At 54.9% G+C, this 88,778-nt stretch carries 80 protein-coding genes and 2 pseudogenes (1 of these 82 cut by a window edge); 33 read left to right on the top strand and 49 right to left on the bottom strand.

Translation table 11 applies throughout. From position 1 onward, the window contains the following. Window positions 1-47 carry the beginning of an NAD(P)H-dependent flavin oxidoreductase gene (locus tag B9Y90_RS07855; protein WP_085540864.1) on the bottom strand. It extends 1,009 nt beyond the left edge of the window, so the window shows 47 of its 1,056 coding nt (coding positions 1-47); it begins with the start codon at window positions 45-47; its stop codon lies beyond the left edge, outside the window. Window positions 48-138: 91 nt separating this feature from the next. Here B9Y90_RS07855 and B9Y90_RS07860 point away from each other — a divergent pair, with 91 nt between their 5' ends. After that, the gene (locus B9Y90_RS07860; protein WP_085540865.1) at window positions 139-987 is read left to right on the top strand and encodes a LysR family transcriptional regulator; all 849 of its coding nucleotides are present in this window, start codon (window positions 139-141) and stop codon (window positions 985-987) included. On the opposite strand, the gene B9Y90_RS07865 is transcribed toward B9Y90_RS07860, so the two are convergent. Both B9Y90_RS07865 and B9Y90_RS07870 read right to left on the bottom strand, forming a co-directional pair. Next, entirely contained in the window at window positions 970-2,145 is a 1,176-nt protein-coding gene (locus B9Y90_RS07865; RefSeq protein WP_139827363.1) for a YbfB/YjiJ family MFS transporter, read from the bottom strand. The genes B9Y90_RS07860 and B9Y90_RS07865 overlap by 18 nt on opposite strands. Window positions 2,146-2,268: 123 nt before the next feature. Then, a complete protein-coding gene (locus tag B9Y90_RS07870) occupies window positions 2,269-4,953 on the bottom strand; it encodes an ATP-binding protein (protein ID WP_085540867.1) in 2,685 nt (894 codons plus the stop codon). Window positions 4,954-5,061: 108 nt separating this feature from the next. On the opposite strand from B9Y90_RS07870, the gene B9Y90_RS07875 reads away from it, so the two are divergent. Continuing rightward, complete coding sequence (locus B9Y90_RS07875) at window positions 5,062-6,273, top strand: MFS transporter (protein WP_085540868.1); 1,212 nt, start codon at window positions 5,062-5,064, stop codon at window positions 6,271-6,273. A gap of 48 nt (window positions 6,274-6,321) precedes the next feature. Here the strand turns inward: B9Y90_RS07875 and B9Y90_RS07880 are convergent, their stop codons facing one another. After that, entirely contained in the window at window positions 6,322-7,305 is a 984-nt protein-coding gene (locus B9Y90_RS07880; RefSeq protein WP_085540869.1) for a Ppx/GppA phosphatase family protein, read from the bottom strand. Window positions 7,306-7,517: 212 nt separating this feature from the next. On the opposite strand from B9Y90_RS07880, the gene B9Y90_RS07885 reads away from it, so the two are divergent. Beyond that, entirely contained in the window at window positions 7,518-8,324 is an 807-nt protein-coding gene (locus B9Y90_RS07885; RefSeq protein ID WP_085540938.1) for a 5'-nucleotidase, lipoprotein e(P4) family, read from the top strand. 32 nt (window positions 8,325-8,356) lie between these two features. On the opposite strand, the gene B9Y90_RS07890 is transcribed toward B9Y90_RS07885, so the two are convergent. Continuing rightward, window positions 8,357-9,262, bottom strand: coding sequence for a LysR family transcriptional regulator (locus tag B9Y90_RS07890; RefSeq protein WP_085540870.1), 906 nt, complete (start codon window positions 9,260-9,262; stop codon window positions 8,357-8,359). Window positions 9,263-9,357: 95 nt separating this feature from the next. Between B9Y90_RS07890 and B9Y90_RS07895 the strand changes: the two genes are divergently transcribed. Beyond that, a complete protein-coding gene (locus tag B9Y90_RS07895) occupies window positions 9,358-10,254 on the top strand; it encodes an MBL fold metallo-hydrolase (RefSeq protein WP_208330158.1) in 897 nt (298 codons plus the stop codon). Next, window positions 10,251-11,204 carry an alpha/beta hydrolase gene (locus tag B9Y90_RS07900; RefSeq protein WP_085540872.1) on the top strand — a complete coding sequence of 318 codons (954 nt, stop codon included), beginning with the start codon at window positions 10,251-10,253 and terminating at the stop codon, window positions 11,202-11,204. The genes B9Y90_RS07895 and B9Y90_RS07900 overlap by 4 nt, the downstream gene beginning before the upstream one ends. Before the next feature lie 37 nt (window positions 11,205-11,241). Here the strand turns inward: B9Y90_RS07900 and B9Y90_RS07905 are convergent, their stop codons facing one another. Both B9Y90_RS07905 and B9Y90_RS07910 read right to left on the bottom strand, forming a co-directional pair. Beyond that, window positions 11,242-11,991 (bottom strand): SDR family NAD(P)-dependent oxidoreductase, encoded by a 750-nt coding sequence (locus B9Y90_RS07905; RefSeq protein ID WP_085540873.1) that lies wholly within the window; start codon window positions 11,989-11,991, stop codon window positions 11,242-11,244. 8 nt (window positions 11,992-11,999) lie between these two features. After that, window positions 12,000-12,734: an SDR family NAD(P)-dependent oxidoreductase gene (locus B9Y90_RS07910; RefSeq protein WP_085540874.1), complete on the bottom strand. Its 735-nt coding sequence runs from the start codon at window positions 12,732-12,734 to the stop codon at window positions 12,000-12,002. A 170-nt stretch (window positions 12,735-12,904) separates the two neighbouring features. Between B9Y90_RS07910 and B9Y90_RS07915 the strand changes: the two genes are divergently transcribed. The 5 genes from B9Y90_RS07915 (at window position 12,905) to B9Y90_RS07935 (ending at window position 16,902) form a co-directional block, all read left to right on the top strand. Then, a complete protein-coding gene (locus B9Y90_RS07915; protein ID WP_176227855.1) occupies window positions 12,905-13,810 on the top strand; it encodes a LysR family transcriptional regulator in 906 nt (301 codons plus the stop codon). Window positions 13,811-13,896: 86 nt separating this feature from the next. Beyond that, window positions 13,897-14,286 carry a RidA family protein gene (locus B9Y90_RS07920; protein WP_085540876.1) on the top strand — a complete coding sequence of 130 codons (390 nt, stop codon included), beginning with the start codon at window positions 13,897-13,899 and terminating at the stop codon, window positions 14,284-14,286. A gap of 23 nt (window positions 14,287-14,309) precedes the next feature. Continuing rightward, complete coding sequence (locus B9Y90_RS07925; RefSeq protein WP_085540877.1) at window positions 14,310-15,284, top strand: threo-3-hydroxy-L-aspartate ammonia-lyase; 975 nt, start codon at window positions 14,310-14,312, stop codon at window positions 15,282-15,284. Between the two features lie 17 nt (window positions 15,285-15,301). Next, window positions 15,302-15,949, top strand: a complete 648-nt coding sequence (locus B9Y90_RS07930; RefSeq protein ID WP_085540878.1) for a helix-turn-helix transcriptional regulator — start codon at window positions 15,302-15,304, stop codon at window positions 15,947-15,949. A 32-nt stretch (window positions 15,950-15,981) separates the two neighbouring features. Then, a complete protein-coding gene (locus B9Y90_RS07935) occupies window positions 15,982-16,902 on the top strand; it encodes a dienelactone hydrolase family protein (RefSeq protein WP_085540879.1) in 921 nt (306 codons plus the stop codon). Here the strand turns inward: B9Y90_RS07935 and B9Y90_RS07940 are convergent. Next, the gene (locus B9Y90_RS07940) at window positions 16,863-17,657 is read right to left on the bottom strand and encodes a BPL-N domain-containing protein (RefSeq protein ID WP_441302648.1); all 795 of its coding nucleotides are present in this window, start codon (window positions 17,655-17,657) and stop codon (window positions 16,863-16,865) included. The two genes, B9Y90_RS07935 and B9Y90_RS07940, sit on opposite strands and share 40 nt — an antisense overlap. A 72-nt stretch (window positions 17,658-17,729) precedes the next feature. Next, window positions 17,730-18,632, bottom strand: coding sequence for a LysR family transcriptional regulator (locus B9Y90_RS07945; RefSeq protein WP_085540880.1), 903 nt, complete (start codon window positions 18,630-18,632; stop codon window positions 17,730-17,732). 121 nt (window positions 18,633-18,753) lie between these two features. Between B9Y90_RS07945 and B9Y90_RS07950 the strand changes: the two genes are divergently transcribed. The 3 genes from B9Y90_RS07950 (at window position 18,754) to B9Y90_RS07960 (ending at window position 20,735) form a co-directional block, all read left to right on the top strand. Continuing rightward, the gene (locus B9Y90_RS07950) at window positions 18,754-19,491 is read left to right on the top strand and encodes an SDR family oxidoreductase (protein WP_039293614.1); all 738 of its coding nucleotides are present in this window, start codon (window positions 18,754-18,756) and stop codon (window positions 19,489-19,491) included. A 25-nt stretch (window positions 19,492-19,516) separates the two neighbouring features. Next, entirely contained in the window at window positions 19,517-20,413 is an 897-nt protein-coding gene (locus tag B9Y90_RS07955; protein ID WP_085540881.1) for an SDR family NAD(P)-dependent oxidoreductase, read from the top strand. A gap of 61 nt (window positions 20,414-20,474) precedes the next feature. Further along, window positions 20,475-20,735, top strand: a complete 261-nt coding sequence (locus tag B9Y90_RS07960; protein ID WP_085540882.1) for a hypothetical protein — start codon at window positions 20,475-20,477, stop codon at window positions 20,733-20,735. Between the two features lie 553 nt (window positions 20,736-21,288). Here the strand turns inward: B9Y90_RS07960 and B9Y90_RS07970 are convergent. From B9Y90_RS07970 to B9Y90_RS07980, 3 genes are all read right to left on the bottom strand, one after another. After that, window positions 21,289-21,753, bottom strand: a complete 465-nt coding sequence (locus tag B9Y90_RS07970) for a hypothetical protein (RefSeq protein ID WP_085540940.1) — start codon at window positions 21,751-21,753, stop codon at window positions 21,289-21,291. Between the two features lie 211 nt (window positions 21,754-21,964). Beyond that, on the bottom strand, window positions 21,965-22,237 hold the full coding sequence (locus B9Y90_RS07975) for a YrhB domain-containing protein (protein WP_085540884.1): 273 nt from the start codon (window positions 22,235-22,237) through the stop codon (window positions 21,965-21,967). 250 nt (window positions 22,238-22,487) lie between these two features. Next, window positions 22,488-23,006: a CbrC family protein gene (locus B9Y90_RS07980; RefSeq protein WP_085540885.1), complete on the bottom strand. Its 519-nt coding sequence runs from the start codon at window positions 23,004-23,006 to the stop codon at window positions 22,488-22,490. A 533-nt stretch (window positions 23,007-23,539) separates the two neighbouring features. Here B9Y90_RS07980 and B9Y90_RS07985 point away from each other — a divergent pair. Continuing rightward, window positions 23,540-24,013 carry a hypothetical protein gene (locus B9Y90_RS07985; RefSeq protein ID WP_085540886.1) on the top strand — a complete coding sequence of 158 codons (474 nt, stop codon included), beginning with the start codon at window positions 23,540-23,542 and terminating at the stop codon, window positions 24,011-24,013. A gap of 223 nt (window positions 24,014-24,236) precedes the next feature. Beyond that, complete coding sequence (locus B9Y90_RS07990) at window positions 24,237-24,536, top strand: hypothetical protein (protein WP_085540887.1); 300 nt, start codon at window positions 24,237-24,239, stop codon at window positions 24,534-24,536. 127 nt (window positions 24,537-24,663) lie between these two features. Here B9Y90_RS07990 and B9Y90_RS07995 read toward each other — a convergent pair whose 3' ends face one another. From B9Y90_RS07995 to B9Y90_RS08005, 3 genes are all read right to left on the bottom strand, one after another. Next, entirely contained in the window at window positions 24,664-25,014 is a 351-nt protein-coding gene (locus B9Y90_RS07995) for a DUF6678 family protein (RefSeq protein WP_369678984.1), read from the bottom strand. A gap of 96 nt (window positions 25,015-25,110) precedes the next feature. After that, window positions 25,111-25,659 (bottom strand): GNAT family N-acetyltransferase, encoded by a 549-nt coding sequence (locus B9Y90_RS08000; protein WP_085540889.1) that lies wholly within the window; start codon window positions 25,657-25,659, stop codon window positions 25,111-25,113. Window positions 25,660-25,718: 59 nt separating this feature from the next. Continuing rightward, window positions 25,719-26,627, bottom strand: coding sequence for a LysR family transcriptional regulator (locus tag B9Y90_RS08005; RefSeq protein ID WP_085540890.1), 909 nt, complete (start codon window positions 26,625-26,627; stop codon window positions 25,719-25,721). A 19-nt stretch (window positions 26,628-26,646) separates the two neighbouring features. Here B9Y90_RS08005 and B9Y90_RS08010 point away from each other — a divergent pair, with 19 nt between their 5' ends. Further along, window positions 26,647-27,384 carry an MFS transporter gene (locus B9Y90_RS08010; RefSeq protein WP_254902680.1) on the top strand — a complete coding sequence of 246 codons (738 nt, stop codon included), beginning with the start codon at window positions 26,647-26,649 and terminating at the stop codon, window positions 27,382-27,384. A 42-nt stretch (window positions 27,385-27,426) separates the two neighbouring features. Here the strand turns inward: B9Y90_RS08010 and B9Y90_RS08015 are convergent, their stop codons facing one another. Next, a complete protein-coding gene (locus B9Y90_RS08015) occupies window positions 27,427-27,795 on the bottom strand; it encodes a VOC family protein (RefSeq protein ID WP_085540891.1) in 369 nt (122 codons plus the stop codon). Between the two features lie 162 nt (window positions 27,796-27,957). Between B9Y90_RS08015 and B9Y90_RS08020 the strand changes: the two genes are divergently transcribed. The 3 genes from B9Y90_RS08020 (at window position 27,958) to B9Y90_RS08030 (ending at window position 30,878) form a co-directional block, all read left to right on the top strand. Continuing rightward, on the top strand, window positions 27,958-28,737 hold the full coding sequence (locus B9Y90_RS08020) for an alpha/beta fold hydrolase (protein ID WP_085540892.1): 780 nt from the start codon (window positions 27,958-27,960) through the stop codon (window positions 28,735-28,737). Between the two features lie 75 nt (window positions 28,738-28,812). Further along, a complete protein-coding gene (locus B9Y90_RS08025) occupies window positions 28,813-29,490 on the top strand; it encodes a heavy metal response regulator transcription factor (RefSeq protein WP_085540893.1) in 678 nt (225 codons plus the stop codon). Next, a complete protein-coding gene (locus tag B9Y90_RS08030) occupies window positions 29,487-30,878 on the top strand; it encodes a heavy metal sensor histidine kinase (protein WP_085540894.1) in 1,392 nt (463 codons plus the stop codon). The genes B9Y90_RS08025 and B9Y90_RS08030 overlap by 4 nt, the downstream gene beginning before the upstream one ends. A gap of 9 nt (window positions 30,879-30,887) precedes the next feature. Here B9Y90_RS08030 and B9Y90_RS08035 read toward each other — a convergent pair whose 3' ends face one another. From B9Y90_RS08035 to B9Y90_RS08060, 6 genes are all read right to left on the bottom strand, one after another. Next, on the bottom strand, window positions 30,888-31,496 hold the full coding sequence (locus B9Y90_RS08035; protein ID WP_085540895.1) for a GNAT family N-acetyltransferase: 609 nt from the start codon (window positions 31,494-31,496) through the stop codon (window positions 30,888-30,890). 38 nt (window positions 31,497-31,534) lie between these two features. Next, entirely contained in the window at window positions 31,535-32,542 is a 1,008-nt protein-coding gene (locus B9Y90_RS08040) for a LacI family DNA-binding transcriptional regulator (protein ID WP_039293585.1), read from the bottom strand. Window positions 32,543-32,572: 30 nt separating this feature from the next. Further along, a complete protein-coding gene (locus tag B9Y90_RS08045) occupies window positions 32,573-33,982 on the bottom strand; it encodes a sucrose-6-phosphate hydrolase (protein WP_085540896.1) in 1,410 nt (469 codons plus the stop codon). Then, complete coding sequence (locus B9Y90_RS08050) at window positions 33,979-35,352, bottom strand: sucrose-specific PTS transporter subunit IIBC (protein WP_085540897.1); 1,374 nt, start codon at window positions 35,350-35,352, stop codon at window positions 33,979-33,981. The genes B9Y90_RS08045 and B9Y90_RS08050 overlap by 4 nt, the downstream gene beginning before the upstream one ends. Window positions 35,353-35,415: 63 nt before the next feature. Beyond that, window positions 35,416-36,933, bottom strand: coding sequence for a carbohydrate porin (locus B9Y90_RS08055; protein ID WP_085540898.1), 1,518 nt, complete (start codon window positions 36,931-36,933; stop codon window positions 35,416-35,418). A gap of 155 nt (window positions 36,934-37,088) precedes the next feature. Beyond that, complete coding sequence (locus tag B9Y90_RS08060; protein WP_085540899.1) at window positions 37,089-38,012, bottom strand: aminoimidazole riboside kinase; 924 nt, start codon at window positions 38,010-38,012, stop codon at window positions 37,089-37,091. Window positions 38,013-38,233: 221 nt separating this feature from the next. Here B9Y90_RS08060 and B9Y90_RS08065 point away from each other — a divergent pair, with 221 nt between their 5' ends. After that, window positions 38,234-39,931, top strand: a complete 1,698-nt coding sequence (locus tag B9Y90_RS08065) for an NAD-dependent malic enzyme (RefSeq protein ID WP_085540900.1) — start codon at window positions 38,234-38,236, stop codon at window positions 39,929-39,931. Between the two features lie 110 nt (window positions 39,932-40,041). Here the strand turns inward: B9Y90_RS08065 and B9Y90_RS08070 are convergent, their stop codons facing one another. Both B9Y90_RS08070 and B9Y90_RS08075 read right to left on the bottom strand, forming a co-directional pair. Next, window positions 40,042-40,941: a hypothetical protein gene (locus B9Y90_RS08070; RefSeq protein WP_085540901.1), complete on the bottom strand. Its 900-nt coding sequence runs from the start codon at window positions 40,939-40,941 to the stop codon at window positions 40,042-40,044. Window positions 40,942-41,064: 123 nt separating this feature from the next. Beyond that, window positions 41,065-41,952: pseudogene (locus B9Y90_RS08075) on the bottom strand (LysR family transcriptional regulator). 109 nt (window positions 41,953-42,061) lie between these two features. Here B9Y90_RS08075 and B9Y90_RS08080 point away from each other — a divergent pair. Continuing rightward, window positions 42,062-43,039: a Rossmann-fold NAD(P)-binding domain-containing protein gene (locus B9Y90_RS08080; protein ID WP_085540902.1), complete on the top strand. Its 978-nt coding sequence runs from the start codon at window positions 42,062-42,064 to the stop codon at window positions 43,037-43,039. Between the two features lie 51 nt (window positions 43,040-43,090). Here B9Y90_RS08080 and B9Y90_RS08085 read toward each other — a convergent pair whose 3' ends face one another. Continuing rightward, window positions 43,091-44,200 carry an ABC transporter substrate-binding protein gene (locus B9Y90_RS08085; protein ID WP_085540903.1) on the bottom strand — a complete coding sequence of 370 codons (1,110 nt, stop codon included), beginning with the start codon at window positions 44,198-44,200 and terminating at the stop codon, window positions 43,091-43,093. A 164-nt stretch (window positions 44,201-44,364) separates the two neighbouring features. On the opposite strand from B9Y90_RS08085, the gene tyrP reads away from it, so the two are divergent. From tyrP to B9Y90_RS08105, 4 genes and pseudogenes are all read left to right on the top strand, one after another. Continuing rightward, on the top strand, window positions 44,365-45,576 hold the full coding sequence (tyrP, locus tag B9Y90_RS08090; RefSeq protein ID WP_085540904.1) for a tyrosine transporter TyrP: 1,212 nt from the start codon (window positions 44,365-44,367) through the stop codon (window positions 45,574-45,576). A 191-nt stretch (window positions 45,577-45,767) separates the two neighbouring features. Beyond that, window positions 45,768-47,909, top strand: a complete 2,142-nt coding sequence (locus tag B9Y90_RS08095) for a TonB-dependent siderophore receptor (RefSeq protein ID WP_085540905.1) — start codon at window positions 45,768-45,770, stop codon at window positions 47,907-47,909. A 1-nt stretch (window position 47,910) separates the two neighbouring features. After that, complete coding sequence (locus B9Y90_RS08100; RefSeq protein WP_085540906.1) at window positions 47,911-49,008, top strand: ABC transporter substrate-binding protein; 1,098 nt, start codon at window positions 47,911-47,913, stop codon at window positions 49,006-49,008. A 103-nt stretch (window positions 49,009-49,111) separates the two neighbouring features. After that, window positions 49,112-49,622 (top strand): annotated as a pseudogene (locus tag B9Y90_RS08105) (AAA family ATPase). Window positions 49,623-49,647: 25 nt separating this feature from the next. Here B9Y90_RS08105 and pptA read toward each other — a convergent pair. The 4 genes from pptA to betI form a co-directional block, all read right to left on the bottom strand. After that, the gene (gene pptA, locus B9Y90_RS08110) at window positions 49,648-49,878 is read right to left on the bottom strand and encodes a tautomerase PptA (RefSeq protein ID WP_085540907.1); all 231 of its coding nucleotides are present in this window, start codon (window positions 49,876-49,878) and stop codon (window positions 49,648-49,650) included. Between the two features lie 102 nt (window positions 49,879-49,980). Continuing rightward, window positions 49,981-51,666 (bottom strand): choline dehydrogenase, encoded by a 1,686-nt coding sequence (gene betA / locus B9Y90_RS08115; RefSeq protein WP_085540908.1) that lies wholly within the window; start codon window positions 51,664-51,666, stop codon window positions 49,981-49,983. A gap of 19 nt (window positions 51,667-51,685) precedes the next feature. Beyond that, window positions 51,686-53,158: a betaine-aldehyde dehydrogenase gene (gene betB, locus B9Y90_RS08120; protein WP_085540909.1), complete on the bottom strand. Its 1,473-nt coding sequence runs from the start codon at window positions 53,156-53,158 to the stop codon at window positions 51,686-51,688. Between the two features lie 17 nt (window positions 53,159-53,175). Next, on the bottom strand, window positions 53,176-53,769 hold the full coding sequence (gene betI / locus B9Y90_RS08125; RefSeq protein ID WP_085540910.1) for a transcriptional regulator BetI: 594 nt from the start codon (window positions 53,767-53,769) through the stop codon (window positions 53,176-53,178). 291 nt (window positions 53,770-54,060) lie between these two features. Between betI and B9Y90_RS08130 the strand changes: the two genes are divergently transcribed. After that, the gene (locus B9Y90_RS08130; protein WP_039293523.1) at window positions 54,061-56,103 is read left to right on the top strand and encodes a choline transporter; all 2,043 of its coding nucleotides are present in this window, start codon (window positions 54,061-54,063) and stop codon (window positions 56,101-56,103) included. Between the two features lie 2 nt (window positions 56,104-56,105). On the opposite strand, the gene B9Y90_RS08135 is transcribed toward B9Y90_RS08130, so the two are convergent. Next, window positions 56,106-57,059, bottom strand: coding sequence for a GlxA family transcriptional regulator (locus B9Y90_RS08135; protein ID WP_085540911.1), 954 nt, complete (start codon window positions 57,057-57,059; stop codon window positions 56,106-56,108). A 113-nt stretch (window positions 57,060-57,172) separates the two neighbouring features. On the opposite strand from B9Y90_RS08135, the gene B9Y90_RS08140 reads away from it, so the two are divergent. After that, the gene (locus B9Y90_RS08140) at window positions 57,173-57,814 is read left to right on the top strand and encodes an HD domain-containing protein (protein ID WP_085540912.1); all 642 of its coding nucleotides are present in this window, start codon (window positions 57,173-57,175) and stop codon (window positions 57,812-57,814) included. A gap of 415 nt (window positions 57,815-58,229) precedes the next feature. On the opposite strand, the gene B9Y90_RS08145 is transcribed toward B9Y90_RS08140, so the two are convergent. Together B9Y90_RS08145 and B9Y90_RS08150 are read right to left on the bottom strand one after the other, a co-directional pair. Then, window positions 58,230-59,042: an arylamine N-acetyltransferase family protein gene (locus B9Y90_RS08145; protein WP_085540913.1), complete on the bottom strand. Its 813-nt coding sequence runs from the start codon at window positions 59,040-59,042 to the stop codon at window positions 58,230-58,232. A gap of 75 nt (window positions 59,043-59,117) precedes the next feature. Next, the gene (locus B9Y90_RS08150) at window positions 59,118-59,735 is read right to left on the bottom strand and encodes a glutathione S-transferase family protein (protein WP_085540914.1); all 618 of its coding nucleotides are present in this window, start codon (window positions 59,733-59,735) and stop codon (window positions 59,118-59,120) included. Window positions 59,736-59,806: 71 nt separating this feature from the next. Here B9Y90_RS08150 and B9Y90_RS08155 point away from each other — a divergent pair, with 71 nt between their 5' ends. Further along, window positions 59,807-60,886: a LacI family DNA-binding transcriptional regulator gene (locus tag B9Y90_RS08155; RefSeq protein ID WP_085540915.1), complete on the top strand. Its 1,080-nt coding sequence runs from the start codon at window positions 59,807-59,809 to the stop codon at window positions 60,884-60,886. A gap of 110 nt (window positions 60,887-60,996) precedes the next feature. Next, window positions 60,997-64,068, top strand: a complete 3,072-nt coding sequence (locus B9Y90_RS08160) for a beta-galactosidase (protein WP_085540916.1) — start codon at window positions 60,997-60,999, stop codon at window positions 64,066-64,068. 168 nt (window positions 64,069-64,236) lie between these two features. On the opposite strand, the gene kduD is transcribed toward B9Y90_RS08160, so the two are convergent. The 4 genes from kduD to B9Y90_RS08175 all read right to left on the bottom strand — a co-directional run bounded on the left by kduD (window position 64,237) and on the right by B9Y90_RS08175 (window position 67,865). Further along, entirely contained in the window at window positions 64,237-64,998 is a 762-nt protein-coding gene (kduD, locus tag B9Y90_RS26390) for a 2-dehydro-3-deoxy-D-gluconate 5-dehydrogenase KduD (RefSeq protein WP_139827365.1), read from the bottom strand. Between the two features lie 27 nt (window positions 64,999-65,025). Beyond that, complete coding sequence (kduI, locus tag B9Y90_RS26395; protein ID WP_139827366.1) at window positions 65,026-65,862, bottom strand: 5-dehydro-4-deoxy-D-glucuronate isomerase; 837 nt, start codon at window positions 65,860-65,862, stop codon at window positions 65,026-65,028. Between the two features lie 111 nt (window positions 65,863-65,973). Then, window positions 65,974-66,954, bottom strand: coding sequence for a 2-keto-3-deoxygluconate transporter (gene kdgT, locus B9Y90_RS08170; protein ID WP_039293498.1), 981 nt, complete (start codon window positions 66,952-66,954; stop codon window positions 65,974-65,976). 113 nt (window positions 66,955-67,067) lie between these two features. Further along, window positions 67,068-67,865 carry an IclR family transcriptional regulator gene (locus B9Y90_RS08175; protein ID WP_085540917.1) on the bottom strand — a complete coding sequence of 266 codons (798 nt, stop codon included), beginning with the start codon at window positions 67,863-67,865 and terminating at the stop codon, window positions 67,068-67,070. A gap of 309 nt (window positions 67,866-68,174) precedes the next feature. Between B9Y90_RS08175 and B9Y90_RS08180 the strand changes: the two genes are divergently transcribed. Continuing rightward, window positions 68,175-68,645, top strand: a complete 471-nt coding sequence (locus B9Y90_RS08180) for a NanQ anomerase/TabA/YiaL family protein (RefSeq protein WP_085540918.1) — start codon at window positions 68,175-68,177, stop codon at window positions 68,643-68,645. A gap of 46 nt (window positions 68,646-68,691) precedes the next feature. Here B9Y90_RS08180 and B9Y90_RS08185 read toward each other — a convergent pair whose 3' ends face one another. The 9 genes from B9Y90_RS08185 to B9Y90_RS08225 form a co-directional block, all read right to left on the bottom strand. Next, window positions 68,692-69,042 carry an MmcQ/YjbR family DNA-binding protein gene (locus B9Y90_RS08185; RefSeq protein ID WP_085540919.1) on the bottom strand — a complete coding sequence of 117 codons (351 nt, stop codon included), beginning with the start codon at window positions 69,040-69,042 and terminating at the stop codon, window positions 68,692-68,694. 69 nt (window positions 69,043-69,111) lie between these two features. Continuing rightward, window positions 69,112-70,029, bottom strand: a complete 918-nt coding sequence (locus tag B9Y90_RS08190) for a DMT family transporter (protein ID WP_085540920.1) — start codon at window positions 70,027-70,029, stop codon at window positions 69,112-69,114. 135 nt (window positions 70,030-70,164) lie between these two features. Further along, on the bottom strand, window positions 70,165-71,535 hold the full coding sequence (locus B9Y90_RS08195) for a macrolide efflux RND transporter outer membrane subunit EtsC (protein ID WP_085540921.1): 1,371 nt from the start codon (window positions 71,533-71,535) through the stop codon (window positions 70,165-70,167). Between the two features lie 3 nt (window positions 71,536-71,538). Further along, window positions 71,539-73,479 carry a MacB family efflux pump subunit gene (locus B9Y90_RS08200; RefSeq protein ID WP_085540922.1) on the bottom strand — a complete coding sequence of 647 codons (1,941 nt, stop codon included), beginning with the start codon at window positions 73,477-73,479 and terminating at the stop codon, window positions 71,539-71,541. Continuing rightward, on the bottom strand, window positions 73,476-74,663 hold the full coding sequence (locus B9Y90_RS08205) for a macrolide efflux RND transporter periplasmic adaptor subunit EtsA (RefSeq protein ID WP_085540923.1): 1,188 nt from the start codon (window positions 74,661-74,663) through the stop codon (window positions 73,476-73,478). Before B9Y90_RS08205 ends, B9Y90_RS08200 begins: the two co-directional genes overlap by 4 nt. 192 nt (window positions 74,664-74,855) lie before the next feature. Continuing rightward, the gene (locus B9Y90_RS08210) at window positions 74,856-76,259 is read right to left on the bottom strand and encodes a heavy metal sensor histidine kinase (RefSeq protein WP_085540924.1); all 1,404 of its coding nucleotides are present in this window, start codon (window positions 76,257-76,259) and stop codon (window positions 74,856-74,858) included. Continuing rightward, window positions 76,256-76,942, bottom strand: a complete 687-nt coding sequence (locus tag B9Y90_RS08215) for a heavy metal response regulator transcription factor (RefSeq protein ID WP_008458831.1) — start codon at window positions 76,940-76,942, stop codon at window positions 76,256-76,258. The genes B9Y90_RS08210 and B9Y90_RS08215 overlap by 4 nt, the downstream gene beginning before the upstream one ends. A gap of 2 nt (window positions 76,943-76,944) precedes the next feature. Continuing rightward, window positions 76,945-80,001, bottom strand: coding sequence for an efflux RND transporter permease subunit (locus tag B9Y90_RS08220; RefSeq protein WP_085540925.1), 3,057 nt, complete (start codon window positions 79,999-80,001; stop codon window positions 76,945-76,947). Next, window positions 79,998-81,125: an efflux RND transporter periplasmic adaptor subunit gene (locus B9Y90_RS08225; protein ID WP_085540926.1), complete on the bottom strand. Its 1,128-nt coding sequence runs from the start codon at window positions 81,123-81,125 to the stop codon at window positions 79,998-80,000. The genes B9Y90_RS08220 and B9Y90_RS08225 overlap by 4 nt, the downstream gene beginning before the upstream one ends. A 210-nt stretch (window positions 81,126-81,335) precedes the next feature. Between B9Y90_RS08225 and ansP the strand changes: the two genes are divergently transcribed. Further along, window positions 81,336-82,784: an L-asparagine permease gene (ansP, locus tag B9Y90_RS08230; RefSeq protein ID WP_039303133.1), complete on the top strand. Its 1,449-nt coding sequence runs from the start codon at window positions 81,336-81,338 to the stop codon at window positions 82,782-82,784. 728 nt (window positions 82,785-83,512) lie between these two features. Here ansP and B9Y90_RS08235 read toward each other — a convergent pair. The 3 genes from B9Y90_RS08235 to B9Y90_RS08245 are packed head-to-tail and all read right to left on the bottom strand — an operon-like array spanning window position 83,513 to window position 85,327. Then, window positions 83,513-84,172: an anti-sigma factor gene (locus tag B9Y90_RS08235; protein WP_085540927.1), complete on the bottom strand. Its 660-nt coding sequence runs from the start codon at window positions 84,170-84,172 to the stop codon at window positions 83,513-83,515. Continuing rightward, window positions 84,169-84,723, bottom strand: coding sequence for an RNA polymerase sigma factor (locus B9Y90_RS08240; RefSeq protein ID WP_085540928.1), 555 nt, complete (start codon window positions 84,721-84,723; stop codon window positions 84,169-84,171). Before B9Y90_RS08240 ends, B9Y90_RS08235 begins: the two co-directional genes overlap by 4 nt. Window positions 84,724-84,766: 43 nt before the next feature. After that, complete coding sequence (locus B9Y90_RS08245) at window positions 84,767-85,327, bottom strand: fasciclin domain-containing protein (RefSeq protein WP_039303126.1); 561 nt, start codon at window positions 85,325-85,327, stop codon at window positions 84,767-84,769. A 226-nt stretch (window positions 85,328-85,553) separates the two neighbouring features. Here B9Y90_RS08245 and pqqU point away from each other — a divergent pair, with 226 nt between their 5' ends. Next, on the top strand, window positions 85,554-87,701 hold the full coding sequence (gene pqqU / locus B9Y90_RS08250; protein ID WP_085540929.1) for a TonB-dependent receptor PqqU: 2,148 nt from the start codon (window positions 85,554-85,556) through the stop codon (window positions 87,699-87,701). Window positions 87,702-87,750: 49 nt separating this feature from the next. After that, entirely contained in the window at window positions 87,751-88,206 is a 456-nt protein-coding gene (locus B9Y90_RS08255; RefSeq protein WP_085540930.1) for a GNAT family N-acetyltransferase, read from the top strand. Here the strand turns inward: B9Y90_RS08255 and B9Y90_RS08260 are convergent. Continuing rightward, the coding region (locus B9Y90_RS08260) for a LysR substrate-binding domain-containing protein (RefSeq protein WP_254902683.1) at window positions 88,183-88,778 on the bottom strand (596 nt) is incomplete at its 5' end. The two genes, B9Y90_RS08255 and B9Y90_RS08260, sit on opposite strands and share 24 nt — an antisense overlap.

The raw sequence follows: 88,778 nt of genomic DNA on the forward strand, positions 1-88,778 counted from the left end.
ATGATGGGTTGGTCAATCGCTAGCAGTTGGGTAAGACTACGAAACATGGCGCTACCTCAGGAAATGAGACATTGAGTGCTTAACATCTTATTTGGAGATGTTAAGATCAAGATCATTGTCATATTGAGAATGAAAAATATGAACCACACCACACTGCAGATGTTCAAAATTGTCGCTGAAGAACAAAGCGTGACGAAAGCCGCCCAAAGACTTGGCCGCGTGCAGTCGAACATCACCACTCGCATTCAGCAGTTGGAAGAAGATCTTGGCGTCGCTTTGTTCGTGCGTGACAGCAAGAAAATGATCCTGTCGCCAGAGGGCGAGAGTTTTCTCTCCTACACCAAAAAAATACTTAGCCTGGCGGAAGAAGCGCGGCAGGCGCTGCATCCGGGAAAACCCGCAGGTGCGCTGAATATGGGTTCAATGGAAGCTACCGCTGTCAGCCGCCTGATGCCGGTCTTCCAGCAGTTCCACCGCCGGTACCCTGATGTCGAACTGGCCTTAACCACCCAGCCCACGCAGCAACTTCTGGAGCAGGTTCGACACGCTTCGCTGGACTGCGCGCTGGTGAGCCTGTTGCCGGATGCCGGGGGACACATTCAGTGCCCGGAAGATCTGGAGTATCTGGACGTATTCACGGAACGCCTGGTGTTGCTCGTGCCTGAAACCACCAGCAGCACTAAGCCTCTTCTTGCCGCTTTTCCTCGAGGGTGTTCTTACCGGGCACGGGCGGAAGCTTTGCTCAACGCTCAAACCCTTGTGGAGGTGCAGGACGTTAGCTCTTATCACTCGATGATCGCTTCTGTTGCCGCCGGACGGTACAGCGGCGTGTTGCCGGAAGGCGTCGCGGCGACCCTGATTCTGCCGGAGGGGACACAGCAACAGTTTGTGGCCAACGCCCTCACCCAGCTAGTCTGGCGCAAGGGCTATCGTTCTACCGCTCTTGAAGCGATGAAGCAGATTCTGGCCTCAGCCAGCAACCTCTGAACGTCCCGTCAGCACCAGCCCACCGGCCAGCAGCAATGCGCCGGTGGCGGTGGCTAATGACCCGTTAAAACTGCCCGTTATACCGTAAAGCTCCCCGGCAACCAGCGGCCCAATAATCTGCCCGATGCCGTAAATAGCGGTCATCGCCGCGATCATATTAAATCGCACCAAATGCGCCAGCCTCCTGGCTTCCGGTAAGGCTATCGTCACCGTGCCGGTGAAGTTAAAGCCCACCAGCACCGCACTTAGCAGGCAAGAAAACAGTGAGTGGCTAAAGGCCGGAAGTACGACGCCCGCGGCCTGAACCAGGAGATTGGCAGCAAAGGCGCGGCGATAACCATATTTTGAGACGATTTGATGCCAGACAAAACAGGACGGTATCGCGGCCAGGCCAAAGATAGCCCACAGCTGCACCGGATCCAGCGTACTGAGTGACCCGGAAAGAAAAAGCGGTAAATAGGTGGCCGTAATGATATACCCGAACCCCGCCAGGCCGTAGATAACCAGGAGTTTCCACGCCGCTTTAGCTCCCCGTGCTTCCGGCTGAGCCTGACTGGATGCCTGCCTTTGGTAGTCGATCAGGTAATCCGGCGGGCTAAGCAGCAGTTTAAACACCAGCGCAAACAATAGCAGCGCAGTGAGCCCACACAGCAGCCAGATTTGCTGGCTGGTATAGCCATAAGCTTTACCCAGCGCGATAAATTCGGCAGATAAAAAGATCCCCAGTCCAACCCCGGCATAAAGCACCGGCGCGCCGGTATGGTGTTTCATGTGCTGCAGTAGCCACAGTGAAGCCGCAATCAGCGACACCGCGCTTAGTAGCCCGGCAAAACCCCGAACCGCCACCACCGCCCACGGCGATTTCGTCCATGCCAATAGAAGCAGGCAGCCAATGGTTAGCCCGACGGAGGCCATATTTAACCGCCGCGCGTCGGCGGGCTTAGCTTTCGCCAGCAGTAAGGCACCAATGAGATAACCTGCGTAGTTAGCCGATGCGGCGAGATTGCCCTGATGCAGCGACAGTAGCCCTTCTTGCAGCATCACCGGCAGAATGCCGGTATAGGAAAAACGCCCGTAGCCCATACCTATCGCCAACACCATCGCACCCGCAAGCGCCAGCAGCAGCGCACGAATTTCTGGTCTGAAATGCATTGTCATGACTCTCATTGATTTAATCTCAAAATGTGAATGTTATTTTTATTTAAATCTTATATTGAGATTAATGTCGGTGAAAGTAACAAGCAAGCGGCTTCTCTGCCGCCGGACATTTCGCGGGGAAGATTAGAGATTACGCAAATCGGTTTCTATTCGGTGTATCCAGCCTTTGGCCGTCTGGGTTTGTGCCAGCAGCAGCGCAGACTGCAGCGCCATGCTGAACTCCAGGCCATATTCTGGTTGCCCGCCATAGCGAATTTGTGCCTGAACCCGCATCAGCTCGGGCAGGTTCCACAGTGACTGGTTGACGCCAAGCGCGGACAGCCGCTCCACGATCAGCGTCTCGGCTATCTCTGGCTGGCCTTTTTGCGCCAGCGCGGCGGCGAAATCAGACAGGAAAAGCGAATAAGCAGCATCGAAACCATTGTCCCTCAGCCGGGCAAGCATGGCGAGGATCTGCTGGGGAAGCACCGTTTCAGGCTGCTGGCGTAGCCTGCCCCAGAAAGTAAAGGCCGCCGCATAAAGCCGCCAGAAGCCCAGGCCGTGTTCCAGGGCGATGGCCTCAATCTGCGCGGCTACCTGCAGCACGCCAGCGATATCTCCGGTTAAGGCTGCCAGCGTACAGGTGCCTTCTGCGAGGGCGGCACACAGTGAACAGGCGTGATCCAACGCCCGGGCTTCTTCTACCGCCAGCTGCGCCGCTCTTCTGGCTTTTGCCACATCGCCAGTCACCCACAGCGCCCGCACCAGGAAAGCCCAGCCCGCCACGCGCTGATCCAGCCCAAAGCGGAAAGGCGCTCTCTGGCTGTCATCGTCCACTGTTCGGTCCAGCAAAGCCTGAATTTCGCTGAGCGCGGCCTGCTGCTCGCCGGAAAAATGCAGCGCGGTGCCTACCAGACGACGGGCGGTTAATAGCGCGCCGTAATCACCGGTTTGGGTCGCCAGTTCAGCCATTTTTTTGCCGTTCTCTGCGGCCAGCTCGTAACGACCACTGCGCAGGTGATACAACCACAGCCCGTACTCGGCCTGCAACTGCATTTCCACGTCGCTTAGCGCGCTGGCAAGCTCCCCGGTTCGCCGCCAGGCCTGGCCATTTTCTTCAATGGGCCCCTGCGCCCAGCCCAGCGCCGAGCCTAACGCCGCCTGCATCAGCATCTCTTCGCGCGGCGTGGCCTGGCCATTGTGCGGGTCGTTAATCGCGGCGGTAATCCGCTGGCGGCACTCGCCGTGCAGCGAAAGCTGGATCCAAAACGGTGTGGCGTTAGCGAGAATACTTCGTCCCAGCGGGGCATTTTGGCCTATGCCAAAACACCAGTCTGCCGCCGCCCGGAGATCGTCAATTAAATAGCCATACTGACGGCGCCACTGCAGACTGGACTCTTCGGCCCAGGCTTCTCTGGCTCGTACCATACTGTCGGCTACGAGTTGCGCATGGCGAAGAAAGAGCCGGGCGCTATTTTCGGCCAGCGTCCGGCGAGCGTACGTGCGCACAATGTTGAGATAGCGATACCTGGCCGGACGCGTGCCGGCCTGCAAAACCAGCAGGGATTTCGCCACCATGCTGGCCACCACGTCGCTGATCTCTTCCTGGTTTAACAATCCTTTCGCGGCGGCAAGGTCAAATTCACCGGGAAATACCGCCAGGGCATGAAACACTCGCTGTTCTTCAGCCGTGAGCAATCGGTAGCTCCAGTCCAGCGCCTCGGTAAGCGTTCTGTGCCTGGACGCTGTAAGCCCCGGCGTCTCGGGCAATGTCTCGCGCCCGCTCAGATCGGCCAGCACGACATCCGGGCCCAGGCTTGCAACGCGAGCAGCAACAATTTCCAGCGCCAGCGGCACGGCATCGAGTAACCGGCAAAGCCCCAGGATCGGCTGGATATTCTCTTCGCTCAGGCGGAACGCATAATCCACCGCCTGAATGCGCTGTACCAGAAACTCAACCGAGCTAAAACTTTGCGCCTCGCTGGCGGCCAGTTGCGCTGGGGGCAAAGTCAGCGGCCCGACGCGGTACACCTGCTCCCCTTCAAGCCCTAGCGGAGACTGACTGGTCAGCAAAATGCTCAGTAATTCGTTTCTCTGCAGCAGATGTTCAATTTCCCGGGCGCAGGCGGCCGATAGGTGTTCACAGTTATCAATCACCAGTAGCGCGGGGCGAGGTTGTAACTGCCCCGCTCCGCGAATACCGGCCAGCGCGGCGCGTAAAACAGGTACCGGATCTGACCCGGCATTCAGGCTGGACAAATCAGCAAAGAAAACACCATCGGGATAAAGGCTGGCCGACTCGCGCGCCACTTCCAGCAACAGCCGGGTTTTACCGATGCCTGCCGGGCCAGCCAGCGTACAAATAGTATGCTCGATCAGCAGTTTTCTGATGTCACCCAGCTCTTTTTCGCGCCCTATCAGCGGTGAACGGGGGCGAGGTAAAACCGCTGAAGGAGCGGCTACTGGCAGCGATGACGTGGCCGCCTGCAGTTTATTCACCGTGGCGGTAAAGCAATAACCACGGCCAAACACGGTGGTGATCAGATTCCGGTCAGGGCCAAAAATTTTGCGTAAGGCGGAGATTTGCGCCTGCAGGTTATTCTCTTCGACGATCTCTTTCGGCCAGACGGTGGCCAGCAGCGTCTCTTTGGTCACCACCTGCCCGGCTTCGCTGACCAGCAGTCTGAGCACCGCCATCGCCCGCTCTCCTGGCTCCAGCCGGACGCCGTCCCTTAGCAGCAGCCCCAGGTCGGGAAACAGCTGATAGCGGCCAAAGACCACCATATCGTCATCTCTTTCTAAAGGGGCTTGAGTCTGGTCGGCAGGCATAAGAACGGTCGCTTTTCAGGTGATTTCAGAAGTCTGAAATTCTAGGGCAAAGATTGCAAGCGGACAATCGTTCAGCATCAGGGCTCGTCATCCCCAGAGAGAAAAATCATGTCGGATAATCCGCTGAGCGTCACCCTGAACCGCCCGCCCGAGACGGAAAAAAATTCGCCTTTAACCTCCACTCTGCTGCTGATCATGGCGGTGGCCTGCGGGGTATTTGTCGCCAATGTCTACTACAACCAGCCGCTGCTGGAACTGCTTCAGCAGGCATTTCCGGGGCAGCTTGCGCTCGTCAGCCTTGCGCCGACGGCAACGCAGCTTGGATTTGCCTTTGGTTTGTTTTTGCTTGTGCCACTGGGCGACAAAATTAACCGCCGCACGCTGATCCTTTGCCAGTCCGCCGGGCTGGCGGTAGCGCTGGCGTGCCTCGCCTTAGCGCCTAATGTTGTCACGATTGTTATTGCCTCCGCTGCGGTGGGTGTGACGGGTTCCGTTGCCCAACAAATAGTGCCGTTCGCCGCCGAACTGGCTAAACCTGAACGCCGTGGGCAGGTCGTTGGCACGGTAATGAGTGGCGTGCTGTGCGGCATATTGCTTGGGCGAGCCGTGGGCGGTTTTAGCGGCGATCACTGGGGATGGCGGGCAACCTTCTGGCTCGGTGCTGTGGCAACCGCTTTCGGCTGGCTGATGCTGTTCTTTACCCTGCCGCACCACACGTCGGGCAATAAACAGAGCTACATGACCCTGATGCGTTCGTTGGTTTCTCTTTGGCGCGAAGAACCCCTGCTGCGTCGGGCGACCTGGATTCAGGCCGCGTTGTTTGGCTCGTTCATCGGCCTGTGGACTATTCTGGCCTTGCAGCTGCACGCCGCTTTTCATCTTGGTGCCGACATCGCCGGTCTGATGGGGATTGTGGGCGCAGTAGGCATCCTGATTGCGCCGCTTGCCGGGCGGATTGCCGACCGCCGCGGGCCGTATGCCGTTATCGGGCTTGGGGCGCTGGTCATGGTTATCTCTTTTGCGGTGCTGGGGCTGTGGACTTCGCTCACCGGGCTGGTGATTGGCATCATCCTGATGGATCTGGGCGAGCAGTCAGCGCTGATCTCTAACCAATATGTGATTTACGCCCTGAGGCCGGAAGCCCGCAGTCGTATCAATACGGTCTTTATGAGCGGCATGTTTATCGGCGGCGCGCTGGGATCCTGGGGCGCGAGCCTGATGTGGCGGCTGGGGGGCTGGGAGCTGGCTTCAATGCTCGGCGGTGGGCTTAGCCTTATCGGGCTCATCATTCATCTGATCGGACAACGCAAACGCGGTTAGTGCCACAGGCGGCGGCACGAAAATCGCCGCCGCCTGAAGCATGAGACGTTACTGAATCAGCACGCCCTGAACAAGATTGGCCTTCACTACGGTCACCTGAGGGATTTTCAGCGCTTCCATATAGCCCTGAACGAGCAGCAGGTTGCTGACGTCTGTGGCCCTGTAATCACCACGTAGCTCTGAGTCCCCTTTCCACACCTGGCTGGCGGAGGTTTTTTGCAGATCGGCGAGGGTGTAGACCTTTTCGTTAAGCTGCTTGCTGACGGAGAAATCATGCACCCCGCCGATGCCCACGACGGTACGTTTAGCCAGCGCCTGTTTCATCTCCGGGCTGACGTGAGTTGTGGCGTAGAAGCGAACAAACCGCAGCACGCCGTCGCGCAGGGAACCAATCGGATTTGGAGAGCTGACGTCATGCAAATCTTTGTTTTTCACTACGTCGATGATGTAGTTCTTCAGCGTGACGGAGGCCAGCTTGCCCTGGTAAATCTCCGGCTGCCATTTATCGTGTTTCTGCAGCCAGGTGGTCATTTGCATCGACCCGCCGCCAATGTCCCAGACCACCATCTGGTCGTCTGCCAGCGGCACGGGCATCGAGGCTTTGGCGGACAAGAAGCCCAGTTCGGCCTCTTGTTCCTGAGTAATAATTTTTAGATTCACCGGAGCTGCACGATTGAAGGCATCGATCGTCTGCTGGGCGTTAGACGCGCTGCGGAAAACAGCGGTTGCCACGCCGTTAAAGCGGGCAGGATGATAGCGAGAGGCCTCTGCAGCTAGCTCGCGCAGCGCCGCCTGCCCCTGCTGTTGAATAGCCGGGCTGAGCGTGTTGTCTGCAGATTTGGATAAATCTTCGTTAAAACCGATTGGACGCTGATCCTCGAACAGTACTTTGTTGATGCGTTGCTTACAGGTGTCCACTTTGGCGACCACCAGCTTGGTGGTGCCGGAGCCCATGTCGATCCCCGCCCGGGTCTCCTCACAGCCAGCGGCGTGGGCCGTAACGCTCACGCCGGGTAATGCCGCCGCCACCATCAGGAAAAAAAATTGCGTCGAAATATTTTTGTCATATTGAGTATCCAGTGTCGATCCATTAAAAAGCTATTGATAACGTAGCTTTAATATTCGGTAAAACACTTTTTAACAATACCTGCTGATTTTGTTAGAAAAAGTCACTGCATTGTTCAATGTGGGGGCTGGCAGGTATCAATGGCGTTAATGATAAAAGCAAGGGTAAGGACATAAAAATGAAGAAAAGTTTATTGTGTGGCGCTGTAGCGCTGGTACTGGTCAGCCTGACGGGTTGTGCCAATCAGCAACAGGCGGCCGATCAGAAGCTGGCCAGCCAGACGGTAATGGCGGTGGACTGGTTCCAGCAGTCCGGCGAATACCGCGCGTTGGCGTACCAGTCATTTAACAGTGCTCGTGCCGCGTGGGATCAATCCGCTAAACAGGGCAACGCTAAGCGTGCCGTTATTGTGGATCTGGATGAAACCATGCTCGACAACAGCGCCTACAGCGCGTGGCAGGCCAAAAACAACAAAGCGTTTGACGACAAAACCTGGTCCCAGTGGACTCAGGCTCGCCAGGCGCTGGCCGTCCCAGGCGCCGTGGATTTTGCTAACTACGTGAACAGCCACGGCGGCACGATGTTCTATGTGTCTAACCGCGACAGCAAAGACTATGACGCCACCGTTGCCAACATGAAAGCCCTGGGCTTTACCGGTGTGAGCGACAAAACTGTGCGCCTGAAAACCGACAGCTCCAACAAGCAGGCCCGTTTTGATGCGATCAAAGCCGAAGGCTATGACGTGGTAATGTACATCGGCGACAACCTGAACGACTTCGGTAAAGCGACTTACCACAAGGATCAGGCACAGCGTCAGCAGTTCGCCAGCGATAACCGCAACAAGTTTGGCACCCAGTTTATTGTGCTGCCGAACCCAATGTACGGCGACTGGGAAGGCGCTTTAGCGCCAAACTATTACAAGCTCAATACCGCCCAGCAGGCCGAAGCGCGTGAAAATGCGCTGCGTACCTGGTCCGGGAAATAAGCTGTCTTACCCCACCCGTGCGGTGGGGTTTTTTATGCCGCCACGCTGGCCTGAAGCTGCGCTCTAAGCCAGCGGTGGGCGGCATCATCGTCAAACCGGCGGTGCCAGGTGGCATACAGGCTGAAATGGCGGACATCAAACGGCAACGGGAATGAATCAAGCACTTCGTGATAGCGAGACAGAAAACGGGCCGGTAGCGTGCAGACCAGGTCGCTGTTCTGCAAAATCAGCGGCACCAGACTGTAAAACTGCACGGAAACGCCCACCCGGCGGGCCAGGCCCTGGTCAGCCAGCAAATCGTCAATAAATCCCCGAAACCCGCCTCCCTGGCCGGACACTAAAATGTGCTCAAGACTGGCATAACTTTCCAGCGTCAGCGGCTCATTTCCTCTCGGATGGCCTTTTCTCTGCGCCAGTTGGAACGCCTCATCGACCAGCGGCAGTTGCTGCGCACCCGGCACGGCATCCCGTGAGGTTAAAGCTATATCGATTTCACCCGTTTCTAACTGGCTCTGAAGCCGGTTCGTCTGCGGGGCAATAAACGCAAAGCGAATATGATGCCAGCCGGCGTCGCGGGTGAGTTTAATCAAGCGAGGGGCAATAATCGCGGCGGCATTGTCGTTTGCTCCCAGAGTAAACGTGCGGTGCGCGCGGGCGGGATCGAATTCCGGCTGCTGTGCCACCACTTCTTCAAGCGTTTGCAGCGCCCGGCGCAAAGGTTCACGCAGATGCGACCCCAATGGCGTCCGCACCATTCCTCTGCCCGACTGTGCGGGGATCAGGAGCTGATCCTCAAACAGATCCCGTAGCCTCGCCAGTTGAGCAGACAGTGCAGGTTGGCTGATATTCAACTTTTCCGCCGCGCGGGTGACGTTGCACTCCTCCAGCAGAGTATTCAATGAGGCAAGCAATGCAAGATTGTGACCGGAGAGATTCATGTAGCTTATACCTGGCATCCTGATTATCGATTTCACGGTACTGACTTATCTCATTAGCATCAACCGCAAGTTAAAACCTGATGAGGTTACCTGCCGTGTTGAAATTCCAGCTCCATGATATTTCCGTTACCCGCGTGGTTGAACAACGCGGACCAGGGTTTGCCCCTGATTTTCTTTACCCTGATTGGGATCCGGCTTTATTGGAGGAGCATCGTGGGCTGATGGTGCCCGAGTGCTTCGATGTGGTCTCCCGGCGTTTTATCGCCAGCATTCATAGCTGGGTGGTGCGCACCCGGCATCACACTATTCTGATTGATACCTGTGCAGGCAACCACAAAGAGCGCCCTTCACTGCCCCGCTTCCACCAGCTTGATTTGCCGTTTCTGAACCGGCTGTCGGAGGCTGGCGTGACGCCAGAGAGCGTGGATTACGTGATGTGCACTCATCTGCACGCCGATCACTGTGGCTGGAATACGCAGCTCATTGATGGCCGCTGGGAACCGACATTCCCCAACGCCCGCTACGTGTTTTCTCGCAAAGAATACGATTACTGGCTGACGCATCAGGATGATGAGGGGTTCAACGCCAACGTTTTCAACGACAGCGTCAGGCCGATTCTTGAGCGCAACCAGGCGCTTATTGTGGAAGGTACTACAGCCATTGCCGATGCGCTTCTTATTCACCCGACACCGGGGCACAGCCCAGGGCACATCACTTTTGAATTGCTGAATAACGGGCATCGCCAGCGGGGCGGACTTTTCTGCGGCGACATTATGCACCAGCCGCTACAGGTTTATCGGCCGGCCTGGAACAGTCGGTTTTGTGCTGACCAGCAGCAGGCTCGTGAGTCGCGCCGCTGGCTTCTTGAACATGCTGCCGAGCATCAGAGCACCCTTTTTACCGCCCATTTTGCCAGCACCTCAGCCGGGCACGTCACGCGCCGTGGGGACAACTTTGACTGGCATTTTATTCACCCGGAGAACGTGAAATGACACCTGAGATTCTACGTAACGACTTTTATATTCCCACTACAACGCCAGGCATTGAGCTTTATGTCCGTAACAAGAGACGTGGCGATCTCACCGCGATCCCTGGTGCCCGCACGGTACTGTTTGTCGCCGGATCGACCTACCCGGCGTCGACCTCGTTTGATTTAGCCCTGGACGGCACTTCGTGGATGGATAATCTGGCTCACGCGGGTTACAACGCCTGGCTGGTGGATGTGCGTGGCTATGGCCAGTCATCAAAACCTGCAGAAATGGCCGAGCCGCCGGAGCAAAATGCGCCCGTGGTGCGAACACCGGTGGCCGTTAGCGATGTGGCTTCAGCAGTGGACTTTATTCGACGGCAGACTGGGCATGCAGCGATCAATCTGATTGGCTGGTCCTGGGGAGCGGCGCTGATGGCAACCTACACTACCGCGCACAATGGCGCAGTGAATAAGCTGGTGCTGCTTGCTCCGCAGTGGATCCGCGATACCCCCAGCGCTTCAGATACCGGCGGAGAGCTTGGCGCCTATCGGGTGGTCAAACGCAGTTCGGCCAAAGACCGCTGGCTGAATGGTGTACCTGAAAGTGAGCGGGAAAGTGTGCTGCCGCAAGCCTGGTTTGACGCCTGGGCGGATGCGACGTTTGGGCCCACCGAAGATGCGGCCATCAAAGCCCCTAATGGCACGGTGCAGGATAGCCGCGAAATCTGGTCGGCAGGCCGGGCGCTGTATGATGCCGCGCAGATCCGTGTTCCGGTGCTTATCGTTCATGCCGACTGGGACAGAGACTGCCCGCTTGAGTTGTCAAAAACGCTATTTTCGCAGCTAACCCAGGCTCCTCATCGCCGTTGGGTTGAAATTGGTGAAGGGACGCATTCGGTCTTTATGGAGAAAAACCGCTGGCAGGTGTTTACCGCTGTCCAGCATTTCCTCGACGAGAAAGCCCCTGTTTAGACTGTAAGCCGGGGAAAACCCCGGCTTTTCATGTCTGCTACCTTAATCCACCGGAGACGAGCAGATGATCGCCGGTGATAAATGCGGCCGCTTCAGACGCAAGAAATACCGCCGCCGAAGCAACATCATTCGTATTCCCAAGCCGACGCAAAGGAGTCCGTGCCACGTATTGCTTGGTTAAATCGGATTCAGCCGTACCCTCGGGAAACGATTTCTCAGTAACAGTCAGTCCGGGTTTTAGCGTATTCACTCTGATGCCTTTTGGCCCTAATTCATTTGCCAGGACTCGGGTATAGGCGTCCAACGCGCCTTTCGTCGCGGCATAAACGGAAGCGCCAACGGGGGAAAACTCAGTGGCAGAAGAGCTGATGTTAATAATGCTGGCACCCGGCTGAAGGTGTTTCAATGCCGCAGAGGTTACCAGCATGGGCCCTAAAACATTAGTACGAAACTGTAGCTCATATTCCCGTGAGTCAAAATCCTCCACCGAGCTAAACAGTGCAAGCCCAGCGTTGTTAACAATGACATCCAGGCGATCATAGATATTGATCGCGGCCTCAACCAGCGCCTTTGCCTGTATTGCATCAGTAACGTCTGCCGCCACGGCCAAGGCACGACCGCCATTTTCCTTAATGGCGTCTACAACGGCTTGGGCCCCAGCCTGATTCGAACGATAGTTCACCACCACAAAGGCCCCCGCCTTGGCCAGGGCTTGTGCAATATCCGCCCCGATACCGCTCGAGGCGCCGGTCACCAGGGCGACTTTATCTTTTAGCGTAAATAACATTTTAAACCTTATACCTGAGTGAGCCCGCCATCGACGCACAGGTCAATGCCGGTAATATAGCTGGCGTCTTCAGATGCAAGAAACAGCACTGCAGAGGCCAATTCTTCTGGTCGGCCAAAGCGGCCCAAAGGAACGGCTGCCGTCATCATCTCCTTCCACGCTTGTGGGGCGGGATCGGTGAAAGGCGTTTCAACGGGGCCAGGGCTAATGGTATTGACCCGGATATTGCGGTCTTTGAGTTCCATTGCCCAGGTTCGGGTAAAGGAGCGAACTGCCGCTTTGCTTGCGCTGTATACGCTCATGCCAGGCAATGCTTTAAGATGAGCAATTGAGCTATTTAAAATAATAGAACCGCCATTGTTCATCAGCGGTACTGCTTTTTGTACGGCAAAAATCACATTTTTTACATTAGAGACAAAAGTGTCATGAAATAACTGTTCGCTAATATCGGGCAGGAACTGATTAATATGCCCCACGCCTGCACATACAAAGAGCACGTCAATATTTCTGCCGCTGTCATAGATACTCTTATACAACGTATCCAGATCGTATATTTTGGATAAATCACTCACGATGCCAGTAGCTTGTGGGCCGATAGCGCCCACAGCTGCTTTCAGTTTGCTCTCATCTCTTCCGGTAATGACAACGTCTGCACCTTCATGAGCAAAACATTTCGCCGTTGCCAGACCTATTCCGCTTGAACCGCCAATAATCAGTGCATATTTTCCCGATAGTTTTCCCATTGGACCCTCACGATATTGTTAATCAGGCAGTAGTCATGATTATTTTTTTGGTTAATAGTGACAATATGGAATAGATGAATAGCTAAAATTCCAAAATAGAATATTGATCGCGATAGGAGCGGTGTGCAGCATAGCCGTGGCTTATCAGGTTTATGACAAAGGCAACGGCAATGGATCATCTAAAAGGCATAAGGCTTTTTGTTCGAGTTGTAGAAAGCAAAAGTTTTGTTGGGGCCGGCAAAGCGGAAGGCGTCGCACAATCCACGGTGAGTAAAGAAGTCTCAGGGCTTGAAGCTCGTCTCAATACCCAGCTTATCCGTCGAAGTTCACGTGGGATAAGCGTCACTGAAGCCGGACAACAGTACTATGAATTTGCCAGCGGGATGTTGCACGACCTTGACGCAGTAGAACATCGGCTAAGTGTCGGAGAGACTTCTCCTCGCGGCCGGTTCCGCGTCGCGGTACCTTATGTTCTGTGCAGCCGTTTTATTATGCCAGCCTTGCCTGAGTTTCTGGCAAACAATCCTGGCATCACGCTGGATATTGAAGCTTCAGAGCGTTATGCAAGTCTCATTGAAGATGGATTTGATGTGGCAATCCGAATTGGTCACCTTGCTGATTCAGGCCTGATTGCCCGGCAGATAGGAAGCCTTGAACCTGTCGTGGTTGCTTCCCCTGAGTATTTGCAGCGGCATGGCACTCCACAAACGCTAGAAGATCTAACCCATCACAACAGCCTGCCTTTTTTATTTCAGGGCGTAATCAAACCGTGGCGTTTTCTTACCCCACAGGGTGAAATAAGCATAAGAGTGACCGGATCGCTTCGGGCCAACGATGCTGAGGCCATTCATAATGCGGTACGGCTTGGGCTGGGGATAGCTCAGGGGCCACGCTGGATGTTTGCCGAAGAGATAGCTGCAGGTCTTTTGGTTCCCGTACTGGAAGCATTTACGGCCGGTATGGTTCCCATTCACGCGGTAACCTCTGCACGCCGGCGTATCACGCCGGCAATTCACGTTTTCGTGGATTATCTTGCACATTGCATGCATCAACAGCGCCATTTGAAGATTCGTTGAGCCTCAAGGATGCCACAAATCTCTTGATCAACATTTAGTCCAGATATAGATTATTTGTCTAAATTCAACTGACCTTGAGAGGAAACATGGCCCCGGAGATTACGCTGCGCAATATCGAACTGGTTCCTGCCCCCGTGGGGCACTATTCCCACACCGCCACCGCAGGCGGTTTTGTGTTTATTTCCGGCCAGCTTCCCGTGGCGGCGGACGGCACGCCTCGCTGCGAAGCGCCCTTCGAAGAACAGGCTCAACTGGTGCTGCAGAATATTGAGTCCTGCCTGGCCTGCGCGGGCGTGACAAAACAGCATCTTGTTTCCGTGCGGGTGTACATCACGGACATCAATCTCTGGCCGCTGTTTAACACTATCTACGCAACGTGGATCGGCGAGCATCGCCCTTCCCGCGCGGTGGCTGGCGTGGCACAACTCCATTACGGCGCGGCACTCGAAATCGAAGCCGTGGCGCTCTCTGAATAAGACAACCGTTTAAAGGTGGCAAAATGAGTGAATTAGTTCTTCCTGTTTATGATGATGTTGTTGCGGCTGCTCAGCGTATTGAAGGTCATGCCAACCGCACTCCGGTCATGACGTCCCGTACCGTGAATGAAGAGTTTGGCGCCGAAGTCTTTTTCAAATGTGAAAACTACCAGCGAATGGGCGCGTTTAAGTTCCGCGGCGCGATGAACGCCCTCGCTCAGTTCACGCCGGAGCAGAGAGAAGCCGGCGTGGTAGCCTTCTCCTCCGGGAACCATGCCCAGGCGATTGCCCTTGCCGCAAGGCTGCTGGGGATCCCGGCCACCATCGTAATGCCGGAAGATGCCCCGGCGGCCAAAATTGCCGCCACCCGTGAATATGGCGGCAAAGTCATCCTCTATAACCGCTACACCGAAGACCGCCAGCAGATTGGCAAAGATCTGGCGGAAAAATATGGCCTGACGCTGATCCCGCCTTACGACCATCCGCACGTCATTGCCGGCCAGGGCACGGCGGCGAAAGAGCTGTTCGACGAAGTTGGCGAGCTGGACGCGCTGTTTGTTTGCCTGGGCGGCGGTGGCCTGATTTCCGGCTGTGCGCTGGCGGCGCGTCACCTCTCACCCCACTGCAAAGTATACGGCGTGGAGCCGGAAGCCGGGAACGATGCTCAGCAGTCATTCCGGCATCGGCAAATTGTGCGTATCGATACGCCAAAAACCATCGCCGATGGTGCGCAAACCACCTTCCTGGGCGACTACACCTTCCAGATGATTTGCCAGAACGTGGACGACATCTTCACCGCCACTGATGAAGAACTGATCGACTCGATGAAATTCTTTGCCGAACGGATGAAAATGGTGGTCGAGCCTACGGGCTGCCTTGGCTTTGCCGCCGCACGCGGAATGAAAGAGAGCCTGCGCGGGAAGCGAATCGGGATTATCATCAGCGGCGGTAACGTCGACATCAGCCGCTACGCTGAATACCTCGCCGGGCCACGTTAATCAGAAGGAGAAATAGAGTGTCAAAATCAGAAAACAGTGCCCTGCTCGACCAGCTCGAAACCATCGCCCAGGGGTTGAGTGAAACCTTCGCCCCTTTTTGTGAGGTGGTGGTACACGACCTGACGCAGCCCGATCACTCTATTCTCTCCATCCACAACAACCTGTCCGGCCGTGAGGTTGGCCAGGGCGCCACGGAAATGGGGCTGGCGCGCATTGCCTACCCTGATTTCCCGGCAGTGATCGCCAATTATGCCAACCAGTTTGCCGACGGACGCCCGGTAAAAAGCACCTCGATTGGGCTGAAAGATGACGCCGGAAACTATGTCGCCGCGCTTTGCCTCAACCTGGATATGACTTTGTTCAGAGGGATGCAAAGCGCCCTTGCCCGCTTCACCGATACCAGCCCTGGCCCGGTGGAAGAACATATTGAACCCGCAGGTTCCGAAGCGCTCAGGCTGAGGATCGATCGTTACGCGGCTGACATCGCGACGACGCCGCGCGCGCTGAAAACTTCAGAAAGAATTGAGCTGTTGCAGACGCTGAAAAAAGAAGGATTACTGGATATCCGTAAGTCGATGGAAACCGTGGCGCAGCATCTGGGCGTTTCCCGGGCATCGGTTTATTTATATGCAAAACAACAGCCGTCCGTAGATGACACGGCATAATTCAACCGCAGTAACTTTGCCAGGGCAGACAAATGGGTTCTTTGAAGTGGCTGATAGCGCCCGGTTCTTTACTTCGCATGTTCGCCGGGCTGCCGGTTGCGGCGCTTCTTCTCAGCATCAGCGGCTGTAGCTCCCTTGGTAATAACGCTTCATCATCCCTGAGGCTGGATCGCCAGCTCAACGAACAGATTGTGATGTTGCCCGTGCAGATAGAGGGCCGAACCGTTGAGCTGGAAACCACGCTGTATAAGCCCCCAGGTAATGGCCCTTTTCCCCTGCTGTTAATGAATCATGGTAAAAACCCAGGCAATTCGCGCACGCAGCCACGTTCCCGGCATCTTCAAATCGCTTCGGTATTTGTTCACCGGGGATTTGTGGTCGCGGTCCCGATGCGGGAAGGCTTTGCGGCCTCCGGCGGCCAGTACCCGAAAGACGGGTGCGATGTGCGCCGCCACGCGTTTGATGAAGCAGAGGGTGTGGCTGCCGCCCTCAATGAACTAGTCAAACTGCCCTACGTGGACCGCTCACGCATTGTGATTGCCGGGCAGTCGGACGGCGGACTGGTGACCATGGCGCTGAGCACGCATCCACTCCCCGGCGTGCTGGGCGTGATTAATTTCTCGGGTGGTCTGCGTCAGCCAAAATGTGAAGGCTGGCAGCAAAATCTGGTACGCACCTATGGCGCGATAGGCAAACAGGCGCGCTACCCGTCGCTTTGGTTCTACGGCGATAACGACCAGCTTTGGCCACAGCCGATGCCGCAGCAAATGTTCAGCGCCTACACCCGCCAGGCCACCGGGGCCGCAAGTCGCGCCCGAATGGTTGATATCGGCACCTTCGGTCAAAACTCCCATGACTTTGCCGACAACAAAGCAGGCGTCAGACTTTGGTACCCGCAGGTCAAAACCTTTGTTCAGTCGCTAGGAGTGCCGTTCGAACCCGTCTCGAAATAGCTAAGTAGCCGGGCCATTTTACTCTGAGGCGAGGTATGCCCGGCGATGCTGTTGTCAAACCAGCTGCCATCCGCCTCAGGGTGTGGCCCGGTCAGCACCACTTTCCCTTTACCATACCGGTAAGTGGCGATAGCCACATCGCCGTTGCTGTACCTGGCCACGGGCGTAAAGCCGCTGCTTTTCGTGCCGTGATTAAAATAAGGGCCATCCTGATAGTAAAAAGGTTCTTTTTTATTCCCCCAGCGAACATTCAGCGTGTAGTCACCTTCATCCGCCACGCCGGATCCAGGCCGCCCGACCTCAGACTCAAGGGGCTTGTCGATAAGCCCTATCCAGTCTTTGTCCGCCAGGTAAGCCCCCATGCACAGGCCAAGATAACCTTTCCCGCGTCTCACAAACTCTCTGATGGCCCGCGCGCCGTCATCGCCAATGGCATCATACGCGGCCGGAATATCCTGCCCGCCACCGGGCTGCACGTAGAGATCAAATTGACTCAAGTTCTGGCCGGTCAGCTTGAGCTTTTCCTTTTCACCGATGTAGGAAATAACAATGTTTTGCCCGGTGTTTTGCAGGGATTTTGCCACCATTTCAGAGCAACCTTCGCAGCCCGCGGCACCCCGGTATATGGCGATGTTTAAGGGGCCGCTGTTGGCTGCATGCGTAGCGAATGGAGATAATAAAAAAGCACAGAGCGCTATGCGTGATACGTTCAGACCTTGTCGTACGTTCATCCGGGCATCCTGTCTGAGAAGCACTTTAGGGGGAGTCAGTATGGATGCCGCAGCCTTTTAAAAACCAGTTAAATCGCGGTGTGGTTTAACCTGCGTTCAGCCAGGAAACCGCGCGCTGTAAATCTCCTTCAGCCAGTCGATAAACACCCGTACGCGCGGCGAAAGCTGTCTGTTTTGGGTGTACACCGCAGAAACGGCGATGGCCGGGCTTTGCCAGTCAGCCATGACTTCTACCAGCCGACCTTCAGCCAGCGCCTGTTCGACGTGGTAACGCGGAAGCTGAACCAGGCCGCAGCCACGCAGCGCACAGATGACATAGTTCTCCGCTTCGTTAACCGTCACCCAGCCTTTGGGTGAGAAAGCCCGGCGCTCGTTATCGATAATAAATTCAAGAGGGTAATTCACGCCGCCCGTTGTCGAGAAAAAGTTAACGCACTGATGATGTTCGAGATCGTCCGGGTGCACGGGCACGCCAAATGCCGCCAGGTAGTCCGGGCTGGCGCACACAATTTGCGGCAGATCAGCCAGGTGACGGGCAACCAGCGAAGAGTCCTGTAACTTACCGGCACGTACCACGCAATCTATCCCCTCGCGCACCAAATCAACCAGCCTGTCGCCGCTACTGATAATCAGCTCAATGTCGGGATAGCGGCGGTGAAACTCATCCAACTGCGGAAGGACGATGTGCGATGCGTGCGTCCCCTGCAGATCGATGCGTAAGATCCCTCTAGGTCTGGCAACAACCGGGCGCAGCGCGGCTTCAGCGTCATTCAACTCCGCAAGAATGTACACACAGCGCTGGTAATACGCTTTGCCATCCTGGGAGGCTCGCACATGCCGGGTGGTGCGCTCCAGCAAGCGGCAGCCAAGCTGGCTCTCCAGCTCTTTAATGGCATTGCTTGCCGTGGCTCTCGGGATGCCAAGCTGGTCGGCAGCCTGGCTGAAGCTGCCCAGCTCAACAATGCGGGTGAACAGCTGCAGCGTGTCAAATTTGTCCATCTATTATTAACCATAACGGAATTATCTAATCAAATTAGCACCATTTATCCCGAATACAAAAACATTAACAATGCACCCACGCCCACTCGGGGCGATTCATTCACAGTATCTGGAGAACAACATGACAACTGCAAAGAAAACTGCCCTGGTGACCGGCGCTTCCCGTGGGATTGGCCGGGCAATTGCCGAAAGGCTGGCCCGCGACGGCTTCACCGTCGTCGTCAACTACGCCGGGAATAAAGCCAGCGCCGATGAAACGGTCCAGGCCATTAAAAACAACGGCGGGCACGCCGTGGCGATTCAGGCGGATGTGTCCTCTGAAAACGATGTCACCCGCTTGTTTGCCGAAGCAAAAGCCATTCACAACCAGCTGGACGTGGTGGTGCACAGCGCGGGCGTAATGCCAATGGTGAAAATCACTCCGGCTGGCCTCGCGGAATTCGACAAAATCATCAGCACAAACCTGCGCGGGGCATTTATGGTGCTGGCGAACGCCGCTGAGTCGCTGCAGGAAGGCGGCCGCATTATCGCCCTTTCAACCAGCGTTATTGCCAAATCATTCCCGGCTTACGGCCCTTACATCGCCTCCAAAGCCGGGGTTGAAGGCCTGGTGCACGTCCTCGCCAACGAACTGCGTGGCCGCAATATCACCGTCAACGCCGTTGCGCCTGGGCCAACCGGCACCGACCTTTTCCTGAACGGTAAAACCGAAGAACAAATTCAAACCATCGCCAACCTCGCCCCGCTCGGACGCATCGGCAAGCCAGATGAAATCGCCAGCATTGTGGCCACGCTGGCTGGCCCGGACGGCAGCTGGGTGAACTCTCAGGTGATCCGCGTTAACGGTGGCTTTGCCTAAGATTCTCGACGAACAGGAGAAAACCATGCAGCAAATTATTCTGATAACCGGCGCATCCAGCGGCTTTGGTGCGTTATCCGCGCGCGCCCTCGCCCATGCCGGACACATCGTTTACGCCAGTATGCGGGACATCGCGGGCCGTAACGCACCTCAGGTTGACAGCCTGAAGGATTATGCGTGGCATCACAGCGTTGATCTTCGGGCTATCGAACTGGACGTGCAGTCCGAGGCTTCGGCGGAGGCGGCAGTTGCACAAATTATCGCGGAGCAAGGCCGGCTGGACATCGTGGTGCACAATGCCGGACACATGTCCTACGGGCCCGCCGAGGCGTTTCTGCCGGAACAGTTCAGCCAGCTGTTCGATATTAACGTCCTGGGGACTCAGCGGGTTAATCGGGCGGCGCTGCCTTACCTGCGCGAGCAAAGAAAAGGCTTAGTGTTGTGGGTCTGCAGCAGCAGTACGCGGGGTGGCACCCCGCCTTATCTGGCACCTTATTTTGCCGCCAAAGCTGCGATGGACGCCGTGGCCGTCAGCTATGCCGCCGAGCTTAGCCGCTGGGGAATTGAAAGCTCGATTTTGGTGCCGGGTGCTTTTACCAAAGGCACCAACCATTTCCTGCATTCAGGCAAGCCCGCGGACAGCGAGCGTGAGCTGGCATACACCCAAACTGGCCCGACGGCCGGGCTGGAAGATGAAGCGCTGAAAGGCCTGGCGGCCTGTGAGCCAGAGGATGCCGATGTTGCCGACGTGGCGGCGGCGCTGGTGGATATTGTGAATGCGCCGTATGGCAAACGCCCGTTCCGCGTGCACGTTGATCCTTCTGACGACGGTGCAGAAGTCGTAAACGCCGTCGCTGACCGTATCCGCAAAGAGTTTTTGCAGCGCATTGGTTTAGGCGACCTGTTAACTCCCCGGCAGTAAATCCCCCGCTTGCGGCTTATCTCGCCAGGGTTAAGCCGCAGGCCATTTCCTGGAGTCTTTTATGCGCACGCTGTTATTTTTGCTGAGCGGCTTTCTGCTTGCCAGCGGCTGTTACCTGCTTATCCGGCTGTTTACCCCGGACTATCCGCCAGCCCAGGCGGTAATCGCCCGAGGCTTTGCGGTGCTGTGGTGCCTGGTTGCGGCGGCAAATATGCTGATCGGGGTGATTAAAGTCGGCTACGGCTGGGGCGAAGAACTGGCCATTTTTGCAGCGATCTTCGCCCTGCCGGTTGTGTCGTTCTTGTGGATTGTTGAGCGCTAAGTGGGGGGAAACTCGTTCAAGTATCAATGCAAAAAAGTTCGCTTTTGGCACTAAGTGGTCAGGCCCGAGGAACATGACGTCTGCCAAACAGCGAGGAGCGGACACTATTACCAGCTTCAGCTATTGTGGTTTACGAAGTTGCGCTTACGGTGTTTCCCGGTTAAAGCTAGCAGAAACATCGTTATTTTTCTTATCGCATAATATTTATATGGGGAATAATTTAGGGTAAAGGAGGAATCAATGTCACATTCATCATCAAGAAGAAAAGTTCTAGCCGTAGAAGACCTTCTTGCTCATAGAGCGTCACACGCACGGAGTTGCGCTAACCATGTTGCGAATAGATTGGGCATAACCCGCAGCGAGCTATTGAAGAAGGTTGAGAAAGATACAGGAGCGAGTTTGGCATCGCCGCTTACAGAAGATGAGTTAATGAAAGCGTTTAATTACATGGAAAACCTTTAGGCACGGCTGCTTTGAGTGGTGAGCGGAGGTTTGTCATCGCTCTCATTGCTGATGACGACCGCACCTGCGGTAAAATAGAAAGTTTTGTCACTCAATCTATCCAGGGTACAGGTTCACCAATGTAAGTGTGTGTGCAGCAACGACAAGTCACCTTCACATCCTTTCTCGTAATCGAAGGGTTTACCTGTTGCAGAACTCCATTCTCATCAACAAACAGACCCGGATAAAAACTGCTTTCGCCAATGCAGACTAAATCCCTTCGCTGGCGCTCATGTAGCGCGACCAACCAGAATACAGGTTCAGTGGTATCAAGACGTCCACATACCTCGCTGAATATGTCATTCCATGGTTTGCCAATCTGTTTGATCAGAAAATAAAACAATGGTGTGTAGTCTCGACCACGCTTCTGTCTGCCATGCATTGTTTCGCGCTTTGCCAGTAGCTCATCTCCGACTTTTTTACGATTACGTTCCCAGCGATACTCAGCACCTGGATTATTAGAACGATGCCGCGTAGTCGTGTTGACGCTGCGATAAAGTTTACGGTGAGTACGCATAGCTCGATCTCGGCATCCATTATTCTGTAAGTCAGTAACCCCTGTCGGATCTAGATTCAATAGCTTATGACTGCATAAAAAACGGTCATATTTAAAGGCAGTCTCATTCTGCTGAAATGCCTTTCCACTGGCAACTACCAAAAAGTCCACTTCTAGCATGAAGCGAACAAGTGATCAGAGCTGAAGGTCCGCTGCGAGCGAGGAGCGGAAGTTATGTATTTTTTTGTTGTTCGTAATCCTGCAGATATTTATCTAACGGATAAGCAGTTCCAAATGAGTAAATTTCTCCATTATCTTTATCAATTATGAACGGTGCATTACCTGCCAACTGGGCAGAAAATTCACCCGTTTCCAGATATTCTCTCGATTGATAACAAAAGAACCAGCCTTCTGAGAATCGGCCATGAAGAGTAATAACGACTGGGATGTCATAGTCCTTAAGGTAATCCAAAGCCATGTCCATCGCATTTTGATAAGTAATCATTTTTCCCTCCTCAGTCGAGAACGTCATTTGAACTGGCTAATTTGAGCTGCTCCTAACAAACTAACATAGCACGATGTAAGCAAGTTCCGCTTCTGGCACGGAGCGGATACGCCTATGACAAAGGGGCTGCTCTGAGCGAGGATCGAAAGTTCGGAATGCACACGTACTTCGATGCGTGTTAAGCAATGGGGAGCAGGTCATTCGAGCTGTGAATTCAACGGGTCTGTTCAACTCTCTTTGTTCTCAGGAACTATGAGAAATCCCAATTAAGAACGAGAGCGCTACAGTGTTTACACGAGAATTTATAAAGCCCCTGATCTCCTCCAGGTTGATACCCGCTCATGAAGGTATCCCAGTCACTCCGGCTTTGGTCGTATCTTACCATCCAGATTTGGATAGTTTTTTCATCTGCTTCGATTATATCCTGAGCGGTAGCATCGCCATGAAATTCACAAGCATCATTACAATGCGTGGCCCACTCCTGATCTTGCCAGGTAAAAATGCCCGGAGTGCGGTACGAAATTTCACCCGACACGTTAACATCGACATATTCAGGATCTATTTCATTAAAAAAATCTACTAAGCCGGATTTAACAGCCTCGCCAGTTTTAATGCAATCTTGGCACAGCATGGCATCATTATCCGCAGAGGAATATTGGGGTCCGATATATTTAACCTTGCTAATTTTTTTACAGCAATCACAAGTAAATGACTCATCGACAAATACTGTCGATAAGTAGTTGTCGCTCATGTAATTAAATCGGGACATATATCATCCTTAATTTACCAACACACTTTTTAACACAATAACACAGGTAAAGGGTTAAACCCACGATCACAAAGGCGTCGCCAAAGCCTCCCAGATGGCTGCTATAAGGAAGTCGATTACGCAGCTTTCCTGGACGCACCCGCCTATTCAAAATGACTGTTTTCTGAAGAGGATAAGCAAACCCAACGATTCACTTTTAGACAGTTATAGTAAATGAACATTCGCTCCTGCACAAAGCGAGCTAAGTTGTGGGCTAACGTCTGCTCTGAGTGAGGAGCGGAAGTTCGCATTTGTCATAACCGCAGGGATGCAGGACTAACATTGACATGTAATAATCAACCGGGAGCAGGTCACCTTTACCCGGCAGTGACTACTGTGGGTTTGTGTTTTGCTTTGAGGTGAAAAAGGTCAGGGCGAATGCGCTCAGGAGGTGGTCAAACACTACGCCGAATGCGGTTGAGCCGAAGGCAATCGAAAGCTGAATCATTGTGCCCTATAATCAAAAGCAGCGTATCTTGCAGGAATTAAAGGCAATGAAGTTTAAAAAAATGACAGAAGAACAAATACAGCTTGATGTCGAAAAAATAAATGGGTTTCTGTCAGCAATAGAAATATTGAATGTCGCAGATAATATTGGCGTTGAATACACATTTGTTCGTTTGCCATCGGAGCGGACATTGCTTAAATCTGTTGAGAGAAATATTACTGAAGCATATCCGGATACGATTGTTGCGAACTGGCATATTAGCCTGGAGCAGGTTAGCGAAAAACAACTTGCCGATAATATCAACATGTGGTTTTTCCACTTCGGAAATGCAGCGATTTTGAACGATAAATTATCTGCTCTGCGTTCAGGATTTATGGATATGCTGAAACAGGTTATTTATGCACCTAATATCTATCGAGTCACCATGTCTCCGCCAGTATGGTATGCAATAAACTGGGATATATTTGCTTTCGACACGAAGAGTGGTTTTTTCATGCTGGAGTTTAACTTCGATGCGTGATGACCGGGAATCGCCATTCCGGCATCCTGATTGCAAGTCTTCTGCTTAACGGAACCATTACGTGAGAGTCGAGGCTTTGCATTGACTATGTTAGCGCCAGGCGTGCAGCTCACATGGATTAAGGTTCGCTCTGAGCGAGGAGCGGACCTTCTTGTACAAAGCGTAGCGTCGGATTACAGTAAGATTATTGATTGATAAGTTAGTCGAATCAGAACAGTAACCAATGAAACAAAAGCTTCGCAAACGTAACCAAGACTGGATATCAAGACAATTACAACGTGCGAAAAAAGAGGAAATGCCGTTGAGCTTCTTTATGAGCTTTCCCTCAATACGCGCAGCTGCATGTAATGGTGAACGCCTTAAACGACGTGGTCGTCTCAAGCCGGACTGGAATCGCGCATTGTTTCATCAGGGTTGGGGAGAAGTGCCAATTGTAGGGCCACAAGGCTTAGTATATTGGTTTGAGGGGTTTGATAAGGAACAATTACCAGGAGAAATGATGTCGCTGTGGGAAGATGCCTAACTGTATTGACTTTGATTTAATAGCTTTCAGTGTAACGCTTCATCCACAAAACAGACAGCGAGGAGTAGAGGCCAATTCTACGCAAAGACTAAAGTATTCCTGTTAGCCATTAAACGATTTTATTCAGTTAAAGATAATCTACATAGCTGACCGAATCTGCATACCCCAAAATCCTATAACCGGTTGATGTCTCCATTCCAGGGAGATGAATAGCACGAAGAATAGTACCTACTGTGGCATGCTGTTCAACTGAATTCGTCAAAATATCAAGATACTGGATATCCAAATAACCGCCTTCACTGAAATGGTAAAACCACTCGCCATCAACTGCGGATTCATTGCCATTGAGAAAAGTGATTTTCCATAAGGGAGAAGATTCCATGCTAACCATTGCCACACGGATCTGATCCCATTTTGTATTATTCATGCAGCTATAAAGCATTCTAACCTCCAGGATATTCTCCCGACAGATTAACACACTACATGGATAACAACGTCCGCTCCTGGCGCAGAGCTGACAGTATTGCTGTGATAAATCCGCAATAGGCGAAGAGCAGACATTCCATAACTTACATTAATCAACCTGACGAGCGTTCCATTCGTTGCGCGTGATTTCCCAGAGTTCGGAATCCAGCAGGCCGCTGACATACTCTTTCTTTTCAGTTCTGATAAGCCGCATGCCGCTACTGTCTGAAATACGTCTGGAACGGCTATTGAGAGCCGCTTTCGGCGCACGCAATACTGTCTTATTTAATGTATTAAACCAGTAATCCGTCGCGACATTACAGGCCTCACGCATAAAACCCTGCCCCTGATATTCCGGCGCTAACCAAAATCCACGGTTATTATCCTCAACGTCATAAAGGCAGATTAAACCCATAATTTCGCCTGGGGTCTGACGGTGTCTGATAGTCCAGAACCAGGCAATCCCTTTTTCCATATCAGGCAGGGCAACGTTATTGACGTAATTTTCAGCCCCGTTATCCGGATAGGGCCATGGTACTGAGGAGACCATATAGCGAACGATCTCCCAACGTGGATAAAGCACCTGAATCTGTGAGGCATCTTCAGCGGCTAATGGCTTTAACAGCAAGCGTTCTGTATGGAGCTCTGGTATTTGCATATGCACTTTCCTTTCCGATGAAATATCTATTTCCGTTTTGGCTGATTTACCTTAGAAACTCAACCCACCAGCCCGCTAACAAAATCCAGCAACGCCCGGGTTTTTGCCGGCACATGATGCCGGGACGGATAATACGCATAGAGCGGGAAACGGTGATCTGACCATTCGGGAAACAGCGGTACCAGCCGCCCGGAAGCAACATATTCCTCGCTGCCTAGTTCAAAGATCTGAGCTACGCCCAGGCCCGCAAGACAGGTACTGAACGCCGTTTCCGCATCGTTGACCGTTAACATGCCTCTGGGCTGGATCATCACTTTCTTTTTACCCTGGTGAAACTCCCAGGCAAACGGTTTTCCCGTCAGCGGTTCCCGAAACAATATGCAGCGGTGTGGTGCCTGCTCCAGTTCTTGGGGCGTTTGAGGATAACCAAAGCGGCGTAAATACTCTGGAGAGGCCATATCAAAAACACGGGTGTCGAACAGCTTTCTGGCTATCATCGACGAGGACTGAGGGTGGCCAAAACGCAGAGCCAGGTCGAAGCCGTCAGAAATAAGATCGCCCAGTTCATCCCGGCTGCGCAGCTCGATTTCAAGCTCAGGATGTTTATCCATAAACGCGCCGAGGCGTGGCCCTAAAACCTGGCTGGCAAACAATGGGTCAACATTCACTCTCAGCTTCCCGCGAAGGGTTTGCCCGTCCCCTGCCGCGCCGCCGGTGACTTCAGCCAGTGCGCCAATCAGCGGCATGACCTGCTCGTAGAACTCCCGCCCCTCGTCGGTCAGCCGCACAGAACGCGTGGTTCGGTCAAAAACGCGAATGCCGAGCCGTTTTTCAAGGCGAGCAATGGCCCGGCTGACGCCGGACTGCGACATATCGAGCATTTCGGCGGCTGCGCCAAAGCTCAGGGTATCCACCACCGCGGCCATCACATCCACGCCTTCCAGCAATTGCGAACTTAAGGCTCTCATTGTTGATTCTCAGTCATAAGTGATATGCCTTTCATGCTATCGCATTCTGCTCTGCGCGACGCCACAATTTGCTCGTCATCTCGACCTGTTCACATTTTCAGGATGGTTTTATGCATTCAAGCAGTACAAATATCGCTGCGCCGCAGGGCGTACATGTGTCCCGGGCCCGCAGCATCGCCGCGGTGCTGCGCTGAGCCTGGGCTGTTTCACTTTTGTCAGTACCGAACTGATGCCGGTAGGTGTGCTTCCGGGCATGGCCGCCGGGCTAAACGTATCACTTGGCGTGGCTGGTTATCTGGTCACTATTTTTGCTTTTATGGTGGCGCTCACCGCCGCCCCGTTGACCGGCCTGCTGGGGCACATCAACCGCAAAGCGTTAATGTCTGGCCTGCTCGCCGCCTGTTTTGCAGGCAACCTGATTACCTGGCTGGCGTCTGACTATTTTGTTGTCTTTGTGGGGCGCATTCTGGTCGCCGCCGCTATCGGGGTGTTCTGGTCTACGGCGGTGGTGACCGCTGTACACCTGGTGGCGTCACGTAACGCGGTGCGGGCAACGTCCGTCGTGTTTGGCGGCGTTTCTCTGGCCACGGTACTCGGCGTGCCTGCGGGTACTATGCTGGGCGATTTTTACGGCTGGCGGGCGGTGTTTGCTGCGCTTTGCCTCCTTTGCCTGGCTGTATTCACGCTTATTGTCTGGTCCGTTCCGTCCGTAAGGATTGCCAGATCTGCTAAGCGCGGGCCGGGCTGCTGGCGGTGATTGTTACCCGTGAAAGCAATGCCCGTGGTGGCTGATGGTTTTTTACAGCGCCTGGCCAATCATGATTTTGTGGCCTTCTGGCGTAGCAACGAGAAATTCGCGCATCCTGTGTGGACGGCTGGCAGGCGGCTGTAAAATGATGGCGCCGCGCTGTACAAACTCGGCGTAGAGCGCATCCACGTCATCAACATGCAGATAGCCGAAATAACTGTGATCCCCAAGGGAAGCTGGGGCCAGCGCCTGCGGGCAATGGCCCAGCATTACCTTCACTGCCCCGCGCACCGCTAATTGCCAGCCGTTTGTACCAGGCCATTCAATGGTAAAGCCTAACGTATCGCGAAAATAACACGCCGTGTCATCAAGGTTATTTACCGCCAGCACGAAGGCAAAAGGCGTAATATTATTAGGCATTTACAATCTCTTTCAGGCTGAGAAAAATCAGTGTAGATCCCCTCATCATGAACCGCAAGAACCCCCCGTTTGTCATTTTTTTGTCATTTCCACGTCAGCACTTTGTTGGCGCCCGAGAGCTAAATTGGCCCTGACCCCCTTTGTTGAACCTGAGGATAGACCATGAAATTACGCCATCTCTCTGCGCTTGCCACCCTTGTGCTGGCCGCTTTTGGCACCACGGCCGCCCATGCCGACACCACCCCTGCACCACAGGAAGCTAAAAACATCGTGCTGGTGCACGGCCTGTTTGCCGATGGCTCAAGCTGGGGCAAAGTTATTCCCCTGTTGCAAGCTAAAGGCCTACACGTCACGGCGGTACAGAACCCGACAACGTCATTAGATAACGATGTTGCCGCGGTAAAACGCGCGCTGGCGCAACAAAACGGCCCGGTGATTCTGGTGGCGCACTCCTACGGCGGGATGGTGATCAGCCAGGCGGGCGATGAGCCGGAAGTCAAAGGCCTGGTGTATATCGCCGCCCGTGCCCCGGAAGCGGGTGAAGACTACCCCGCACTGACCAAAAAATACCCGGCGGCACCGGCTTCCGCTGGCCTGAAATGGAATGACGATGGCTACGGCGCGCTGAGCGAGTCGGCATTTATCCACGATTTCGCCGGCGATCTGCCGGAAAGCGAAGCCAAAGCCTATTACGCCGTGCAGCAGCCGATCGGCAAAGCCATTACTATGGCGAAAACCACGGTTGCCGCCTGGCATGACAAACCGACCTGGTACGCGGTATCGACCGAAGACCGCACGATCAACCCGGATCTGGAACGGTTTATGGCGAAGCGTATGCACGCGCAAACCATCGAGCTTAAATCCAGCCACGTTTCGCTGATTTCCCAGCCTGAAGCGGTGGCTAATCTGATCCTGAAAGCGGCGCACGTGCCTGGCTACTGAGGTTCACGCATCTTATAATGACGAGACTGGGGCGGTCTCCACGCCCTTTTCTCTCTTTCTGACAGGACCCGCCGCTTGAAAATCCTCATTATCGAAGACGAAGCGAAAACCGCCGCCTACCTGGTGAGCGGGCTGAACGAAGCGGGCTATACCGCAGACTGGGCGGCCAACGGCATTGACGGCCTGCACCTGGCGCGGGAAGAAAGTTATGACCTGATCCTGCTGGACGTCATGCTGCCGGAAATGAACGGCTGGACGGTGATGGAGCGTTTACGCGCCCACAGCCAGACGCCGGTGCTGTTTCTGAGCGCGCGCGGTACGCTGGAAGACCGCTTACGCGGGCTTGGGCTGGGTGCCGACGAATACCTCGTCAAGCCTTTCTCCTTTGCCGAACTGCTGGCAAGGATCCGCATTATTCTACGCCGCGGCCAGCCGCAGGCCGAAACCGAAGAAGTGCTGACGATGGCCGATCTGCTGGTGGACGTCGCCAAGTTTCGCTGCGAGCGCGAAGGCAAGCGCATCACGCTAACCAACAAAGAGTTCAAGCTGCTGGTGTGTTTTCTCCAGCACCCGGGGCAAGTCCTGTCGAGGACGTTTCTGGCTTCACGCGTGTGGGACATGAATTTCGACAGCGACACTAACGTGGTGGATGTCGCGGTGCGCAGGCTGCGGCAAAAAGTGGATGACCCCTTCCCGGTGCGGCTGATCCATACCGTGCATGGCGTGGGCTACCGCTGCGAGCCTGAGTCATGAAGCGTACCTCGCTAACTTTCCGCCTTGCCGTGTTGCTGGCCGCCTTCTCCTTTGTGGCGTTTACCGTCATGGGCAGCGCGCTCTATTACGCCCTGCGCCAGCAGCTTTCTATACGCGATGATGCCGCGCTGGTTTCTCGCGTGGACCAGATCAGCACGCTGCTGCGGGACCTGGACGCCCGGCAGCTGATCCGCGAGAAACCCCATTTGTTTGCCAATATGCTGGGCAATACGGAATCCCTGCTTGTCATTCGCTATGTCGGCGGCGCTACCTTGCTGGAAGTTAACCCCATGCAGCGCGCTATTCCCGCCGTGACGCCGGTTGCCGCCAACCAGCGGCTAACGCTTGAGGCCGTGCATCACGCCAATAACGCGGACGGCACGCCAATGGTTTATATGGCCGCTATTAGCCCTTCGGCCAATAATTTACCGCCGCTGGAGATCGTTTCGGCGCGGGTGCTGAGCGACAGAACCCACATTCTTGATGAATACCGCACCAAGATTATTCTCTTTGCCTCCATGATGGCGGCCATCTCGGTCGTGCTGGCGGTGATCTTTGCCCGGCGTGGCATTTCACCTTTACGTCGTCTGGCCGACCGCACGGCTACGATTGGCACCAAAACGCTGTCATCAAGGCTGGATAAGCTGGATGTGCCAACTGAGCTTGATGCGCTAATTGATCAAATCAACGCGATGCTTGAACGCCTGGAGCGCGGGTTCCAGCAGTTAAAACAGGTCAGCGCCGATATGGCCCACGACCTGCGCACGCCGATCACCACCCTGCTTGGCCAGACGGAAGTTGGCCTGGGGGCTGCGCGGGACAACGCCTATTACCAGCGCCTGCTGGGCTCGAACTTTGAAGAGCTGCAGCGCATGTCGCGAATGATAGACAATATGCTGTTTCTGGCGCAGGCGGAGCAGCCTGACCAGGAGATCCAGCGGTGCGATATTGACGTTGCCGAAGAGATTAATCGCCTCGGTGAGTATTTCGAGGACCTGGCGGCTGACCGTGAAGTGACGATTCAGACTTGTGCCAGCGGCACGGTCAATGCAGATGGGCTTTTGCTGCGCCGCGCGCTGGCGAACTTGCTGTCTAACGCAGTGCGCTATGCCGAGCCTGGCAGTGAGATTGAGATTACTGCCAGATCTGAAGATGACGGTATGTCCATCATCGTGGTGAACCGTGGCGAGACTATTCCTCCGGCGCACCAGGAAAGGCTTTTCGACCGGTTCTACCGGGCGGACCCTTCCCGCAACGACTCGGCGCACTCCAGCGGGCTTGGGTTATCCATCGTGCATTCCATCATGCAGTTGCACCAGGGGCGCTGCTGGGTGGAAAGCCAGGACGGCGTCACCCGCTTTGGTTTGTGGTTCCCCGACCAGCGCTAGCCAGGCGCCTCAGGCCTTTTTGTCTACGGCCAACAATCCAAACAGCGCTGAGTCAGAAATCACACCGTTGATTTCCCAGCGCTGTCTCAGCAGCCCTTCCTGAACAAATCCCAACTTTTTCAGGGCGGCGGCAGAAGCCTGGTTATCAGGGTCAATTTCAGCTTCGATGCGACGCAGATTAAGCACTTTAAAGGCATAGGCGATCAGCGCCTCGGCGGCTTCGTTAACAAGCCCCTTCCCCCAGAACTCGCGCCCCAGACCAAACCCAATCTCGGCGCGGCGGGAATGAAAATCAAAGCTGAAAAGCATACATTTTCCTGCCAGCTGGCCCGATTGTTTATCCCGAATGCACAGCGTCAGCGCGGAACGTTCCTGCATATCCGTCGTTCTGCGGTCGATGAACCGCAGGGCATCATCAAGGGCGCGCCAGGGCGCGGTGTTCCAGTATTTCATCACCTGTGGATCGGAAAAAATGCTGAGCAGTGCCGGAGCATCGTCCCGAGAAGGTGGAGACAGTATCAGGCGCGGAGTTTCAATCACTACGCTGAACGGCGAGGCGTGTTCAGCCTGCTCTTCATCAGCAAGAAGCGTTCCGGCCGGGTAGCAAAAAGTTTGCATGACGTTATTTCCCTATAGCGATGGTGGCAGGCTGTTTGTTACGGATGCCGACGTAATATTTTGGCCGGAAGGTAGCGCTGCAGCGGCGTGGGCGACTGCCCGTCAATCAATTTGCTGATCAGGTCATAGCAATGAAAAGCCAACTGACGGTTATCCTGCTGAATGGTGTCGATGCGCACCGACAGCGAGTCGTAGAGATAGTGGTCGTCAAAACTGGCCAGGTGAATATCGCTCTCCAGCAGGTTGTGCTGGCTCATGTAGCGCAGCACGCCCTCAAGCAGGCCGCAGGCGGCGGTAAACAGCGCTTTGGGCGGGCGGCCAAGCTGCGCACAAAGCGCGGCAAAGGACTCATAGCCTGAGCTCGGATGATAGTTGCCGTGAATGATCCACTCCGGGCGCAGCGTGACGCCCGCCTGAGCCAATCCCTGGGTAAACCCTTCGAGACGATCCCGCGTGGGGGAAAGTCTCGGCTGGCCGCCTAAAAAGTAGAATTCATCCGCATGCTGGCGGGCAATCGGGGCTATCAGCTCGGCAGTGGGCTGAACGGAGTCGGTGGCAACCAGCGGCAGCGCGGTGTCGTTCATGTGTCGGTCGAAAAGCACCACCGGCAGTTGCTCACTCAGCTTGTGGTAATCCCCGGCGGTTAACATGCTGGAGGCCACAATCAGGCCATCAACCTGGCGCGCAATCATATTGCTGACCACCATATTCTCCTGGCCCGGATTTTCGTCGGTGCAGGAGATTAGCAGCTGAACACCCGCCTCACGGCAGAGCATTTCCAGCTCGTGGGAGAAGACGGCGAACCCGTAGTTGGTGATCTCCGGGACTACAAGCCCAATGGTATGGCTGCGGTCATCCCGCAACGAGCGAGCGTGAATGCTCGGCTGGTAGTGCTGCTGTTGCGCGATGGTCATGATGCGTTCGCGAGTGGCCTGGGCCACCCTCAGCTCTTTACCCCGGCCATTCAGGACCAGGCTGGCGGTCGCCTTTGAGACGCCCGCCAGTTCAGCAATATCTTTAATCGTGACGCGTTTGGTTTTTTTCACAGCGCAACCGTGGCAATGAGTCGAAAACCCTCATTCTATCATGCAGGAACGCAGCGACCAGTAGCGCAACGTGACCTCCGACTCACCGTTGAAAGAGAGCCGCTCCGAAGGAAGTGGAAAATAGCGGCTGCTCATCACGCCTTCCCCGTTATTGATAAAGATCTCAACGCTTGAGCTGTCGCAGAGGATCTGCAGCGAGGCAACCGCGCCATGCCAGTAACGGTAGAGCGGCTCCCCCGTCTCCAGGCTCGGACGCTGAAGCGTAATGCCCTGCCCGGTAGCGTCCAGCGTCAGACCACCGCCAAAGCGGAGACTGAAGTTACCCGTGGCCTCTAACTGGAGTTCCAGCCGTTTTGCATCCAGCGCCGGAGCCTGGCTGGCCTGCCCTTGCCAGCGCTGTTCTTCTTCGCGCAGCAAAGCCAGTTCCGCTATTGGCTTTTGATAAAGCTTACCGTTGTTAAGCCGGAGCTCACGCAGGCAGGTCATCTGGTGGATCCAGCCCTGCTCTCGGGTTGGCTGCAGCATCTCCTCGCCGTCTGGTACGCCCATCCAGCCGACGAGCAAACGCCGCCCGTCCGGCGCCAGCGCCGTTTGCGGGGCATAGCACTCGAAGCCGGCATCCAGCTCGTTCAATTCGCCGTGGCTAAATGTAGCTGTTGCGTAATTAAAATCGCCGATCAGATACGCCGCAGGGTAAACATTCAGAAAGCGTTCATTTTGACGGGCCAGCCCCTGCGGGCAGCAGATCAGCACGTGTTTACCGTCCAGAGGGAAGAGATCGGGACATTCCCACATATAGCCTGCGTCAGTCAGCCCATGGACGCCGTTCCCGGCGATTTCGCCCCTGTTTTCCCAGTCACGCATATTCGGCGAAGAAAACAGTAGCACCTTGCCGTGCTTGTGAAGATCCTGCGCGCCCAGCACCATGTACCAGACGCCTTCGTGTTGCCAGACCTTCGGGTCACGCACATGCCCTGTGTAACCCGCAGGCAGTGGTAAAACCGGCCCCGTTTTGTCAAAGCCACCTGCGCTGTTTTCCACAGCCAGGCATTGCCAGGCCGTGCGGCTGCCATCGTCGAATTTAACGTTGCCGGTGTAGCACAGTGTCAGCCTGCCTTCGAAATCGACGGCGCTGCCGGAGTAGCAGCCGCTGCGGTCGTACTCCTCATCCGGCATCAGCGCCAGCGGCTCGTGCCGCCACTGCACTAAATCAGCCGAACTCCAGTGACCCCAGCACTTATATTTATGGTCCGCCGCCAGCGGGTTCCACTGATAAAACAGGTGCCAGCGCCCGGCAAACCAGGTAAACCCGTTTGGATCGTTCATTAATCCTGTCACCGGGGCGTGATGCCACTGCGGATAATGCTCATCCCGCAGGGCTTTGGGCTGGCCTGTCATCACGGCCTGCAAAATGGCCGGTAAACGGGAAGCAAGCGTCATGCTTCAGACTCCGCTTTGTATTTCAGCAACAGGGAAAGGATGAACGCCACGCCAAAGGCGATAACCATCCCGATGATGTAGTTCACCAGCGAACTGGCCTGCACAATCGCCATGCCCGGCAGCGCGGTTAAGCCTACCGCCGTCATGTACACATGCACGGAAACCACCCATGCGCCACCTGCCGCGCCGCCAATCAACGCCGCGATAAAGGGTTTCACAAACCTGAGGTTGATCCCGAAAATCGCCGCTTCGGTAATGCCAAGCATGGCCGAAAATGCAGAAGGAAGCGTGATCGCCTTGATTTTTGCATCCCGGGTTTTAAACCAGACCGCCAGGCAGGCTCCGCCCTGCGCGACGTTTGCCATTGCCCAGATAGGCAGCAGGAAATTGACGCCGATAGCCGGATTACCGAGCAGCCCGGCCTCAATAGCATGGAAGCTGTGGTGAATTCCCGTGATCACAATAACGGAATATAGCCCGCCAAAGAGCAGCCCCGCGAGCCAGCCCGCGTGTGCAATAAGCGTGCTGAGCACTATCGAGATGCCGTCCCCCAGCGCGCGCCCTGCCGGGCCGATGATCAGCAGCGCGATAAAGCCGGAAATGATGACCGTCAGGAACGGCGTCAGGATAAGGTCCAGCGCATCCGGGATGACCCGACGCAGCTGTTTCTCCACCAGACTCATAAACCAGACCGCCAGCAGCACCGGGAAAACCGTGCCCTGGTAGCCAATCATCGCCACTTCCAGCCCAAAGAAATTCATGGTGTGGAACCCGGCCGCCACGCCCCAGGCGTTGGTTAACGCCGGATGGGTTAAAATTCCGCCCAGCGTTGCGCCCAGGTAAGGGTTACCGCCGAACTCGCGGGCGGCGGTGAAACCAATCAGAATGGGCAGGATAATAAACGCCGCAGAGCTGCACATATCAAGCATGATATAGAGCGCGTTATCCGGGCTTACCCAACCGTAGGTTTTCACCATGCCGAGCAGCCCCATCAGCAACCCTGAGGCTACGATGGCTGGAATGATTGGCACAAAGATGTTCGACAGCAAACGGGCAATACGCTGGAACGGGTTAAGCTTTTTCGCCGCAAGATCTGCGGCTTCGGACTTGCTCGACTCTGCAATGCCTGCAGCCTGAATAAAGGCGGCATACACTTTATTCACTACGCCGGTGCCAAAGATGATTTGCATCTGCCCTGCGTTGCGAAAACACCCTTTTACGCCGTCTACTTTGCCAATGGCCTGTTGGTCTGCCAGCGCATCATCCACCAGAACCAGCCGCAGCCTCGTTGCGCAGTGAGCCGCGCTGGCAATATTGTCTTTGCCGCCGAGCAGAGGAATCAGCTCGCGGGCAATGTGATTGAAATCCATAGTCACCTCTAAACGCTTTCTTGTTATGTCGTGGCACTCCCGCCGGGGCGGGAGGCCAGTTCGTTAAAACCAGGTTTCCATCTGAACGCCAAAGTTCCATTCCCCACCGGCGTTAAAGCCGCTGCTGCCGAAGGCGTCATTGCTGGCGTATTTGTCCAATTTGCTGCTCCAGTCCATCCAGGTGGCAAACAGGCGCAGTTCCGGGCGGCTGAAGAAGTCGCCGATGCTGCCAGCTTTCAACGTCGGAGCAAAGGTCAGCTTGTAGAAGCTGCCGTTGACCGCATTGCGATCTTTATAGCCTTCTGGCCGCAGATCCATGTACTGATAGCTGCCCTCAAACGCCAGAGCAAAGTTCTGGGTGACTTCTTTGATAAGCCGCGCGTTGACCGTGGCCCATTCATAGCTGTCCCCCTTCACGTAGCGATCTTTGCTGCTTTGCGCCAATACCGCCGGAGCAATATGCCAGCCGCCGCCAATCGGCGTCACGCCAAAGCTGGCGAAGCGCCAGGTATTCGCCTCCGACAGCAGTGCGCCGTCCGACCCGATCCCTTTCACCTCCGCCCCAAGGCCGTGGCCGTAGAGCAGCGCGGTTTTGGCGCTCCCTTCGCGCAGGCCGTAGAAGCTGTCATTATGCAGCCCCACCAAAGTATGCACGCCGGTATTGGCTGCTTCTTTTTGAATCAGATCTCCATTTGCATCTTTGCGATCGTCGTTATCCTTCGCCCGTAGCCCGGTGACCATCAGCTGGAACGGCCCGGCAAAGTGATTCATGGTCAGCATATAGTTCTGGACGGTGTTGCCGGTGTCTTCGAGGTTGCCGAAATTGCGGCCATAGACCGCAAAGTTGCTGCGCAGCCCGTCGTTCCATTTCACGTCATACACGCCGCCGCCGGTGCCAGCGAGAAACACTACGTCGGAGTCCAGCCAGTGAATGTCGAAATTGTCGCGATCAAAGCGCTTGCCTGCCCACCAGGTGCTGCCTTTTAGCGGGCCATCAAAACCGGGGAGATTGCCCAATTCAGCGAAAGCCTGGCGAATATTCAGATCGCTGGTGTCCGCCGACCAGTCGTTATAGGTCTTTTGCCCGTCCGCGAGCATAGCTTTGAAGCGAGTCGTCGTGCCGTTATCCAGCGTCTGGCGGTGTTCCAGATTTAGCTCAACGTAGGTGTCTGCTTCGTTACCCAGTCGGCCGACTGCGCCCCCTGTTTCCCCGGCTGGTGTTAAATAAGGGCCACTTTTACTGCTGGATGCGGAATCATTCATTAACAGGCCGGAACGCGCGTAGCCGTGGAATTCAAAACCACTTTGCTTATCTGCTTTTGATTCCAGTCGGGTGGACCGGTCTGCAACCGCCTGCGCAGTTGCCTGAGTTTGCTGTTGTTGAGTGGCGAGCAATTGCGCTTTGCTTTCGGCGGCGCTGGCGCGTTGTTCTGCGGCCTTCGCCCTACTTTCTGCATCTTGCAAGCGCTGCTCCATTGCGGCTAGGCGTGATTCAATACTGCTCAAATCCGTAGCGGCGTGCGCGGACGCCGTGCCGATCAGCAAGGCTATCATCACCGCTAGTTTGTTTTTCTTATACATGTTCGTCGTGTCCCTGAGAGGCTAATGTCATTTGTTTAGCTAAACCGGTTTAGTTAAAAAATGGTAACCAGGGCGAAATGCCGAAGGCAATGAATTTTGCTAAACCGATTTAGTAAATGTGACAGGCACGACAATCAGAATATATTTTTACCGTCTTACAGAGACTGCTCGACCTCTTCCCTGTGAGGCAGCGCTGTCATCGCGCCTTTTGCCGTCGTCGCCAGCGCGCCGCAAAGCTGTGCCTGAGCGATAATCCCGGCCAGCGCTTCTTCGCTGTCGGGTAAACCTTTGCTGGCCAGGCCACTGAGCAACCCTGCCACAAAGGCATCGCCCGCCCCGGTGGTATCCACGCAGACTACTGGCCTCGCCTCAAAGTGGTAGATTTGACCGTGGTAATACACCAGTACCCCTTCCTTGCCCTGAGTGACCAGCAAAAGTCGCATATCGAAGCGGCTGACCAGTTTTTTGATGCCCTCATGGAGGTGGGTTTTCCCGCTGATAAAAATCAGCTCTTCAACGGAAAGTTTGACGACATCAGCCAGCAGAAGCGCCCTCGTCAGGCAAGCCTGCAGCTCTGCGACGTCATGCCAAAGGTCGGGGCGGATATTGGGATCAAAGCTGACCTGGCCGCCGGCTTTTTTTATCTGCTCCATGGCGGAAAACGTTGTGCTCCGGCTGGGTTCCGCGCTTAAGGCTATCGAGCAGACATGCAACCACTGAGTGTGGTTGAAGGAGGGAATATCATCGTAGTGCAGAAATAAATCTGCACTGGGGCGAACCATAAAGGTGAACGTGCGTTCGCCGTGTTCGTCCAGATCTACCACTACTGTAGAGGTTCTCTGATTGGCGTCCAGGCGCATAAAATCCGTGTTTACTCTTTCTTCCTGCAGCGTATACCGCATGAAGCGGCCAAAGGGATCGTCCCCCACGCGGCCAATGAATCCGCTGCTACCGCCAAGGCGGGCAATCCCGACGGCGACGTTGGCCGGTGCCCCGCCGGGGCATTGCAGCAACCGGCCATTACCGTCCGGAAGCAGATCGACGACGGCATCGCCCAGAACCCAAACTTGTACGTTCATGGTGTCTCCATTATTAAGCTAAATATTGCTAAACTGGTTTAGCTATTTAAACACACTCACGGAACGCGCTGAAACAAAATTCCTGCTGATTTGAGGACTTGTGTAACCAAAGTTCTTGGCCTGACGGTGTCGGATGCAAAATCGCTGTGCCATAATATCGCGCGAAAACTTACCGAATGAGCCTTATTGGCAAGACGTTACGTCGAAAAAAGAGTATGCACATGGACATCAAACCAAAAAAACATCGCTCGCTTTATATCCCTTACGCCGGACCCGTTTTACTTGAATTCCCCCTGTTAAATAAAGGCAGCGCTTTCAGCATCGAAGAGCGCCGCAATTTCAACCTGCTCGGTCTGCTGCCTGAAGTGGTTGAAACCATCGAAGAACAGGCGGAACGCGCCTGGATTCAGTACCAGGGCTTCAAAACCGAAATCGATAAGCACATCTACCTGCGTAACATCCAGGACACCAACGAAACGCTGTTCTACCGCCTGGTTGAAAATCATCTGGAAGAGATGATGCCGGTGATCTACACCCCGACCGTGGGTGCCGCCTGTGAACGCTTCTCAGAAATTTATCGCCGTTCTCGCGGGGTGTTCATCAACTATGAAAATCGTCACCACATGGACGATATTCTGCAGAACGTGCCGAACCACAATATCAAAGTTATCGTGGTGACAGACGGCGAACGTATTCTCGGCCTGGGCGACCAGGGTATCGGCGGGATGGGCATTCCTATCGGTAAGCTGTCGCTGTACACCGCCTGTGGCGGCATCAGCCCGGCTTACACCCTGCCGGTGGTGCTGGACGTTGGCACCAACAATCAGCAACTGCTGAACGATCCGCTGTATATGGGTTCTCGCCACCCGCGCATTACCGGCGACGACTACTACGAATTTGTGGACGAGTTTATTCAAGCTGTTCGCCATCGCTGGCCGGACGTGCTGCTGCAGTTCGAAGACTTCGCGCAGAAAAACGCTATGCCGCTGCTGACCCGTTACCGCGACGAGATCTGCTCGTTCAACGATGACATTCAGGGCACCGCCGCCGTGACCGTCGGGACGCTGATCGCCGCCAGCCGTGCGGCAGGCAGCCAGCTTAACCAGCAGAAAATTGTCTTCCTGGGTGCAGGCTCTGCAGGCTGCGGCATCGCCGAGCAGATCATTGCTCAGATGCAGCGCGAAGGGCTGAGTGAAGAAGCCGCCCGCAGCAACGTGTTCATGGTTGACCGTTTTGGCCTGCTCACCGACAACATGCCTAACCTGCTCTCCTTCCAGACCAAACTGGTGCAGAGCCGCGAAAGCCTGGCGGAGTGGGATCTGGAAAACGAAGCGATTTCCCTGCTGGACGTGGTGCGTAACGCGAAACCAAACATTCTTATCGGCGTTTCTGGCCAGACGGGGCTGTTCACCGAAGAGATCATCCGCGAGATGCACAAGCACTGCGCTCGTCCGATCGTGATGCCACTGTCTAACCCGACTTCCCGCGTGGAAGCGACGCCGCAGGATATCATCACCTGGACCGACGGTGCTGCGCTGGTGGCGACCGGCAGCCCGTTCGCTCCGGTCACCTGGAAAGATAAAACGTACCCTATCGCCCAGTGCAACAATGCCTATATCTTCCCGGGCATTGGCCTTGGGGTGATTGCCTCCGGCGCGTCTCGCATCACGGACGAAATGCTGATGGCGGCGAGCGAGTCGCTGGCGCAGCACTCCCCACTGCTGAACGATGGTGAAGGCATGGTTCTGCCAGAGTTGAAGGACATTCAGAAAGTGTCCCGTGCTATCGCCTTTGCCGTAGCGAAGATTGCCCAGCAGCAAGGCGTGGCGGTGGTGACCTCCGCTGAAGCCCTGAAGCAGGCTATCGACGACAACTTCTGGCTGCCGGAATACCGCGACTATCGCCGGACTTCCATCTAACAAAGCCATTGTGGCACATGTTCAAACCCGCCTTTCGGCGGGTTTTTTATTGGGTAAGGAACGAGATTAATGAGTCGGAGTAAAAATAAGTTTGAGATAACATGTGAGTGTTATTTTTTCCGAGCGAAACGGTAGTACCCTCCATGTTTAATTCCTACTAACCTCGGAACCCTGATCTCAATTCTAAAAAGATAACGCAGCAGTTCGTTTTTTTCTTTTTCTGTTCTGCAGCCAAGTAACACCAGCCTGTCTCTTTCAGGCAACAGCCTTGTTGCAGATATGATTGACAATGCCAGTGCGGGAAGCGACTTTCTGCCATAAAAACAAATTGATTTTCTGGTATACTTCCGGCTATTTAAAATTGCTTTTGCCTCCTCACTAATATCTGATATTTTGCACTGAGGTATATCCATCAATGCTTGATCAAAAAGATATAAAGATGAAAAATCAAAGGAAGGATCTGTGTAAGCAACTTTATAATAAGTATTGCCGAATCGGCTCCCACCTGCGCCGGGGATTGCTTTTTGCGGTCTGGCACCTATTTCTAAAGAGAAAAAGACATTATCATCATTTGCAAGTCCAGCAATGTCTACATACGCGGTATTATAAGTGTTAAACTTTATATCTTGCTCAATTAATTTTCTTCTGGAAAATAACACCATATCTTTTTTGGTTGCTATGGCAGGGTTATTTGTGGCATGACAAACATAAAAATGCGAATTGATAAATGTTTTAAAGAACTGTAACTTCTGGTCATCAAGTTCATCAAGAGCCCTCAATAGCGCCCTGTAATTGCTTCCACCCAAATATCTTAAATCATTAACATTTTCACCAAATTTAAGACCTGGAATTAAAAGTGACAGCCCTTCAAGCAGTGACGTTCGGGTGATGAAATTATCGTACCAATAAGCGCCTTCCTTAACCATCAGGTTATTTATTCGCTCGCCCCGTCTTTTTCTAAAACGCTCAACAACTAACTTTCCCAGACTACGCTCTCGTGACGTAAACATATTAGCTCCTTCTAAAAATACAAACGCATATTTTATATTTTTTAAATATTAGAATCTACGAAGTATATTCTGATTTACACCAGGGTAATTACCTGATGAACATCAATAAGACTTTTTGCGTTTTTATTGCCACGTCTTAAGAAAGTCCAGAAAAGCGCGGAAAGCCGCAGACGGATGCTTACGATTCGGGAAATAGAGGTGAAAACCTGGCAACTCTGGCAGCCAGTCATCCAGAACAGAAATCAGTTTTCCGCTCTGAAGGTGTGGTTCGGCCATCTCCCGCAGCACATAGGCCAGCCCCACACCGTTAAGCGCCATGTCGAGAGCAATATCCAGGTCGTCCACGACCACGGGTCCACTCACAACGACCTCCTCACGTTGTGAGGCTTGTTCAAAATACCAGCCAAAAGCTTTCCCGCTGGGGTAACGGAATTGAATACATTGGTGTTGAGTCAACCCTTGTGGCTCGGTCGGGGAACCCTGAAGCGCAAAATACTCTGGCGTGGCGACAACCGCGTAGCGAACCGGCGGGCCTAAAGGGATCGCCTTCATGTCCTTCTCTATGACCCTGTTTAGCCTCACGCCTGCATCCAGCTGCGCCTTCACGATATCGACCAGCCGGTCATCCATTTGTATTTCAACCTGAATGTCAGGGTACTGACGGGTAAAGTCGGCAATCAGCGGCGCAAGCTGAAGCCTGCCGCCCTAGCGCACAACATTGAGCCGAATAATGCCCATCGGCGTGTCGCGATAAAGGTTGAGTTCGTCGAGCGTGAGACTGATGTCGTCAAAAGCCGGAGCAACCTTCTCATACAGTTTTCTTCCCGCCTCGGTAAGCGACACGCTGCGCGTTGTCCGGTTAAACAGCCTGACTTTAAGCCGCTCCTCCAACTGGCGAATGGAATGGCTGACGGCCGAGGGCGTTAACCCGGCCTCTTCCGCCGCCTGCCGAAAACTGCGGTACTTCGCCACGATCACGAAATAGCTGAAATCCACCAGTTTGATGCTCATTAGTGAATATTCCTCACTTCCCCAAGAAAATTCATGATCTTTATTACACACCAGACGGGGGATAAAGTCTCGCTATCGCAATAGATATCCCTGATAACGAGGTTTTAAGATGAAAAACATTAAATTAGAAAAAGTCTTTATCGCCGGTGGTTACGGCATGATTGGGTCAGCTATTGCCGGCCAGATTCGTGAGCATTTTCCTGCGGTTGAACTGGTGATTGCAGGCCGCAATCCGGCAAAAGGCGCGAAGTTAATTGAGCAACTGGGGTTCGCGCACCCGGCGTTTATCGACCTCACCGGAGCGGAAGTGCCTGAGCAGGCCGCTAACGCGCAGTTGATTATTGCTGCCGTGCCGGACCCTAAGAACCTGCTGGTGGAGTTTGCTATTAAAAATAACATCGCCTTCATCAATATTACCCAGGCAACGGGTGACGCTATTTTGCCGCTGCTGAATTTAACTCAGCGCTATCAGCCGACTCAGCCCGTCGTGCCGCTGGGCTATTACGAAGCGGGCCTGTTTTTACCGTCGGTGAGCCTGCTTGCCGCTGATTTTAGCGTGGTTGATCATGTGCAGCTTTCCGCGCTTCATGACCTGGCAGATCCGTTGGGAGAGCTTTCCAGCAGCGAATTAGGCAACGAGCTTGCGCCCGCGCTGATCCGGAACTCAGGAAACTGGACGCATTCATCCACTCCCCGGGATATAACGCTCCAGAATGGCGAAGTGATTCAGGGTGTACCGTTCAGCATTTTGGATGTTACTGCGGTGGCGGCCATGACCCATGCGAGTTCTGTCAGGCTGGATATCGCGGCGGGCACTTCGATCGGCATGCACCAGTGCGGCAAGCCATCTATTGATCTGTACGTTGATGTTATCGGCACGGATAACGCCGGTGCGCATGCTAAAAAGCGTGTGATTGCTTCCGACCCACTCGGCCAGGCGCATATGACTGCTTTTGGCGTACTGACAGTGATTAGGGCGATGCTGAAAAGTGATAAAGGTGGCCTGCTTGCCGCCGAGGCGCTGCTGGACATGGTCGAGGCGCTACAGCAAATGAAAGACGCCGGGATCGACGTTATTCGCGACTGATAAAGCCAAACCCGCCTGCTGGCGGGTTTGATTATTGCGGTGTTCTTTGAATCACGGCTTTTTGTAGGCGTAACTCAGCAGGATAGGATCGTCAGGAATTTGGGTGAACTGCGTGATTATCTGGTGGTAGTCCGCTGTTGGGTCAAGATCCTGCAGTTTTTGCGGGTACAGGTCTTTGGCTAAAATTTCCATCCCGATGATGTTGTACGGGTGATTATAGAAATGGTGATAAACGCCGTAGACCTTGCCTTCTTTTACAGGCTCGATGTTCTGGAACGTGTTGCGAGCCAGCAGTTTACTGAAGGTCGCGTTCACTTCCTGCGGCGTGCCACCGTAGCCAAACGGCAATACGCTCGGGTTCGGGCGCTTAGAGCCGGACATAATATAGACGTCAGGCTTCATGGCGATTATCTGCTCCATAGACACAAACCCGGCACTGCCAGGCAACAGCTTAGAACCGATGTTCTTCCCGCCTACCGCTTCCACCAGCGCGCCCCAGCCGTTATGTCCGTGAGTAAAACAGCAGTTCTCAGTGTTACCGGCGATCGGCTCAATAAACACTGTAGGTTTATTTTTCACCTCGTCGGCAACCTGCTTAATGCGGGCCAGGTGCTGCTGATAATAATCAGTGTACTCTTTGGCGCGTTTTTCCTGGTTAAGCACGGTGCCCAGCAGCTTCACGCTGTTGGCAGTGTTCTCTACCGGGTGCAGTTCATAGTCAACAAACACCACCGGAATATTGAGCTTTTTAAGGGAGTTAATCACGCCGGTTTGCTCCAGCGCAGGTTTGGCCCGCAGTTGCGCAATCATGATATCCGGCTGCTGTGCCAGCACGCTCTCAAGGTTTACTTCGCCCTGATCGCTAAAGCCCATATCAATAATTTTGGTTGCCTCAGGCCATTTGCGCTTTAGCACATCCCAGGTTTGGGTGTCCTGTTTTTTGGGCAGGTTATTCCAGGCCACGACGCGTTTGAACGGATCTTCACGGTCAAGCAGCGCGAGAGACAAAATGTCACGCCCGTCCTGCAGGATCACATGCTGAGGTTCTTTCTGGATGGTAATACGCTGGTTATCCATATCGGTAACCGTGATGGGATAAGTGGTGGCGCCGCAGCCCGCCGCAGCGAGCAGTAACCCTGTCAGGACCAAATTTGCTTTCATTGTTTGATGCTCTCCATGAGAAAGAGATTAGTTATTATTACTATTTATATTAATAAAGCCTTAATTTCCCACGACATGGCAAGCCCTCATTTGACGCACCCGCGCTTTTACCTTACCCTGCGCGGCATAATGACATACAGCTCTTCGTAAAATCAGAGGAAAGCGTGAAGAACAGGACTCTTGGCAGTGTTTTTATCGTGGCGGGAACCACAATTGGCGCAGGAATGCTGGCGATGCCGCTGGCCTCTGCTGGCGTAGGGTTTAGCATCACGTTACTGATGCTCGTCGGGCTTTGGGCATTGATGTGTTACACCGCGCTGCTGCTGGTCGAGGTTTATCAGCATGTTTCTGCGGACACCGGCCTGGGCACCCTCGCCCGGCGCTATCTTGGCCGCCCCGGGCAGTGGTTAACCGGGTCCAGTATGCTGTTCCTGATGTATGCCCTGACGGCGGCCTACATCAGCGGTGCCGGTGAACTGCTGGCGGCAAGCCTGAGCCAGTGGCTGTCCACGTCTATCTCTGCTACTTCCGGCGTACTGCTCTTTACCATTGTGGCGGGCGGGATTGTTTGTATCGGCACCCACATGGTCGATATGTTTAACCGCGTACTGTTCAGCGCCAAAATCATTCTGCTGGTAGTAATGCTGGCGCTGATGATGCCGCATATCCACCACACCAACCTGCTCACGCTGCCGATTGAGAAAGGCCTGGCGCTTTCCGCTATCCCGGTCATCTTTACCTCGTTTGGCTTCCACGGCAGCGTGCCGAGTATTGTCAGCTACATGAACGGCAATATTCGTAGGCTGCGCTGGGTGTTTATCGTCGGCAGCGCCATTCCACTGGTGGCCTATATTTTCTGGCAGCTCGCCACTCTCGGCGCCATTGACTCGCCAACCTTTACCGGGCTGATGGCGGAGCATTCCGGCTTGAACGGCTTCCTGCAGGTTGTTCGTCAGGTCGTGGCGACTCCTCACGTTGAGCTGGCCATTCACCTGTTTGCCGACTTTGCGCTGGCAACCTCGTTCCTTGGCGTCTCCCTGGGTTTATTCGATTACCTGAGCGATCTCTTTGCCCGCAACCGGAAAGCCTCTGGCCGCCTGCAAACCGGGCTGATGACTTTCCTGCCGCCGCTGGTTTTTGCGCTGTTCTACCCGCAGGGGTTTGTAATGGCGCTGGGCTATGCAGGCGTGGCGCTGGCGGTACTTGCCCTGCTGGTGCCGTCGATGCTGGTGTGGCAAAGCCGCAAACAACACGCGGAGGCGACGTGGCGCGTGGCGGGCGGTAAACCGCTGCTGGCGCTGGTCTTTGCCTGTGGGATCGCCGTGATTGTGATTCAGTTCTTGATTACCATCGGTCTGCTGCCAGAAGTCGGTTAACGCTCTTGATACTCACGCGGGGCATTCGTCCCGCGTTCTTCGTTTCCCCTGCTAATTCCCCGCTAAATCATCAGGATTTTGGATATAAAACCAGTAATTATGTAAGCAGAGTTAATATTGTAAATGCTAATTATTGTTATTATCATCTTAATTCCCATTATAAAATCGCTTCAGTTCAGATAAACAACATCATGAATCGCATTCCTTTTGGTTCCACTTTTGTTCGCCAGGCACTTCTTAATTCAAAATTATTAATCATTTCAACTTTCATCGTTGGTGGCCCGACTTTCGCCGCTGACAAACCGAAGGAAGACACCTTAACCGTGGTCGCCAACGCTAACCCGGACGGCTCACCAACCAGCTATACCCAGGATGACTCCTCCATCGCCTCCCGCAGCAAAACGCCGCGCAGCGAAATCCCTCAGTCCGTTAGCGTGGTCACGCCGCAGGTGATCGACGACTACGCGGTGACCTCGGTCAATGACGCGATGAAGTTTGTCAGCGGTGTGACGCAGAGTAATACCCTCGGCGGCATCGAAGATGGCTTTGTCAAACGCGGGTTTGGCTCCAACAGCGACGGTTCCGTGTTTATTGACGGGGTACGCAGCAACCAGGGCCTGGCGATGGATTCCAGCATCGATCATGTTGAGGTGCTGAAAGGCTCAGCCTCCCTGCTCTACGGCATCCTGAACCCCGGCGGCGTGATTAACCTCGTCAGCAAGAAACCACAGTACACCTGGAACACCCACGTCAGCGGCACCAGCAGCAGTAACGGGGGTGGCTCCGGCATGGTCGACGTCACCGGCCCGCTCGGCAACGGGTTTGCCTTCCGCCTGGTCGCCGAACGCCAGCATGAGGATTACTGGCGCAATTTCGGCACCGACGAACACACGCTGATTGCCCCATCGCTCAGCTGGTACGGCGATAAAGCCTCCTTCAATATCAGCTACGTGGAATATAAGTTCGACATTCCATATGACCGCGGCACCGCGTTTATCAACGGCAAACCGCTGAATATCCCTTACGATCGCCGCATTGACGATTACGCCAACCACGCCTGGGGTAAGAACAAACGGCTGACGACCAATTACTCGTACAAGCTGGATGACACCTGGGAAACGAACCTGAACTACGCGTGGATGCAGCGCCGCTACGACAGCAACGAAGTCCGTGCCACGGCGGTCGATCCTAACAGCGGCCTGGTTTCCCGCCGCGCGGATGCTAACCGGGGCTTTAATCACCAGACGGATTACGCTTCCTGGGACATCAGCGGCAGCCCTGAGCTGCTGGGCATGACCCACGACATCACGCTGGGCGCGGATTACGAGCAAAACGAAACCTACAAGAAGTATTCGTATCGTGGGAAGGTGACGAAAACCTTCAATATGTATAACCCGGTGTACGGCGTTTCGCCGATAACCAACAGCAGCACCTATAGCGATTCCAACAGTAACCTGCGCACGAATCTCTACAGCCGCTCCGTGTTTGCGAAAGACAGCATTCACCTGACTGACCAGTGGATTGCCGTATTAGGTGGCCGCCTGCAGCGCTATACCCAGACCTCCAGCGCAGGTTGGGTGAACCCGCAAACCACGCTGGAAGACAGGGGCAACGCCTTCCTGCCGCAGCTGGGCCTGGTGTACAAAATCGTGCCTGACATGTCGCTGTACGGCAGCTACAGCAAGTCGTTCACTCCTTCCACGCAAACGGATGACAACGGCAACGTCGCCTCCACCGAAAAAGGGACAACATGGGAAGTGGGCGCGAAATGGCAGATGGCCCCTCGCCTGACCAGTAGCCTGGCGCTCTACCGCATTGATGAAAAAGATATGTCGGTATTTATCAACGGCGTGACTCGTAACATCCCGAAAGCGCGCTCTACCGGCGCGGAATTAGAGCTTAACGGCGAAATTGCACAGGACTGGAACCTGACGGCGAACTACAGCTACGACAAAACCGAGATCGTCGAAGACGATATTAATCCGGTGAACGTCGGCAACCGTCTGGTGAACGCCCCAACGACGATGGGCGGGCTTTACCTCAGCCATACCCTACGTTTCTCCTGGCTGCCAGGTGAATTACGCCTGGGCGGCGGCGGGCGCTACGTCGGCAGCCGCGCAGGTGATCCGGAAAACAGCTTCACCATGCCGGCTTATACCGTGGCGGATGCGTTTGTCGCCTGGGACAGTAAGCTGCTGGGCAAAAATACCGAGCTGAAGCTGAACGTCAAAAACCTGTTCGACCGCGAGTACTATGAATCCAGCGCCGGTAACCTGCGCGTTATCGAAGGCGAACCGCGCACCGCTTATCTCTCCGCCAGCGTGGACTTCTGAGATGAAAAAGTCGCTGTTGCTCGCGGCCCTGCTGGCGCTTAGCGCCGGCAGTCAGGCCAAAACGATAACCGATATTCTGCAGCGTAAAGTTGAGGTGCCGGATAACCCGCAGCGTGTGATCGTCGGCGAAAGCCGGATGATTTATACCCTCGCCCTGGTGGAAGACGGCAACCCGGCGAAGCGCGTCGTCGGCTGGCCTGCGGATCTGCAGCGTCTGGATCCGCAGACCTGGAACCGCTACACCGCGGCGTTCCCGGATATCAAAAACATCCCGATTATCGGCAACAATAACTTCTCGCGGATAAGCGTGGAGAAAGTCATTGCCCTGCATCCGGACCTTGTAATTCTGCCTATTTACGCCAAAAAAGAGAGCAATCACGACAGTTTTCTTAGCCAGCTGACCCAGGCGCATATTCCGGTGATTTACGTTGATTTCCGCGTCGATCAGCTGAATAACACAGTTCCGAGCCTGCGTATTCTGGGCGAAGCGCTAAACGACCAGCCGAAAACGGAAAAGTTTATCGCCTTCTATCAGCAGCACATGGCGAAAATAGCCGAACGCCTGGCTGAGGCTAAACCCGTGAAACCTACGGTAATGCTTCAGCTGCATTTAGGGGATAAAAGCGACTGCTGCACCACCGTCGGGCGCGGTAACCTGGCGGATCTGCTGGCCTTTGCCGGTGGGGATAACATTGCCCTGAGCCGCTTCCCCGGCGTGTACGGCAAGATTTCCCCGGAGGCGTTGCTGACGGTGAACCCGGATATTTACATCGCCACCGGCAGCGCCGGGCCGGATCAAACTGGCAGGCTGCAATTGGGATCGGAAGTCACGGCCAGTCAGGCGCAGCAAAGCTTTACGCAGGTGCTTAGCCAGCAGAAAGTGATTTCTAACCTGAACGCGATTCAAAACGGCAAAGCCTGGGCGGTCTGGCATAACTTCTACCTCTCGCCGTGGCATTTACTGGACGTTGAATTCTTTGCCAAAACCTTCCACCCGCAGCTGTTTGCGGATATGGATCCGCAGCAAACGCTGGATGAGATGAACCAGCAGTTCCTGGCCGTGAAAGAAACGGGAACTTACTGGACAAAGCTGAAGTAGCTTTTACGCGGGTCAGGCGCTCTGACCCGCCAATTTTACTGGTTGTATCTTTTATCCCTCAGGTAGACAGTAGTGAAAAACTGTCTCTTTCCATGAGGTGTCAATGCCAACCACGTCCCTTGCTCAGCCCACGCTTCACCTTCTCTGCGGCAAAATTGCTGCTGGTAAATCCACCCTAAGCGCAAAGCTGATGGAAGCGCCCAATACCATTCTGGTCAGTGAAGACAGCTGGCTCGCGGCGCTTTACGGCGAGCAAATGCAAAGCGTGGCGGATTATGTCGCCTGCTCCGGCAAACTGAAAAAAGCGCTAACGCCGCATCTTGTTTCCCTGCTTAGGAACGGGCTTTCGGTGGTGCTCGATTTCCCGGCCAATACGCTGGCGAATAGGCAGTGGATGAAGTCGATTGTAGATGAAACCGGGGCAGATAATCGCCTGCATTACCTGGACGTGCCTGATGACGTTTGCCGGGAGAGATTACGCGCCCGCAACAGCAGCGGACAACAGCAGCGGAACTCATGATTTTGCCGCTACGGACGCGCAGTTTGATTTGATTACCCGTTACTTCGTTGCACCCGATGAGCGCGAAGGGTTTACGATAATCCGCTATGCATAAGGTGACGTTGTCACCTTATGGGTGATTAAAAGCTGTAACCCGGCTTTTTCAGCAGCGAATCCAGTTCGGGCGCAATCTGCGTATCCCACACCTCAGCTTTCCAGTTCGCCTGATCAATCATCTTCAGCGCCACGGAGAGCGACTCATCCTTAGAGCCAAAGTGCTTTTTCAGCACGTCACACATTTCGCTGGCCACGGCCTGTTTTTGTTCTTCGGTCAGCTCACGAGGGAAACATTTGATTTCGATATGCGGCACGGTGATTCTCCTTTTTGTTGTTGAACAGTAGTTTTACTGCTTCACAGGGGGATCGGGCAAGCGGCGGGTAGAAGAAAGGCCAGTTTTGCTGGCCTTTAAGAGTTACTGGATTTTTCGCACCGGCGCTTTCCTGACCAGCGACTGTTCAGCTTTGTAATAGCTGGCAGTACTGCGCGGCAGCGGCCCTTTGCCGCGAATCGCATCTGCAATTTTTTCGCCAATCATAATGGTGGTGGCGTTCAGGTTGCCGGTGATGATCTGCGGCATAATGGAAGCATCCACCACGCGCAGCGCCTGCAAGCCGTGAACCCGGCCCTGCTCGTCCACCACGGCCATTTCATCGTGCCCCATCTTACAGCTGCCGCATGGATGGAAAGCCGTTTCCGCATGGTTACGTACAAACTCATCCAGCTGTTCGTCCGTCTGGCAGTCAACGCCGGGGCTGATTTCGCGGCCACGGTATTTATCCAGAGCGGGCTGCTGCATGATCTCGCGAGTAATACGAATCGCGTCGCGGAACTCCTGCCAGTCCTGGTCGTGGGACATGTAATTGAACAGAATACCTGGGTGCTCGTGCGGGTCGCGCGATTTCAGCTTTACACGACCCCGGCTTGGGGAACGCATAGAACCCACATGGCACTGGAAACCGTGCTCTTTCACCGCGTTTGAGCCGTTGTAGTTAATCGCTACAGGCAGGAAATGGTACTGAATATTCGGCCAGCTAAATTCTTCGCGGCTGCGGATAAAGCCCCCCGCTTCAAACTGGTTGCTTGCACCCACGCCGGTGCCGTTAAACAGCCACTCTGCGCCGATTTTTGGCTGGTTGTACCATTGCAGCGCCGGGTAAAGTGACACCGGCTCTTTGCATTCGTACTGCAGGTACATTTCCAGATGGTCTTGCAGGTTTTCGCCAACGCCGGGCAAATCGTGAACCACAGGGATTTCCAGGCTCGCCAGGAACTCTGCATCGCCCACCCCAGAGCGCTGCAGAATTTGCGGCGAAGCAATCGCGCCAGCGCACAGCAGAACCTCTTTACGCGCTTTCGCCACGGAATGCACCGTGCTGTCGTTCACCAGGTATTCCACCCCAATTGCGCGCAAATTATCAAAGACAATGCGGTCAGTGGTTGCGTGGGTCACTATAGTCAGGTTTTCACGTCGCTTTGCTTCATCGAGATAACCGCGAGCGGTACTGGCACGGCGGCCTTTTGGCGTCACGGTACGGTCCATCGGCCCAAAGCCTTCCTGCTGATAACCGTTGAGATCATCCGTGCGCGGATACCCGGCTTCCACGCCGGCCTCAATCATCGCATGAAACAGCGGGTTGTTTCCCTGCTTAGGCGTCGTCACGGACACCGGGCCTTCTCCACCGTGGTAATCGTTAGGGCCGATATCGCGGGTTTCCGCTTTGCGGTAGTACGGCAGACAGTCCAGATAGCTCCAGTTCTCCAGGCCCGGCATCGATGCCCAGTTGTCGAGATCCATCGCGTTCCCGCGGATGTAGCACATGCCGTTAATCAGGGATGAGCCGCCCAGCCCCTTGCCTCGCCCACACTCCATGCGGCGGTGATTCATAAACGGCTCGGGCTCGGTTTCATAGGCCCAGTTGTAACGCTTGCCCTGCAGCGGGAACGCCAGTGCCGCAGGCATTTGGGTACGAAAATCAAAGCGGTAGTCCGGGCCGCCCGCCTCAAGCAGCAAGACAGTGGTATCGGGATCTTCCGTTAAACGTGCAGCTAAAACATTACCTGCGGAACCCGCTCCAATAATGATGTAATCAAATTCCATTCATCCTCCTCAGGTGGGGTTAAAAGATTGACTGATAGGTGCCCATCTCCAGTTGGATTGACTTAACTTGCGTATAGCTTTGCAGCGTCATCAGGCCATTTTCGCGACCAATGCCGGAATGCTTGTAGCCGCCGACTGGCATCTCTGCTGCAGATTCTCCCCAGGTGTTAATCCAGCAAATCCCGGCTTCAAGCTGATGGATAACGCGGTGTGCGCGAGTGAGGTCGTTAGTGACCACGCCAGCTGCCAGGCCATAATCCGTATCGTTGGCGCGCAGAATCACCTCATCTTCTGTTTCGTAGCTAAGGATCGACATCACCGGACCGAAGATCTCTTCGCGGACGATTTTCATCTCATCGCGGCAGTCGGTGAAGACCGTAGGCGCAACCCAGGCGCCGTTATCAAAACCTTCTCCATGCAGCTTGTCGCCGCCGCACAGCAGCGTGGCACCTTCTTCGCGGCCGGATTCGATGTAGCGCAGGACGTTTTCGCGGTGCGGGAAACTGACCAGCGGCCCAAAGTTGGTATGCGGATCCATAACGTCACCGGCCCGAATACGGCCGACGCGTTCAATAATTTTCTGCTCAAACTCGGCTTTCAACGCTGCAGGGATGAAAACGCGAGTGCCGTTGGTGCAGACCTGACCAGAGCTGTAGAAGTTGGCCATCATCGCGATATCTGCCGCCAGGTTGAGATCGGCATCGTCGAAAATAACCAGCGGAGATTTGCCGCCCAGCTCCATCGTGACCTGTTTCAGCGTTGAACCTGCGGCATTCGCCATCACCTTCTTGCCGCTGGCAACGCCGCCGGTGAAGGAGACTTTGGCAATCCCAGGGTGTTCCGTCAGCAGTTGGCCCGTTTCTGCGCCAAGCCCTGGGAGCACGTTAAAGACGCCGTCCGGTAATCCGGCTTCGGTATAGATTTCGGCTAGCTTAAGCGCCGTGAGTGGCGTGACTTCGCTCGGTTTGAAGATCATCGCGTTCCCCGCCGCCAATGCGGGCGCAGACTTCCAAAGCGCAATCTGAATCGGATAATTCCACGCCCCAATCCCGGCCACAACGCCCAATGGCTCCCGGCGGGTGTAGACAAACGAACTGTTCCGCAGCGGGATCTGCTGGCCTTCCAGGGTGGTGGTCAGCCCGGCGTAATATTCCAGCACGTCCGCTCCGGTGACGATGTCCACGCTGGAGGTTTCGCTGAAAGCTTTACCTGTGTCGAGCGTTTCCAGCTCGGCCAGCTCATCGTTACGCTCGCGCAGAATATCCACCGCCTGACGCAATATGCGTGCACGCTCAACGGGCGTTTTTGCCGCCCATATTTTCTGCCCTTTCTTCGCGGCTGCCACGGCGCGCTCGACGTCTTCCCGGCCAGCGGCCTGAACGACCGCAAGCACTTCGCCATTCGCCGGGTTGATGGTTTCGAACGTTTTACCGCTTTGGGCGGCAACGTAACCTCCGTCGATATAAAGCTGTTGTTCACCAAATCGGGACATATCTTCTCCTCGCTAAATTAGGTTTTCACCGCTGCAAGATGCTGGTTAATGAATTGCGTGGTCAGCACGCTCGCCGCTTTGCGGTCAAACGGCTTACCGCTCAAGGCCGCTCGCAGCCAAAGGCCGTCTATCAGCGCGGCAAGGCCATAACCCGCCAGCCTGGCCTCCTTTTGCGGCAGCTCTCGCCTGAACTCGGCGGTGAGTGTGGACAGCAGGCGACGGCTGCTTACCTGCTGTAATCGATAGAGCATCGGCTGATGCATACTGCTGGCCCAAAATGCCAGCCAAGCTTTCATCGCCGCGCTGTGCGTTTGCGTCTCATCAAAATTGCCATCCACGATGGCGCACAGACGCCGTTCGGCAGAAGCGCCCGGTAAAGCTTTCAGTCGCCCCACTACCGCATCGCGAAGCTGGGCGGTGACGTCCCGCATGGTGGCCTCCAGCAGGCCGTTTTTATCCTGAAAATAATGGCTGATGATGCCGGTCGAAACCCCGGCCCGGCGGGCAATTTGCGCCACCGTGGCATCATGCATGCCGACCTCATTTATGGCGTTTAATGTGGCGTCGATCAGCTGTCGCCGCCGTATCGGCTGCATACCTTTTTTCGGCATCGCCCTGCTCCATTCATCAGTAATTGTTATCTATTTAAGCGTTTATTGATTGAACGTTCAATATAAAATGTGTATTAATTGTTACGCAAAGGCAAGAAAACAGCGATGTATTCGCATTCCAAACAATAAAAATGAGGATTTTATTTGAATAAATTCAATGGATTAATATCAATGAACAATTTAAGACCATAAATTGATTATGGAATTGTTAAAAAACAATCTCACCTGCATTCACAAGAAAAACTTAACTGCTCATCTGAGTAGTCACCGTTACTTAACCTGAGGTAATCGATGACGAATCCCGTTACTGCTTCTGCTGCCAGCGAAAAAGACAAAATCAACCCGGTGGTGTTCTACACGTCCGCCGGGCTGATTTTGTGCTTTTCCCTGATGACCATTTTTTATAGCGATTTCTCCGCGAATCTGATTAGTCATACCCTGAACTGGGTCTCCTCTCGCTTTGGCTGGTACTACCTGCTTGCCGCCACGCTCTACATTGTGTTTGTGGTGTTTATCGCCTGTTCCCGTTTCGGCTCCATCAAGCTCGGGCCGGAACAGTCCAAGCCTGAATTCAGCGTGCTGAGCTGGGCGGCGATGCTGTTTGCCGCCGGGATAGGCATCGACCTGATGTTCTTCTCCGTTGCCGAACCGGTAACGCAATATATGCAGCCGCCGGAAGGTGCCGGGCAAACCATTGAAGCGGCTCGCCAGGCGATGGTCTGGACGCTGTTCCACTACGGCCTGACCGGCTGGTCGATGTATGCCCTTATGGGCATCGCGCTGGGTTATTTCAGCTACCGCTATAACCTGCCGCTGACGATCCGCTCGGCGCTGTACCCTATTTTTGGCAAAAGAATTAATGGCCCGATTGGTCACTCGGTGGATATCGCGGCGGTGATCGGCACCATTTTCGGCATCGCCACTACGCTGGGGATTGGCGTTGTGCAGCTGAACTATGGGCTGAACGTGCTGTTTGATATCCCGGACAGCCTGGGGGCCAAAGCGGCACTGATCGTGCTGTCGGTGATTATCGCCACTATTTCGGTGACCTCCGGCGTCGATAAAGGCATTCGAATTCTTTCCGAGCTGAACGTGGCGTTGGCGCTGGGGCTGATCCTGTTCGTGCTGTTCATGGGCAACACCGAGTTTCTGCTGAACGCGCTGGTGCTGAACGTGGGCGATTACATCAACCGCTTTATGGGCATGACGCTTAACAGCTTTGCGTTTGACCGCCCGGTGGAATGGATGAACAACTGGACCCTGTTCTTCTGGGCCTGGTGGGTAGCGTGGTCGCCGTTTGTTGGCCTGTTCCTCGCACGAATTTCCCGGGGGCGCACCATTCGTGAGTTTGTGCTCGGCACGCTGATTATCCCGTTCACCTTTACCCTGCTTTGGCTTTCGGTGTTCGGTAACAGTGCGCTCTACGAAATTATTCACGGCGACGGTACATTTGCTCAGGAAGCGATGGCCCACCCGGAGCGAGGCTTCTACAGCCTGCTGGCGCAATATCCCGGCTTTACCTTCAGCGCTTCGGTGGCGACGATCACCGGCCTGCTGTTCTATGTCACCTCGGCGGATTCCGGTGCGCTGGTGCTGGGGAATTTCACCTCTAAGCTGAAGGACATCAACAGTGATGCGCCCAACTGGCTGCGTATCTTCTGGTCCATTGCGATTGGCCTGCTGACCATGGGGATGCTGATGACCAACGGCATTTCCGCGCTGCAGAACATGACGGTAATTATGGGGCTGCCGTTCAGCTTCGTGATTTTCTTCGTGATGGCCGGATTGTATAAATCCCTGAAGATAGAGGATTACCGCCGCGTCAGCGCCAGTCGCGATACTGCGCCTTACATGATGACCGCGCAGGATCGCCTCGGCTGGAAAAAGCGCCTGTCCCGGCTGATGAACTACCCAGGCACGCGCTATACCCAGAAGATGATGGACACCGTTTGCTACCCGGCAATGGAAGAGGTTTCTCAGGAACTGGAGCTGCGTGGCGCGAAGGTCGAGCTTTCCGTCGAACCGCCGCTGCCGGATGAGAAACTGGGGCACCTGGAGCTACGGGTGCATATGGGCGACGAGCAAAACTTCGTCTACCAGATTTGGCCGCAGAAATACTCGGTGCCGGGCTTTACCTACCGGGCCCGCAGCGGCAAATCGACCTATTACCGACTGGAAACCTTCCTGCTGGAGGGCAGCCAGGGCAATGACCTGATGGACTACAGCAAAGAACAGGTGATCATCGACATTCTCGACCAGTACGAACGCCACCTGAACTTTATCCACCTGCACCGTGAGGCACCGGGGAACAGCATTACGTTTCCGAACGTGTAGCGTTAGCACATCTTCTTATACGCGGCGGGCGTTATGCCCATTCGGCGCACAAACGCCCGCCGCAGCGTATCTACCCCGGAAAACCCGCTGGCGGCGGGTATCGCCTTCACCGGCAGCTCGCCGGACTCCAGCAACTGCCTCGCCCTTGCCACTTTCTCCGCTTCCAGCCAGTCGCCCGGCGTGATCTGCATTTCCTGATGAAACAGGCGTGTTAAATGCCGCACGCTGAGGTGAATATGTGCCGCCATCTGCTGCACCGTGGCAACTTCCGCAATGTTGGCGATTGTCCAGCGCTGGAGATCCTGCAGTGCGCTGCGGCCGCTGAGGGAGGTTTTTTGCTCGCGGATGAAATGGTTCTGGTTCACGGGCCGCTTAAAGAACATCACCAGCCTGGCCGCGACGTCCTGGGCGACTTCCCGGCCAAGATCCTCCTCTACAAGCCTTAGTGCGAGATCAAGCCCGGAAGTCACACCTGCCGCCGTGCGTAAGGCTCCGTCCATGACGTAAAGCGCATCGGCGGTCACTTCCGTTTCAGGGTAACGCGCCGCTAAAAGCGATGCAGCTGACCAGTGAGTAGTGACTTTCCTGCCCTGTAATAATCCGGTTTGTGCCAGCAAAAGCGCGCCGGTACAGACGGAGCCAAAGCGGCGGCTCCGGGCACAAAGCGCGGTCATTTTTTCGCACTGTTCGCGGCTCAACGTTCTGTCTGCCGCATCCGGCGCACCGGCAATAAGAAAGGTGGTTTCCCGGCCGCTAACTGCCGTTTCAAGCACATCGTCAGCCAGCATTTTCACGCCGGAAGAGGCAACAATTGTCGGGGCTTCCAGCGCAATAATTCGTGGCTGGTATACCTCGCGGTGCAGCACCCGGTTCGCTTCGGCAAACACATCCAGCGGCCCCGAAACATCCAGCAGCTGAACGCCGGGTACCGCCAGGATCAGGATTTGATGCGCCATTCTTTTCTCCACGTCGCGAAGTGCGGCATAAGTCTTAAATCGTCGTTATGCCACCATTTAAGACATTTTAACTGCGGCCTATGCTACTCCAACACCAACGCGAGGAGAAAGAGATGAACTTAAAAATTAACGGTATTGCCATTCCGGACACCAAAATGGCGCGTGAAGCCACCCAGCTGGTACGCGACACGGAATCAGATTTACTGTTCCATCACTCCAGCCGGGTTTATTACTGGGCCGCGCTGGCCGGGCAACGGCGTGAACTGAAGGTTGACCACGAGCTGTTGTACATCGGCTGTATGTTCCACGACATGGGGCTGACACACGAACACTGCAGCTGCGACAAGCGTTTTGAAGTGGACGGCGCGTTTGCCGCGCAGGATTTTATGCGCCAGTACGGCGTCAACCAGGCCGATATCGATAAAGTGTGGACGGCGATTGCCCTGCATACCACGCCGGGTATCCCTGAGTTTATGGCCCCGGAAATTGCGCTGGTGACGGCGGGCGTAGAAATGGACGTGCTGGGGATTGATTACGATAAATTCAGCGACGAGCAGCGTGAGCAGGTGGTGAAACTGCACCCTCGCCCGACGGCATTTAAAGAGGAGATTATTCAGGCGTTTTACGACGGGATTAAAAACAAACCGGCCACCACGTTTGGCAACGTGAAGGCCGATGTCATTCAGGATAAAGAACCTGGGTTCGAACCGCTGAACTTCTGCAGCATTATTCGAGCTTCCCGCTGGGCGGGCTAAGCGACGTCAGGCGGGTGGCTTAGCTGTCACCTGTCCTGTACAGAGGCGAGAGTATCAAGGCCGGTACCCGGCTGCGGATCGTGAGCAAAAGCGCCAATAACCATAAGAGAAAGGATAATTGCCAGAAAGATGTTTTTCATAACCTGTGTTAACCGCTGTGCCGCCTGATGAGAACCGCCGTTATGCTAAAAGAAAAAGGCTCAAATTGATAAAGGAAATTTTCAAAGTAACGTCAATTTTTGAATATTCCTCATATTATTCGGCCTTTTACCCTTGCATTGGTTTTGAAACAAGATATATCCACCATCTACGCGCGTACCGTCGCTATTTTATTTTGAGTTTTTGGGTGTGATTTTACGATCGTGGCGGATCGCCGCAGCGTGCTGGCACGAACTGCGGCGTTTAAGCGGAAATATCAGGCTGGTTTTATCACGCCAATCCGTATCAGCATCGCTGAAAACTCTTCGAGGCTGATGCCGTGGCGCGGATGATCGAAGCGCAAATTGAAGTTTTGCTGCAGCAGGTCATAAACCTCTTGTGCATGGGTAAAGACCGGTGCGTTTTCCCCGGCGCTATAGAGCGTATTCTTTTCGCCATTGGCCTTGTACAAGCTCAGCGTCAGGCAGTGGCGGAAGTGCGAATGCGGCCACGTAGCCACGTAGTGGTTCCCGGCTTCGTAATCAGAGTCGTACTGCTGTTCCAGGCTAAAGCGATAAAGGTTAATCACCTTGTCAGCATCATGGAATTTTAGCAGCCAGTCGTGCTCAACGCGTTCGAAACTGTACACGCCATGCGTCGTCGGCTGCATCTCACCTTCCACCAGGCGAACCGGTTCGGGCAGCGTTTTCCCCCCGAAACCAACGTCAGCAATCCAGGCCTGGCCGCCGATGGTCACCTTCGTGAGGCGATGCGTCCTGGCGGGCATCTGCGGCGGGTTGGCCAGCAGCACGCGCGCCGCTAAGTTTTCCACCTCAAACCCAAGCCCGGCGAGAACATTGCGGAACAGGCCATTTTGCTCAAAACACCAGCCACCGCGCCCGGCCACGACCAGCTTTTCAAAGACGCTCTCGTCATCGATCTGGAGTGTTCTGCCGAGCAAAACGTCCAGATTCTCAAACGGAATAGCGCAGGCGTGCGCCAGATGCAGCGCACGTAAAGTTTCTAAAGTGGCCTCGCGCGGCCCGTGATAGTTAATGCGGTCGAAATAAAGCCCCAGATCTAATGCCATTTTGCGGATTCCCTGCTGCGAATGAATGGCCTCACTATAAATGCGGCAGCCCGCAGGCGGATGATCGTTAGTGCTTTAAAGCATGCCGTTTCTGCCCAACACTTTATTAAGCTGCGGCAGCGCGCGAACCTGATTTGCCACGGCGGCAAGCTTGGGCGTGTGTTGGTCAAACCAGGCCTGCCGCGGCCGCCAGCGGGTCATCGCCGGCAGATATAAATCCAGCAGCGTCAGCTGTTCGCCAAAAATATAGGGGCCAGCACTGAGCTGCGTTTCAAACCACAGCCACAGCGATTCACGGTAGCGATAAAGGTTTTCGGTTAGCACCGTGGCCTCTTCTTCTACCCAGCGTTCACCGTAATCGCCGTAGGTAAAGGTGGGGTAAACGTTGGCCACAATCCAGATAAGCAAGCGATAAAACTGTTGCCGCTCCGGTGTGCCAATGGGCGGGGCATACTGCGGGTGGCGATCGAGGATCCAGAGCGCGATGGCCGCGCTTTCGGTCAGTACTTCCCCGTCGTCCAGCACAAGGGTTGGCACCTGCGCCAGCGGGTTAATCACCAGCAGCCGATCCCGCATTGGCCCGGGAGTGTCAAACCCGTCAACGTCAATGAATTTGTAAGGTTCCTCAACCAGCGTTAGCATCAATTCAGTAATGGCCGACCCAAAACTCGACACGCCATACAGTTTGTACATAAGTTTCTCCCGGCTTTCGCGTTATGTGTAGAATAGCCGCCCTACCAGCGTCTGCGAGAAGGAAGCCTGCAATGAAAGCGAAATCTGTGACACTGTACGATGTTGCCGAGTCGGCGGGCGTGTCGTATCAAACCGTTTCGCGAGTGATCAACCAGGCTTCGCATGTTTCAGCAAAAACCCGGCAAAAAGTTGAAGCCGCAATGAAAGCGCTGAACTATGTGCCGAATCGCGTGGCGCAGCAGCTGGCGGGGAAACTCAGCCAGACGCTTGGCCTGGCGACCACCACCCTTTCCCTGCATGCCCCCTCACAGATCGCGGCGGCAATAAAATCCAAAGCCGGTGAGCTGCAGTTCAACGTGATGATTTCGATGGTTGAACAGCCTGGTGTGGATGCGGCCTGCGCCGCCGTGAATAGCCTGCTTGCCCAGCGCGTTGACGGGCTGATTGTGAACATTCCGCTGGAAACGGCGGAAGTGGAGACCGTACAGGCGGCCTGCGGCGATGTTCCCGTGTTGTTCCTGGATGTTTCCCCTGAACTGAAAGCTAATCACATCGTGACCGACGCCGCATCAGGGGCTGAGCTTGCTGTGAAACATCTGGTGACGCTTGGGCATCGCCATATTGCCTTGCTGGCTGGCCCTGAAAATTCAGTCTCCGCCCGGTTGCGGCGTGAAGGCTGGCAGCGTGCTCTGGCACAGCATCAGCTTTCTCCGGTGGCTTTTATGCGTGGGGACTGGAGTTCCCTTTCGGGCTACCAGCAGGTTAGCCAGCTTTTACGCGATGAGCAGAAGCCGACGGCGATCCTTGTGGCTAACGATCAGATGGCGCTGGGCGCGCTGCGTGCCATTCACGAAGCCGGGTTCGCGGTGCCGCAGGACATTTCCGTTATTGGTTTTGATGACACCGCAGACAGCGCCTGCTTTCTTCCCCCGCTGACCACCATCCGGCAGGATTTCAGGCAACTCGGAGAAGCCAGCGTGAACGGCATAGTGACGCTAATTCATCAGGGAGGCGAATTAGCGGCGCTGCACCCTGTCAGCCTCGTAGAACGCAAAACGACCGCCGCACCGGGTAGCCTGATGCAGCCCACGGCGGCACAGCTGGCCGACGAGCTTACTCGCCTCGCGCAGCAGATTTCGCGCCTGAAATAAAACCGGGGTTCTTTGTGAGGCCCATCACCGAATGCGGTGCGATGGCTTTACTCCTGAACAACTAGCGTTAAATTGTGAGCGAATAACAATTATCTCGCAGGCGCATCACTATGACCAACATATCACCTTCACTCCATGCCACGCTGGCACGCCGCGACTGGGAATCCCCCGGCGTGACCCAGCTTAACTCGCTGGCGGCGCATCCCCCATTTTCCAGCTGGCGTTCGCTGGAGGATGCCAGGAGTGATAAGCGCTCACCATCGCGACAATCTCTTAACGGCGAATGGATCTTCAGTTATTTCTCTCGTCCCGAAGCGGTGCCGGAGAGCTGGCTCAGCGAGGATCTTCCCAATGCTGACGCTATTCCCGTCCCGTCTAACTGGCAAATGCTGGGCTATGATGCGCCTGTTTATACCAACATTACTTACCCGATCCCGGTTAATCCCCCTTTTGTCCCGCAGGAAAACCCCACCGGCTGTTACTCGCTCACATTTAATGTGGATGAAAGCTGGCTGACGAGCGGGCAAACGAGGATTGTTTTTGATGGCGTAAACTCCGCCTTTCATCTGTGGTGCAACGGTATCTGGATCGGCTACGCCCAGGACAGCCGCCTGCCCTCTGAATTTGACCTCAGCGCTGTACTAAACACCGGCCATAACCGCATTGCGGTGATGGTTCTGCGCTGGAGCGACGGCACTTACCTGGAAGATCAGGATATGTGGCGCATGAGCGGTATCTTCCGGGATGTTTCGCTGCTGCATAAGCCGGACACACGCCTCGCCGACGTGCAACTGCAGACCGATCTTAACGACGATTTTTCACGCGGCGAGCTGCGGGCTTTAGTGAAGCTCGAGGGCCAGAACCTCAGCGCCTGCGAAGTGCTGGTACAGCTCTGGCGCGGAGAAGCGCTACTGGCAGAAAAACAGCACCCCATCGGCAGCGAAATTATTGACGAACGCGGCGCTTATCATGACCGCACTACCCTGCGCTTGCCGGTTGAACAACCGCTGCTGTGGAGCGCAGAAGTGCCAAACCTTTACCGGGCGATCGTTGTCCTGAAGCAAGGTGAAGATATTCTTGAAGGTGAAGGCTATGACGTTGGTTTCCGCAAAGTGGAGATTACCGGCGGGCTGCTGAAGCTCAACGGCAAACCGCTGCTTTTACGTGGCACCAACCGACACGAACACCATCCGGTAAACGGCCAGGTGATGGATGAAGACACCATGCGGCGTGACATTCTGTTGATGAAGCAGAATAACTTCAACGCCGTGCGCTGTTCCCATTATCCCAATCATCCGCTGTGGTACAGGCTGTGCGATTTTTACGGCCTTTATGTCGTGGATGAAGCCAATATCGAAACCCACGGCATGGTGCCGATGAATCGCCTGAGCGACGACCCGACCTGGCTGCCCGCGATGGCCGAGCGCGTGACGCGGATGGTGCAGCGCGATCGCAACCATCCGTCCATTATTATCTGGTCGCTCGGCAACGAATCCGGCCACGGCAGTAATCACGACGCGCTCTACCGCTGGATAAAATCCAACGATCCCACCCGGCCAGTGCAGTATGAAGGCGGCGGCGCGGACACGGCGGCCACCGATATTATTTGCCCGATGTACGCCAGGGTCGATCAGGATCAGCCCTTCCCGCAGGTGCCAAAGTGGTCGATAAAGAAATGGCTGGGGCTGCCTGAAGAAAGCCGCCCGCTGATTCTGTGTGAGTACGCCCACGCGATGGGCAACAGCCTGGGCGGGTTCAGCAAGTACTGGGAGGCATTTCGCCAGCACCCACGGCTGCAGGGCGGTTTTGTCTGGGACTGGGTCGATCAGTCGCTGGTGAAATATGACGAAAGCGGCCAGCCCTGGGCCGCCTATGGCGGTGATTTTGGCGACAAGCCAAACGATCGGCAGTTCTGCATGAACGGTCTGGTCTTCGCCGACCGCACGCCGCATCCAGCGTTACATGAAGCGAAATATGCGCAGCAGTTCTTCCAGTTCCGCCTGCTGTCGGACAACAGACTGGAAGTGACCAGCGAATACCTGTTCCGCCAAAGCGATAACGAACGCCTGGTATGGATGCTGAAAAGCGAGGGTGAATTGCTGTCCAGTGGTGAACTGGAGCTGGATCTGGCACCAGAACAAACCTGCGTGCTTCAGCTTGTTCTGCCGGAGATAAGCTGCCCCGGCGATCTCTGGCTCAATGTTGAAATCCGGCAGATAAAGGCAACCTCATGGAGCAAAGCCGGGCATTGTTGCGCTCAGGCGCAGTGGCAGTTGCCGTCAGCGTTAGCGCAGCCCACGACCATTCCCGCCGGTTCTGCTCCGTTGCTGCAAATGGACGACAGACACGTTGATGTGTTCCACGGTGACCAGCACTGGCGTTTCGAGCGTAGAAGCGGTTTGCTCAGCCAGTGGTTTAGCCATCAACGCCCTGCGCTGCTCACGCCTTTGCAGGATAACTTCACTCGTGCGCCGCTGGATAATGACATCAGCATTAGCGAGGCCGCGCACATTGATCCTAATGCCTGGGTGGAACGCTGGAAGGCCGCAGGCATGTACGACCTGACGCCGGAATTGTTGAGTTTCGACGTGGGCAGGCTGAGCAACGGCGTGTTGGTTCGCACCGTTCATCGCTGGCAGGGCAACGGTAAAACGCTGTTTATCAGCCACAAAAACTATCTCATCGACAGCCTGGGTGAGCTGCATATTACGGTGGATGTGGACATTGCCTTCGGCACGCCAGCGCCCGCACGCATTGGTCTTTGCTGCCAGCTTGCAGATATTGAATCTGAGGTGACCTGGTCTGGCCGTGGCCCACATGAAAACTACCCCGACCGTAAAAGCTCAGCGCTGTTTGACCAATGGACGCTGCCGCTGGCCGACATGTACACGCCTTATGTTTTCCCGAGCGAAAATGGCCTGCGCTGCGACACTTCACGACTTGAGTACGGCAGCCACCGCTGGCGAGGGGCGTTTCACTTCAACATCAGCCGCTACAGCCAAAAACAGCTGCGGGAAACCACGCACCGGCATTTGTTAAAAGAAGAGGAAGGCTGCTGGCTGAATATCGACGGCTATCATATGGGCCTGGGTGGCGACGATTCCTGGAGCCCGAGCGTCTCTCCGGAGTTTTTGCTCTCCGGGTCGCATTATCACTACGCTGTTAGCTGGCAGAAAAAGTAAGCGAAAAAGCCGCCTGTTACCCAGGCGGCCTGAGCGTGTTCACAATAATCTGGCGATAGAAGAAATACCCTATTGCTCGTTAAAAAAATTGGAAAATCAATTCATTGATTTTCGGCTGTTCACCACGAAGAGGGAAAAACCACGCTTTTTCCCTCTTCGTCAGCAACTTTAGCGAGCCAGCCAGCCGCCGTCGACGGCAACGGTGTAGCCGTTAACGTAGTCCGACGCCGGTGAAGCCAGGAACACAACCGGCCCCATCAGGTCAGACGGAAGCCCCCAGCGCCCCGCAGGAATACGCTCCAGGATCTCGCTGCTGCGTTCCGCATCCGCTCTTAACTGCGCGGTGTTGTTGGTGGACATATAGCCCGGCGCAATCGCATTGACGTTGATGTTGTGTTTCGCCCATTCATTCGCCATCAGCCGGGTGATGCCCATGACGCCGCTTTTGGACGCCGTATAGGACGGCACGCGGATCCCGCCCTGGAATGAAAGCATCGATGCAATATTGATGATTTTGCCCCCGGTTTCCTGCTTAATAAATTGCTTCGCCACCGCCTGAGAAAGGAAGAAAACCGTTTTGACGTTCACGTTCATTACGTCGTCCCAGTCCTGTTCGGAAAACTCGAGGGCATCCTGGCGACGAATGATCCCGGCGTTGTTCACCAGAATGTCTATGCGCCCAAAAATGGCGGCGGCTTCATTAGCCACGCTTTGCAGATTCTCATAGCGGCTCAGGTCGGCGGCGATATTCACGAAACGTCGCCCCAGCGCTTCAATTTGCTGGCGGGTTTCCACCGGTTCGGCAATATTTACGCCGATAATGTCGCAGCCCGCCTGCGCCAGGCCAACCGCCATGCCCTGCCCCAGCCCGGTGTTACAGCCGGTCACCAACGCTACTTTTCCTGTTAAAGCAAACTTTTCTAAAACCATGGTGTACTCCTTACGTGCGATAGCGAGTTAGCGAATATCTTTCATAGCGATGTGGTCCATGTCGTCAAACGTTAGGTTTTCGCCGATCATGCCCCAAATGAAGGTGTAGCGTTTGGTTCCGACGCCCGAGTGAATGGACCAGCTCGGCGAGATCACCGCCTGTTCGTTGTGCAGGACAACGTGGCGTGTTTCCTGTGGTTTGCCCATCATGTGGAACACGATGGTGTCCTCATCCATGTCGAAGTAGAAGTAGACTTCCATGCGGCGTTCATGGGTGTGGCTGGGCATCGAGTTCCAGTTGCTGCCCTCTTCAAGGCGGGTCATACCCATGCTGAGCTGGCAGGTGTCGAGGACCTCCGGCACCAGATACTTACGAATGGTGCGCTTATTACAGCTTTCCACGCTGCCCAGCGGCGCTGCCACCGTATCTGCGCCTGTGATAATGCGGGTTGGGTACGTATGGTGTGCCGGGGCGCTGTTGTAATAGAGTTTAGCGGGTGTTGCGCTGTCCACGCTTGTGAACATCACATGCTTAGCGCCTTTACCGATATACATCGCCTCTTCTTTTTCTACGCGATATTCGGTGCCATCCACGGTAATCACGGCCGCACCGCCGATATTAATCAGCCCCAGCTCGCGGCGTTCGAGGAAATAGTTCACGCCGAACTGTTTGCCCACTTCTTCGCCAATAGAAACGCTTTTATTCACCGGCATAATGCCGCCAATCACGATGCGATCAATATGGCTGTAAACCATCGTATATGTATCGACTTCGAAAATCTTCTCAACTAAAAACTCTTTTCTAATTCCGGCGGTGTCCAGCGTTTTAGCGTGATCGCTGTGAATACTTTGTCTGATATCCATATTTAATTCCTTAGTTAACGTCAATTTTAATGCGAGTGGGCCCGTGGCGTAATTGATGCCATTAGAGTATTTATTAATTAAATGTGTTTTTAAGCGGTATTAACGTACCCGTTATTTCGCGATAATCACCTCTTGTTCCAGCTTTTCTTTTTTAACCTGTTTAGCCCAAAGCGCGGTAATAATCGGCACCACTACGGAAGTCACAATCACGCTGGTTGCTACCAGAGCTGTGGCCGCAGGAGCCGCTGGCGCAAACTCGGGCACCATCTGCGCGATCAATACGGGCGTGGCCACCGCTGCACCAGCCGTGCTGGACGCCGCCACGCCTGCGGTACCGTCGCCACCCCCGAGGAACTTATCCGCAAGGATTAAAGGAATGCCGGTGATGATAATCACCGCAAAGCCCAGGAATATCCCGGCAAAACCCGTTTCGATAATCACCTGTAGTTTGATGGTGTTACCGAGTGCAAAGGCAAAGAACGGGATCAGTGTTTGTACCGCCCCGCCGAACATTTTCCGCAGATCTGGATCAAGGTTACCGAGTACAAAGCCCACCAGGAACGGCAGCACCGCCCCGACAAACAGCTGCGGCTCGAAAGAGGCAATCCCCGCGGTGCCCAGCACAACCATCGTCATCAGTGGCCCTGACTCCAGCGACATCAGCACAAACGCCCCTGACTCTTCTTTAGAACCGTACTGATTCATCAGCGCGGCATACAGCCCACCGTTTGTCATGTCCATCGCTGCAACCAGCGCCAGCGTTGAGATCCCGGCAAAAATCCCGGCCTCAACGCCGTTCAGCGGCAGAAACGACCCGACGGCCATCGCCACAACCCATGCAGTGGCTATTTTGGTTACCACCAGGACACCAGACTTTTTCAGCATGGTACCCGTGGCTTTAAGCTCAATGGATGCCCCCATACAAAAGAACCAGACGGCAAGTATCGGTACCGTCCCGGTAATTAGCCCGTTGGTAAATGAGCCAAGATATTTACCGGTGCCGGGAGCAAATGTATTACACAGGGCACCTAAAAATAGCGGCACAAGCATTAATCCCCCGGGGATTTTGTCTATTGCCTTCTTGATTTGCATGTTTGTTTCCTCAGTAAAAGATAAAAGAAATTAACCGTTTTATTGAAAAACCCCAAAAGTAAACCTCCGTGAATAATTCACGGATAATTTACGACTTAATTAATACAGACTAACTACTGACTTATGGCCCTGGACTTCATACCGAAATTAACGGCATTTGATATTCGCTCGGTGGTCGCCAGTAAATGGCTTAAATACTCTTCCTTTTTGCCATTGGTAAATTGAGAAACCATCCCCGTCAGGCCAATGGCACAAAGTACGTCACCTTTGGTGTCAAATACCGGGGCGGAAATACAGCGAATTTCATTAATGTTCTCGCCGTCATCGTAGGCCCAGCCCTGCTGCCTCACTAAGGCAAGATGCTCAATAAAGCGCTGCTTATCGGTGATGGTCGTTTCCGTTTTTTTCACGAAAGTAGCCTTCGCCAGAATCTGCTCAACCTGTTCTGTCTGACGCCATGCCAGCAGAATTTTCCCTAATGACGTACTGTGTAGCCGAATGCGCTTCCCTTCCCAGGACGTCAATATAATCGCCTGTGGTGACTGAATTTTGCTGAGGAAAAATGCTTCATCACCTTCCATAATGCCCTGATGGCAGGTCAACCCGGTGAGTTCAACCAGCTCGTGCAGGTACGGAATAGCTTCCAGGCGAATATCCAGCCCGCTGGCCGCCAGGCCGCCCAGCTCAAACAGGTGCAGCCCGAGCGCGTAACGCCCGTCAACGCGAAGACGCAGCATTTGCGTGGCGCACAGCACCTCCAGCAAATGGTGCGTGCTGCTTTTTGGGATCGCCAGTTGGGTGCTGATTTCGCTAAAACTGGCGCTACCTTTCTCCGCAATAAAATCAAGAATAGCCACCAGCCTGACGGCTGCGGGGGCTTTGCTCTCTTTTAGGCTCTCTGGAATACGCATGTTTATTTCCGCTTTGATTATTTGTTTTATATATAGAATGCTCGTTTGTTTTATATATCGAACTTATTTTGCTGCGAATTAACTCGTCGTTTTGTTTCATATATAGAACAGTGCAACTCATATGTGAAACAATATACGGAAATTAGCCTAAAAAACGTTAAGGGAAGCAACTTATTATCCTGTCAGGTTATTTATAATTTAAATGCGTGAAGTGGATGACATTTCCATATTTCACTAATATCTTTATTTTTTAATGGTGGCTATTTAATAAAAAAGACGTTCCCGCCAGTATTGAATAAAGGATGTTATATGATTGTTGGAAACATTAATGAGCTAGGTTTAAATCCGTGGCTGCCATCGAAAATAATCGAGGCCCTGGATTATGTTTTGAAGAATATCAATGCCGATTCTCCGACGGGGAAATACGCGGTTGCAGGCGAGAATGTGTGGGCTTTAGTCATTGAGGGTAATACGCGATCCGCCTGGGAAGCGCTCCCGGAGTATCATGAAAGATATCTGGACGTTCAGCTTGTGCTAAGTGGGCAAGAAGGTATGGCTTTTAGCCTGAAGCCACCACATACGGAAATGATGGAGGATAAGCTGGCAAAAAGTGATATTGCTTTTATTAAAACGCCGGATGATGAAAGGATTATTAACCTGAATGTCGGGGACTTTATTATTTTTTATCCCGGTGAAGTTCACAAGCCACTTTGCATGATTAATGGCAATGCCGCCCCAGTCAAAAAAGCGGTCATTAAAATAGCGAAGGATTATTTGTAATACCCCCCGGGCATCTTATTTAAGATTATGCCCGGGGATAATAAAACTACCGTGTCAGGCTAAAGCTTTCGTCGATAAGCCCCAGAATGAATTCATCCGGCACCTTGTCAATTAACACCGTTACCCAATGCTCTTTGTTCATATGGTAAGCGGGTAAAATACCGGGCTGCATTCTCAGCGAACCAACGGCGCCCGGCATGACTTTCACATTAAGAATATCAACGACCTCATCACTTTCCAGCCCCAGCTTTGCGGCGGAAATACTCAGCACCACGCCAAACCATTTACGCTTATAGCGATGCCGGAGCACGGCGTAATCCTTAAATTTATCCCACGGGTAGTCCGGCTCAACCTGGTACTTGTCAAACACCGCCGTGAACAGCGCTTCTCGTTTCATCGTTTTTCCTTAACCGCGTGCCCCGGAAAACTTATCCGGGCCCGCGGTTAGTATAACTATAATTATTCGTTAGCGGATGTTCGGGTTCACTTTGGGAGAGAGCACTTTCTTGTCCGGGCTTATCACCAACCAGACGGAGAAACAGACAATCACCGCGCCGATAATAAATACTTCGCTGATGGTTTCATGCAAAATGAGGTATCCCCACAGCACGCCAAACGGCGGAATTAAAAAGGTCACCGTGAGGCTGCGTAATGGCCCGATGTCGGCGATTAAACGGAAGTAAAAAATATAGGCCACGGCGGTGCAGAGAATACCTAATCCCAACACGCTGAACCAGACATTGCCTTGTAACCAGTTTATGGAAGGACCGGTCGCCACGCTCCAGGCAAAGAACGGCAGCAGGAAAAGCACGGCACCAATTTGACTGCCAAATGCGACGATTTTAGGGTCAAGCCCGCCCTTGTTGGAGATCCAGAGGCGGGTTAAAAAACCCGCCACGCCGTAGCAGCTCGTGGCGACCAAACAGGCAATAATCCCGGCGATTTTATCCTCGTTTGATTGTGCGTCACCGACCGAGGTAATCACCATAATCCCCGCCAGGCCCAGTACTACCCCCAGCCATTTTCGTGCCGTTAATTTTTCACCAAAGAAAGAAAAACCAATAATGGCGCCCATTAGCGGCGTGGTCGCGTTTAAAATAGCGGAGTATCCGGCCGGTAGCCATTTTGCGGCCAGACAATACATAAAGAAAGGCAGCCCGGAGTTAATCGCGCCTAAAATAAGCGCCGAACGGAATTTACCCTCAAAGCGAAAAGAAGATCTAAGGGTGACAAGAATCACCGCCAGCCCGACAAAACCAAAAAACACCCTCAAAAAAGCTGTGTTTACCGCCCCAAACTCGGGCGTGGCTATTTTCATAAAAAGGAAGCTGGCTCCCCACACTGCGGCAAGAAATAACAGCCTGATATAATCTGACACACGCATGCCTTCACCCTTCCCCATAAAATAAGCGCTCGTTTATCATTTTGTTCGCTTAAACACGCTAAACCAGCAAGACTTTAAACGAGCGCCGGGGAAAGAAAAACCGTTTTCTGTTTGTGGAGAATTAGTTAGCAAGATTTAGGGGAAAGTAGACGACCCGCCAAACTCGAGATAAATTTTTGCCAGATTCTGGAACTGATTAAAGCGGTTTTCATCCAGCAACAGTTCTGCCTGGCGGCGTTTTTCCTGGGCATCGAGCCAGAATGAAATACGTGCCGCGCCTTGACGATAGCGCACTTCATTTAAGCGCTCTGACTTACGCGCAAGCTCAAGCCCCTCCCGGAGCCTTATTTCCTGCTCCAGCAATTGATTACGCAGGGAGAGTTCGTCTTCAATGCTGCTCATCGCTTTATAAAGCGACTGTTTAAACGCCAGCACCCGCTGCTCGTAATCGTTACGGGCGATTTTCACCTCCACGCCCCGCTGCCGCCAGTCCAGGAACGGCAGCGTCAGACTTGCGCCCACGGAAGCGATGGGATTATGCAGCACGTTCAGCAGCGAGCTGCTGCCGGAACCCAGCGATCCCGTCAGGGTTAACGCGGGATAGTATTCGGTACGCCGTATATCAACGTTGGCCAGGGCTTCACGTACCCGCCACTCTTGCGCGCTGATATCAGGTCGGTGTCTCAGTACGCTGGCAGGAATATTCGCGTTAACTTGCGGCAGAGGGCCGTTGGGCAGTTTTGTTGGCTCAACCACTGAGTTGCCCGGAGCGGTCCCCAGCAATACGGCCTGCTGATTCAGCACCTGCAGGCGATCTCGCTGCAGCCCGGTAAGTCGGTTTTCCTGCGCGAGCAAACTTTGCTGCGCGTCCACGACATCCAGCGCGGAAGCACCGCCTGCACGATAGCGAGACTCGGCCAGACGCAGCGTCTCTCTTGAATAGCCAATGCTCTGCTGGAGGACGGCAATCTGCTGGTTCACAAAGCCAATGCGCCAGTAATTATTGCTGGCCTCGGAAAGCAGCGTCAGGCGTGCGGCGCGTAAATCTTCTTCGCTGGCATGACTTGCCCACTCCGCCGCATCGCGCTGGCGGGCTATTTTGCCCCAGAGATCCAGCTCATAGCTGGTGTTGAGGCTGGCGCTACTGCCTTTTGTCCAGCCCGACGAGTTATTGAGCTGATTTTTCCCGTCTACGCCCAACGAACCTTTCAACCCGGGATCGTTGGAGATACCGACTCTTTCCGCGTCTAGTCGCGCCCTGTACACCCGAAGCACGGCAATAGCGACATCGTTATTGCTTGCCATGACCTGGCGCAGCCAGTTATCGAGATGGGGATCGTTAAACGCTTGCCAGTCAAATGGCGCCAGGTCGTGGGTAGCATCGCTCTTGTCCCAGCTGGCGGGATAGCGTACTTCCGGCGCGTGATAGTCGCTTTTCAGCGTATTAGCGCAGCCTGCGCTGAGCGCGGCGGCGAGGCACAAAGCCAAAGGTGATAATATTTTCATAGGTTACTCGCTGGCCAGTGAAACGACCGGGTCCATCCTTGCCGCTTTGCGGGCGGGGAGATAACCGAAGATCATGCCGATTAACGTTGAGCAGAAAAACGCGACTGCTGCGGCCTGCCACGAATAAATCGCCGTGAACATACCGCCTGCCAGGGCGGTAAATAGCGCACCAGCGGCATACGACAGGGCAATACCCAGCGCACCGCCAATCAAGCAAACCAGCACGGCTTCAATCATAAACTGCTGCATAATGTCGCTCCGCCGCGCCCCTACCGCCATGCGCACGCCGATTTCATGGGTTCGTTCGGTGACCGACACCAGCATGATATTCATCACGCCGAGACTGCCGATCATCAGCGAGATACAGGCAACCATCAGAATTAAAATGCTGAAGGTCATCGAAGTGCGTTCGATAGATTTTCTGATCTGCTCGAAGTTATAAAGCTGGAAGTCTTTAACGCCGTGGCGCTGGGTCAATAGCTGCGAGATGGCGCTCACCGCAGCTTCGTTAGCCACGTTGTCTTTTAGCCGGACACTGATGCTGGTCAGCACCGTTTTACCGACCATGCGGTACATCACCGTGCTGTAGGGCATCCATACGGTGATACGATTGGGTGCATAGCTGCGATTGTTGCTTTGGGCGATACCCACCACGCGTGCCGGAACGGAGCCCAGGAAAACAATTTGCCCCAGCGCCTGCAGCCCGGCCTCATCAAACAGCGCCTTACGGGCGTTCTCATCGATAATCACTTCCTGCAGGGCGTTACGGTCGTCCCTGAAGGTTGTCCCTTGCAAAAGCTGAATGCCGTTAACGCGGAAGTGATCTCGCCCGACGCCGTTGATCGACGCGGTTGCGGATTTACCGAGAAAACGAATGTTGTCCGAGGCGCTAACCTCCGGGCTTACGCTGTCGACGAAACCCTGCTTTGCCAGCGCCTCCGCGTCTGCTGGCACCAGCGTCCGAATGCCTTCGATACCGTCATCAAAAAAGTCCCGGCCCGGATAAATGCTGACGACGTTGGTCCCCAGGTCCTTAATATTCTCCAGCGTTTTCTGCTTCGCGCCCTCGCCCAACGCCACAACCGTGACAACGGCGGCAATACCGAAAATTATCCCTGTCATGGTTAGCGTGGTGCGTAAGCGATGCGCATTCATCGCTTTAAGCGCCATTTGCAGCGATTCTCGCGTGCGGTCGAGCAGACTTTGCCAGCGGCTTTGGCGGGTGCGATTAGGCGGCGGCAGCGTTTGTGTGGCCGTTACGTGGCTGCCGCTGTCGGCGATGATTTCGCCGTCCCGCAGTTCGATAATGCGCTGAGCGTGCCGGGCCACTTTCATGTCGTGGGTCACCATCACGACCGTATGACCACGCTGGTTAAGTTCGCTCAGGATGGCTAACACCTCCTGACCTGACTGAGAATCCAGCGCGCCGGTCGGCTCATCGGCAAGAATAATCTCCCCGCCATTGATCAACGAGCGGGCAATACTGACGCGCTGCTGCTGGCCGCCAGAAAGCTCGCCGGGCTTATGGTGCTCACGCCCTTCCAGCCCCAGCCTGCCAAGCAGTGCGGCGGCACGCAGGCGACGCTTGTCACGTTCACTGTTGGCGTAAATAGCCGGGATCTCAACGTTGCCGAGGGCGCTAAGGTCAGGCATCAGGTGGTAGCGCTGGAAAATAAAACCGATATGCTCTCGCCGCACTCGAGCCAGTTCATCCGGCGAAAGCTGGGCGGCATTTTGCCCGCCGATGTAGTAATCGCCGCTGTCAGGTACATCGAGGCAGCCCATAATGTTCATCAAGGTCGACTTACCCGATCCTGATGCACCGATGATCGCCACCATTTCCCCGGCGGCGATGGTCAGATCGATATTTTTCAGCACGGTTAACGCTTGCCCGCCGTTGCCGTAGGTCCGGCTAATGCCCTTTAGCTCGATGATGTTACTCACAGGACAAACCCTTCCCCAGGTGCTTTCTCACCTGGCTGTGACAGCACGACATTTTCCCCGACTTTTACGCCCTCGAGGATCTGAATATCGACGCTGTTGGTGATCCCTGTTTTCACCTCTCGGGCCTCCAGCTTGCCGTCGGCCCGCAGCACCTGTACTTCCTGTTTATTTCCTTCGGCTTTATGCACGGCCTGAATCGGGACCAGCAGCGTGTCTTTGGCCTCTCCGGCCAGCAGCGTGACCTGTGCCGTCATCGCAATACGGAGGCGATTTTCCGGATTCGGCACGTCGAGCAGCGCGTTGTAATAGACGGACGCATTGGACGTGCCAGAGCCAGATGCCGTGCTGCTGCCAGCAAGAGAGTCATCTTTCATCACCGACTCCGGCGCCAGTTCAACGGTGCGCAGCCTCGCGTCATAATGTTTGTCCGGCTCAGAGAAAATAGTGAAACGGGCTTTTTGCCCTGCTGAAATGCGGGTGATATCGGCTTCAGAAATCTGAGCCTTGATGGTCATGACGTCGAGACGAGCCAGCTTGATGATGGTCGGCGCACTTTGGCTGGAGTTCACGGTCTGCCCTTGCTGCGTGACAACGGCGATAACAATCCCGTCCATCGGTGCCACGACTCGCGTATAGCCAAGATCGACTTTTTTCTTATCCACTTCTATTTGCGCCTGAACAAGCTTGGCATTCAGAGACAGCAATTCTGCCCGAGTAGTGGCAAGCGTAGCTTCTGCAGACTCAAAATCTTCGCGCGAGCTGGCATCTTCGCTCAGCATCTGGCGCTGGCGTTTGAACCGTAGCTCAGATTGTTTCAGGAGCGCTTGCTTAGCCTGCAGATCGGCTTTGACTACATTGAGCGCGGCTTCGGCGTTACGCAGTTCGTTACGCTGCGGCACATCATCAATGTCGGCGATGGACTGCCCTTTGGTGACATGGTCTCCCAGCTTCACTTTGAGCGACTTGACCTGGCCTGAAACCTGCGCCCCGACGTTAACGCGCTCGATAGCATCGATTCGCCCGGTAGCCAGGACAGAGTTTTCGATATCGCCCTTGCGTACAGGAGCAGTCACATAATCAGGTGTATCCGGGCTTCTGAGGAAGAAGAACAGAGCGATAGTCAGGAGGATGATCAGCGCCACGGCCAGGGCAATGGCACGGCGAGAAAAGTGTTTCAATAGCATTGGGCAGGTTTTCCATAACAATAAAAGCGATGATCCCAGAAACTCATAATGAACGCCCCAGTCTCTACTGGAGCTAAACACGTTTCATCTGTTTGGATTTTATTCAGGTCGGCACAAAAGGCTACCTGTTTACCTCACTGAGACTCATTCCGCTTAGTATTGTTCCTGCCATGAGAGATTATTCTGTGTGATTCATGCCTTGTCGTGCGGCGGCAATGAGAGCGTAAACGTGCTGCCGCGCCCAGGCTCGCTGACTACGCTGATTTTGCCGCCGTGCAGTTCCGCAATGGTTTTCACAATCGCCAGCCCCAGCCCGGTGTTTTCCGTGGCGCTGCGGGAGGCTTCTCCCCGGAAAAAGCGATCAAAAATCAGCGGCAGATGTTCGGGTTTGATGCCTTCTCCATCATCACTCACGCTCAATATCACCCGTTCATCGGCAATTTTTGCACTGAGCGTGATATGCCCTTTTTCAGGCGTGTGGCGCAGGGCATTAGAGAGCAAATTTGAGAGTGCCCGCTGGATAAGCTGCGGGTCAGCATAGAATGAAACGTCCCCCCGGCTTGCGAGGGTAATCTCTTTTTCTTCTGCCAGAATGTCATAGAAACCAATAAGTTTTTCGAATTCATGGGCACTGCTTAGCCATTCGGCATTCAGCACTTCGCGGCTGTTATCTGCCCGGGCAAGGAACAGCATGGAGGAGATCATGCGCGACAGCCGCTCGCCTTCTTCCACAATGGCGGCCAGCGTTTCCTGGTACTCTTCGGCGCTGCGGTCTTTGGTTTGAATGACGCTGGCGGCAGAGATCAGGTTGTTTATCGGCCCCCGCAGCTCATGGGCAATGTCCGATGAAAAGCGATTTAGCTGATGAAACGAGGCCTCAAGACGCATCATCATGCGGTCAAACGACGCCGCCAGCGCGTTCAGTTCCGGCGGCCAACGCTGATCCAGGATCCGGGTGTGCAGATCGTTAGCGTGAATTTTCTCAATTTCGGTGGTGATCGTGCGCAGCGGCGCTAGCCCCCGGCGGGAAAGCCACCAGCCAAAGGCGGCAAACAGCAGGATCGCCAGCGCGGCGAAGAATTGCATGCGCTTGTAATAGGTATTGATTATTTCGTTGTTGCCGGAGACGTTGAGCGCCGCTTGCACCAGCCATTTCTGGTTATTTTTTAGGGTGAACAGCGTGGAGGTAATTAAGTATTTTTGCCGGATATTCTCCGCGCGATAATGCCATTCCCGGTAGCTAAACCCGGGGCCAGGCAGCGGAAAATCCTGCTCCGGGATAACCATATTGTTGGATTGCGCGTACACCTTGCCTTCCGGGCTGAAGATGCGCAGCGACAGACGCTCCTGCCGCACCACGGACTCCAGCAGCTCGGTTTGCCACTCCTCTCCGTTGTCCTGCCGCTCGCCAATCGCCGTAGCAATTTCCTGCTGGAACTGGATAGAACTTTGTAGCTCCAGCTCATCTTTATGATTGAGCTGCTGGCGCATAGTCGAATAAAGCACGCCGGACACGCTGTAAAGCACGATGGCCATCGTGACGGAGAAGTAGAGCGTCAGGCGCGCCGTGATCGACAAATGCGACAGTTTTATCATCCGCGTAATTCCAGCACATACCCTGCGCCGCGCAGGGTGTGGAGTAATTTATCCTCAAAGCCGTCGTCAATTTTGTTGCGCAAGCGGCGGATGGCGACGTCTATGACGTTAGTTTCCGGGTCAAAATTCATGTCCCACACCTGCTCGGCAATCACTGTGCGCGACAACACTTCGCCCGAGCGGCGCATCAGCAGGCTTAGCAGCAAGAATTCTTTTTGCGTCAGCTCTATTCGCACCCCGGCGCGGGACACTTTGTGCCGCAGAAAATCGAGCTTCAAATCGCCCACCTGCAGCAGGTTCTCTTCAAGAATCGCGGTCGGCGGCGCGGAACGGCGCAGAATCACCCTCGCCCGCGCCAGCAGCTCGCTAAAAGAAAAAGGTTTGATCAGATAATCTTCCGCGCCCAGTTCGAGGCCGTGGACTCTGTCCTCCACATCATCCCGCGCGGTCAGAAACATGATAGGCGTCTGTTTTCCGGCCTGACGCGCCATTTCGATGATCTTCCAGCCGTCAATGCCCGGCAGCATCACGTCGAGGATCGCCAGGTCATAGTCCGTGGTCAGGAGATAATGCAGGCCATCGATACCGTTTCCGGCGACATCGACCACGAAATCGTTCTCGCGCAGCCCTTTGGCAATATACTCCGAGGCCATTTTCTGATCTTCCACCAGCAGAATTTTCATCATCACTCCTTCGTCCCCTGAGGGTTGCCGTCAAACAGCAGGAACAGCACCGGCGTAATAAACAGGGTGATCAACTGAGAGAACAGCAGCCCGCCGACAATCGCCACCCCCATCGGCTGACGCAGTTCGGCCCCCGCGCCCAGGCCCAGCGCAATGGGGATCGCCCCCATAATGGCGCAAAGCGTGGTCATCATGATCGGTCGGAACCGCTGTAAACACGCCTGCATAATGGCATCATGCGGCGTCATGCCGTGTTCACGCTGCGCCACTAACGCGAAATCTATCATCATGATAGCGTTCTTTTTGACAATACCAATCAGCAGCAGAATACCAATCATGGCAATAAACGTAAGATCGAGATTAAACAGCCTCAGGGCCAGGAGCGCCCCGACCGCCGCCGACGGCAGGCCAAGCAGAATGGTCAGCGGATGGATCCAGCTTTCATACAGCACGCCGAGAATGACGTAAATCACCGCCAGCGCCAGCACAATCAGCCAGATCTGGCTGCTCTGGGACTGCTGGAACAGCGCCGCCTGCCCGGCGTAGGTGCCGAACACAGAAGACGGCAGGTGAATCGCCTGCTGAGCCTGGGCAATGGCCGCCGTTGCATCCGACAGCGATTTCCCCGGCGCCAGGTCGAACGAAAGCGTAATCGCCGGCAGCTGCCCCTGGTGGTTGACCGCCGTCACGCCCTGGGTGCGAGAAATCGTCGTGAAGGTGGTGATCGGCAGCAGCGCCCCACTTGATGACTGGACATAGATTTTCGACAGGTCGCTTTCGTCCTGCCGGAACGGCTCCTGCACTTCCATGATCACTTCATAGCTGTCTTCCGGGGCATAAATCGTCGACACCTGGTAAGTCCCGAACGCGTCATACAGCGTGTCGCGAATCTGCTGGATATCCACGCCCATCAGCGAGGCTTTGTTTCTGTCGATAACTAATTGCGCCTGCAGCCCGTTGATCTGCGCGTCGGTATTCAGGCCGACAAAGACCCCGCTTTTTTGCATCTCCGCCATCAGCCGGTTCGCCCAGTCGTTGAGGCTGGTATCGCCGCTGCTGACGGCCTGCAGCGTGTACTGATAGGTACTTTTCGCACTGCGGCCGCCTACTCGCAGGTTTTGCACCGGGCTGAAGTAAACTTTAATGCCCGGTAAATAGCCGGTTTCCGAGCGCAGCTGTTTCAGCACCGCGTCCAGCGGTGGGCGCTGACTCTGGCTTTTGAGCGTCAGGCTTAACTGCGTGGTGTCGTGGTCAACGCGGGTCAGTACATCACTGACGCTCGGATCTTTCATCAGCGTTTTACCCAACTGCTGCGCCACGCCCAGCCGCCCGAGATACGACATATCCTGCGGCGCATCAATGCTGGCGGTTACCTGCCCGATATCTTCCTGCGGGAAGAACCCCTTCGGTGAAAACCAGTACAGGCCGATGGTAAGCGCAATCGTGCTTAGCGCGACGCCAATCATAATCACGCGATGAGAAACCGCCCATTCCAACCCGTTCCCATACTGGCGGCGCAGCGCTTCGAACCCACGCTCAAAGACCTGGCTCCAGCGCGGTTCAGGTTTATCTTCCGGCGTGTGCTCACGAATAAGTTTTGGAACCAAAAGCGGAATAATGGTCAACGATGCCGCAGCGGAAACCAGAATCGTCAGCGATACCACGTAGGCAAACTCGTGGAAAAGCAGGCCAATCGTGCCCGGCATAAAGAAGATCGGAATAAACACCGCCACCAGGGAAAGTGAAATAGAAATAACGGTGAACGCCACCTCTTTCACCCCTTTCAGCGCGGCGCGATACGGCGTTTCCCCCTCTTCCATGTAGCGCATGATGTTCTCCAGCACCACAATCGCATCATCCACCACCAGGCCGACGGCGATGGTCAGCCCCATCAGCGAGATATTGTCGAGGCTCAGACCAAAGGCATACATCAGGCCGAATGCGCCGAGCAGAGAAATCGGCAGGCTGAGCGCCGGAATGATCGTCGCCCGGATATGGCGCAGGAACATCAGGATCACCATCACTACCAGGGCAATGGTCAACAGCAGCGTCAGCGTCACGTCATGAATCGCCGCACGGATCGACAGCGAGCGGTCATTAAGAAACTTCACGCTAACCGACGACGGCATCTGCGCCTGTAGTTTTGGCATCAACTGGCGAATGGCGTCGATGGTGGAAACAATGTTCGCGCCGGGCTGGCGCTGCACGCTGAGTACAATCGCGCGGTTACCGTTCACTGCGCTGTAGCTCAGCGTATTTTCGATGCTGTCCTGCACGGTGGCCACATCTGAAAGCCTGACCGGCTGGCCGTTTCGCGTGGCAACAATAACTTTGGCGAAGTCCGCCGCGTTGCGCAAATCGCCGCTGGTTTGCAGCATCACCATCTGGCGCTTACCGTCCAGTTCGCCGATCGGCGAGTTGTTATTAGCGTTTGCCAACGCGGTATGTACGTCTTCCAGCGTCAGATTGGTGGCCGCCAGCTTGTCCGGGTTCACCTCCACGCGCACGGCATAGCGTTTCTGCCCCAGCACGGTCACCTGCGCCACGCCGTTCAGGGTGGAAAGCGCCGGTGAGATCAGGTCATCCGAGAAGCGGTTCAGGTCGGAAAGCGCCATTGACGGCGAGTCGATGCCGATTTGAATGATCGGCGCATCCGCCGGGTTAATTTTGCGGAATGAAGGCGGCGTGGTCATCTGCGACGGCAGCTGTTTTAACGCTTGGTACAGTGCGGACTGCACGTCCACCGCCGCCGAATCAATATCCCGCGACGGATCAAACTCAATGACGATAGTCGTGGCACCCTCGAGACTGTTGGAGGTCATGTTCACCACGCCAGGAATCGTCGACAGCTTTTTCTCCAGCGGCGTTGCCACCGATGACGCCATGGTTTCAGGGCTGGCACCGGAAAGCGAAGCGCTGACCTGAATCGTCGGTGTGTCGTAGTTAGGCAGCGCGGCAATGGGCAGTTTAAACCAGCACACCGCGCCGGCGACCATCACCGCCAGCCACAGCAGCATCACGGCAATCGGCCGTTTCAGGCATTGTTCCGCAAATGTCATGATGAAGACCCCGCTGGCGCGTTAACCACCTTCACGGACATCCCCGGCCGCAGGGCATTAGCACCCTCCAGCACCACTTTCATGCCGGGCTGAATGCCGCTCACCACCGCCATTTGCTGCTGGATGCGCAACAATGTAACCGGTTGCGTTGTGGCGTGCATTTGGGCGTCGATAACGTAAACAAAATGCCCGTCGGGGCCGTCCTGCACGGCCTGAGGCGGTAAAACAACGACATTCGGCGTGCTGCCCGCGCTGACCGTAATATTCTGATAAGCGCCCGGCCAGAGCTGGTTTTCACCGTTCGCAAAACGGGCTTTAAAGTTCACCGTGCCGCTGTCCTGGCTGACGGTGTTATCGATAAAACTGAGCGTGCCGGTCACCGGTTTTCCGCTGGCGTCGGTCACCTGTACTTCTACCGGCCCCTGATGCTGCGCGGCGACCACGGCGTTGAGATCCTGCTCCGGCAGGGTAAATTCTGCGCCGATCGGATCAAATTGATTGATGCTGACCATTGGTAACGTGCTGCCCGGCTGCGCAAGGCTGCCGATGTGCACGTTCAAGGCACCTGTTTTGCCGCTAACGGGCGCGTAAATCCGGGTATAGGCGAGCTGCGCCTGGGCGGTGTGAATATCATCCTGGGCAGACTTATATTGTGCCGCCGCCTGCTGTTGCGCACTGACCAGCGCATCCCAGTCGGAAGAAGAGATGTAGTGGGTTTTCAGCAACGGCTGCCCACGGCTGAGGTCGCGGTCGGCTTTATCCAGCTCGGCTTTAATCACCCCCAACTGGGCCTGGGCATGGCCCAGCGCGGCCTGTTCTTCGGCATCATCCAGCACAAACAGCAATTGCCCTTGCTTAACAAAATCCCCTTCGTTGAAGGCAACCTGGCTCACCGGGCTGGTGATTTGCGCGCGAATGTCCACCTCATTGAGCGACACAAGATGCCCCTGGGTGGAGAACGTCAGCGGCAGCGTTTGGCTGGCCGCGGCGACCAGGCTAACTTTCGGCAGCGCCGTTTTCTTTTGCGTTGCCGGAGAGGAGGCCTGGGAGTACAGCCAGAGTCCCGCCGCCCCCGCCAGCACGCAGGCCATCGCCAGCCCTTTTTTTGACCGTTTTATGTTCATGATGCAGCGCTTCTCTGAGTCCTGGTATAGCAGGAATGTTACGCCCGTCACGCCAACAGAACGCCGCCACTAAAATGACAAGTTTGTAATTTTGCTTCTCATTCAATTTTCTGCCAGGATTCCTCGCCCTCTTTTTCACGGCCTCCGCAGCCAGAATTAACGGGCGGAAAAGGACGGCGCTTTTTAACTCAAAGGCAGACAGGAATCTCAATGAAAACAAAGACTGAAGCGGAACACCGCGCCGCCAAACGGCGCTGGCTGAATTCCCAGGACTCGGGGTATCACCAGGCGATGAGCAACCGTCACGTACAGATGATTGCCATCGGCGGCGCCATCGGTACCGGCCTGTTTCTCGGCGCAGGTGCGCGCCTGCAGGCGGCAGGGCCGGCGCTGGCATTAATCTATCTGGTTTGCGGTATTTTCTCTTTCTTCATCCTTCGCGCTTTGGGCGAGCTGGTTATCCATCGCCCGTCCAGCGGCAGTTTCGTCTCCTACACCCGTGAATTCCTCGGTGAAAAAGCCGCCTACGTTTGCGGCTGGATGTATTTCGTTAACTGGGCGATGACCGGCATCGTGGATATCACCGCTGTGGCGCTCTATATGCACTACTGGGGCGCGTTCGGCGATGTGCCGCAGTGGGTCTTCGCCCTCGGCGCACTGGCCGTGGTCGCGGCGATGAACATGATTGGCGTGAAGTGGTTTGCCGAGATGGAGTTCTGGTTTGCGCTGGTCAAAGTGTTGGCCATCGTCGCCTTCCTGATCGTCGGCACCATTTTCCTCGGCACCGGGAAACCGATTGACGGCAACAGCACAGGCTTCCATCTGATAACCGATAACGGCGGCCTCTTCCCGCACGGGCTGCTGCCAGCGTTGGTGTTGATTCAGGGGGTTGTATTTGCCTTCGCTTCTATCGAATTAGTCGGCACCGCCGCCGGGGAATGTAAAGACCCGAAAACCATGGTACCGAAGGCCATCAACAGCGTGATCTGGCGTATTGGCCTGTTCTATGTTGGCTCCGTGGTGCTGCTGGTTCTGCTGCTGCCGTGGAACGCCTATCAGGCGGGGCAAAGCCCGTTCGTGACCTTCTTCTCGAAGCTCGGCGTGCCTTACATCGGCGATGTGATGAACATCGTGGTATTAACCGCCGCGCTCTCCAGCCTGAACTCCGGCCTGTACTGCACCGGGCGTATTCTGCGTTCGATGTCGATGGGCGGTTCCGCACCTCAGTTCATGTCGAAAATGAGCAAGAATCAGGTGCCGTATGCCGGGATTCTGGTCACCAGCGGCGTGTACGTGCTTGGCGTGTTCCTCAACTATCTGGTGCCTTCGCAGGTGTTTGAGATCGTGCTGAATATGGCGTCTCTGGGCATCATTACCTCCTGGGCGTTTATCGTGCTGTGCCAGATTCGCCTGCGCAAGGCGATAAAAGAAGGGAAAGCGGACGACGTGAGCTTCAAGCTGCCGGGCGCGCCGTTTACCTCCTGGTTGACACTGCTGTTCCTGCTTGGTGTGCTGGTATTGATGGCGATGGACTACCCGAACGGGACGTTCACCATTGCATCTATTCCGGTACTGGCGATTCTGCTGACGCTGGGCTGGTTTGGCGCTCGCAAGCGCGTGCATGAAGTGGCTCAGCAGGTTCACGATCACCACGAGTAGTGCCCCTCGCCCTGACCCTCTCCCCACCGGGGAGAGGGAATCAAGCAGACACCCTCTTAGTCACAAATCCCCAGGATTATGTAAGGACGGTAAATATTCCGTTCACTTCCAGCCTTTTTTATATGCAGCCACCGCATCAGTGAACGTCTCAGGGGAATCACCGTCATTCCCCCGAGACCCCGGACTCCCGGCCAAATAAATCGACCGCTGAAGCGGCAGACCTCCGTTTTATCTCCCAGTCCTGGGTCGGCTGAGATGCGTTCCCGACGCTCTAAACCTCCGGCCGTTCCCGACGGCCGGACCCTGGCCAGTCGGAGAGAAAACGGAGGCGATTTAAGCCGGAACCGTGCCTCGCTTTTAGCCCACAGCCATTCTGAAAGTCATTGTTGCTTCAAGTCCTACAGCCACGCCCTTGTTCTCGGCTCTCAGCGCCCCCGGCTATGACCCAACTCAGGCGGGGTTGAGCTGTCGGGAACAGCGAAAGAGAGCGATCGTCGGGAACGAATCGCGAACGACCCCGAATGTTTGGGTGATAGCCGGTGGGTTTACCGCTTCAGCGGCGATGAGCTCGCCGGGCGCCGGGGCTGTCCGGGGGATGGCGTTATCCCCCGGACACGTTCACCGTGCTGGGAACGTGCAGGGAAAACAGATCTACGGGTGAACGGAATAACTGCTGAGCGAAAGATATCTACTGGAAGACTGTGACAGAGACGGAGGGGGAACAGCCCCTACAACACCCCGCTATACACCACCGGTCCTGTTGGCTGCCCGGTCGGCGAACCGCCCTGCGGCTCCAGACTGATGGCGATCGTCACACCTCGTGACAATGTCACGTTTCCGTTGCTAACCTGGGTCACCGATTTACTGTCCAAAAGCCCGAGCGAGACAGGCTTCGCGCCAACCGGGATAGCCCACAGCTGCAGGCTATTGCTGGCGGAGACAGAGGCCAGCTGCAGTGGCGTCAGGCGCAGCGTTTTCCGGTCGCTGTCGGCGCTAACCAACCACTGCCCCTGCTGACTGCCGCCGTTAAGTACGATAAGCGGCGCCAGCTCCGGCGCTTTGGTACTGAAGTATGGCACCAGCGCAACCGCAGCAAGCCCGGCGGCCAGCGCCCAGCCAAGATAGTTCCAGCGCCAGCGGGAAGGCACGACGACATTGCGCTCGGGCGGCAGGCTAAGCTGAATTTTCTTCCACACGGTTTCCGGCGGATGTTGGGGTTGGAGTTGACTGTCCAGCCCACCAAGCAGGGTTTGCCAGCGCCCCACGAGGGCGGCGAGGTCCGGCTCAGCCTGGAGTCGTTTCTCGAACCGTAAGCGGGCGCTGCCGCGCAGCGTACCCAGCGCGTATTCAGAGGCCAGGGCGTTATCTCGTTGTTGGCTACTGTTCATAGTCCGACGCAATCCTTAAGGTGATCCAGCGCCCGGCGGATCCAACTTTTCACCGTGCCGAGCGGCTGTTGTAGCCAGTCGGCGATATCGCCGTGAGACATGCCCTGGTAGTAGGCCAGCACCACGCTTTGCCGCTGCTCGCTGGTCAAATTGTCCAGGCACCCGCGCAGGCGGCCTGCCTGCTGTTCATCGCACCAGTCGTTGTCCCCTTCACTTTCACTATCAGCCGCGTGGTCGCTGAGTTCGTCTTCCTGATTTGCCGCGCGGGATTGGCCACTGCGCAACCAGTCGATACAGCGGTTGCGGACAATGTGGGTCAGCCAGGTCTCGGGGGCGCTTATGGCCGGATCGTAGCCTGACGCTTTATTCCAAACAGTAAGAAAAGCGTCGTGCAGAATCTCTTCGGCCCACGCCCGGCGCTGAACGGTACGCAGCGCCACGGCAAACAAACGGGGAGACGTCAGGCGATAGAGTTGTTCAAATGCGCGGCGGTCGCCATCAGCAACCGCCTGCATCAGTTTTACCTGCTGTTCTACCAGAGTTTTATCCATAGTTTTCTCGACCAGGCGACGAGCCTGGATCGAGTATAGACACTCACTTCGGCATCAGGACGGTATCAATCACGTCTATCACACCATTTTTCTGGTTTACGTCATAAGTGCTGATATTGGCGATGTTGCCTTTCCCGTCTTTGAGCTGAATATTGTGTGGGCCGTTATTCATGATCCAGAGCGGCTGGCCGTTCACCGTTTTTAATTCCGCGCTGCCGCCACCCTGCTGGATTTTTTTCTCCAGCGCTTTCATGTCGTATTTTCCTGCCACCACGTGATAGGTCAGGATGCTGGTCAACGTGGCTTTGTTTTCCGGTTTAACCAGATTGCTGACCGTGCCCGCCGGCAATTTGGCAAATGCAGCATCGGTTGGGGCAAAGACGGTAAACGGCCCTTTGCTCTCCAGCGTATCGACTAAACCGGCGGCTTTCACCGCCGCCACTAGCGTGGTGTGATCTTTAGAATTCACGGCATTCTCAACAATATTTTTTGACGGATACATTGCTGCACCGCCCACCATCACGGAATCGTTCGTCATTGAGGCAATGCTCAGCGTACTGAAAAAAGCAGAGGCGCACACGGCGGAGGCAAAATACTTGTTCATGTTGAATTCCTCAATTGTAGGGAGCAAGAGAGTTGCTCACATTCTGATATACGGTTGAGGGTGCGCCGCTGGATGCAGTAAAAATAAAAAATATTTCGTCGTTAATTTCATCAGTAATAACTTATTGTTAACGTTACGTGCGCTAATAATTTTCAAAACTTAAACACAGGAACTAACATATACAGTTCACAATCCTGACAATTGCGCATGCCGTAAACACCGCCTGATGAAGACACCCCAGAAAAAGACGCTCCAGACTCATAAGACCGCCCTTTCCCTTCTCCTGATCCCGGCCTTAACGCCTGGATTGACACAAGCCACTGAAACACAGTCCAAAGATGAATCCACGCTGCTGGTCACCGCTAAACCGACAACCGTTTCTGAGCTCGATACGCCAGCCGCGGTCAGCGTGGTGTATGGCGATGATTTGCGCCAGGCTGCGCCCCGGATAAACCTGTCAGAAAATCTAGGCGCTGTGCCGGGGCTGCAAATTCAAAACCGCCAAAACTATGCTCAGGATTTACAGCTTTCCGTGCGCGGCTTTGGTTCACGCTCGATGTACGGCGTACGCGGCGTGCGCATGTATGTGGACGGCATTCCGGCCACCATGCCCGATGGCCAGGGACAAACGTCTAATATCGATTTGAACAGCGTGGACAGCGTGGAAGTGCTTCGCGGGCCGTTTTCTGCGCTCTACGGGAACTCGTCCGGCGGCGTGGTTAACGTCAAAACAGAAACGGGCCGCCAGCCGCCGACGATCGAGGCCAGCAGCTACTTCGGCAGTTTTGGCAGTTGGCGCAACAGCGTGAAAGCCACCGGCTCAACCGGCGACGGCACGCAGGCCGGGGATGTGGACTATACGATTTCCGCCTCGCGCTTTACCACGCAGGGCTATCGCGACCACAGCAGCGCACAGAAAAACCTCGGAAATGCGAAGCTTGGCGTTCGCCTCAATGACGTCAGCAAGCTGACCTTGTTGTTCAACAGCGTGGATATTGACGCCAACGATCCCGGCGGCCTGACCAGGCAGGAGTGGCACGACAACCCAACGCAGGCACCCCGCGCCGATCAGTACAATACGCGAAAAACAACGAAGCAAACCCAGGGTGGCCTGCGCTATGACCGGCAGCTCAGTGAGCATGATGATTTAAGCGTGATGATGTACGCGGGCGTGCGTGAAACCACGCAGTATCAGTCCATTCCCGTATCTGCACATAAAAATCCAACTCACCCTGGCGGTGTGATCCAACTGGCAAGGCATTACCAGGGCATTGATACCCGCTGGACGCACAACGGCGAGCTCGGCAGCGTGCCGGTCGGCTTCACCACCGGGCTGGACTACGAGACGATGACCGAGAAGCGCAAAGGCTACGAGAACTTTGTCACGGTAAACGGCGCTACGGTATTGGGCGAGCAAGGTAACCTGCGCCGCAACGAACGTAATCTGATGTGGAACCTCGACCCGTACCTGCAAACGACCTGGCAGTTAACCGACAAACTCAGCCTCGATGCGGGCGCACGCTTCAGCTCAGTCTATTTTGATTCCAACGACTATTACATCGTGGGGAAAAACGGTGACGACAGCGGCAGCGCCAGCTATCACAAGTGGTTGCCTGCGGCCTCGTTAAAATATGCCATCAACGACGGCTGGAATATTTACACCTCCGCAGGGCGCGGGTTTGAAACGCCGACCATCAACGAACTTTCTTACCGCGACAACGGTGCGTCTGGTCTTAACTTTGCCCTGCAGCCGTCCACCAACACAACGGTAGAAGTGGGCAGTAAAAACCGCATTGGCAACGGCCTGTTCACCGCCGCCCTGTTCCAGACCGATACCGATAACGAGATCGTAGTTGATCAAAGCAGCGGCGGACGCACCACCTATAAAAATGCCGGTGAAACTCGCCGCCGTGGGCTTGAGCTTTCGCTCGATCAGCAGTTTGCCGCCGACTGGCGATTGAAAATGGCCTGGACGTATCTGGAGGCGACCTACCGCACTAATGTTTGCGGGGCAAATAACTGCAACGGCAACCGAATGCCGGGGATCGCCCGCAATATGGGGTATGCGTCGTTGGGTTACGTGCCTGAAGACGGCTGGTATGCGGGCGCAGATGTTCGCTACATGAGCGATATCCAGGCGGACGATCAGAACGACGCCAAAGCCCCGACCTACATCACCGTAGGATTGAATACCGGCTACAAGCTCCACATCCGGCAAAACTGGCTGCTGGACATCTGGGGACGAGTTGATAATCTGTTCGACCGCGATTATGTCGGCTCGGTGATTGTCAATGAAGGCAATGGCCGCTATTTCGAGCCAGCGCCAGGGCGTAACTATGGCGTGGGCGTCAACGTAAGCTACAGCTTCCAGTAAGCTTTTTCCCTCCGGCTTTTGTCGGGGGGGAGATTAAAAAAGGATTTTTATGTCACCCAACCTTACCCTTCGGGATGCCACCCAGGCAGACATCGAGACTATTTTCTCCATCCGAACCAGCGTCAAAGAGAATCATCTATCGCGCGAAGAAATGGCCGAAATGGGCATCACGCCGCAGACTATAGCCGGGATTATTGCTGAATCACCGTGCATCTGGCTGGCAGACGTGGACGGTGAACCTGCGGGGTTTGCAATGGCGATTGCCGAAGAAGCCTGCCTGTTTGCCATGTTCGTTCAGCCACAGTTTGAAGGCCAGGGCGTCGGGAAATTGTTGCTGGAGAAAGCCGAGGCGTTCCTGTTTGCCCAGCAGCCCGTTATTTGGCTTGAAACGGCGGCAAGCAGCCGCGCCGCCGCGTTCTATCAGCGCCACGGCTGGCAGCCTGTGGGGGAACAAGACGGCGAAGATATTCGCTTCGAAAAATCACGCCCCGCAGCTGCGAAATAACAACTCCCTTACCCATCGGTGCGCGCTGTCGTGATACGTGCGCTCATGCCAGGCGGCGACTTTGGTAAAACCGGGGATCGCCAGCGGCGGCTGATGGCTGACGATATCCGCGTTGCCGGCAATAAGCCTGGCGGGTACCACGGCCATCAGATCGCTGGTTTTTAAAATCTCGTTTAAAAATAAGAAGCTCTGCACCGACAGGCTAACCCGCCGTGCGCGCTTCACTTTCTGTAAAGCACTGTCGGTCACGCCGCTAAACTCCCCGCCGCTCCACGAAACCAGCGCATGATCGCAGGCGCAAAACTGATCCAGGGTGATCGCCTGCTGCCGGGCCAGGTGATGCTGCTGCCCCATCGCACACACGTAATGCTCCTCGTACAGCGTGTGAACGTGGAGGTCAGCCGGCAGCGAAAAAGTCGTCATGATAGAGAGATCAAGCTCGCCGCTTTCCAGCATCGGCTGAAGCTGGCCGTCAACTGCGTATTCTGGCCTGGCGTGAACGGTCATTCTGGCGGAACGTGAACGCTGATTCTGGTTTTGCGTGAACGCGTATTCCGGCGGAAAGTACCACG

The sequence above is a fragment of the Cedecea sp. NFIX57 genome, assembly GCF_900177785.1.
Lineage (GTDB): Bacteria > Pseudomonadota > Gammaproteobacteria > Enterobacterales > Enterobacteriaceae > Cedecea > Cedecea neteri_C.

Excerpts from the sequence above, each read along its gene's own strand:
- B9Y90_RS07875 (WP_085540868.1), top strand. The coding sequence starts at position 5,062 with ATGTCGGATAATCCGCTGAGCGTCACCCTGAACCGCCCGCCCGAGACG.
- B9Y90_RS08160 (WP_085540916.1), top strand. The coding sequence starts at position 60,997 with ATGACCAACATATCACCTTCACTCCATGCCACGCTGGCACGCCGCGAC.
- B9Y90_RS07925 (WP_085540877.1), top strand. The coding sequence starts at position 14,310 with ATGAGTGAATTAGTTCTTCCTGTTTATGATGATGTTGTTGCGGCTGCT.
- B9Y90_RS07980 (WP_085540885.1), bottom strand. The coding sequence starts at position 23,006 with ATGTCCCGATTTAATTACATGAGCGACAACTACTTATCGACAGTATTT.
- B9Y90_RS08050 (WP_085540897.1), bottom strand. The coding sequence starts at position 35,352 with ATGGATTTCAATCACATTGCCCGCGAGCTGATTCCTCTGCTCGGCGGC.
- B9Y90_RS07935 (WP_085540879.1), top strand. The coding sequence starts at position 15,982 with ATGGGTTCTTTGAAGTGGCTGATAGCGCCCGGTTCTTTACTTCGCATG.
- pqqU (WP_085540929.1), top strand. The coding sequence starts at position 85,554 with ATGAAGACACCCCAGAAAAAGACGCTCCAGACTCATAAGACCGCCCTT.
- B9Y90_RS07975 (WP_085540884.1), bottom strand. The coding sequence starts at position 22,237 with ATGATTACTTATCAAAATGCGATGGACATGGCTTTGGATTACCTTAAG.
- B9Y90_RS08030 (WP_085540894.1), top strand. The coding sequence starts at position 29,487 with ATGAAGCGTACCTCGCTAACTTTCCGCCTTGCCGTGTTGCTGGCCGCC.
- B9Y90_RS08245 (WP_039303126.1), bottom strand. The coding sequence starts at position 85,327 with ATGAACAAGTATTTTGCCTCCGCCGTGTGCGCCTCTGCTTTTTTCAGT.
- B9Y90_RS08155 (WP_085540915.1), top strand. The coding sequence starts at position 59,807 with ATGAAAGCGAAATCTGTGACACTGTACGATGTTGCCGAGTCGGCGGGC.
- B9Y90_RS07860 (WP_085540865.1), top strand. The coding sequence starts at position 139 with ATGAACCACACCACACTGCAGATGTTCAAAATTGTCGCTGAAGAACAA.
- B9Y90_RS07955 (WP_085540881.1), top strand. The coding sequence starts at position 19,517 with ATGCAGCAAATTATTCTGATAACCGGCGCATCCAGCGGCTTTGGTGCG.
- B9Y90_RS08150 (WP_085540914.1), bottom strand. The coding sequence starts at position 59,735 with ATGTACAAACTGTATGGCGTGTCGAGTTTTGGGTCGGCCATTACTGAA.
- B9Y90_RS08020 (WP_085540892.1), top strand. The coding sequence starts at position 27,958 with ATGAAATTACGCCATCTCTCTGCGCTTGCCACCCTTGTGCTGGCCGCT.
- B9Y90_RS08145 (WP_085540913.1), bottom strand. The coding sequence starts at position 59,042 with ATGGCATTAGATCTGGGGCTTTATTTCGACCGCATTAACTATCACGGG.
- kduD (WP_139827365.1), bottom strand. The coding sequence starts at position 64,998 with ATGGTTTTAGAAAAGTTTGCTTTAACAGGAAAAGTAGCGTTGGTGACC.
- B9Y90_RS07985 (WP_085540886.1), top strand. The coding sequence starts at position 23,540 with ATGAAGTTTAAAAAAATGACAGAAGAACAAATACAGCTTGATGTCGAA.
- B9Y90_RS07990 (WP_085540887.1), top strand. The coding sequence starts at position 24,237 with ATGAAACAAAAGCTTCGCAAACGTAACCAAGACTGGATATCAAGACAA.
- B9Y90_RS08190 (WP_085540920.1), bottom strand. The coding sequence starts at position 70,029 with ATGCGTGTGTCAGATTATATCAGGCTGTTATTTCTTGCCGCAGTGTGG.
- B9Y90_RS07900 (WP_085540872.1), top strand. The coding sequence starts at position 10,251 with ATGACACCTGAGATTCTACGTAACGACTTTTATATTCCCACTACAACG.
- B9Y90_RS08240 (WP_085540928.1), bottom strand. The coding sequence starts at position 84,723 with ATGGATAAAACTCTGGTAGAACAGCAGGTAAAACTGATGCAGGCGGTT.
- B9Y90_RS07905 (WP_085540873.1), bottom strand. The coding sequence starts at position 11,991 with ATGTTATTTACGCTAAAAGATAAAGTCGCCCTGGTGACCGGCGCCTCG.
- B9Y90_RS08235 (WP_085540927.1), bottom strand. The coding sequence starts at position 84,172 with ATGAACAGTAGCCAACAACGAGATAACGCCCTGGCCTCTGAATACGCG.
- B9Y90_RS07880 (WP_085540869.1), bottom strand. The coding sequence starts at position 7,305 with ATGGTGGCGGCGGCATTACCCGGCGTGAGCGTTACGGCCCACGCCGCT.
- B9Y90_RS08000 (WP_085540889.1), bottom strand. The coding sequence starts at position 25,659 with ATGCAAATACCAGAGCTCCATACAGAACGCTTGCTGTTAAAGCCATTA.
- B9Y90_RS08185 (WP_085540919.1), bottom strand. The coding sequence starts at position 69,042 with ATGAAACGAGAAGCGCTGTTCACGGCGGTGTTTGACAAGTACCAGGTT.
- ansP (WP_039303133.1), top strand. The coding sequence starts at position 81,336 with ATGAAAACAAAGACTGAAGCGGAACACCGCGCCGCCAAACGGCGCTGG.
- B9Y90_RS08095 (WP_085540905.1), top strand. The coding sequence starts at position 45,768 with ATGAATCGCATTCCTTTTGGTTCCACTTTTGTTCGCCAGGCACTTCTT.
- B9Y90_RS07920 (WP_085540876.1), top strand. The coding sequence starts at position 13,897 with ATGGCCCCGGAGATTACGCTGCGCAATATCGAACTGGTTCCTGCCCCC.
- B9Y90_RS08175 (WP_085540917.1), bottom strand. The coding sequence starts at position 67,865 with ATGCGTATTCCAGAGAGCCTAAAAGAGAGCAAAGCCCCCGCAGCCGTC.
- B9Y90_RS08045 (WP_085540896.1), bottom strand. The coding sequence starts at position 33,982 with ATGACGCTTGCTTCCCGTTTACCGGCCATTTTGCAGGCCGTGATGACA.
- B9Y90_RS07870 (WP_085540867.1), bottom strand. The coding sequence starts at position 4,953 with ATGCCTGCCGACCAGACTCAAGCCCCTTTAGAAAGAGATGACGATATG.
- B9Y90_RS08060 (WP_085540899.1), bottom strand. The coding sequence starts at position 38,012 with ATGAACGTACAAGTTTGGGTTCTGGGCGATGCCGTCGTCGATCTGCTT.
- B9Y90_RS08255 (WP_085540930.1), top strand. The coding sequence starts at position 87,751 with ATGTCACCCAACCTTACCCTTCGGGATGCCACCCAGGCAGACATCGAG.
- B9Y90_RS08065 (WP_085540900.1), top strand. The coding sequence starts at position 38,234 with ATGGACATCAAACCAAAAAAACATCGCTCGCTTTATATCCCTTACGCC.
- kduI (WP_139827366.1), bottom strand. The coding sequence starts at position 65,862 with ATGGATATCAGACAAAGTATTCACAGCGATCACGCTAAAACGCTGGAC.
- B9Y90_RS07960 (WP_085540882.1), top strand. The coding sequence starts at position 20,475 with ATGCGCACGCTGTTATTTTTGCTGAGCGGCTTTCTGCTTGCCAGCGGC.
- B9Y90_RS08135 (WP_085540911.1), bottom strand. The coding sequence starts at position 57,059 with ATGGCGCATCAAATCCTGATCCTGGCGGTACCCGGCGTTCAGCTGCTG.
- B9Y90_RS08035 (WP_085540895.1), bottom strand. The coding sequence starts at position 31,496 with ATGCAAACTTTTTGCTACCCGGCCGGAACGCTTCTTGCTGATGAAGAG.
- B9Y90_RS07950 (WP_039293614.1), top strand. The coding sequence starts at position 18,754 with ATGACAACTGCAAAGAAAACTGCCCTGGTGACCGGCGCTTCCCGTGGG.
- B9Y90_RS08140 (WP_085540912.1), top strand. The coding sequence starts at position 57,173 with ATGAACTTAAAAATTAACGGTATTGCCATTCCGGACACCAAAATGGCG.
- B9Y90_RS08070 (WP_085540901.1), bottom strand. The coding sequence starts at position 40,941 with ATGTTTACGTCACGAGAGCGTAGTCTGGGAAAGTTAGTTGTTGAGCGT.
- betB (WP_085540909.1), bottom strand. The coding sequence starts at position 53,158 with ATGTCCCGATTTGGTGAACAACAGCTTTATATCGACGGAGGTTACGTT.
- betA (WP_085540908.1), bottom strand. The coding sequence starts at position 51,666 with ATGGAATTTGATTACATCATTATTGGAGCGGGTTCCGCAGGTAATGTT.
- B9Y90_RS07945 (WP_085540880.1), bottom strand. The coding sequence starts at position 18,632 with ATGGACAAATTTGACACGCTGCAGCTGTTCACCCGCATTGTTGAGCTG.
- B9Y90_RS08130 (WP_039293523.1), top strand. The coding sequence starts at position 54,061 with ATGACGAATCCCGTTACTGCTTCTGCTGCCAGCGAAAAAGACAAAATC.
- B9Y90_RS08205 (WP_085540923.1), bottom strand. The coding sequence starts at position 74,663 with ATGCTATTGAAACACTTTTCTCGCCGTGCCATTGCCCTGGCCGTGGCG.
- B9Y90_RS07910 (WP_085540874.1), bottom strand. The coding sequence starts at position 12,734 with ATGGGAAAACTATCGGGAAAATATGCACTGATTATTGGCGGTTCAAGC.
- B9Y90_RS08210 (WP_085540924.1), bottom strand. The coding sequence starts at position 76,259 with ATGATAAAACTGTCGCATTTGTCGATCACGGCGCGCCTGACGCTCTAC.
- B9Y90_RS08100 (WP_085540906.1), top strand. The coding sequence starts at position 47,911 with ATGAAAAAGTCGCTGTTGCTCGCGGCCCTGCTGGCGCTTAGCGCCGGC.
- B9Y90_RS08085 (WP_085540903.1), bottom strand. The coding sequence starts at position 44,200 with ATGAAAGCAAATTTGGTCCTGACAGGGTTACTGCTCGCTGCGGCGGGC.
- B9Y90_RS07890 (WP_085540870.1), bottom strand. The coding sequence starts at position 9,262 with ATGAATCTCTCCGGTCACAATCTTGCATTGCTTGCCTCATTGAATACT.
- B9Y90_RS07885 (WP_085540938.1), top strand. The coding sequence starts at position 7,518 with ATGAAGAAAAGTTTATTGTGTGGCGCTGTAGCGCTGGTACTGGTCAGC.
- B9Y90_RS08005 (WP_085540890.1), bottom strand. The coding sequence starts at position 26,627 with ATGAGAGCCTTAAGTTCGCAATTGCTGGAAGGCGTGGATGTGATGGCC.
- B9Y90_RS07865 (WP_139827363.1), bottom strand. The coding sequence starts at position 2,145 with ATGACAATGCATTTCAGACCAGAAATTCGTGCGCTGCTGCTGGCGCTT.
- B9Y90_RS08015 (WP_085540891.1), bottom strand. The coding sequence starts at position 27,795 with ATGCCTAATAATATTACGCCTTTTGCCTTCGTGCTGGCGGTAAATAAC.
- B9Y90_RS08220 (WP_085540925.1), bottom strand. The coding sequence starts at position 80,001 with ATGACATTTGCGGAACAATGCCTGAAACGGCCGATTGCCGTGATGCTG.
- B9Y90_RS08225 (WP_085540926.1), bottom strand. The coding sequence starts at position 81,125 with ATGAACATAAAACGGTCAAAAAAAGGGCTGGCGATGGCCTGCGTGCTG.
- B9Y90_RS07915 (WP_176227855.1), top strand. The coding sequence starts at position 12,905 with ATGGATCATCTAAAAGGCATAAGGCTTTTTGTTCGAGTTGTAGAAAGC.
- B9Y90_RS08180 (WP_085540918.1), top strand. The coding sequence starts at position 68,175 with ATGATTGTTGGAAACATTAATGAGCTAGGTTTAAATCCGTGGCTGCCA.
- betI (WP_085540910.1), bottom strand. The coding sequence starts at position 53,769 with ATGCCGAAAAAAGGTATGCAGCCGATACGGCGGCGACAGCTGATCGAC.
- B9Y90_RS08055 (WP_085540898.1), bottom strand. The coding sequence starts at position 36,933 with ATGTATAAGAAAAACAAACTAGCGGTGATGATAGCCTTGCTGATCGGC.
- B9Y90_RS08195 (WP_085540921.1), bottom strand. The coding sequence starts at position 71,535 with ATGAAAATATTATCACCTTTGGCTTTGTGCCTCGCCGCCGCGCTCAGC.
- kdgT (WP_039293498.1), bottom strand. The coding sequence starts at position 66,954 with ATGCAAATCAAGAAGGCAATAGACAAAATCCCCGGGGGATTAATGCTT.
- B9Y90_RS08080 (WP_085540902.1), top strand. The coding sequence starts at position 42,062 with ATGAAAAACATTAAATTAGAAAAAGTCTTTATCGCCGGTGGTTACGGC.
- B9Y90_RS08215 (WP_008458831.1), bottom strand. The coding sequence starts at position 76,942 with ATGAAAATTCTGCTGGTGGAAGATCAGAAAATGGCCTCGGAGTATATT.
- B9Y90_RS07970 (WP_085540940.1), bottom strand. The coding sequence starts at position 21,753 with ATGCGTACTCACCGTAAACTTTATCGCAGCGTCAACACGACTACGCGG.